Raw genomic sequence first — 100,820 nt, forward strand, 5'->3', positions numbered from 1 at the left:
TTCTGCCCAGGAGCCCAGGCCGGCCCACCGATCAGGAAATCCGCGCCGTCCAGCAAGCATGGGCCACAGCCAGCCTCGACACCGCCGCATAGGAGCCGACGACCCGTCAGAACGACGAAAGTCGAGCGTCTCAATCGGAACCAGGTCATCCCCAGGCCGGCGGCCACTGCCGCAGGCAGGAGACTGACCGCCCAACGCGGGGCGTCCGCTGCCCACCGGTCGTCATCAGGAGCGTGGCCACACCACACCACCGGCCAGCTCCTGGCCTGCTGGACCGCGGCGGGTGGGACGCCCTGCGGGACTGACCGCCAGCACCGGCCTGTTCTCGTGGCCACGGAGCAGGCAGTCGGACGAACCCCAGACCATCTGTCCCATCGGCGGGCAGGAGCGCCGGCCCCTACTCGGGCCTGGCCGCGCTCTCTGCCGGCGGGCCGCGGCACCAAGCGGGAAGTGCGAGCGCACTGCTGGCGGCCGTGACGCGGGCGGGGGTCCGGATCACGCTGCCCGTCGACGGATCGGCGGGTAGCCGGTGCGGCGGGGCGGTCGGCGGAGACACATCGGGGCCGACGGAGGGAATCCGTCGGCCCCGGAGGGACGGCAACTGGTTCGAGCTGGACAGGCGATGGGAGATGTGACACTGATCGCTGATGGTTACGTCTTGGTATATCCGACCAGTGGACGAACCTGCGGACAACAGGATCTGCAGATCGCGGAGCAGCCGCCGCCTCCGCGCACCCCTTTCAGCTTTCGGCGGGGGCGCGCCCGGGCTGCGACGCCGACGCTGCAGGGTCCCACCGCGTGAGACTCCCCTGCGGGTCGACGTCGAGCTGCAACCTGGCGGGGACGCTTAGGGTCTGTTTCTCGGATCATGTGCGGAGCCAGATGGCGAGGGCTGCGAGGGTGACGGTGCCGAGGTAGATGTAGGCCCGTTTCTCATAGCGGGTCGCGACGGCGCGGAAGCCCTTGAGCCGGTTGATGGCGCGTTCGACCGTGTTGCGTTTCTTGTAGCGCTCGGCGTCGAAGCCGGTGGGCCGGCCGCCTCGCGAACCGCGGTTGTGCCGGTGTTGTTGTTGGTCCAGGCGTTCGGGGATGGTGTGCCGGATGCCGCGTCGTCGCAGGTAACGGCGGTTCTCGCGGGAGGTGTAGGCCTTGTCCGCCAGGACGTGGTCGGGCCGGGTGCGCGGCCGTCCCCGTCCGGTGCGGGGCACGGACAGCTCCTCGAGTACGCGCTGGAACTGCGGGCCGTCACCGTAGTGCCCGGGCGTCAGGACGAGAGCGAGGAGCCGGCACCGTCCGTCGACCACGAGATGGATCTTGGTAGTGAACCCACCACGGGAGCGTCCCAGGCACTCGCCGAGCGGACCACCTCCTCCAACCGGGCGACCAAACGCCGCAGCACCGGATCGACCCGATTCGTCCCGCGCACGGCCCCCCTTTGAACCACCGCGGCCGGCGCCGCCCTCCGCGCGCCGGCGGCATGCTGATGAGCCCGCACGGTCGTCGAGTCCACCGACACATCCCAGTCGATCCCGCCCACCGCATCCTCGGCAGCCTGGATACGCGACAGCAGCATCTGCCACGTCCCATCCGCTGACCACCGGCGATGACGCTTATAGACCGTCAACCACGGCCCGAACCGCTCCGGCAGGTCACGCCACTGCACGCCCGTCCGCACCCGGTACAACACCCCGTTGATCACCCGACGGTGATCACTCCACCGGCCACCCCGCATGCCACCACGCGGCAAGAACGGCTCCAACCGCTCCCACTCCGCATTCGATAAATCCCCACGACCCATGCACCCATCCTGGCCCCAACACCCCACAGCTGTCGCGAGATCCGAGAAACAGACCCTAGGCCGAGGGCGTGCCGCATGAATGTCTCCCACTCGTGGTCGTTCAATGCCGAGCCCATGAATCCAACCTCCTCGCGTCGCGACTTCAGCGGCAAGCCCGTCAGCTCTGCCGGCTCTTCTTGCCGGCCTTCGCCGCGGCGACCGCCTTCTTGGCGTAGTAGCTGTCCGCCGGCAGCAGCTGGTAGGCACGCCCGGTCGCCGTGTCCACGCCATCGGCGCGGTCGGTCCTCTTGGCGATGAAGCGCCAGGGCCTGCCCTGTTCATCGTGGCCGTTGGGTGCGGGGCCGGCGGCCTTCTCCTCCTCGCGCCTGGCGAGGACCTTGTCGTACGCCTCCAGTTGCTCCGTGTAGAGGTAGGTTCTCGACAGCTCGTCCTGGTGGGGGGTCGGGAACTCTGGATCGCGGTTCATCCAGGCGCTGAGCGTGCCTTCGGGAATGCCGTACTCGTCCGCGATGTGCGGCTTGTACCACCGCTTTCGCGGCTTGCCGTTCTCGTCCGGCACCGGGTCGATGGTCGGGGCCACCGGCGACCAGCGACCCTTGGGCTTGTCCTGGATCTCCGGGATCAACTCGCCGGCCGCATCGAGGTACCCGACGGCCTTCCCGAATGCCTCGACCACCGTGCGCGGCACCAGTGCCGCGGCCTGGTCCTCTGCGGTGAGGTTCACACCCAGATCGGCAGCGACACGGACGAACGCCGGCGTCTTGCGCGGTGCGTCGGGGGCCGCGGCCTGCGCCTGGCCGATTCGCCACTTCCCGACAGCGCTCTTCGCCACACCGAACCAATCGGCGATCGCTTGATCGTTGAGCTTCGACGAGGTCGGCGCGTCCTTCCCTGCCATGTCACTTCCCATCTCTTAAGTCCTGCGCTTTGAAGGAGGGTACGTCATACATTAGGTTCTGCACTTCGTGGTCTCGTGGATCCGGCCGGCTCGTCGACCCCAACGGGTCCGGCGGGTGACGCCGGCGCCGCCGGAGGCGGGGCTCGGGATAGTGTCCCGGGCCGGCACCAGGCCGCGTTCCTGGCGCCCGTTGGAGCCGGTAACGGGCCGGTCTTACGCGAAAATCAGCACCAGGTCCTCGCAGTCGCAGTAGGCGGCGCACGGCAGGCGGTTCCCCGCGACGAGCTGGCGGGCGTGGGCCATGGCCGGATGGCCACAGGTGCAGCGGGCCTCCAGTCCCGTGCCGCCGCTGGCTCGGCGGTCGATGAGACGCTGCTTGACCTCGTTCTGCGCCAGCAGGTGGGCGTACTCCAGACGCGCGTCGAGGACGCCGACCTCCAGAGCGGTGCCGTCCAGTGGCCCCTTGAGGTCGGTGGTGTCGATGGAAGCCAGCGCCTGCGCGAGCTCCGGGGTGTCCGCAGCGAGCGCGCGCAGTGTCTCCCACGCCCTGATCGCGGCGTAGGCCTGGGCGGCGCCCTGCTCGTCCGGCAGGGTCTCGACGTTGATGCTCATCGGCGTCTCTCCAGCAGGTGGGGCCGGCGGGTGCTGCGCCAGCGAGGGGTGGCGGCGCTCGAGGTCGAGGCCGATGAAAGGAGGTACGAGGCCAGCGTGCGGGCAAGGGCCTGACGATAGATTTTTCCGGCCGCTCGGCTCAGCGCCAGGCGTATCGGTACGCGCGGCGTGGCGGCCGCGCGCTCGGGGAAGCGAATGGGGTGCGGCCGACGAGCTGCGGGCCGCCCAGGCGGCGGCCACGGGATGAGGTGCCTGGTGCGAACCAGCGGGTCCATGGGCGTCCTTCGGGCCGGGGCGGTCCGCATACACGGTGCCCTTAAGACGCTAACATGCACCTATGACATAAGCAAGATTTAAGGGTTTTGGTTGAGTGAACCCTTGCAGGGCATCACAGGTGACCTGCGTGCCGAGCACGCACCCGGCCGAAGGATGAGACTCCACCCCTGCGGCACTGCCCGGCCGGCCGCCAGACGTCGTTCCGGAGAGGGGCGCCCCGACTCGCGCCGGCGACGCACGCCCTGGTGGGGCTGGCTCCCCTCGCCGCCCGTTCGCGCGGGGAAGGAAGGGGGCCTGCAGCCGCATCAGCTGGTGAAGGACGCTGATGAGTGCCGGTCCATCGGCTCGCGCTGCGCCGAGGCCCTTGCGGATCTGGTCGCTCTGCCGCATGACGAACGCCTGCCGTGGCCCAACACCGGGACTCCGTGCCGGGCGAGCTCGGCGTCGACCAACGCGTCGAAGGAGTCGCGGCCGCTCGCATCGGGCGCGCACTACAGCACCAGGCCGGTCAGAAAGGGACCCTTGTCAGCCCGCCGTGCAGCCACATCACTGCGGACGGCGGGGAAAGGTCGATGGCGTGACGGTGGAAATCACCGGCACGGACCGTGGTGCTCCTGGTCGACGCGGGAAGGGCTCGCTCGCTACCGCGACGTGGTCGTCGGCCAGAGGAGAGAGCGACATCGCGGGCGAGCCTGCCGACCGACCTCGCGCTGTGCCATGACTCCTCCACGGTCGCCAGGGGCGCAGCAGTACGATCTTCGGCATGGCGAAACGGAAGGTGCTACGGCGTGCGCGGCAGATCCTGGGCGAAGAACCCGTAGCCCTGGTCTGGTGTGAGCTCCGCAAGCCCATACCCACACCGCCCAAGGACGTTCACCGTGCCGCGGGGAAGGGGCGCCTGAAATCGCGCCACCATTGGTTGTGGTACGCCGCAGCCGTCGTGTTCTGCTTCGTGGTCCTCCCCATGATCTTCATCGACAGTCTCAGCCGCAGGCTGGACCAGCTGCTGGAGCGACGGGGCCACGCTGGTCAGCGCGGGGGTCCTGAGACCCCGCCCGACGCTCCGCACTCCGGCCGTGGCCGCGCCCCGGAGAGTGATCGCGGGCAGGATCCGGCCCACGGTGTCTTCGACGGGGACTGGAACCTGACCGCCGGCCAGCTGCTGCTGCGCTGGTACGGCCACTCGCCCAACCCCAAGCGCCTGGTTCTGCTGGCCCGTGACCGCATCTGCGTGGCCGCCTCCCCGCGTCGCCGGTGGTCACCAACCAAGGCCGATGACTTCCGCACCGTCACGGAGTTCGCCCTCGACAAGGCCCGCATCGAGGGTGAGGCAGGCCAGCCACGCGGGTATGCCACCTTCCGGCTGTGCTTTATCGACAGTTCCTGGCTGGAGCTAGGCCACCTGGGCGAGCAGGACGACGCCGACCACTTTCTGCGTACGGTCAGCCGCTGACCGGGATGCGAGGTACACCTCACCACCCGGCCATATAGGGACCTGCAGACCTGCGCGCTGCCCTGGACGCCGCCAGGCGACGTCGATCAGCGGCAATGTTCTTCCAGACTGCTCGGGCTGGCGTACTCGTGACCTCCAGGGTGGACGTTCACCCGACACGATGCCGGATTCACCGGCGCACGAGTACCGTTTCGTACAGGGTGAGTGTCAGCGAAACGGAGCTGGTCGAGTATGCCGCAGTGGAGTGAATACAGCACAGGTCAACGCCTCAAGATCCTGCGCGGGAAGAGGTATCGGCAGGCCGACGTGGCTACCGGAACGGGGCTGTCCATCGTGACTGTCCAAAAGGCTGAGCAGGACAAGGCCCTGTCTCTTCCTACATTGCTGACGCTCGCCGCGTTCCTGGGCGTGGACACGGCGGTCATCCTTGGACAGCAGGCCCCGCGGCGTGCGATGGAACACGACGACCGCATGATGATCCGGGCCCTGTCCTGCGCGGTTCACGACATCTCGGCCGGCATGGTCCCTGAAACGGAGGAGCCGTCCACGTTGGAGGAACTGCGTCAGATCACCGACCACGCGTGGGCGCTGTACTGGAAGGGCCACTACAGCGAGGCCGGTGCGATCATTGCACCGTTCCTCGGTGAGGCAGCAGCCACGCTGCACACCGCCCCCGAGGACCAGCGCTGCGCCGCTTGGGGCGTTCTGGCTGACGCCTACCGCATCGGCGCGTACGTTGCGAATCTGATGGGCTCGCGTGACCTTGCATACGCCGCCATTGGGCACGCGAGGGAGGCCGCGAGCCATGCGGCCGATCCGCTGCGCGAAGCGCTGGTCCTGTCTGGGAGGGCATGGGTATATTTGCGCGACGCGCGGCTGGAGGATTCCTTCGCCCTTGCCGAGCGCGCTGCCGTGGACATCGAGCCGCGGTTCTCGAAGGCGACGCCCGAGCAGTTGGTGGTGTTCGGCTCTCACGTCAACTTCGCTGCTGTGGTCGCTTCCAGGATGGGCGACAAGGAGCGCGCGGGTGATCTGCTGTCGCAATCACACGGGATCGGGGCCCGCATGGGCGCGGAGAAGTTCTATCACGGGACGTTGTTCGGGCCGGTGAGTGCCGCGACGCAGGCGGTGGGTGTCAATGTGGCCCTGGGGTTGACGGGGAAGGCATTGTCTCTGGTGAGCTCTATCCGGGACACCTCGCCGTTGACGTTGGCAGCCAGGAACCGGTATGCGATGGACAAGGCCCTTGCGCAGGCTGATGCCAAGCAGTGGGACTCCTCACTCGACACGCTGGAGAAAGTACTGACGGAATCGCCGAAGTGGGCCAGGCATCAGGCTCTGCCATCAGTGATCGTCGACAAGGTCGGCAGCGGATCTACAGCACAACTACGCCGCGTTGCAGCGTTGCTGGATGCTGCTCCTCGCGCGACCGGATTCGCGCCGGCAAACCGCCGGACGGCGCTGTAAGGGCAGAAGTGGTACGCGGCGGACGACTCTTGATAGTTGACGATGAGACGGTCGTCCAGGGCGGACGACTTGGTGTCTGACGGATATTCAGAGTCGTCCGTCTGCTGTCTTCACTCCTCGTGACATGGCGATCACGATGGACCGTATGACGAGGACCCCGCACGATGCCGCCCGGCGGGCAGGCATCGCCGACGCATCATCCGGCTACTTCGCGCCGGTGAACGTCGCTCTCTATGCCAACATCCCGCCTGACGTAGCCGTCGATCCCGAAGCTACCCTTCGCGACCTGTTCAACTACGCGCGGGCACGCGATTGGAACGTGGTCGCGAGGCACGTCGACCGACTTCCGCGCGGCGATGACTTCGCAGAACATCCCGGTTGGGCAGCGACGAGAGCCGCGATCGAGAACGGTCACGCGCAGGGCATCGTGTGCTCCCTGCCTGGCATGATCCCTCCGCCCTTGAGTGACCGGGACCTCCTCGCGAACTGGCTCGGCTCCAATGATGCCTTCGCGGTCTACTCGCAGGACGGTGACCCCACGGGCGCCCACATCCCCGACCGCTCCAGGACAGCAGAGTCCAAAGGGGCAGGCTGGGAATGCCCGAACCCACCAGACCACGAGCCGACGACACCCCGCTCGGCTTCGAACTGACCGTCGACGCAGTGGCTCGCGATGGTGCCAGCTAGCTCCGGACTACAGGCCGGATCCGCGACGTCAGCTCGAGGGCCGTGGCCGACGAGTCGAGGTGTGGCCCTCCGTCCACTCACCACCGTCAGTGTTCAACGATGCTCCCATTCTCTAGGCGAAGGGCCGTTCCATGGCCACGACTGCGACTGATCCCCAGCAGACCGGCCGGTGCGGCACGCCCATGCCTCGTCCGTTGCCGGAGGGACTCACCGCCTCGTTCCCTCCGGAGCCTGTGCGGGTCGGGCAGATCCGCCGGCTGGCCACCGAGCAGCTCGCGTTCTGGAACATCGAACGTTGCGCTGGTGTGGTGGCGCTGGTCGCGTCCGAGATGGTAACCAACGCGCTGCACCACGGCGGGGGTCACGACATCGTGTTCGCGCTCTGGTACTTCAGGGAATCCGGCGAGGTCAGGATCGACGTTGCCGATGGCAGTTCAGAACGCCCCGTTGTCCTGTCCCCAGATGGTGAGCGTGAGAGCGGACGGGGCATGGTCCTCGTCGACGCTCTGACCGATCGGTGGAGCATCAGCCCGGATGGAACAAACATGCAGGCCACTGTCGCAGTCGAGAGCTGTGCCGCATGAGTACGCGCGGTGTGAGGCGAAGAGCCCAGCTCACTGTTTGCGGCCGGATGTCGCCGCCAGATAGCTCCCGCGCCCCCGCGACGCCGGCCCCCTGGCGAAGCCGAGCCCCCCGACATGATTCTGCTGAAGCGGGCTGCATGACGCACACACCGACGGACCAGGCTCCCCCACCACTGGAACCGCGTTTCCCCCGTAGTGGGCCCCTTGAGCTGCCGCGCCCTTCGAGCGGTGCAACTCCTCCCGCCCATGGGGCATCCCTCCACTTCCGCTGTCTGGCTTCACCCCACCCCGAAGCAGCGGATCGCACGCGCATTGAGCGCCTCATCTCCGCACACCGAGGACTTCCGATGCATCCACTCGTCTTGCGCCAACTTCTGCACTGGGCAGCCTTGATGTCCATCTACCGGCGATCGAGGTCGTCACCTCTGCTGATGGGCGCCCTGCTCAAGCTCGAGGACGCGCTCTTCGCCGAGCGGGTCGCCTTCGCGACCTTCGCCAATTCGCTACGCGTTTCCCGGCAGGTTAAGGCGGCGCGCCCATGACTGCTTCCGTCGCGCCCCAAGGCAGCGGCCATCCCCCGTCTGGGCGAACCAGCGAAGCGGCGGTCGAGCCGTTAGGTGAATCTGGCCTGTTCAAGCGGCTTGCTCCCGCCGGAGCGCGCGTCCTGGATGTGGGCTGCGGGCAGGGTCAGCTGGCCATGCGCTTGCACGCACAGGGATGCATTGTCACCGGCGTGGATACCTCACACGATGCCCTCCGCGCAGCGCGTGCGTACCGGCGGGGCGCGACCGCGGTGTCTCCGCGCTTCTTCGACCTGAACGCGGACACCCCGGCGCTGATGGGCCTGAGCGGTGACCCGTTCGACCTGATCGTTTGCCGGATGGTGTACCCGCTGTTGTCCGACCCGGCCGCGTTCTTCAGCCGGGTCCAGGTGCTCCTGGCCCCCGGCGGAGCCCTCGTCGTGATCGACCGGTTGGTGGGCGCCGCAGCCGAGCAGCTGGCTCAGCCAGGTCCCGGCTTGACGGCCACCGCAGTGGCCGCGCTGACGGGCAGCACCGGATGGACAAGCGTGCAGTGCCATCACTTGGACGAGGGGCTGACGGCGTTCGTCCTGCGGACACATGTTTCCTCTTCGACGACCAGCGCCGTAGGCAGGGTGTGATGGCTGGCCCGAAACACGACATCGCGCCGTGGTTACAGGCGCGGGCCTTGACCGTCACCACGGTAGACAGACAGCGCACCACAACGGGGTGCCGCAAGCATGTCTCCTGCGGCCGTCACGTCCGCCCGTCTGCACTGTGGTGGCCGGAGCATCCGCAGGACGATAGCGAACAATCCCCCCACCCGCCCGACGAGGACGGCGACAGCGTAGAGCAAGCAGTGACGGACGCGGGCTGTTGCCGACTGCCATTCCCTGCTGACCGGCCCCGGGCGCCCCGGCGGACCGTCGCGTTTGCTCCGGCCGGCGACGGCGCCGACTTCCGTGGCAAGCCGTGCGATCAGCGTCGGATCACGACCGCAAGGCCTGCCCCTAGACGCCGGTCTCGTCCGGCACCTCAATTCGCTCCCCCGCGGAAGAGGGAATCCGAGCTGGGCGAGACCGGTACCCACCCGTTGTCACTTGCGGACCCGAGCTACCGCGACGGGCGGTGACAACGAAGAGGGCGACGCCCAGCGCCACCCCTCACTGGGCGTCGTCCTTCCTCGCCTGCGGAGCCGACCTGTCCACGCCGCCTCGCGGCCGTGTCGCGCATTCGCTGCGTGGACACCTCTGCATGCCAGCGACGGGCGCAGACCTCACCGAGCAACCGTTACCGCTCCATCGCCGCGCCGTCCCCCAGACGCGATGGGCACGACGATAGGAATTGCATGTACGCCCGCACAGCCCGAGTGACTACCCGCTTCCAGATCAGTTGCCGGCCCCACGTAGATATGGACATGTCATGACCCGTACAGGTCGTGATGGGCTGGGTGACTACCAACCGGGCCTGCACCCCGCCGGATTCGACGCCGCGCTGCACACCGCCGTGCAAGAAGTTCAAACCGGGCGATGGATGAGCATGCGGGACCTCTTAGCCGCTACCGGCGCGAACTGGGCGTTGCGTACCGCTCGATCGCAGGTACTGGCCTCCGCCGCGGTGCGCTCACATGCCGTCCGCGAATGGATCAAGGAGGAGCCCCGCAGCGTCGATGCCTCGATGATGCGAGCCCGCGTGGGCACCGAGGCGGTGCTCCGCGCGCAGCGGGCAGGTAAGGACGCGCGCGTCATCGAAGGGGCCGCTCTGCAGGCGCGTGATGCTGCACTGGCCGCTGCGCGGGCATACCCGCAGGATCCGGTTCCCTGGGTGTGCCTGCTCGCCCAGGCCCACGTTGATCTGCGTCAGGCCCGTGCGGAAAACCGCCGGCCGGCGCCTGATCCCATGCTCGCACCCGGTCCGTGGGATGCGATGCGTCAGGCATGCGAGCGTGACCCGTTCAATCGAGAGGCCCACCATCGGATGCTGACCTTCCTCCTGCACGCGCGGTCCGGTGGCGCGGGGGAGGGGGTGAACTTCGCCTACTGGGTGAGGCAGCGAGTGCACATCAACGACCACACCCCCCTCTCCGTCCTGCCGCTGTATGCCTACGCCGAGTACTTCGAGCGCCATCGATCCCAACGCACACGCTCCATAGGCCACCTCCAGTGGAGCACCGAGCCCGCAATCACGGACACCGAACGGGCCCTGCACTGGTTCCACAAGTGTGACCAGACCTACGCCTCGCCTCTGGACCTCAATCACCTCGCCCACGCACTGTGGGCCGGCTGCCGGTATGCCGAAGGCGGCGAAGTTTTCAAGGCATTGGGCCCCCACATGACGCCAAAGCCGTGGACGCTCGTCGCCCTGCGCACGCATGAGCCCCTCGACGCCCTCGAGGAGTTCCGCAAGGCCCGCCAGACGTGTCTGAGCTACGCCGACAGCGCCCAGCAAGCACGCGCCGGTCCGCCGCCGCAGCACCCCTGACCCGCACTTCCGCCGCGCCCGCGTCCCGCAGCGCCGGCTCCTGCACCTGGTGCCGCCGGTCACCCCCTGGAACAACCGCCCAATTTGGAGGCTTCACCGTGTCCCACACCACCCGTCCGCCCTCCGGCGCGGACTTGGACGACAACCAAACTCTCATTGATCTGGGCATCACACCCGTGCTGAACAGGCGCATGACACCGTTCGGGAACTTCGCCATCAGCTTCAGCGTCATCTCGGTGCTGTCCGGGTGCATGACGCTGTACGGGTTCGGCATGAACACCGGGGGACCGGCGGTCATGCTGTGGGGCTGGACCCTGGTCGGAGCCATGGTGCTGTTCGTCGGCGCCGGCCTGGCCGAAGTCACCTCCGCCTACCCCACCAGCGGTGCGCTCTTCGATATGGCTCAACGCCTCGGCGGCCCCCGCTGGGGCTGGTACACCGGCTTCTTGAACCTGCTGGGCCTGCTCGGTGCGATAGCAGGGATCGACTTCGGGGCCGCGCTATTCTGCGGCGCCTTCGCGAACCTGCAGTGGGGATTCGCCCCCACACCGGGCAAGACCATGCTGATCTACCTGGGGATCCTGCTGCTGCACGCCGCCTTGAACCTCTTCGGTGTCCGCTTGGTGAGCCTGCTGAACACCGTGTCGGTGTGGTGGCACGTGGGCGGAGTGGCCCTCATCGTTGGCGCGCTGACAGTGGTCCCGGCCCACCACCAGAGCACCCACTTCGTCTTCACCCACTTCGCCAACGGAACCGGCTGGTCCTCGCACTGGTACGTGGTCGCGCTGGGGCTGCTGCTGGCGCAGTACACCTTCTGCGGCTACGACGCGTCGGCGCACCTGTCGGAGGAGACCGAGAAGGCACAGACCAGCGCACCCAAGGGGATCATCCAGGCCATCCTGTGGTCCTGGGTCGCGGGATTCGTACTCCTGGCGGGCCTGACCTACGCGATCCATGACTATGCCGGCACCCTGAGCACGCCCACGGGGGTGCCCCCGGCACAGATCTTCCTCGACGCCCTCGGATCGTCCGGCGCCAGGCTTCTGATGCTGGTGGTGATCGTCGCGCAACTGTTCTGCGGGAACGCCGCCGTCGCGGCCTGCAGCCGCATGGTCTTCGCGTTCTCCCGCAGCGGGGCGCTGCCCTACTCCCACCACTGGCGCCAGGTCTCACGACGCAACGGCACACCCAACCGCGCGGTGTGGCTGTCGGTTGCCGTCGCCGCGCTCCTGGCGCTGCCGGCGCTGTACAGCACCGTCGCCTACGGGGCGGTGACCGCGATCAACGTCATCGGGATCACCCCCGCCTACGCCATCCCGATCTACCTGCGGCTGCGCGCCGGCGACCATTTCGCGCGCGGCCCGTGGCACCTGGGCCGAGCGAGCAGGTTGGTCGGCTGGATCGCGGTGGGGTGGGTGCTCATCGTGACCGGGCTGTTCTGCCTGCCGCAGACCCGGCCGGAGACCGGATGGGTGTCGGTCGCCACGTTCAACTACGCTCCTGCGGCCCTGGCCGCGGTCCTGATCCTGGCCCGGATCTGCTGGTGGATGCGCCACCGCGACGGATCCGACACCTTCACCGGCGCCTCCGAAACCGACATGTCCGAGTACACCGAGGAGATGGTGTGACCTCCCACCACAACCTGCCGACCGGCCGACTGTCGCTGGACGAAGTGGTCACCCTCCTGGCTGCGGAGAACAACATTCCCAGACCGATGGTGCTGGTAGCGACACCGGACATGCAGGGCCGGCTCCAAGGCAAACGCGTGTCCCTTTCCTCCTTCGCGGAGAACGTGGTGGAGCACGGGATGGAAATGTGCGCCTACGTGCTCGCCACTGACACCGACATGCGCACCCTGGACGGCTACGCGCTCACGTCGTGGGCCGACGGGTACGCAGACCTGCGGGTACGACCCGATATCACCACCCTGCGGAACCTGGCCGGGTCCTGCCCGGAAATCCTGGTCTTCGCCGACCCGCAGGGCAGCGCCGCGCACGTCGCCCCACGCACCTTGCTGCGCCGAGAGCTCGACCTGCTCGAAGGACATGGTCTGCGGGTGGCGGTCGGCTTGGAGTCGGAATTCGTCCTCTACCACGGGACGCCGGAGACGGCGGTATCCACCTTGCTGCCTGCCGCTTCCCACAACCTCGACTACAGCCTCGACCACCCACCGGCGATCCGGGCGTTCCTGCGCGCACTCGAGCCGGCACTGACCGCGTCGGACCTGCCCCTGGAAGCCACCAAGACGGAAGGCGGGCGCGGCCAGGTCGAAGTGACCTTCCGATACGGAGACGCGTTGGAGGCGGCCGACCAACATCTGATCTTCAAACGCCTCGTCCGGCATGCCGGGGAACAGACGGGACTTGCACCCACCTTCATGTCCACCCCGCAAACCGGGCTGGGCAGCGGACTACACGTCCACATCAGCCTGTGGAACGGAGACCAGGCGACCATCACCAACGATGACCGCGGCCTGCTGCCCACAGGGCTTCACGCAGTGGCTGGCCTCCTTGAGGCGTTACCCCAGCTGATGCCGCTGATGCTGCCGACCTCCAACTCCTACAAGCGCCTGCGTCGACATTCCTTCGCACCCACCACGAGCACCTGGGGGTGGGACAACCGCACCTGCGCAGTGCGAGTGGTCGGTCGCGGCCGCGCCGGGCACTTGGAGGTGCGGGTGCCGGGTGCTGACGCGAACCCCTACCTGGCCCTGACCGCCATCGCGGCTGCCTGCCGCTACGGGCTGGAGAACGAACTTCAGCCACCGAAGCACACCCGGGGCAGCGCCTACGACACCACCGACAGCGCGACAGCCCTGCCGCGCACGCTCGACGCCGCTTTGGCAGCCTTCACCGCCAGCGACCTGGCCTCTGATCTCCTCGGACGGGCCGTGGTCACCCACTACGCCACCGCGACTCGCCACGAGCTCGACGCACTGCAGGACGTCGTCACCGACGCCGAACGCAACCGCGGGTTCTCCCGTACCTAATCACCCCCAGCCGACCTGAGCGGCCGTGGCGCCCCCGACACCAACACCACACCACACCACACCACCGGGAAGGTCCGATCTACCCATGCCAAACCCTCACACCTGCCAGCAGCTCGGGGCCCCGCCTCCCATAACGCCACCGTGCGATCGCAGCTGCCGACCGTCCGTGGACCACGTATCTGCCAGCGAGAGCCAAGCACTGGCGTCCATCCTTCTGTTCACCACGCCAGGCTCCCTGCGGGTAGGACCGCGATTCGAGGTGGTCCTTGTGCCCGACCACCACGCGCGCCAAGCCATCAACCTGCTCCGCGACCACGCTCTCGATCCGGTGGGGGGCGTCTTCAGCGTGGAGGACCGGTGGGGGTTCTTCGTCCCCAGCCGGTCCCAGGAACCTCCCTGGCCGGCTGCCACCACCTACTTGACCGAAGGCTCCTTCGTGACCGTCCCGCCCGCGCACTGGCAGTACACCGACGACCCGAACCGCCCCGGCTGGGTACGCCAACGCCCCGACGGCGGCCTGCTCACCGCGCCCCTGCTACTGCACCCCATCGTGGCCGCCATCAGCGACGAACGCCTGCAACCCTCCGCGTGAAAAGACGGCCACCCGCATCGGGTGGCCCCACAACCATCAGGACAACCATGGGCAACAACCAAAACCCGATGTCACCGGCCCCCGTCGATGCTGTGGTCGGAGCCTTCCGCAAGCTCCTGCGTGACTGCGGCCTCAGCGACAGAGTGATGCCCCCGTACAGCAGCCACATGGAAGCACTGCAGACGGCGAAGACCGCCCGGAAGCAACCAGCACATAACCTGGACGGTGAGGTGTGACGCCACTCGGCCTCCAATCCGTCGCGCCAGCAATCGCAGATCAACCAGCCGCCAGCCCTCCACACGCCCGCGCACGGATGCGCGGGCCGTGGGGTGTCACCGATCTGGACGCGGCAACCGACGCCGCGGCCCAGTCCGCCCGCCGCCTGAGTGCGCTCCTAGCTCCCGCGATTCCATACCGGATGTCTTGGGAGCGCTATGACGACGCACTGGACCTGCTGGCCGCCGCCATCGCCGGGCGAGGCCCGGTCGCGTGTGTCGTCGCCGTGCCCGGCGCCAGCGACGCCGCCCAGGCGCTCGCCGCTCGCCTGACAGTTCCTTCCCACCCGTGGGCGGCCGGCGACGAGCTGCGTGACAAGCAGGACCAACCGCCCCTCGCGCTAACGGGCCGAGTGTTGCTGTTCGCATCCATCATCCGCGCTCACGTCCTCGAAACCGCAGCCGCCGATCTGAGAGCCGCGCTCGGCCCCAGGTCCCGCGTCGAGACGGCCACCTTGGTTTTGCGCAGCCGGCTCGGACCAGCGCCGAATTGGTGGGCATGGACGATTACCGGGTCTCCCGTCTACTTCCCGGCGCACCCAATTCCCCCAGGCATGGAGATCCGCAACTTCCCTTACCTCCCGGGAGTCCACGCATCAAGTACCTTCGCAGGCGCATTCGCCAGCACCGGATGCGTACTCGAGGCGGCCCCGCCAGCCGTGTTCCATGAGGCCGCCGATGCAACGTCGCCTACATGAGGAGCCCCGGAAGCGGCCGCCCACGGACCCGCTACGCAGCACGCTCCGCGACGTTCTGGGCTGCCTTGGTGTTATCGCGGTGGCTGTCCTGGTCTCGCTCCTCATCGTCTACTTGGCGGGCGCTCCTTCGCGCGCCACATCGGGGTGACGGTCGGGTGCCATCTCCCCACCAAGGGGTATGTGCTGTGACGGCTCGTGATGCCACCCCGGCCGCCTCCCAGAGCCTCCAGAGATCGTCGCGGTGCGAGACCGGCACCAACTGCTGCCTTTGTAGCGCTCCCTGGGGCCGGCTCGAAGCGCGCATCGTTCCGGCAGGCAGCTCGACGCGCCCCCTACTGTGGCCGTTGCCTTCAGGTTCTGCTGAACGGCTACGCAGCAGTTCCGTCCGGGTGGATCGGGGCCGGCAGGGTACGCAAGCGCTCGGTGAGTTCGGCGGCCCGGCTCGTAGAACTGTCGAGCAGGCGTCCGAGCCGGGCCAGGCGATGCCGCGAGGTGGCTCGCAGCCGCGGTGGTGGGATGAGGTCGAGGACGCTGAGCGCGCGGTCGGCCGCCTGCTCGGGGGTGTCTCGGGCTTCGGCGAGAGCGAGTACCAAGGTGGCGGCCACCCATCCTGGGGTCTCGGCTGGTGCGCAGGCGATGGACTGGCGGGCGACGTCGGCGGCGAGGTCCCAGCGCTCGAGCGTCAGGTACGCCTCGGCCACGTGGAGGCGGTGCTCGGCGCGGTCGTATCCGAAGCGACCGGGCAGTTCCATGCCGGATGCCATGATTGCGTCGCTCTCCGCGATGACGTCGTCGGCCTCCGCTGCCTGGTGAAGGGCGGCGAGAGTGGGGAGCAGCGCCCAGCCCAGAAGTTGGGCGCGGCGCAGACCGGCGGGCGCGTGCTGCAATCCGTAGTCCGCGTGTTCGCGTGCGTGCTCCCAGTCCTGCCGGGCTGCGGCGACCATGGAGAGCGCTCCGCTCGCCCAGGCGGTCAGCGCCGACTCACCGGTGGATTCGCCGAACGTGCAGGCGAGGGTGAGGTGCGCACGGGCACCCGTGCGGTCGTCCAGGTGGTGGCACAGGTTCCCGAGGAGGGCGGAGAGCCAACCGACTTGGCGGCGGAGGCTCCGAGAGATGGCAGGTTCAGCGGCTGCGATGGCGTTGGACAGCAGGTTTCGGGTTGCCCGGACCTCGGCGAAAAGGACGGCCGGGGGGTGTTTGCTGTAGTTGAGGGCGTAGTGCTCCACCGCCGCCTCGGCCAGGGCGACGAGGGCAGGGGAGCCGCCAGGCGTGTCCTGGACGGCCCATTGGACGGATTCGCGGATGGCGGGCAGCCCGCTGGCGGTCGTCATGGTTCCCTTTCGGCCGGTGAACGTCTCCTCGCGCTGTTGACCGTAGTGGAGGGAGGGCGGGGACGCGCAGGTGTGGCACCACAGGCAGCGTGTCTCCAGGCCGAGCTGATCGGGGCGGGCCCCATACGCTCGGGAGATCATCAGCCGGTACTCGTCACCGGGCTCTTCCCGCCCGTGCTCGTAGCGGCAAAGCATGGCCGGCGTCAGGCCCGGCGGCCGGAGTCCGTCCGCCCGGTAGGCGGCGGCTACCTCGCGAATCGCCTGGGGCCGCGACCAACCCAACGCGAGACGCCACGCTTCCAGAGCCGTGAGCTCGCAGAGCGCCATTCGCAGGGTGGAAACGATCCGCTCTTGAGGGTGCCCCTCGCGCTGGCACTGTGCACGGATCCGGGAAGCCTCGCGCTGGATCGCCGCGCGACGGCTACGGGTAACGACGTCCACTGCCAACCTCCCGCCGCTCAGCCGGGTCCCTGGGACACACCGTTCCACGGCAGCGGCAGGACGGGCATTGCGCGGCCCAGTCAATGTTCCTACAGAAGCGCGGCAATGACGCCGAGTCGGCCGCGCAGGCATGGTGAGAGACAGCGCCTGCCGGCCCAGAACTTCCAGAAGGTTCGTCGGGCCGCGCGCGTCGTGGACCGCGCGGGATCAGCCATCTACCGCTCCCTACGTGTCTCTCTCCAGTGGGTGAAGCGGCCCCGTCCTCAACATTCCTAGGGAGAACGATCAAATGACCAAGGCAGCTTCGAATCACGCGATGATCGTCGCCTCCGGGGGCATGGACAGCACAGTGACCGCGTATGAACTGCGCGCCAGGGGAAGCGAGGTCTCCCTGCTTTCGTTCGACTACGGTCAGCGTCATCGCGTGGAGCTGCAGCACGTGGCAAAGATCGCGGAGTTGCTCAGCGTTCAGCACGAGACCGTCGACCTATCGGGCTTCGGCCGCCTCCTCACGGGATCCGCCCTAACCGACCCGTCCATCGACGTGCCCGACGGCCACTACAGCGACCGGAGCATGCGCAGTACCGTCGTGCCGAATCGCAACATGATCATGTTGGCGATCGCCGCCGGAGTTGCGGTCGCGCGCGGCGCCAGCATCGTTGCCTTCGGCGCGCACGCAGGGGATCACCCCATTTACCCGGACTGCCGGCCAGCGTTCTTCGAACAGCTCGGCAAGGCCATCCACGTCGCCAATGAGGGCTTCCTCACTCCCGGGTTCCGGCTCGAAGCCCCATTCCTGCACCTGACGAAGACCGACATCGCACGCCGCGGATACGAGCTGAGCGTCCCCTTCGAGCTGACCTGGTCCTGCTACAAGGGCGGAAATGTGCACTGCGGTGCCTGCGGCACGTGCGTCGAGCGCAAGGAAGCTTTCACGCTCGCCGGCATCGCCGACCCGACTGAGTACGCGGACCGCGCGGAGCCGGAGGCCTCCCGGTGAGCGGGCTGTGGCGAATCGGCAAGCTCTTCCGCTTCGAGGCGACCCGTGAGCTGGACGGCCAGGACGACGGGCACTCCTTCACCGTCGAAGCGGTGCTCTCCACGGATGCGCTGGACGACGTGGGCTTCGTGGTGGACTTCGGCCGCCTGGCGCCGCTGAAGGAACACATCGGCGCCGCCCTTGACCATCAGTTCCTCAACAACCGTGTCCCCGATGCCAGCGATGCCGGTCTGGCCGCCTACCTGGCCGAATGGGCGCGCGCGAACCTCGCGGCTGACATCGGGGCCGCTCTGACAGAGGTGCGCACACGCACCGGCCGGCCTGCGGTGCCGACCGACGGGTTCGCCGTCAGGTTCGAGGCCACCCACCAGCTCGACGGGCTGCCCGCCGGGCATCAGTGCGGGCGGCGACACGGCCACTCCTACCTCGTGACGGCGTCCGGCGCTGACGGCGGGCCCGCCGTGGTCCCGAAGGAACTGCGTCGGTACATCGAGGACTTCCTGGACGGCACGGTCCTCAACAAGACGGTGCCGTTCAACCCGACCTCCGAGCTCCTGTCGGCGTACCTCCTGGAGCAGTACGCGGATGGGCCGGCCGCGATCCGGGTCTCGGAGACGGAGACCAGCTGGGCGGAGTACACGAGGTGGGCGGCGTGACCAGTCTTCAGATCGCCGGCACTGTTCCGAAGGACCGGCTCCCGGTACAGGAGATCTTCGGGCCCGTCCCCCAGGGCGAGGGGCCGTACACGGGCAGATTCGCGTGCTTCATCCGCCTTGGCCAGTGCAACCTGCACTGTCCGCCCTGTGACTCGAAGCGGACGTGGGACACCAGCCGGTACGACCTGGCGCAGACGTGCCCGCCGCGCTCCGCCGAGGACGTCGTCGAGACCGCCGGTGAGCGCGGAGCCGGATCGGGGCTGACGGTGGTCTCCGGCGGTGAGCCGCTGCTGTGGCAGCGCACCGCGGCGTGGCACCAGATGCTCACGGCGCTGCCCGGGGACGTGCACATCGAGACCAACGGCACGATCTCCCCGAACGACTTCACCGCCGGTCGTGTCACCCACTTCAGCGTGTCCCCGAAGATCGGCCGCATGGGTGCGGCTGATCCCGCCAAGCGACGTATCCACCCCGCCGTCCTGGCCGACTTCGCCGATCTGGCGCGGCAGGGGAAGGCGGCTTTCAAGTTCGTGGCCGCCGACGACGGCGAGGTCGAGGAGGCAGCTCAGCTCGTCCGGGAGAGCCAGATCCCCCACGGCCGTGTGTGGATCATGCCGCTGGGCGATGACGACGCCGCCTGGACCGCTGCCGGCCGGAGCATCGTCGAGCGGGTCATGGACCACGGCTTCAACTTCTCCGGCCGTCTGCACCTGACCTTGGGGGTCCGATGACCGCGCCCACGGATAGCCGCCCCACCACCGGGAGGGCCACTGCGTCGCCGTGCGGTCTCGTAGTGGTCGGCTGCTCCCGGCGGAAACTCCCCGGCACGGAGCGAGTGCCTGCCCTCGAGCTCTACCAGGGCTGGTGCTTCCCTCAGCTGCGCGAGCGCGTCGCCGACCGCCCTGAATGCCGGGCCAGGACCCTGGTCTTGTCGGCCCGCCACGGCCTGCTCGGCTCTGACGATTCGATCGCGCCGTACTACCAAGTGCTCACGCCTGAGAGGGCCTTGAGCCAGCGCGATCTCGTGAGCGCCGCGCTGGCCGAGCACCTGGAGCGGCACCCCGCCCGGGAGGCTCTGTTGCTCCTGGAGCCGCTGTACTTCCAGATGCTCGGGCTGCCGCCGCTGCCGGTCGTGCACGTGGTGAGCGATCCGATGGCGCACTGGCCGCAAGTCGAGCGCGTTCTGGACGGGTGGGGGTGGGCGGCGTGACGCCCGCACACGGCGCCCGTGTTTTCGAGGGCGAGCGGATCTGGGCCATGAGCCAGGATGCCTTCCTCGCCGCAGCAGCGCTCATCGCGGCGCACGAGGCGAGCTTCGTTCCCGAACTCGTCGTCGGCCTCGCCCGCGGCGGGGTTCCCCTTGCCCAGGAGATCGGCCGCATCCTCGGCATCCCCGCCGTCGAGATCCGGGCCCGGCACAACGTCTCCGACCTGGTCGGCATTCAGGCAACCGGCGAGGTCGAGGTGGACGAGGCGACTTTGCTGACCGCCGTCGCCGGGGCCGGGCGCGTTCTGGTCATTGACGACATCTGCGGCTCTGGCGCCACCCTGCAGACCGTCGCCGCACTGCTGACCGGCGCCGGTGTCGCGGCGCGCACCGCCGTGCTGTGCCGCAATGACGGTGCCGACTTCCCCCTGGACATCTGGGTGTGGTCGGTCGCCGACTGGGTCGCCTTCCCCTGGGAGGACCCGCCCCCGCCCGACAGCACCCCTCTGCCCCACCCCCAAAAGGTCCAGACCGCCCAGGAGACCCGGTGACCAGCACCAGCATGCCCCGTACGATCGCCTTCGTCCTGTTCTCGTACGCGCCCGGCGAGCCGGCCGGGTACGAACGCGCCGTCGGCGCGCTCGCCGAGGGATGCCGCCAGCTCGGCATCATCCCGCTGGTCATCACCTCCGGACCGTCCCAGCCCGGGGATGCCGACCACCCGGACATGGTCCGCCTGTCCTCCCTGACCCTGCCCCGCCCGATCCTCAAACCCGACATCCTCGCCGCGCTCAAGAACCCCGAGCCGGTGCGCGCCGAGCTCCGGCAACTGCTCGCTGATCACCGGGCCGACGTCGTCGTCTGGGTGGACGCCCTGTACGGGCTGGGCTACCTCAACGCGGCACCCAACGGCGTGCCGACGATCTTGCAGGTCCACAAGGTCCGCGGCGACGACTACTTCGACCAGGCGATCGCCGCGGCCACGACCGTGTGCCCGATCAGCCCGTTCATGGAGAGCGAGGCCCGTGAGCAGGGCTACGACACTTCCGTCTGGACGATAGTGCCCAACGCCCTGTTCGCGCCTGCCGTGCCCGCCGAGCGGGAGGAGCGCGAGCGGTTCCGCACCGAAGGCCCTGTGCGGATCGTCTCCCGGGCCGAGCCGTACAAGGGGCTCGCCGAACTGCTGGAGGCGCTGCCGGCTGACTGGACCCGCAAGGTCGAACTCGTCCTGGCAGCAGCCGGGTTCGAGTACTGGCCGGGGATGCAGGACGAGGTCTTCGCCGCAGTCCACGCCGCCGCGGCCAAACGCCCCGACGTCGTCACCGTCCGCCAGGCACTGCCGTGGCAGGACGTCCAGCCGTTCTTCGCCCGCGCGGCGGCCACGATCATCGCCTCCTACGAGCCGGAGACGTTCTGCAACGCGGCAGCCGAGGCCATGTCCACCGGCGCCCCGGTCGTGGGCATCGGCATCGGCAACCTGCCCCACCTCGTCGGCCAGGGCGGAGTCATGGTGAGCGCCGAACAGGGCGCGAACGGGATCTGGCCGGCCCTGTCCGAACTGCTGGAAGACACCGACCGGTACCACGAAGCCTCCCGCAACGCCGTCCTGCGCACCGCCTTCCACGCCCCCTCCGAAGTCGTCCGGCAGTTGCTCGCCACCGTCAACGCCCGTCCCCACTGAACCCAAGCGTCACCCCGTGCAGCCGCCCCTACCGGGCGGCCCCGTTCCGCTCCCACGGCAAGAGGAGAACAGATGGTCCTCGGACTGCCCCCCGGCGACAGCGTGCTCGTCGTCTCCCCGCATCTCGACGACGACGCCCTCGGCGCCGGCGGCACAATCGCCCGGCTCACAGCCGACGGCATCGACGTCCACGTCCTCACCGTCGTCTGCCGCACCCACCCCGGCAGCGACCCCAAAATCCGCATGGCCGAGTTCGACGAGGCGTGCACCGTGCTCGGCGTCACCTCGCACCACACTGCCTGGGTCGACACCGGCGGCGCCACCAACCCCGGCGCTCGCATGGCAGAGTTGGTCCACCTCATCGAGGCCGGCCCCCGACTCAGCCTGCGCCAGCTGCGCCCGACCGGCCTGCTCATCCCGGCCGCCGGCTCCTTCCACCAGGATCACCAGGCCGTCCACACCGCCGCGATCGCCGCAGCCCGCCCCTCCGCGTACGCTCCCCGGATCGTGCTGGGCTACGTCGGCCCCGAGGACACCGCCTGGGCGCAGCACGGGTCACCCGCCCGGCGGCCAGTCGCCGTGGACATCTCCGGCGTATGGGAGACGAAGGCCAAAGCACTCACCTGCTACAGCAGCCAGCTGCGCGAGGCGCCGCACCCCCGCTCACTGGCCACCATCCGGGCGATGGACACCGCGGCCGGCTCCTCCGTCGGAACCGCGATGGCCGAACTCCTCACCGTCTACCGGTTGGTGGCGTGATGGGCCGTGTCCTGGTCGCCCACCAGCCCGCCTACTGGCCGTGGTGCGGATACTTCTCCCGTCTCCTGGACGTCGAGGAGCTCGTCCTGCTCGATCACGTTCAGTTCGCGGAGCGCGGCTGGCAGCACCGCAACTCCGTCGCCGGCCGGGACGGACGTCCGGTACGACTGATCGTCCCGGTGCGCCGCGCCTTCGGCCAGCGCCTGGTGGACGTGGAGATCGCGGAGCCGGACTTCGCCCGCCGCCACTGGCGCACCCTGAGCGACTCCTACCGGCGCGCCCCGCACTTCGCGCGCTACGCCGACCAGTTGGAGGAACTGTACGTCCGCCGCTGGACGCGCCTGGTCGACTTGAACGAGGCCGTCACCCGCGTGATCCTGGCCACTCTCGGCCTCGACGTGACCGTCACGCGCACGAGCATCACGCCGCCAGCCGGCACGAAGACCGGCGCGCTGGTGGATCTGTGCCGCCGGCACGGCGCCGACGTGCTGCGGGTCGGTACCGGAGCAACCGTCTACCTCGACGCGGATCTGCTGAGCGAGGCTGGCATCCGGGTCGAGGTCGCGACCTACGCCCACGCCCCCTACGGGTGCGCCCGGAACCGGCCCGCCAGGCTGTCCGTGCTGGACCTGCTGATGTACGAGGGCCCCCGCGCCCGCGCGGTCCTGACGGCCGGCGCCCGTACCTCCTCCTTCGTCTTCCATCCCGAGCGGCACGAGGTGAACGCATGACGATCGAGCTGACCTCCGGGCCGACGGCCGTACCTGTCCCCTCGGGGCGCATCGACCAGAGGCGGGTGGCGGACCTGTACCGACAGTTGCTGACGGAACTGGGCGAGGACCCCGACCGCAACGGGTTGAAGGACACCCCGCAACGGGTGGCCCGCTGGTGGGCAGAGTTCCTCGAGCACGACCCAGGCCGCACGGACACGACCTTCGAGCACGACGCGATCCGCGCCGACGGCGACGAGCTCGTCATCGTGTCCGGCATCGTCGTGCACTCGTTGTGCGAACACCACCTCCAGGGCATGGAGCTCACCGTCACCGCGGGATACCGCCCGCACGGGCGGGTCCTGGGCCTGTCCAAGATCGCCCGTATCGCCCAGTCGCACGGTCACCGGCTGCAACTGCAGGAACGCATCATGAACGGCATCGCCGAGGACCTGATGAAGACCAGCGGCTCCCCGGACGTCGCGGTGGCCGCCACCGGCACCCACTCGTGCATGAGCGCCCGCGGCGTCCGCGCGACCGGCGCGGCGACGACCACGACCAGTACCCACGGCGCCTTCGCCCCCGGAGGCACACTCGGGAGCCTGTTCCTGGACCTCGCGGTGAAGGGAGCCGCCCGATGACCGCGCCGCGCCCGGCACCGCTGTGGGTGACGCTTGAAGGCGCCAACGGAGTCGGCAAGACCCGCCTCGCCGCGCGGCTGCGCGAGCAGGTCGACGGAGCAGTGGTGCTCGACGAGCTGCCCGACGCGGCGCCGGAACGGCTTCCTGGAAAGGTGATCGCAGCGCTCGCCGAGGGAGGCGACCCCTTCCTGCGCACGGGGCACCCGCTGACCGAGACGCTCGCGCTGCTCGGCCTCGCCGTGCGCCGCCGTGAGGAAGCGCCCGCAGCGGCAGTGGTCATCGAGGACCGCGGGTGCGACAGCGTCGCCGTCTACCAGTCCCTCACCCTTGCCGAGCGCGACGGCAGCGACCCCTACCCCATCGCTCGTCGCCTGCTCGCCATGGCCGACCGCTGGCGCCCGCGCAGCGACCTCACCGTGCTCCTCACGAATGACGAGACCACCCGCCGAGCCCAGTGGGCCGCACGGCTTGGCCGGCCCCTGACCCGCGACGAACACCACCGCGCGGTCGCGGTCGCCCAGTTGCACGCACGCATCGCCGGTGAGGAACCGGACCGTTACCTGGTCCTCGACATCGCCGAACTGACCACCGCACAGGCCCTATCCGTCCTGACGGGCGCCGTCGCGGCGCTCACATCCCCGGCAGGAGCCTCCACATGAACCCTGACCGACCGATCACCCTGCTGTGGTCGCTGCGCAGCCTGTGCGATCTGGCCTGCCCGAGCTGCTACTTCGGCGACCCGCTGATCCACCAGATCAAGCCTCCGACGAAGGTCGGGCAGCTGTCTCACATCTCCCCCAACGACCTCAAGCGCCGCGAGGTCCTCGCCTTCGTCCGCACGCTCAAGGACTCCGCGGTCGGCAGGATCTTCGTCGCCGGCGGCGAGCCGCTGAACTGGCCCGGCATCCTTGAAACCCTCAAGATCATCAGAGAGGCCGGGATCGAGGTCATCGTCTGCACCAACGGCATCCCCCTGACCCGCCCGGTCATGCTCCAGTCACTGCTCGAGGTCGGCATCGACTCCGCATCGGTCTCCCTGGACTCCACCGACCCGGCGTTCAACGACTGGATGCGACCGGACCCGAAGGGCGAGCACGGCTGGCAGGACGTCGTGGACGGCATCCGTGCCCTCCTCGCCGCCCGCGCCGTCGATGGGCCCCGGGTCGGCATCTACACGGTGATCACCCGCCTCAATATCGACCAGGTCCCCGCGATGGGCCGGTTCGCCGCCGAACTCGGCGTCGACTACTACGTCCCGCAACCCATCGCCCTGGAAGACGACCACATCCACCACGAGCAACTGTCGCTGCGCCCCGAGGACACCGGCGCCCTCCGTGATGCCTTCGCCGAGCTGTACGCGGCGAACCTTCCCCTGACGCTCCCGGTCGGCACCTACCCCGGCCAGGTCACCGCCGGGGTCCCTCGGACGACCTCCACGGTGAAGGGCTGCTTCGGTGGGCGCACGCTCCACTTCGTCCAGCCCGACGGCACGATCTGGGACTGCGTCTCCTCCCTGCGGATCAACGCCACCCCCGCCTCGGCCCACCGCACCATCCGCGGACAGAGCGCCGCGAAACTGTTCCCCGCCCCGACCGGCTGCGCGAGCGATTGCCCGCTGGCCTCCTACGAGTGCGTCAACATGTGGCCGCTCATGGACTTTGACCGCATCCTCACCCCGGCCTCCAGGAGCGCCGCATGACCCTCATCCCCGCCGCCCCGTCCGCGGCCACCACGCGTACCACCGCGCTGGGCCGCATGGCCGAGATGCTGGACCGCGGCCCCGATCCCGCAGGCGACGAGCACGCCCGCGCGCTCGAGGCCGAACTCGCCGAGCGCTTCGGCACGGCCCACGCCGTCGCCGTCGCCAGCGGCACCGCAGCACTGCACACCTCCCTCGCCGCATACGGCATCGGTCAGGGGGACGAGGTCCTGGTGCCGGGCGCGAGCGTGGTGATGACCATCGTCGCGATCCGGCTCACCGGCGCCGTGCCGGTCCTGGTGGACTCCGTGGGAGGCGACCTGGACTTCGACGACCTCATCGCCAAGACGACTCCACGGACCAAGGCGGTCCTGCCCGTGCACCTGGCCGGCCGGTGTGCCGACCTGGCTCGCTTGACCGCGTACTGCGCCGACCGCGATCTGCGGCTGATCGAGGACGCCTGCCAGGCCCAGGGCACCCGCTACGACGGCAGGTGGGTGGGCACCTTCGGGAACGCGGGCTGCTTCTCCGGGAAGGACGGCAAGCTGCTGTGGTGCAAGGAGGGCGGCTACATCCTCACCGACGATGAGGCGTTCGCCGCCCGGGCCCGGAGCTTTGTCACCCACGGGTTCCTGCCCGCCCCCGGCCAGCCGGCCGGTAGCCGCACGGGCCACAACTACCGGCTGCCCGAGCCGTGCGCCATCATCGCCCGCGGCAACCTCGCACGGTTCGACGAACTCCTCGCGCTGCGCCGGCGGCAGACCCGGCAGCTGGTCGACGACGGCGCTCACGCTCCCGGCCTCACCCCGATCGAACCGGACGGGCGCCACGAGTGGAACGGCTACGCCCCGCTGTTCCACGTGGCGTTGGAACGGCCCCGCGACTTCTGCGTCCGCCTGACCGAGCGGGGCGTGCCCAACTCGGTGGGCACCTACGGCCTGACGACCGCCGACCGGCTGCCCTCCCTCAAGGACCTGGCCCTGTCCGAGTGCCCCTCTGCCCGGACCGACCTCGACACCACCCTGGCGGTCGTTGTCCACGAAGGAGACAGCGACACGCGCCTCGCCGAGATGGCGCACATCATCACCGAGGAGGCACGCCAGTGGCGTTGACCGACCCTGCACTGCTCGCGACGACGTTCGTAGGCGTCGACTTCGAGACGCTCAACCCGGCCGGCCGCCGGCCGGAGCCGATCGAGGTCGCCGCCATCGCCGGGAAGCTGACCGCCGACGGCACCTGGCAGGAGGACGGCCGGTTCGAACGGCTCATCCGCCCCCCGGACGGTGTGCCCTTCACCTCCTTCGACACCGGACAGACCGGCATCACCGCCGCGATGATCCAACAGGCCGGCAGCGCCGACGCGACTCTCGCAGCGCTGGAGGAATTGCTCGCACACCCCCCGTACGTCCTGGTCGCGCACAACGCCCCCTACGAGGCCGGGCTCATCCACGACCGCGAGCCGTCCTGCCCGCGTCTGGCGCGCCTGCCGCTGCTCGACACGGTGCGCCTGGCCCGGACCGCCTACCCCGACCTTCCCCGCCACCGCCTCGACGACGTGCTGCGCCACCTGGACGTGCCACCCCCAGCCGGCCGGCACCGCGCCATGCCCGACGTAGCCGCCACGTGCCAAACCTTCGCGCGGATCGTGACCGACGGGGCACGGGCCGGCCGCTGGTCGACCCTCGCCGACCTGCACCGCGTGGCCGGCATCCAGCCGAAGGCCGTGCAGGATGACGCCGCGGCCGCCGCCCCCCAGCAGGACTCCCTGTTCTGACCGGAAAGGAGACACCCAGCGTGTACCCCCAACAGACGGGCGGCGAGGACAGCGGCCGCGGTGTGCTGGTGTCGTTCGAGGGCATCAGCGGCACTGGCAAGAGCTATCTCGCCCGCATGGCCGCCCAGCGCCTTGACGCGCCGCTGCTGGTCGAGGAGTTCTCCCGCCGCCGTCAGCGCGGCGACCTCGGCAGCCGGATCGTCGCCGCGCTCGCGGAGGCAGCCGGCGCGGACCGGTTCCTGCGCGGCGGCTTCCCGGCCAGCGAGACGCTGCTCCTCCTCGCCGTCCAGATGCACACCTGGGAGACCGTCCGCGCCCCATTACACGACGGCCGGACCGTGCTCGAAGGGCGCAGTCTGCACTCCGTCGCCGTCTACCAGGCAGCCGCTCTCCACCCCGGCGACGACGCAGCGGCGCTCAAGAGGGCCCGCGCTCTCATGCGGGAAGCCACAGGCTGGAGGCCAGCGCCCGACATCACCGTCCTGCTCACCGATGACCTCACCACCGCACTCGACCGCGCCGAACAACGCGACGGCCGCCCCATCAGCCCCGCCGAGCGCGCCGTGCACGAGCGCTGCGCCCGCCTCTTCCAGGAGCTGGCCCAGGACGACCCCCGCGTACGGGTCGTCGACCGCGTCGCACTGCCTGACCCGGAGGCGGTCGCCGAGCGCATCGCCGACTGGATCACCGCGGCCCTCCCGCTGCCCTGGCCCACCCCTGTTCTCGAAGGAGTTTCGGCATGACCCGCCGCCCGATCCGCTTCGCCCTCGGCTACGACGACGTCCTCCTGGTCCCGCAGCGCACCGCGGTGACCAGCCGCAAGCACACCGACGTGTCCACCATTTTGGGACCCGGCCTTGAGCTGGCCATCCCGGTGCTTTCCGCGAACACCCCGTGGTGCACCGAGAGTTCCATGGCCGCGGCGATGGCTTTGGCGGGTGGCCTGGGCGTCCTACACCGCGCCTGCACACCTGCCCAGCAGGTCGCGCAGCTCGATGCCGTGAAGAACAGCGTCGTCCCAAACGCGGCGCCCAAGGCCAGCATTGACCGCGAAGGCCGGCTGCGTGCGGCGGCCGCTGTGGGAGTCACCGGTGACTGGCGGGAGCGGGCTGCGATGCTCGTCGATCACGGGGTTGACGCGCTCGTTGTGGATGTCGCGCACGGGCATGCGGACTACGTCCTCGACGTGGTGTCTGCGCTGAAGAAGCGGTACCCGAGCGTGGTGGTCATCGGCGGAAACGTCGCCACTGCAGCTGGAACTCGGGACCTGATCGATGCGGGAGCCGACACCGTCAAGGTAGGCATCGGACCGGGCGGTATCTGCACCACCCGGCTGGTAGCTGGCGCCGGTGTGCCTCAGCTGACAGCCGTCATGGACTGCGTGGAGGTTGCTGAGAACGCTCGTGTGAGCGTCATCGCCGATGGCGGAATCAAGAACTCCGGCGATCTTGTCAAGGCACTCGCGGCCGGTGCCGACGCCGGAATGCTCGGCAGCGCCCTGGCTGGTGCGGACGAGAGCCCCGCCCGTCTGGTCGAGGCCGATGGGCAGCGCTACAAGGTCTCCACCGGGTTCGTGACCTACGGGATGCAGCTGAGCTTGAAGAAGGCCCGGGGCGAGCAGGTCACCCAGGCCGAGCTCGACGAGTACCTGCCCGAGGGTGTCGAGGGCACGCACACGGCCACCGGCACCCTGGAGCGCACCCTGCACCCGTTCCTGGCCGGGCTGCGCTCGGGCATGTCGTACTCAGGCGCCTCCACCCTCGAACAGCTGCGGCAGCGGGCCGAGTTCGTGCAGATCAGCCCGGCGGGCGTCGCCGAGAGCCGTCCGCACGCGCTGGGCCGCAGCCAGCAGCTCCCGCTCGACTACCGCGCCAAGGCCGCACGGTGAACCGTGCAGTACAGCCTGCGCGCTTGCGGGCCGTCGGTCAGCGCGCCGCGGCTTCGGCGATCCGTCCGAACAGGTCCTTGGCCTGGATCCGCAGGTCCTCAGCAATGTCGCCCTGCTCGGCGACGTCGGCGGCGGTGAACCAGCGGACCTCGTGGGCCGGCTCCCCGACCGGGGCATCGCCCTCGGCGACGGCGAGGAAGAGGTGGTCGGTGTGGACGTGCGGCTGCCGGGTGTGGTTGTCCGGGTGCACGTCCAGCTCCTGGACCCACCACGGGGCGGGCACCAGGGGGTGCGGCGCCCCGGCGGGCAGCCGGCTGGACGGGCCCGTCACCAGCCGCGCCTGCCAGCCGGTCTCCTCGACGATCTCCCGCACCGCCGCCTCGGCCGCGTTCTCGAAGTTCTCGACGTGGCCGCCGGGCAGCATCCAGCACTCCAGCCGCGGGTGCCAGATCAGCCCGAGCCGCCAGCCGTCCTCCATCAGGCGAAAGACGAACGAGCTGGCCGTGGACTCCTTGATCTTCGTGTCGCTCATGTGCGGGGGCAATCCCATCGCTCGATCCCGTACGGCCACGCCGGCAGCCGTTCATCCGGCCGCCGAGCCTCCCACATCCGCCCCCGGACCAAGACGCATTCACGCCACATTCCCCCGCACGCGCCGACGGCACGGACGCGGCACGACACACGGAGGCATCTGACGATGGACACCGCATGGAGGGACCGCGTGGTCCAGGACTACGAGATCTCCCGTCCGGCAAGCACCCGCCTCGAGTTCGGCCTCTACACCACCTCGCTGATCGCCTGGCCCGCCGTCTGGATGGACGACCCCACGCCCTACGGGGTACTGCGGCGTCCCGGCATCGTCGACATCGACCAGGCCGTCCACGAGGAACTGATGCAGCGACTGGCCGCTCACCTCTCCGACCCCGCCCGGGCGCAGGCGGTCGTGACGCGAGCGGTCGGCCATCGCGAACGCGCGGCCGCCACGCTCGCCCGCGCCGAACGCGCCCTCACCAATGCCCCCACGGCGAAGGCCGGCACCGCGCTGGCTGAGGCAACGGCGGCGTTCTTACCGGTCATGTCGACGCACATCGTGAACTGGCTCCTACCCGAAGCGCAGTGGATGTCCTTCCTCGCCCGGCTGTTCGACGACAAGGACCGGGCGCGGGCGTGCATGCTCGCCCTGTCCACGCCCGCTCAGACCGGGCATCTCCTGGCCGCGCACCAAGATGTCGTTGAGGCCGCTCTGGCCGTGCAGGGCGGAGCGGAATTGGCGAGCACCTCCAGTGGCCTCGCGGCCCGGATCGGCACGCTCTACGGCGCGGGCACACCGGCCGCCCGCGCCATGCCCTACGAAGACCCCGCCCAGATCGCCGCCCTCGTGCTCGCGCTGGCCGACAGTCCCGACCCCGAGGCCGAGTTCCGGCAGATTGCCCTCGCCCGCGAGCGGACCGCCAAGCTGCGGGAGGCGTGGGAAACGGCTGCGCTGCTGGCCGCCGCCGGTGATCCTGGCGCCGTCGCCTGCGTGCGATCCATCGTGACGATCCTGTCCTGGGCCTGCGACAGCGAGGAGCGTCGCAAGGTCCTGCGCCACTCCTACCTCTCGGTGGTCCGTCGCTGGTGTCTGGACGCGGACCGCGACCCGGCCGCGGTGACACTTCCCGACCTTCTGACTGCCGGAGCGGCCTCGTGACCATACTGACCGGCCTCACGGCCTGTGCTCCGTCCCATGCCGGCGCCAAGGCGGCCGTCCTCGGCCGCCTTCAGAGCTCTGGACTGCCGGTGCCGGACAGCGTCGTCATCCCCGTGGGCGTCGCGGACCGCGATCTGCCCGGCGCCGCGGGGCAGGTACTGGCCTGGGCCCAGCACCGCGCCCCGTACGGAGTGATCGCCCGCTCTTCCGCGCCCGGCGAGGACGGCGTCACCTCCTCCTTCGCCGGCCTGTACGACTCGGTGGTCGCCCCCTCCACCGCGGGACAGGTCCTGGCGGCGCTGCGGCAGGTCCGCGCCTCCGCGCGCGCCCCGGGCGTCGCCGAGTTCGCCGCCGCGCGCGGCCTGCGCCCGGACGACGAGCTCGCCGTGCTCGTGCAGCCCGTTCTGCGGCCCGCCGCCGCCGGTGTCCTGGCCGCCCAAGTGGCCGACGGACGCTGTGCGCGCTGGCGGATCGAGGCGGTACGCGGACTGGCCGAGCAGCTGGTCAGCGGCGTACTGACCGGGGAGACCCACTGCGGCCGCGGACCGGTCACCGAATCCGTTGCCCGCTCCGGGCAGCCGTTCATCCATCTGCCCGGCACCTCGCAGGAGCTCGACCTGCCGCCCGGCGAGTGGATCACCGTGCCGGCCGCCGGCACCGCTGCGGCCCGCGCGAAGGTCGCCGGCTCGGCCTCCGGGGTGGTGCACCTGCGCACGCCCGCCGAGTGGGCGGACACACCGGTCCTCGCCGAGCAGCAGCGCGAGGAGCTACTGGACCTCGCCGCCCGCGCGGCCCAGGCCCTCGGCCTGGAACAGATCGACATGGAATGGGCCGTGACCGACGAGGGGCCGGTCGTTGTGCAGGCCCGGCCGCTGACCCAGCCGATCCGTGATGCTGCTCCTCCCGAGCCGCCGGCGGGCGGCTGGGCGGGCCTGGCCGGCGTCGCCGGCATCGCGACCGGCCCAGCCGCCCGCCTCGGGCCCGATCCTGCGCCGGACGGCGCTGTACTGCTGTGCGGCGCCCTCGGCCCCGAAGCTGCGGCCGCTCTCCTACGTGGTCCTGCCGCCGTGGTGTCGAGTACCGGCGGACCGCTGTCGCACACCGCGATCATCGCGCGTGAGCTCGGCATCCCGTGTGTCACCAACGTGCCCGAAGCCGTAACCCGGATCCCGGCAGGCATGGTCATCGAGGTGGACGGAACGGCCGGCACCGTCCGCCCCGCCCCCACGGTCCCATCCCCGCGCTGGGAGAGCGGGCCGGAGTCCTACAGCGACGCCGCCGTCCTGACCAACCGCATTCCCGATACCCGGCCCGTCGACGGGCGGGCCGCCACGCTCGTCCTCCACGACCCGCACTCCGCGGACCTAGGCGTCCTGGTCCGCGCGGTGACCACCGCGTCCCTCTCCGCCGCTCCCCTGGGCATCCTGCTGCCCGACGGCGTGCCGCCCTGCCCGGTGCTGATCACCCGGTATCCCGGCTTCGTGCTCCGCACCGTCCACGGTCTCGCCCTGCTGTGGCCGCAGCCGACCGGAGCCCTGCCCCGCCGTGTAGTGACCCTCGACAGCGACAACAACGTGATCTTCGAACGACCCCTCAACAGGAGCGCCTCGTGACCCGACCCCCCGCCACCGACCCGCAAGCGCCTACCCAGGCCGGCGACCGCTACGCCGCTGTGATCTTCGACTTCGGCGGTGTGCTGACCAAACCGATGGACGACACCGCGCGCTGCTTCGCACGCGAGGTCGGCCTGCCGGACGACGCCTACCGTCAAGCCGTCGCCGTCCATCCCACCGGCCGTCAGCTCTACGCGCAGCTGGAACGCGGCCAGATCTCCCAGGAGGAGTGGAACACCGGCATCGCCGCGCTGCTCGGCATCGACGGCACCAACCTCATGGGCCGGGCTCTGGCGACCCTGCGCCCGGAGGAGAGCGTGGTCGCCGCGGCGGCAGCCATCCGGGCGACAGGTCTGCGTACGGCCATCCTGTCCAACTCCATGGGCCTGGCCCCGCATAACCCGTACACGCCCTGGGCTCTGGAAACCTGTCATGACGTCGTCGTCCTCTCCGAGCAACACCGCCTACGCAAGCCGGAACGGGAGATCTACGAACTGACCCTGGACCTGCTCGGCCTTCCGGGATCGGCGTGCATCTTCGTCGACGACAACTCGGTCAACCTCGTGCCGGCCCGAGAACTCGGAATGACCACCATCCACGCGATCGATCCAGCCAGCACCGTCTCCCAGCTCCGCGAGCTCATCCCCTGCCAGCGGGTGTCGGGCCCCTGATGGTGGACCTCGAGTTCTGCGAGGTGTACGGGGCCGACGTCACGGCCTGGGCCGGATACCCACTCCTCGCCGGCCGCCGACGGCGTTTCGGCCAACACCGGTTCATGCGGGACTGCTTACGGGACAAGGGCCCGTGTTGTGACCGAGGATCGTAGTTGGCGGATCATGCCCGCTTCGATGCAGGTCACGGGCTTGCAGAGGAAGCCAGTTGGCGGATCTTGAGGGTGATAGTTGGCGGATCATGCCACCGCCATCTCCGAGCACGAGGGCATCGCCGCAGGTGAGCGCGTTGGATGTCGATCGCGCATCAAGGTCCGCCATCTACTTTGCTCGTCCGCCATCTATGAATCTCGGTCGCACGTGTATCGCGCACCTTTCAACAACCGCATGGATCCGAGACTTCATCCTCGGCCGAAAGACACGTGTTCGAAATCTCGGCTAGGTCGTTGAACCCGACGATGCCGCCACGACCGCTAGGAAGGAGCGCCGTTGACACGCACCGGACTCCGTCGCGATGTCCCGCACAAGGAGATTCTCGTGTCCCGATCGTCATCGACCGCATCTCTATCTCTGTCGAATGGGAAGGGTCTCGCGGTCCCGGGCGACGGGAGACCGCGACTCGCTGGTTCTCGTACTGGGAGTGGGCGACGCGTCAACTCCTGCTACGTAGCGTCGGACCGTGGGGGGCGCTCATGAGGTGGCCGCGCACCAGTAGGCACTCGGGTCAGCCCTCATCGCCGCCAGAGCAGCTGCTGTTCGGCGGTCGCCTGAAATGGGCGTCGGGGTGGACGAAGCACGAGGGCGCCCGGCTCGATGCCACGTTCTGGAGCATCCTGCGTCAGATCCCACACCTGGTCGCCTATACCATCGCCCTGGCCTGGCGTGCTGACCGAGGCGCCCTCATCACCGTAGCCATCGCCCAAATCGGCCAAGCAGCGGCCGCCACGTTCGGGTTGCTAGCCACCAACCGCGTCCTGATCAGCCTGTTCGCCGCCGGACCCACCGCCGACCGAATCAGCTCCGCCCTGCCCTCCCTACTGTGGGTGGGCGGAGCCAGCGCCGTGGCCGCGACCCTGCGCGCCATCTCCGCCGGGGCCGCCGGCCAGCTCGAGCCCAAAGTCGAGCGAATCGCCGTCCTGACCATGCTGACCCCCGTCATCAGGGTCGAAATGGAGCATCTCGAGCTCGCGGACTTCCACAAGGTCCTGGAATCCGGGCAGCACGGGCAGCTCGCAGCCCGCCGGCTCATCCAGCACAGCCTCGGAATCGCCGAGGCCCTCATGGCGCTGATCGCCGCCAGCGGAGTCCTGCTCATCCTCCATCCCATCCTGCTTCCACTGCTGGTCGCGGTAGTGATCCCGAAGGCATGGGGATCCATCCGCGCCGCCCGCCGCTCCTACGAATCAGTACAGGTGTGGCTCGACCATTTCCGCCAACAGGCCGAACTGCGCAGCCTGCTGATCTCCCAGAGCGCCGGGCCTGAACTCAAAGTCCATGGCGCCGGCCCCTTCCTGCTGGAGAACTTCGACCGCATGGGCGTGGAAGCCTCCACCGAGCAATCCCAGCTCGCCCGCCAGGAGGCCCGAACCGAGCTCCTCACCTCCGCCCTATCCGGTTTTACCTCAGCACTCACCTATGCCGTGCTGGCCTGGCTGCTCACCCACGGACACATGCCGCTTGCCTCCGGTGCCACCGCGGCGCTCGCGCTGACCAGCGGCACCGCGGGGCTGCGACGCCTTGTCACCAGCATCAACCAGCTTTACGAGCAATCGCTGTTCATGACGGACCTGATCAAAGCCGGTGACGAGGCCAGGCGATGGGCCATCCCCTCCGGAGGCATCCCGGTACCCCAACCGCCGCACGAGATCAAGTTCGACAACGTGTCCTTCACGTACTCGGGCCGCGACACCGCGGCGTTGAAATCCGTGTCCCTGACCATTCGACGAGGGCAGATCATTGCCCTCGTCGGACCGAACGGAAGCGGGAAAACCACCCTGAGCAAGCTCCTGGCGGGCCTGTACCTGCCGTCAGAGGGGCAGGTGTCCTGGGACGGTACCGACCTGCGTGAGCTGGACCGCGATGATGTCTTCGACCAGGTCGCGCTCGTCCTGCAGGACTACGAAAGGTGGCCTTTCACCGCCCTCGCTAATGTAGCCATCAGCCGGCCGTCGCACATTCACGACCGCGACCGTCTCGACCAGGCGGCAGACCTCGCCAAGGCGGGGCCCGTCATCAACGAGCTGCCCCGCGGCTGGGGCACGCTCTGCAGCAAGAACTACGAGAACGGGGTAGCCCTGTCCGGCGGACAGTGGCAGCGCATCGCTCTGGCCCGCGCCTACTACCGGCAGGCCGCCATCCTCATCTGCGACGAACCCACATCGAGCATGGACCCGGCGGCGGAGATCGCCGCGTTCCAGCAGATCCGAGACCTCGCACGCGCAGGCCAGACGGTCATCCTGGTCACCCACCGGCTCCACAGCGTCAAGGACGCCGACACCATCTACGTCATGGAAGATGGCCGAATCGTCGAGGCCGGTGACTTCAACTCGCTGATGTCACCCAACCCGGATCAGCCAGGCCACTTCCGGACGTCCTTCATGCTCCAGTCCGAGCAGTACCACCTGGGTGAGCTCGCCATCCCCACCCAGGGCAATCACGGCCTGGCACTGGACGACGCCAAAGAAGTCACGTAGCCGAGAGCTCGGCTCTGCCTGTTTCACCCACCTGTGCCACCCGGAAAGGACGGCCCCCTTCTGCGGCATCATCGGAGCGTCAACACTTCGACGCCCGACCTGGTCGCCCCACGCGGGCGCCTCTGAAAGCTGCCTATGCCCAGGGAAGGCTCGGTGCACCGTCCGGGTCCAGGCCGTACGGCCAGGCCCTTTTCAACAGGCGCTCCAGACCAAACCGCCCGTCCGTCCGGCGATCCTCGCGGGCATCGGCGGCCCGTCGCAAGAGCGCCTCCGCCCCCTCTTCGTCGCCGAATCGCCAGCGTTTCTCGACCAGCAGCGTCAGGCACTCATCGTTGCCGGCTTCGGCCGCTCGCCGCAGCAGCATCTCCGCCCCTTCCAGATCGCCAACGCGCTCCCGAATCCTGGCTAATTGCGTGATGGCGTCGCTGTAGCCGTCGTCGGCGGCTTGCCGCAGCAGACTCTCGGCTGCCTGTAGGTCGCCGGCGCGCTCCCGCATCGTGGCCAACCAGGTGATCGTGTTGTTGTCACCGGCCGTGGCGGCTCGTCGCAGTAGACTCTCCGCCCCCTCCAGGTCACCGGCGCGCTCCCGCAGTTCGGCAAGCCGCCGGAGCGCGCCCACGTCACCGGTCTCGGCGGCCTGTCGGAGGAGGTCTTGTGCTCTCTTCGGGTCGCCTGCTCGCTCTCGCCAGGTGGCCAACCGTGCGAGGGCAATGCTCCGGCCACGGCCGGCGGACCACCGCGTGAGAACCTCTGCCCCTTGGCGGTCACCTGCTCGCTCCCGCAGTTCAGCCAGCCAGACCAAGGCGCTCGTGTCGCCGCCGTCGGCAGCCCGCGCGGCAAGGGTTTCCGCTCCGTCCGGGTCGCCCGCCCTCTCGCGGATCTCGGTCAGCCGCATCAGGATGGGTGCGACGCTGACGTCCGGGCTCCCCCGCAGCAAGGCCTCAGCCCCGGTAGAGTCGCCCGCAGCCTCGCGCATGACAGCCAGGCGGAGCAGAGCGCTCGTGTCGCCGCTCACAATGGCTCGCCCTAACAGGAACTCTGCCGCGTCGAAGTCGCCTGCGCGCTCGCGCAGTTCGGCAAGGCTGATCAGGGCGCCAAGGTGGCTGGAGGACACGGCCCAGCACAGTAAGGCTTCTGCCGCGGCGAGGTCGCCTGCCTGCTCCCGCCGTTGCGCTAACCATCTCAGAGCCCGGTCGTCGCCGGCCGCGGCGCTCCGAAGTTCCAGGGCTTGCGCGGCCTCCTCGTCGCCCGCCGCTTGCTGTCGTTGGGCTAGCTCAAACAAGGCGTCCGTGTTGCCTGCTTCGGCGGCCAGCTGTAGCAGAACGTCCGCCGTCTGGAGGTCGCCTGTCTCCTCCCGGCATTCGGCCAGACGGACCAGGGCCTGGGTATGGCCAGCAGCTGCGGCTCGCAGCGCCAGAATCTCTGCTCCCTCTGGGTCACCCTCCCGTTCCCGCTGTTCAGCCAAGCCGACCAGAACCTTCATGTCCCCGGCGTCGGCGGCCCGCACCAGGAGGGCGTGTGCCGCCACCACGTCGCCGGCCTCTGTCTGCTGCTCGGCCAGACAAACCAGGGCGCCCGGGTCGCCGGCGTCGGCCGCCTTCTGCAAGAGGTGATGGGCCCAGCGCAGACGGTGCTTTGCCTCGGCGACACGGATCAACTCGATAAGGTCGTCGATGCGGGAGATGTGGGTGTGCGCGGCGTGCCAGAAAGACGCGGGCGGGCACTGATGGCGCCGGGTGGTGTGACCGTGCTGTTCGAGAAAATCGGCAAGTTTGAGTTGCGGTACGGCTGGCGTTTGTCCAGATGCATGCACATGCGTCGTGCCGGGGGGCTGGCGCTCGGGGCGCTGCCGGACGGGGCTGAGTGGCGCCTGCTTGCCGGGGACGGGTTCGGCAAGTTCGCGATATGCCCTGGACGCGGCTTGTGTCCAGTCCACGTCGAGCTGTTGGTAGTCGATGTCAGCGAGGTAGTCGACGGCGGCGTCGGTGAGGAACGCTTCGGGGAGATGGAGGCCGACTCCAAGGCGGCGGGCGTCCATGGCCGCTTCCAAGATCGCTTGGGCGACGGGGGTGCCCCCTTCATACCGGCGCAGGAGTTCGGGAGCACCGGCCAAGTCCTGCGTGACACGGCCGTGGGCGTCAGCGCGGGTCAGGGCATCGGAGATCAGGGCGTCCCCGCCAGCCGCCAGTAGCCGCGCGTTCGCCAGCGCGCTCTGGTCAAAGGCTTCCGCTACCGTGAAGCACCGTCCCCGGAGCAAGGTGCGGACTTGGCTGTGCCGCTCGTGGCCACTGAAACCGGGCAGCGCAAAGTAGCTGCTGACGTGATGGGGCCAGATCGTTCCCAAGACCAAGACCGGCGCACGCTCAGGCGTCACCAGCAGGTGGTGAACGGCCGCCGCGATCCGCTCTCCGTGGACCGCATCGCCGAGGTAGTGCTGGGCCTCGTTCAACCACACCACCGTGCGCGGCCCTACGCGGTGCAGATCCTCCAGCGCGGCCTCGGCTCGCGTCGGGTCGAAGGGATGCCACAACCGCCACCCCAGCTCGGCGAGCGGCTGCACCGCCTCCCAACAGGCCCGGGTCTTGCCCGTGGAAGAGGACCCCACCAGCACCACCATCCGACTCAGACCCCCAGTAACCTCCTGCACCGCATCGGCCAGCACTCGATCGTGCTCCCGCAGCACATACCCGGACAGCAACTGGCGCCCACTACGCCCAAGTACGTTGCCAACGGCTGCAACGCCGGCGGGATGCACCTCCAGATCGTGCGGATCCCACGTGGACAGCGGCCGCCCCGGCTCCGCTGAGTCTTCTGCCGCTGCCCGACTCGCGGGTGGGGCGGCCTGACGCCGGAGCTCCAGGAGCTCCTCCGCCGGAAGGTTCAGAGCCATAGCCAATGCCGCCACAGTCTCCAGGGACGGCACCGGGCCATCGGACCGCAGTGCCTCGTAAGCGGTCGTGCGCGCCAGCTTGGCGTTTGCGGCCAACTGCGTCTTGCTCAGACGCGCTGCTGCCAGGCCGTTCTCCAGGCGTCGCCGCAGGTCCGATAGCGCCTGTTGGGACCCCGCCCGCTCCTCGTGCATGGCGATCTTCCGCTCGTCGACGTCCGCATGTGCTCATCATCGTCCGAACGGACCCCGACGTACGTCGAAACTGGGACAACGGTCAGGTCAACGCCCGACCCACCAGGGGAGTCCATCGTGACCGTCACCCTCATCGTCCTGACCTCCGCCCTTGTGGTCGCCCTGGCCCTACTTGCGGCTCTCACGGCCGGAATCCTCGCGCGGACCGACGGCGCCACCGTCCCTAGCACCCTTGCGCGGGCAGCCGCCGTCTTCGCCGCTACCCTTACCCTCGCCAGTGCGATCACCGCTGCCCTGGCTACGGTGCTCCGCTGACCCGCAGCCACCCGGAAACGTCGCTGCGGTGCGTTTGTCCGAGCACCCGAAATCTGGCGGCACCGGCGCCCGTGAGCTGCGGATGACCACCTAAGCCGCCCAGCACGCGGCGAGCAACGCGGACTGGGCCCGCGCACGGCACCGCATCGACTGCCTACGGGGGCAGAAACGAACCCCGGCCGAGTTCGTGGACAGGCATCCTCTGACCAGCGCTACGCCGCGCGCCACGACCGCAGACGATCAGCGATGTCGAAGCTGTCCACCCGCAGAGCCTTCACGTCCTCGATGAGCGCGACCCACTGCTGCTCAGCGGCCAGCACAGTCGCCCCAGAAGCGGCGATGTAAGCGACAGCTACCCCGTATGCGAAGAATTCATTGCGGGCAGGGAGAGGACGCAGCAGCACGATCGTGTGCAGTAGCGCTGCCGCACGCCAGTACGCGTCGGGGTCGTCGACATCCCAGCGGGGCGTATTGACTCGGTGCCTGGCAACTGCCGCTACGAGCGGAGAATAGTCGTGCACCTGCAGGTCCTTGCCGAGCAGCTTCTCCTGCTGGGCAAGCAACCACCGGTGATCGATGTGCAGGTCCAAGATCAAGCCGCCTGATGGCCGCGACGGCCGGATTCCGGGAGCCCGCCGAAGGCGTCATCGAAGGCTGCGGCGAACCCAGGGCGCTGGACGGCCTCGTCGAACGCGGCGCTCGCGTGCGCAAGGAGCTCTTCGTTCTCCGCGTGCCGAGAAAGTTCGTCGAGGTAGGTCGCCAGGCTCATGCCGCGCTTAGCAGCGAGCTGCTTGAGGCGATCTCGTGTGCTTGCGTCCATACGGACGCTGGTGTCAGCCATCCACCCAGTATGCACGGGCGTATGCAAATCCGCATGCAGTCGTTGAACCTCGACCGTCGGCCGGATCGATCAGAGCTCCTCGAACAGCGCCGATTCGACCCGCCTAGTGGGGCGCTGTGCTACCCACCCAGATCCGAAGGCGTCAGCCGCGTACACGGTTCTGACGTGCTCGAAGCCCTGGTGCTGGTAGTACCTGTGCAGGCCGGTGTTGGTCGTCCAGGCGTCGAGTCGAAGCCACCTGGCGCCGCTGCGGGCGCCCCGGTCTCCACACCAGTCGAGGATGCGGGCACCGAGGCCGCCCCGTCGCCCAGGTTGCGCGAGGGTGAGCTTGTGGACGTACAGCGCCGGCTCCAGAACCTCCTCCGGTCGCCATAGGGCGGGGTCGGCCTTGGAGTCCACAGTCACAGTCGCTTCAGGGTCCTGGCTGCTCTCACAAAAAATGAGATAGACGTGCCCCGCCACGATGCTCTTGTGCAGAAGATCCTCTGGGTACGGCGTGGACCACTGGTCGCTACCACGCGCGGTCAACCATGCGGCGGCATCTGTTCGGAACTGCTGAAGCCGCGGGATATCGTCGAGCGAGGCCGTAATGATCTTCACTCGTCAGCCTCTACTGCGGGTACGGGCCGGCGACGCTTGTAGACGACGGTGTTGCGGACCGCAGGGAGCGCGAGCACGGTGACCTGGACGGGGCGGGCGTCCTTGGTGAACCCCGTGGTGACGATTTCGATGGCCTGGATAGAGCCAGCCCCCAGGGCGAGCCGTGCGTTCTCGTCCTCGGTGGTTGGGCGCGGTCGCAGTTCGTCGACGGCCTCTACGATTTCGTGGCCCAGTTCGGCCAGGACCTGATTCGTTCCTCGAGCCACGCTGCCAGGTGCCATCCAGTCGGTGCCGTCGACTAGGCGAAGCGGGACGTACGAGTCGTCGGTGTGTACGGCCACACCGTCCACGATGCTTGTTCGTCGCCGCACAGCGACGTGCTCTCGATCGCGCAGTCCCAGGCGGTGGCGAATGCGCTCGGAAGCTTCCTCTTCGGTGACGCCATCCATCCGAGTCTCACCGCTACGACGGACGGCCTCCACCAAGCGCGTCAGGATGTCCGCATCCTCGCTGGTAGGGGCTTCGAACTCCGTCTGCGGCAGGAAGACCAGAGGAGACCATTCCCGCACGTAAGCACCGCGGTTGCCCGGGCGCGTTTCGACGAGGCCCTCCTGGCGGAGTTTGTCGATCACCCTGTTTGCCGCGTTGCGGCTCAGCTTGTATTGAGTGCCGAGCGTTGCGGCGGGCGGCAGTTGGCCCTGCGAGCCGTCCGCGGGGCTGAACTCGCCGGCCTTGATCCGCTCACGCAGATCGTCGGTGGCGGCATCCACCGTCCACCGGCCATCCGCTCCTCGCGGATTCATCGTCGTCATGGGCGCACCTTACAACCTGACAGGTCAGGTCCCCCCCTGGGAGCGGCGGCGCGACTCTTTCCGGCCGTGGCTCGGAGAGGTGCCAGAGGGAGCCAAGCCGCCTCAAAATGCCCGACCTGACATGTCAGCTCTTGACGAGCTGGGACTAACGGCCTACGGTCGTGATCGACATCAACCTGACATGTCAGGTTGATGCAACGGCAGGACCGACGGCGGAAAGTTGCGAGAGCCCACATGCGCTTTGCATGTGCATTCGTTCGCCAGCTCGTTTCGCTCCTGCTAGTTCCTTCGAAGGCCTCGCTCCACAAAGGGGGCCGCCGTCGTGATTCAACAACTCCACAGAGTGATCTACCGCGTTCTTACGGCCGTGCCCAGACCAGCCGAGGCGAGTGGAGACCAGCCGGCCGAGAAAGGGGTGACTCCTACGACGTATCGCGCAGCCGGCTTCATAGAACGGCGCGGCGACATTACTACTGCAACGACCACCTGGGACTGATCTCCCTGGGCGCGAGCGGTCCGCACCGACTGAGATCAACGCGCGCTGGAAACGCGCACCGGTTACCAGTAACCGCAGTCGTCGACGCTCGCGTCTGCGAGCGCCGACGGCTGCGGCAACTCGTGACAGTCCGACGCGAACCTCGCCACGGCCTGCAACCAGACCGTGCTTCAGAGAGGACCGACCATGGCACTCATCACAGCTTCCCAGCTCTCGGCACTGGGCCCCCGATCGGCTTCCTATCCGTGGCACCACGCCGGTGAACAGTGCTCGAAGACGGACGACTCCCCTTACACGGGAGCTAATTGGACTGCCCCAGGGCCGTAATCCCTGGGGCCGTCAGGGACCTGGGTGGAGGCCCAATGAGCAGCATGACATCCATCGTGCTGAACCCGCGTTCGGGATGGATCTCGGAGGAAGAGGAACGGGACAACCAGCGCGGTTTCGAGCGGGACGAAACTGATATGGCCTTACAGCTGACGGTCCGGTTCGCCGGCAGCAAGCAGCGAGGTGCCTCGACCGGTTCCCGGCCCCGACGGACGCTTCGCACGCTGACGTCCGTTGCGCTGGTGCCGGTCACGAGCGGCACGGGGAGGGGCGCCGACGACTCCGGCCCCATCTGCGTCTTCTGGACGTGTCGTTGCCGTAACTGACGACCTGCATGAGCGCTACATGAGGGCGCACGGGGCCTTCGCGGAGCACTGCAAGCGGTGCGCTACCTGCGGCCCGGATCTCGCAAAGTGCGCCCAAGGCCGCCTGCTGTATGAGTCGTTCTGTCGACTCCAGGATGCCTACCTGGCTCGACAGAGGCAGCAGAGGTAGCGCGAGCCATCCAACGGTGTTTCCCGGGCCGGCTGCCCCAAGAAGGGGCAGCCGGCCGTTTCACGCCCACTGCCGGGGAACGACCCACGGCGCCCTGACCGACGGAGGATTCCCCATGGCATTGACTATCGGCGATAGGCGCGGCTTCGACGGAGACGCCGCCGTGCGGGACCGTCCGGCGTGTGAGAACGAAGACCCTGAACTGTTCTTCCCCATCGGCAACACCGGCCCGGCCCTGTTGCAGATCGAGGAGGCTAAGGCCGTCTGCCGTCGCTGCCGGCTCCGCGAGTCGTGCCTGCAGGAGGCACTGGATTCGGGTATGGCCGGGGTGTGGGGCGGCACGTCGGAGGACGAGCGACGTGCGATGAAGCGGCGCGCCGCACGCGCCCGCTCACGCACCACCACCTGAGGCCGCTCTGTGCTGGCGCGGATATGTCCTCGCCACGACGGTGCCTCGCCCAGCATCCCTCGCCCCGCCCGAAGAGCGCCGACGATCAGGGCTGACTACGCCCTGAGCCCACCCACAGACCACACCGGCAAAGCCCGGCCCCCACACCGTGTCACGCACACGAAGGAGACCGTCACGATGTTGAAGCTGTTCAGCGTCCTTCGTCGCATCCCCATCGGCCCGGACGACCTGGTCGTTCAGGCGTACGACCACTTGGAGAAGGCCAGGGACAACGAAGACATCGCGGCGGTGATGGCCGCGTGGGCGGCAGTGGCCTCCGCAGAGGTTCAGATCGCCGCGTACCTCAAGGAGCACCGCGGCTGAGACGCCGCACGTCAGCCGCTGCGGCCCGGCCGGACGCCTCCGGCCGGCGCGGCGGCTGTCCCATTTCCGCCAGGACCTCATCGTCATCGGCCACGGCGGGTTCGGAAAACCGGACTGGCTGCACACCACGAAAAAGAGGCCCCGTGCGAGGGGCCTCTCCTTGTACTTGCGACCGCTACCAAGGAGCGAACCGCATGGTCAACGCTACCAGCGCAGGTGGTGCCCTGTGAGCGCCACTGCCGTATCCCCGGACCATTCCAAAACGGCTGAGATCGCGGCCGTGCGTCCCCACTCCATGGCGACGGTCGCCACGCTCACCGCGCTGGCCGCCACCGTGCTGGCCTTGCTGGATCTCTTCGCTCACGGTCTCGGACTGGCGGCCCTGCACCTGGCCGTCGGCCTCGCCGTGTTCGGCGCGGTCCGGGTGTGCGTCGGGTGGGCCCTGAACCCCGACCCTCTGCCTAACCCGTACGACAATGCCTCGGAGAGCAGCCCATGAGCGCCCGCGTCGACATCCGCATGACCGACCTGATGCAGCAGGCCGAGGTCGACGCCCCGCGTGCGGGGGCCGTCCCCGACCTCATCGACCGCACGGCGGCGAAGGCCACCCTCACACCGGCTGCCGAGCAGCAACTGGCTGAAGCACCGGCCGACAGCAGCGACCCGCGCGCCATGAAGGCGCTCGCGATCATCGCCATCCTCGGCGGGGTGCTGCTCGCAGGGATCGGCTTCTCCGGCTCGTACAACACCCTGCGGCACCTCGCGCAGACCAAGGGCTTCGGCCTGTTCGCCTACGCGTTCCCCATCGGAATCGACGCGGGCATCCTGGTGCTGCTGGCGCTCGACCTGTACATGATGCGCAAGCGGATGCCGCTACCGATCCTGCGTTGGGCGGCCCACGGGCTGACCGCTGCGACCGTGGCGTTCAACGCGGCCGCCCCGGCAGGGCCGGTGATGAGCGACCCGCTCGCGGCGTCCATGCACGGCATCATCCCGACGCTGTTCATCATCGCCGTGGAAGCCGCCCGACACTACATCGGCCGAATGGCGGCCCTGCTGGCCGGTGACACCCCGCTCGGCTCGGTGCGGCTGGACCGGTGGATCCTCGCTCCGCTGTCCACGCCCCGCCTGGCCCGCCGGATGCGGCTGTACGGCATCACGTACAAGGAAGTCACCGCCCAGCACCAGCAGCTGCGGATCTACCGCGAGAGCTTGCGTCAGAAATACTTCACCGATCCGCGCGGCTGGCGGAAGGCAGCGACAGCGGACGAACTGCTGCCGTTCAAGCTCGGGCCGCTCGGACTCAGCGTGGAGGGTGCGCTGGCCATCCCGCTGGACGAGGAGACCAAGCGGATCGAACGGGAGGTGCGAGCCGCCGTTCAACGCACCGAGGCGGAGATTCAACGCGTCGAAACCGACGTTCAACTTGGCGCCGCCCGCATTCAAGCGGAGGTCAACCGGATCCGAGAAGAAGGCAAGCTGAAGATCGCCCGAGCCGAAGCGGAACGGGAGGCTCAGGCGGAGATTCAACGCGCCGAAGCCGACGCTCAACTGCGCGAGGCCAAACGCCAGTACGCACTCAAGCTCACCGCGGACCAGGCCAAGGCTGAAGCACAGCAGCTCGCCGACGAGACCGAGCGGCGCCGTACGCTCTCCCTCATCGAGCGGGAGAAAGTGCAGGCCAGCTGGGGCCTGCAGAAGCAGCAGATGGCTACGGAGGCCGCCGAGAACGAGCGGCGGATCCAGGCCGACTCCGCTGCCCGCGTACGCCGGGAGGAGGCCGCCCGTGCGGCCGGCTTCGCCGAGCAGGAGCGCCGCCGGGCCGAGGCGGAAGCCGCCCGGCTGAAGGCCCTCGAAGAGGCCGCTGAACGCGAGCGGCGTGCGGCTGAACACCGCGCTGTGGCGATGAGCAAGGACCTGGAGGAACAGCGCGACAGGGAGGAGGCCGCGGCCTCGCTCGCCCGGGAGGCGGCCTCGAAGGAGGAGGCGGCTGAACGTCTGGCACACGCGGCTGAACACGAGGCGCGGGCGGTTGAACAGGCCGCCCTGGCCCGGCTGTCGCAGGTCGAATGGGACGTGCGGCGGGTCGTCGCGATGATCCAGAGCCGCGGTGAGAGCGCGGTCACCGTCAAGTCCATCAGTGACGAGATGGGCATGTCCATCGGATCCGCACAGGACCGCAAGACCCGCGCCGTGGCGTATCTCAAGGACGCTGAGCCGGTGGGGTAAGGCCGGCCACAGCAGGAAACCGGAACCCGTGATCAGGCCTTCGGCCAGCTCCGTGGTGCCCTGCGCGGCGCCCCGTCGGCGCTCGGCCGATAGGGCGGCGCGCGCGGTCGGCTGCAGCTCCACCGGGCCGGTTGCTTCACCCACTCCGTCCGCCATGTCCCGACCTCGTCGAACGACCTGGTGGGCGCCTGCCGCAGCCCCGACCCCGCCATTACAGACCGTTGAAGCCAGGCGAGGCGAAGCGAGGCGAAGCGAAGGACAACGTCCCTGCGAACCCCTCCAAGAGTCCTCTACCGGGGGAAATGGAGGGCACCTGCCTTGGCGTTGCTTCGCCTCGCTTCGCCTTTCCGCTACTCAATGTGAGGAGACACGTCGTGGCAGACACCGCGGCTGCGGAGCCGGAGAGCCCCTCGGACTCCGCTGCACCCCAGTCCGCCGACACCGGCGACCATGCCCTGCAGAACACTCCGCAGCCCGCACCGGACCGGGCCCCGCAGCCACGATCATCGGCCCGTCGCCAGCCCCGGGCCGTACCGCTGCTCATTCACGGCACCAACGCAACCGGAATCGGCGTGGGCCTCGCCTACACCGTTGCCGGGGTTCCCGGGATCGTGGCCGCCGGGGCGGCTGGCGCCGCCATCGCTGCCGCGGCCCTGGCAGGCCGCAAGAAGCGCCCGGTCGCGGCCGCCCGCCGGTCCGCCGGACAGGGCGCAGGCAGCGCAGGCGGCTCGAGCCGAGGGGGCGGCCTCCTGGGAAGCGGCGCCGGGAGCGGGGGCGGTGCCGCCGGTGCAGGCGGTGGACGGCGCAGCGGTTCCCGCTCATCGGGCGCCGGATCCGGCGGTACCGGCGCGAACCGGTCGGGCGGGGGCCGGCACAGTGCTCCGGGCTCCCACAGCGGATCTGGGAACCGTGGTTCCGGGCAGGGCGGGTTGAACGGCCGGACGCCCGGGTTGAATGGCAGAGCGCCCGGATCGAGCGGCCGGGCAGGCCGATTGAACGGCCCGAAGCCGCGGCTGAATGGTGCAGGCGACCGAGTGAACGGTCGCGGAAGCCGGGCCTCTCAAGGCGCCGGCGGGAGTAACTGGACGGGTAAGGCCGGACGAACCCTCAAGGGTTGGGCGGGAAAGCTGCGCCGCGCCCAGGCCGGCACGGACAAGACGACTCCCGACGCCGCGAGCGGGACCCCGGCCAACGAGGCCGCGCCTGGTTCTACCGAAACTGCCGCTTCGCCGGCGACGCGCAAGGGTGGCCTGCGGAACACCCTGAGGGACTGGGCCGGCCGACTACGCCGCACCGCGACGGCGAAAGCCGCGCCGATCGCCGGCCGTATCTACCGGATGCGCCGACAGGCGGCCCGCAACCTCCGCCACGCGGCCCGAATGTCCGCAGCAGGCCTGCTCGCCGCCCTGGCCGGGGCCCTCACGCTGCCTGCCGGCATCGTGTGGGGCCTGTGGCGCACCACCACCGGCCACCGGGATCCGCTCCATGCCTTCGGCTACCCGGTGCGCCTGGTCATCCGGATCTGGCGGACGTTCTACCGCCGGTCCAAGGCCCGCTGCGAGCTCGACGCCCGCGCGGACGAACTCACCCTCACTGTCACCGAACCCCGAAAGGACACCGATCCCGTGAGCGGACCTACGCTTGCCGGCACCCATGTGCTCGACGGCCGCACCGCGAAGTTCGCCCTCGCCATGGGCGAGACGCACGCCGCGTACACCGGCTACAGCCCGCAGAGCATGATGGAGGTCGCCGCGGAGTACGCGGGCCTACCCAACGGGCTCCGCGCGGCAGCCAGCACGGTGCGCGACATGGCCGTCAACTGCGACCAGAAGTGGCCCTGCAGCAAGCGGGCCATCGCCAAGCTGGTCGAGGCGGTCGGCGCCCTGGAGATCGCCGGTGCGCGCTCCGAGGCGATGACCACGCTGTTCCGCACGGTCCACAAGTTCGACATCGCACGGTTCCACAGCCCCCGGACGAACGAGTTCAAGTGGAACGTCACCGCAACCGGCTCGATGGTCTCGGACAGCGCCATGTTCCTGCCGGGGCGGATCGAGGCGGGGTGCGTGCTCATGGCCACCCTGTACCGGACGTACGAGCCGACTCACATGATGGAGGTCGGCAGCGAGTACCTGGGCATGGGCCTGGGGCTGCGGGACCTGGCGGCCGCGCTGCAGGCGCTGCGCGATCGGACCCGCGACGTGTATCCGGTCGACGACCGGGTCGTCGACGAGCTGGGCGCCATCCTCGCTCTGCTCCAGGCAGCTGCTGATCACGCGACGCTCGCCGGCCAGCTGTTCCTGGAGGACCACCACCTGGAGATCAGCCACAACACGCACCCACGCAAGGGACTCAGCAGCGAGGGTATGTGGAACACCCCTCGCCACTGACTCGGCCCGCTCCTCTGCACATCGGTGGCGTCCCGCACCTCGCGGGGCGCCACCGGCCCAGTCCGCCACCCCTGGCCCCCGCTTCCCCGCCTTCGCCCTGATTCGGATGGAGAACCCTCATGCCGCCGCGTCACTGGGACTGGTCGCCGCCCAGCGACCACCCCACCTTCCTCGGGTACGCCAGCGAGACCGCCGCCTCCATGGCGTTGCTCGCACCGCTGACCGGACTTCCCTGGCAGGCCGCAGCCACCGCCCTCACCAGCGCAGCGGCGGCCGGCATCATCTACGACCTGCGCCAGCACACCACGGCCGGCACCATCACCACCCGAGCACTGTCGTGGATCACCGCCGGCGCCTGGACATCGTGGGCGATGACGACCGCGCCGCTGACCGCGACCGGCTGGGCCGCCAGTCTCGGCCTGGCCGCTCTTGGCGTCGCCGTGAACGCCGGCGCCACCCGCAGCGAAGCGACCCGTACCGAGAGCAAGGTCCTGTACAAACTGCGCCGCGAATCGGTCGGCATCCTGCGGGAGTGGGAAGACCGCCTGGCCCGGGTCGCAAGGATCGAGAACTGCCACGGCGTGGACGTGACGCACTGGCCGAAACGGGTCGGCTACACGGTCGAACTGAACCTCCCGGCCGGCGGCACCACCGTCGACGACCTCAACGGCTACGGCGCGAAGTTCGCCGCCGACATGCGCCTGGCCGACGGATGCGGCGTGGAGATCTTCCCCGGCGCGAACCGCGGCACGATCCTGGTGGAGGTCACCCTCCAGGACGTGATCAGCCAGGACATCAACTACCCGGAGGACTTCAGCGAACTCACCCTCACCGAGCGGTTCCCGTTCGGTGTGCACCGCAACGGCTCGGCCGCTCTGGGCAGCCTGTGCAGCGACTGCGGGATCTTGATTGGTGAGACCGACGCCGGCAAAACCAACACCCTGCGGGTCGTCATCGCCCAGCTCGCCCGGATGCCCGACGCACTGATCTGGGCGATCGACATCACCGGCGGCGGCGTCGCCCTCCCCTGGATCACCCCCTGGGCGACCGAGGGCCTGGCCGCGGCCCCCATCGTGGACTGGATCGCCCACACCGCGGACGAAGCCCGCCTCATGGTCTGGATGGCGGGGGAGATCATCGCCGCCCGCAAGGCCGGCTACCAGCAGCTGATGCGGCAGAAGAAGAGCGACAACAAGCTGCCGATCGACCACGAGATCCCCGGCGTCGTCATCATCTGCGATGAGACCGCCTCCCTGCCGCACGACGTCAAGGAGGGCCTGGACAAGGTCGCCGAGGAAGGGCGCGCGATGCGCGTCCGGCAGCTGATCTGCGGCCTGCGCGCGACCCAGGACGTGATCACCGCCATGATGAAAATCCAGGCGAAGTGGCGTTTCGGCATGACCGTGTCCGACCCCGAAGAGCTGGCCTACCTCTTCCCCGGCTACATCAAAGTCGACCCGAAGGACGCGCCCGTCGCTGGCTCCGGCTGGAACATGCACACCCGCCTGGGCCCGAAGAAGCCCACCGCGACGAAGGTCTGGCGGCTCCAGGACGACCTCATGGACAAGATCTGCGCAGCGACGGCAGCCCGCCGACCGACGCTCGACAAGATCGCTCGGTCCGTGGAAAGCGGCACCATCTACAGCCAGCGCTGGGCGCGCACCCTTCCCGACTTGTACAAGGGCCAGCAGCTCACCGCAGCCGCGCAGCACGCCATCGACAGCGCCGGCGCGATCATCGACGCGGCGACCCTGCTCGCCTCGGAGTCCCTCGCGGGCACCGGGTCAACCGCCGTCGCACCCGCCGGTCCGCGCGGGTACGAAGGTTTCGGTGGTGCGGCCGACCTGTTCGAGGCCGCAGCCGTGAAGGTCTCGTCCACCGAGACCCTGGCGCACCCGCCCACAGCAGCACTGGCCGCCCCGATGGCGACGCTTCCTCGCCCCTCCCGGCCGATCGATCCCCGCGAGACCGGGTTCGAGCTTCTGGCAGCGGCCGGCTCCATCGGGTACGAGCCGAAAGCGCTGTACGAGGCGCTCAAGGACATGCTTGGCGAGGCGACGCCTGCGCAGCGCACCGTCGCCGGATGGCTTGTCAACTGGGCCAAGGACGGCCGGGCGACCAGAGACGACTCGGGTCAGTACCCGCGCTACATGGCCCAGGACCAGAACGCACAGGAAGCCACCGGCGCCGAGGCCGGAGCCACGCAGCCCGCCCTGGCGCTTCCGGAGGACCTCGACGTGGACCTGGTTCTCCAGGCGGCCGACCTGGTCGTCTCCTCGCAGTTCGGGTCGACGTCGATGCTGCAGCGCAAACTGCGTGTCCCCTTCCAGACCGCGGTGAAGGTGATGCATCTCCTGGAGTTGGGGGGTGTTGTCGGCCCCGATCAGGGAGGCAAAGGCCGCGAGGTTCAGGTCCCGGCTGACGACTTGGACACGGCCATGATGGAGCTGGGTCACAAGCTGGGCTCTCACGCTGGCGGGTTGGGCGTGAACGCCCTCCTGGCCGCCGCCTCGTCGTCTAAGGAGTAGTGGCCATGCCCTCGGAAACGCCGGCGCAGGAGATCCAGCGTCTGGAGGTCGAAATCCACGGCTACAGCGTGACGTTCGCCAACACCGACAGCACCGACGCCGTCACCCGTGCCCACCTGCAGGCACAGATGGACCAGCGCACCCGTCGAATCCAGGAACTTCAGGGCTACCGGCCTCTGGGCTTCGTCACTCGCTGGAGCCTGCGTGCTGCCGCCGTGGTGGCGGGCTGGAACGCAGTCGGGCTCAGTGCGTGGTGGATGCAGGCCGGCCTCGTTCTGCTGGCCGTGTTCCTGGCCTTCTACAGCCTGGCGTAACACCGCCCGTTCCGCCGCGGCCCGTTCTGCCGCAACCCAGGACCCGCTCGGCCGCCTCACCTGCGGCCGGCGGGTCCTGCGCGTTTCCCCCATTTCGAGACCCCTACAAGGAGCCCTTGTGGACGCGCACGACCTCACCGAACCGAAGCATCATCCGCTGCCCGCCGCTCTGCCCGAAGAGCCGACGGTCGGCGGGCTGCCGTACGAGCACCTGCGGGCGATCTGGGACCTCTTCCCGGACGCTTTCGCCGCAGTGGAACCCTCGGGCGCTCCGGCCTCGCAGCCCAGGGCTGAGCTGGTCCGGCTCCTCAACGACACGTCGTACCGGGCCCGCGTCGACGAGCTACTCCGACGTGACGAATCCGCAGTTGCCTACTACCGAGCTCCCGAGCAGGCTGAGCTCTACCGCACGCTGGCGGGAGCGCACCTACTGCCTGCCTCGCCCGCGGGATCGGGCACCCCCGATCGGCCGGCCGTTCCCTCGTGGGTATGGAAGTACAGCGCCCTCGCCCTGTCCACGGGCGGCGCCATTGCCCTGGGCGGGTACGGAATTGGCGCGGCTGCCCCCGGCCTGGCCCAGCTCCCGGCCATCTTCGCTACCGCCGGGCAGGCGCTGATGAGCCTCGCGGTGGTGGTCGTCCTGGTCGGGGTAGTTCTCGCCAGCCGCGGAGCCCAGCGGAGCACCAGCAAGGGCGGCACGACCGTAAACATCCGCCGAGCGGTCTTTCGGCGCAGCAACTTCCACTCCTGACCGGTCAGCCTGCCTCGCTCCCGAACCCGACATCGGGCACGGGGGCGCGGGCAGGCCGCCCGGCCCGCCCCCACCGAGACCGAGGAGCCGCCGATCATGGCATCCAACGACGCCACTTCCGACGCCACCAGCGATCCACCGAGCCGGCCCGCCTGCTGCACACGCGGGATCAGGGTGGGGGCCGACGCGATCAAGTCCGCCACCTTGGTCGAGCAGGGTGGCCAGCCCACTCCCGTTGCACTGTGCCGCCCCCTGTAACAGCGAATCCACCAAGGACACTCATGTGCTGTTTCCTCTGCCGCGTCATTGCGGCGCTCGCTCTCACCCGCATAGTGCTCCGCTTCATCGGCTGCGCCTTGATCGTTGGCCTCTTCGTTGCGCTGACCGTGCCGGTCAAAGCGGTCCTTCGCGCCAGCCGCGAAGCTGCAGGATCCGTAGGTCTCCTTCCGCTCCTTCTCATCACGGTCGTATCCGCCCTCGCCGCGGCCGCCGTCCGGATCGGCGTGAAGGGATGGAGATGATTGCGAACCTGCAGTCCGGAACGCTCGTCCTGGCCATCGGCGGAGCAGCAGGCTACGGCCGTCCGGCTGCGACCCTGGTCTTCCCCACCGCGCGGGACATCGGCCGCGCCCGCAACGCCCGGTGCACTGCCGGGGCGTGGGTCCCAGGCCCTCGATGAGGGCCTGGACGCGGATGATCGCCAGGCTGCTGCGGGGGCCGCACCGGCGCGCGGCGCCGGCGCCGACACCTCCAGCCTTGTTGCCGACTCTGCCGCCGTCGGCTGCATCACCTCGAACATCGCAGACGACCGCCCCCCGGCCGTTGGACTCGTGGGAGCTCACCACCTGGTCGTGTCCGCAGCTCGCCTGCGGTCTCGCGGCCGCAGCTGGCACACACCACTGGGACGACTGCGGGCCATTCCAACTGCTCAGTCGTCACGCTCTCGTGTGTCCGAACGGCCACCGATGGACGAACTGCACCGACGGCGGATGAGTCGAACTACAGGGCCGGGTCGGCTCACCCTCACTGGAGCCAGGTCGAGGAGGAAGGATGGACTGCATGTCTCAGCACCCCTCGCTCTACTGCGCGTGTCAGAGCCGTGTCCTGGTCAGCGAGCGCATTGAACACCCCGACGGTAGCCGCGAAGTCGCCTCGCTGACGTGCACGTACTGCGCGGCGAGCTGGGAGGCGTACGAGACGCCGGCCCTGCCGGGGCCCGACTACGCCGTCGCCTACATGAGCACGACCGCTGCCGACCTAATGGACCAGGAGCTCGCGCTGCTCCTGCTGTCGGACGACAACGCGAACGTGACTGCCCCCGACTTCGGCAAGCGCAGAGGGGCGCTGCTGCGGGAGGCGGCGCTGCTGGACATCGGCGCCCGGCGGGTGGAACTAGGTTGGTTCTGCTGGCAGGCCGGGTGCACGGGCGATGATGTGGACCACGCGACTGCGACGGCGGATCAGGCGGCCCGCTCGCTCCGAGCGTTCGACCTGCGGTTGGTTCAGGTGTATGTGGCTGGCCCGCTGGCGGCCGACTCCAGAGCCTGGGACGTCGCGGGAGGCCTGCGGTCGTACGTGCGGCAGGAGTATTGCGGCTGGCGCCGAGCTACGGAGCGGACCAACAGCGCGACGACGGATAGACAACGGCCCCTGTAGGTGCCGCGATCGCCGAGGCGCCCGCTGGGGGGTGGTCACAGCGGATTCCAGCCACCGCCCCTCAATTTCTTGCATATGTGCGCTGCCAAATGTCATGTGGTGTCGTTTTATGATCGCATCTATCCCTAGTCTGGTTTTTGCAGGCAGAAACTCTCCCGTTTAAAAACCCCCCACATGTCGTTAAGACTCGATCACTCAGACGCATCCCCCGGCCTCAGACGGTTACGGCTGGGGTGACAGGCAGACGGCAACGGGGGCTAGAGGCAATGAGCACGGCGGTTGACGAAGTACTGATCGCGGGCACGGTAGGTCCGAAACTGTACGACGCCGTCAGATCGGGCACCGCGAGAACGCCTGGCACCGCCGCGCGGGTTCTGGACCTGGATCCCGCTGATGTCGACCGCGCAGGCGCGGAATTGCTCCGGCTCGGTCTGGTCCGGGACGGTAAACGGCCCGGTGAGCTTGCCGCGATCGAGCCGGCCACGGCCATCGGGGGCCTTCTGGCCCGTTCACGGACGGCCCTGCACGCGCGCGACCAGGAGCGGGCAGCGGGCATCTGGGCCTCGGTCCGACTCCTGGACCGCTTGCTCCCGGCCCGCAGAGCGGACGTTGAGGGGGAGCTGACCACCGGAGCCGCCAACATCCAGCAGGCCCTGGCCGATGCTCACGAACGGGCCACTGTCAGCCGGGACTCCATGAGCGCAGGTCCGGTGCCCACGGCCATCGGCGCTGTGCGCGGTCTACGCGCGGATATGGCACTGGGGCAGTGGAAAGTCCGTCTGCGCGCCATCTACGAGCGCAGCGGTGAGCTGTCTGCGCAGCAGCACGCGTACCTGCTGATGCTCCAGGCCCTGGGCGCGCAGGTACGGCTGCTGCATCTCGTCCCGATCGACCTTCTCGTGGTCGACGAGCACACCGTCGTCCTGCCGGTCTATCCCGACCGGCCCGGCGAGGCCCTGGTGACCCTGCGGAACAGCTCCTGGACCCACGCGGCCACCGCGGTCTTCGAGGACTGCTGGGACCAAGCCGTCCCCTATGTTGCTCAACCGCGCCCCACCGTGCACCGCACACACGCCACGCCGCTAAGCCGCCAGCGCTTGAACGCCCTGCGGCACCTGGCCGCGACGGTGGCCCAGGACGAAGCGGCCCAGCAGACCGGTTGCACGGTGCCTGCCGCCTGGCTGGAGGAAGCCTGATGACGACAGCACGACAGCCCGACTGCAAGGAAGCATCTCCAGCGCTGCACGTGGTAGGCAAGGCGCCGCACTGCGCGCGGACCACCGACTCAGACGTCGATCTGGGTGAGCGGCTCTACGCGGCCCTCAGGACCCACGGCCGCGCAGTCCTTGCGGACCTGGTGCCGAAGCTGTCCATGGATCCGGTGGACGCGGCTCGCGGTTGGCAGTACCTGCTGGAAACAGGACTGGTGCAACATGTCCCAGCTTCAAACGATTTCATTCCGGTCGATCCGGAGGCCGTGCGTTCTCGCCTGAACACTGCCGCGGTATCCCACAGCGATGAATTGCGGCGGATCCACGAGGCATCCGAGGTGCTGGCCGCCCGCTTCCAGCCGTTGGTCGAGCGTGAGCTCGACGCAGTCGCGGTGCTGGTCCTGCGCAACCAGGACGAGAAGCGGACCTTCCTTAACCACATCGCTGAGGAGACTCGCTGGCAGATCTGCTCGATGCACCCCGGGCCGCTGCCCGACCCGGAACGGCTGGCTGCCTCAGTCGAGGAAGACGCCGGCATGGTCAAGAGCGGGCTCCGGCTGCGTGCCGTCTACGGGCAGAGCGTGGCCCGCTCACCTCGCCACCGCAAATACCTGCTCGACCTGGCCGCCGTCGGTGTAGAGGTGCGCCTGGCGGACGCGATCGCGTTCGACTTGCTCATCTTCGACGACCGCGCAGCGATGTTGCCAGGTGACCCCGCGAACCCTTCCGAGACGATCCTGGCGATCCGCGGCTCGCACCTGATGCCCAGCTACATCGCCATGTTCGAGGACATGTGGCTCCGGTCCGTGCCCCTGCCCGCCGCAGGGGACGCCAAGGACGAACCCAGCACGGGCGAGGACTACAGCGCGCAGCACCGCACCTTGCTCACGCTCCTGGCCCACGGACACGAGGACCCGCAGATCGCTCGCCGTATGGGGGTTACCCCGCGTTCGGTCCGGCGCTGGCTGCCCGCCTTGATGGAGCAGCTCGGCGCGAAGAGCCGCTTTCAGGCCGGCATGATCGCCGTCGCACGCGGTTTGGTCGATGTCCCCCTGGCTCCTCCCCGCGATCCGGCTGAGTGACCCTGCTGCACGAGCGAGACAACCCGGTGGTGTTTACTCCAGGTCAGCCCGGACTCGCACGACGCACCCGGTCACAAGCAGCAGAACCTGACACGAAACGGTGCGCGCCTTAGGGGCGCGGATGAAGGGGAACTCAGCAGTGGGGGACCGGAGGGCACTGCGCAACCTGCTGGTAACAGCCCGGGCCCGGGTCGACCCCGCCAGCTACCCAGCGCTGCGCGACGGCCTCGAACGCCGTGACTCACGTGGCCGACGAGCCGAAGACGACGGCTTGACACAGCTGCAGATGGACCTGCTGCTCAACCGCGCCGAGGGGACGTACGCCCGCCTGGAACGCTGCGTGCCCGGCACCGCGTTTGAAACGCTCCTTCCGGAAGTCGCCAAGATTCTGCGTCTCAGCGACCAGGAATGGGCCGCCGTGTGGCGCTACGCCCTGACCAAGGAGCCGCCGTACCCGCTGCAGGCCGACCAGGGTCTGACCATCCCCGGCGCCTGGCGGGGGACGCTCGACAGCATCGGCGTCATGGCCTACATCAATGACGCGGGCTGGGGCACCGTCGCCTTCAACAAGGAATTCAGCCTCATGTTCCCTCGCGGGGAGGTCCCGCAGAACACGATGCAGTGGATGCTGACGTGTGCTGAGGCCCGCGACACCCTGGCCCAGTGGGGTACCCAGTGGGCGCCCACACTCATCGCGCAGGTGCGCGCGGCCGTCGCCCTGCATTCGGACAACGAGACGCTGGCCGAGTTGGAATGGCAGATTCTGGCCGACCCGGTGTCCGGCCCGCTGTACCGAGCTGCCGATGAGGAGGCGTACGTGCAGCCGCGGGCGGACGTCGCCCGGCCGTTGCAGCACGCCACGTACGGACTGGGCTGGGTGACCATGTGCGCGTCCAGCATCTTCGGCGCTCCCGGATCACGGCTGATGCTGCTCCCGTTCACCACCGGGCCCCGGCCGCCGGCTCTGGACTCGTTGCGTGCGCGCCCGCTCGGTCCCCACACGGGCTACTTCGCCGCATGAACACTGACAATCCGCCCACACTTGGCCGACCCCCACGCAAACGGCCCCCGGGAACTGTCCCCTACGTCACTCCCGGGCCGAGGCTCACAGAAACCACAATGATCACCATGGAACACCCCCCGATCGAAGTTCCGGCGCTGCACCGTATCGCCGACGACGTGCACGTGTTCACCCCGCCCGGACACGACACCTGGGGGATGGCCAACTGCACGCTCGTCACCTCCCCGGACGCTCCGGCGCTGCTGTTCGACACCCCCTACGACGGTCCCCTGACTCGGCAGCTGCAGCACCTGGCCGCGCCCATCCTCAAGGGCGCCGCGATCGGCACGATCGTCAACAGCCACGCCAACGGTGACCACTCCTACGGCAACGGACTGTTCCCGGGGACAGACATCGTCAGCACTGAGGCGAACCTGGCCCACATCTGCGCCGAGCCGACCCCGCAGGAGCTCACGCAGCTACTGGCCTCCACCCGTAGCGACACTCCGCTCGGCTGGTACATGCGCCACCACTTCGGCCGCTACGACCTGACCGGCCTGAGCACCGTCGAGCCCACCCGCACGTTCACCGGGCAGCTGACGCTGCAGGTCGGCAGCCTCCAGGCCGACCTGTACGAGGTCGGGCCGGCCCACACCGTCGGCGACCTGATCATGCACCTGCCGCAGCGCGACGTCGTCTGCGCCGGCGACATCGTCTTCATCAACGACCACCCCGTGCACTGGGCCGGCACGCTGGAGGAGATCCACCACGCCTGCCAACGCGTCCTGGCCCTGCAGCCGAACACCATCGTGCCCGGCCACGGCCCCGTCGTCGGCCCCGACCGGGTCCGCGAGTACGCGGACTACCTGGAGGCGCTGCGCGAGCGCATCCACCACCTGCACGGCCTGCAGTGGAGCGTCGAAGAGACCACCGCCGACCTGCTGCGCCGCGACGCGCACCCCACCTGGGGCCTGTCCGAGCGGATGGCCATCGCCGCCATGCGGGAGTACCGGCATCTGGACGGCGACACCCAGGCGCCGAACCTGGTCGAACTCGTCGCCGTCGCCGCCGGCTACGCCCATGCTCGCCACGTGGCTGTCCCGCATCCCCGGCTCGGCGCGCCGGCGCCGCGCCCCACCTCGAGATGAGTCCCCGCCCCATGGCCTTCATCCTGCCGACCGCAATGTCCCACCCCCGCTACACGATCACCACTGCGGAGATCTGTGCGGACATTCACCGCGCCAACCGCGACCGCCCGCGCCCGGATCAAACCGACGAGGTTGCGGCCGATGCGGACGTCCAGCGCGCTGACCCCGGCCGTCCGCGCCCGGCCCGCCCCGAGTTGATCGACCGCATCGCGGCCAGTGTGGGGGTGGAGCACCGTTTCTTCTCCGCCCCCCTCGCCGAGATCGCCGAGGCAGGCACCATTTCCGAGCGGCAACGGGCGGCATTCGGGCATCTGCGGGATCGGGGGATCGAGGCCGCTCAGCAGGTGATGGCCCAGCACGGAATCAGTCCGTCGGATATCGACATCCTGGTCACCTCCCACGCCACCGGCGACGCCAAGCCCGGCCTGGACATCGCCCTGGTCAACGCCTTGGGTCTGCCGCGCAAGGTGCGCCGGGTCCAGATGACGGAACTCGCCTGCGGTGGCGGTGCGCAGTCCCTGATACGCGCCGCCGACCTCATCGCCGCGGGCCGCGGCCGCACCGCCCTGGTCGTGGTGGCTGAAACGCTCTCCACCATCTACCACCATTCCGACACCGGGGCCGACGCGCTCGCCTTCAAGTTCCTCTTCGGGGACTCCGGCGGTGCCGCGATCGTCACCAGTACTGCCCCTAGCGGACCCAGCCTGCAGATCCTGGACACTCTCGAACTCGTCATCCCCGACACCGAGCACTACTACCGCCAGCGCCACGAACCCGATGGCATTCATTTCGACAGCACCAGGGCAGCCATCCGGGCCGTCGACACCGTCATGCCGGACCTGTGGGACTGGTTGCGTACCGGATCAGGCAACCCGACATGGGCTGCGGACCACGTCGTCGCCCACCCCGGTGGCCCGGCCGTACTCGAGCGGATCCAGAAGGGCCTTGACGTCAGTGACGAACGGCTGCGCCACTCCTGGGCCAGTCTCGCGGACGGGGGCAACCGGGGCGGGCCGGCGGTGCTGGATATTCTGCGCCGGCTGATGGACGATCCGCCGGCCCACGGATCGGAGGGCCTCCTGCTGGCCTTCGCGCCGGGATTCGCCGCTGCGGCACTGCGGACGAAGTACCTCGCTGGCAGTGCCCGCTGATCAGCGGCCGCCGATGGACAGCCAGTTGAGGTTCCCGACCGCCGGCGAAGAACACGGCGCGAAGTCGGATAACCGTTCCGCGGCTGGGGTAGAACGGGAGCGGACTTCCTGATGTCGAAGTCCACAGGATCCACAGACGAGGACACGGCATGGCCAGCGGCACGGTGAAGTGGTTCAACTCCGAAAAGGGCTTCGGGTTCATCGCTCAGGACGGCGGGGGCGACGACGTCTTCGCCCATTATTCCAACATTTCGGGCAACGGCTATCGCGAGTTGGCGGAGGGCGAGCACGTCACCTTCGACATCGGGCAGGGCCAGAAGGGCCCGCAGGCCGAGAACATCACCCGCGGCTGACCCGCACGTCACACGGCGGGCCCACCACACCTCCCTGGTGTGGTGGGCCCGCCGTGTGACCTGCGGTGCTGGTATATGGACGGCCCGGTCGGCATGCGCGCCGGACCGGATACTGCGTGGACGAGGTGCGGTTCAGTGACCCATCGCCGCGCCGCCGTCGACGGGCAGCACCGCCCCGGTGATGTATCCGGCGTCATCGGAGGCCAGGAACGCCACCGCCGCTGCTACCTCCTGTGCCTGCCCGATACGAGCCAGCGGAACCTGCTGCAGGATCGCAGTGCGCTGGTCGTCGCTGAGCGCCCGGGCCATGTCGGTCTCAGTGAGCCCGGGGGAGACCACATTCACCGTGATGTTCCGTGACCCCAGCTCCCGGGCCAGCGACCGCGCGAATCCGATCAAGCCGGCCTTCGACGCGGTGTAGTTGGACTGACCTGGCGCCCCGTAGAGCGCGGACGCCGACGCGATGAGGATGATCCGGCCCTTGCGGGCGCGCAGCATCGTCCGGGACGCGGCCTTTGCCATGCGGTAGGCGGAGGTCAGGTTGGTGTCGATGACGGTGGTGCAGTCCTCCTCCGTCATCCGCATCAGGAGTGTGTCTCGGGTCATGCCGGCGCTGGAGACGAGCACCTCGACTGGTCCCTGGTGCGCGGTGATCTCCTTGAATGCCTGCTCGACCTGGGCGTTGTCCGTGACGTCGCACTGCACGCCGAACAGTCCCTGGGGCGGCTCGCCGGTGCGGTAGGTGACCGCAACGTGGTCGCCCGCCTCCGCGAACCGCTGGGCTATGGCCAGGCCGATCCCTCGGTTGCCGCCGGTCACGAGAATGGAGCGGGGGCCATCAGGTGGAGCCTTCCTGCAGGAGACGGGCGGGCGGGGCCGCCGGAGCGCGTCAGCTTACCTACGGCTATGTGCCCGGCCGCGGGCCCGGAACGGTCCCGCGGTCCCTTCCTCACCGATTTATCTGCCGAACTCCTCAGAAATCTACAAAGGGGAGTATTCAACTTGAAGAGACGTATACCAGGGCATCCGTTGATGCCTGGCGTCTTGGTTGATTGTCCGGATGCGGCATGTCCAATCTGGACAATCCCCAGGTCGCGCCTGCGGCGTGCTCCTTGAAGGGGTCGCCGAGCGACAGGGGATTGGCATATGTGCTGGTCAAACACCCGCGAGAGGTCCTAGGCGCGCTGAGAGCGATACATGCCGCAATTCGCCTATAGTGCCCAAAAATTCAGAAGACGCAGATCAGATTGGGTGCAAGGATCATGATTGACAGTCACCCGGAGGCAATTGAAGATCGGGGCAACGCTCAGTGATCAACCAAACACCTGGATGATCGACTGGCCTCGGAGAGTCCGTGTGAACGGACCTCGCAGCGGGGGGCGTTGAAGGAAGTCCGGCGGTTCGGGGCTGCGGGGCAATGTTCGGTTCGGGGCGGGCCAGTTGCTCGAATAGAACATGCGTACGAGATGATGATTCAGTTCCGTGCTCGCGGGGATGGATGACGAGGCCGGTGCTGACCGGCGGGGGAGAGCATGATGGGGATCGTTTCCACGCGGAAGCTGCGCAAGCGCCTGGCCGGCCTGCCTCTGCCGGATCCGTTCACGATCGACGGCCTGGTGGCCAATATGGCGGCCATATCGGGCCGACGCATCGAACTCGTTGAGATCACCGACCGGGACACCGACCTGCGCACCGCGTGCGGACTGCGGGCCCGGACTGCCGACACCACCTTCATCCTCCACCGGCAGCGGCCCACCGAGCATCAAACACAGCACACTCAGCTCCACGAGCTCGCGCACGAGTGGTTCTCCCACGGCACCAACCTCAGCGCGGCGGAGCTGCGAGCTCTGGTCCCGGCCCATCTGCGCGACGGCCTCATCCAGCGCCTCGGCCCGGACGCGGTGATCCAAGCGCGGGCCCGGTACGACACCGTCGACGAACGGGACGCCGAGCTGTCGGCCAGTCTCATCGCGCGGGCCGCCCGGCAAGGCGTCTCCGGCGGACAGGACCTCGTCAGCCTGCTGGAGACCAGCCTGTCGCACCCCATCGCCCCCCTCCGCCGCCGGCACTAGGAGCTTCCCCCGTGCATTCCTTCCTCGCCTACGCCGCGGCGGTGGTCATGACCGCCGTGGCCATCTGGAGGTTCCCCGCAGTCCTGCACGGTGACGCGCGTCGCCGCGCCCTGTGGGGCTGCTACGCCGGTTTCGCACTCGCCCTATGGATCAAGTCGCCGGGCATCAAGTCTGCCCTCAACCATTCGGTGGTCACCGATCTGTCGGTGTTGCTCAAGCACTACGTGTCCATCGGGGCGATCCTCGCGATCCTCACTTACGTGGTGGCCTGCTACGGCAAGCCGGGCCGGGACGTCCCGCGTCACGTCGCGGCATCCCGGGCGGCCGAGCGCCTCGCCTATCAGGCTTCGGTCGGCGCCCTGATGGTCATGACCGGGCTGTTTTTTACCGTCGTGCGGCGTGATGCCCCCAGCACCGACTTTGCCGCCGAGCATGCCGGGCAGTGGGGGGCCACGCTCTACCTGAGTGTCTTTTACGTCTACCTGGGCACCGCGGTGGTGATCTGCGGCTACCAGTGGTCCCGTGCGGCCCGTTGGGCTGAAACACGGCTGCTGCGGGCCGGCCTGGTCCTGATGTCGCTCTCGATGGCGATCGGCATCCTCTACACGCTGTGCCGCACCGCGTTCCTCTGGATCGCGATCGCCGTGCCGATCGAGGGCCACCGGGCCGTGACCATCACCCACGCCACGGACTTCCTGCAAACGATGGTGTTCTTCTTGTTCGCCGCCGGGGTCAGCGTGCCCACCGTCGGCGCCGTGACGGCGCGTTGGCAGTCCGCGCGGGCGCTGTGGGAGCTGTACCCGCTGTGGCACGACCTGATGACCGCGGTCCCGGATCTGGGGTTCGCGCGGCCGGCGTCCCGGCTGCGGGAGGTCACCCGCACCTCGCCGCCGCTGGACATCCGGTTGGATCGCTGCCTTCAGGACATCGGCGACGCGGTCGAGCAACTACGGCACTACGCGCCGCCGAAGTTGCTGCTCGCCGCCGAAGAGGCGGCCACCGAGCATGATGACGCGGCCGTTGCCACGGAGGCTCACTGGATCAATGCGGTGCTGGTCGCTGCGGCGGCCGGCGAGCGTCACGCCGCCGCGGCACCGGCCCTGCCCACCAAGCCGATCGCCACCATTGCGGGCGAAGCAGCCTGGCTGCAACAAGTCCAGCACGTGTACGCCACTCTCACCCGCGAGCAGGGCCGGGACCTGCTCGACGCTGTCGCTAAGGAACCCGCACGATGACTGCCCTCGCCCGCACCATCACCAACATCTTCCAGCCGATGAACACCCTGCTCGCGGGGATGACCGGCATCGGCGCCGCGGCGACCGGAACATGGAGCGGTGCCGCGTGGGGTGCCTTCGCCGGCGTCTTCGCCGGCGTGGTCCCTGCGACCTACGTCAACTGGGAGCGCAAGCGCGGCACCTGGGGCGACCGGCACGTGGTCGACCGGGCGCAGCGCCGTCCCATCTTCCTGGTCATACTCAGTTCGATCGCCACCGCCGCGGTGGTGATGCTGCTGGCCGGCGCGCCGCGTGATGTCCTGATCGCGACGATCGCCTTGTGGGTGATGACCGTGGGCCTGCTCACCGTGAACGACGCCAGCCGGTGGAAGATCAGTGTGGACTGCGCGGTGGCGTCCGCAGTGGTGGCGATGCTCTCCGTCGTCGCGACGCCGTGGTGGCTGCTGGCGTACAGCGTGGTGGGTGTCGTGTGCTGGACCCGAACAGCCCTGTCGTACCACACCGTTGCCCAGACAGCCGCTGGCGCTGGCCTGGGGCTGGCGACCGCTGGAGTGTGGTTGCTATGAGCGGCGCGGTGTCACTGCCCCGAAGCCGGCGGCGAGGAGTCACGCTCGGCCTCGATCAGAGCGACCAGCTTGGCGATCATCTCCGGCGCCAGGCCGGCCTGCTCCGCGCCGCGCGCGGCCAGCGCCAGGCCGCCGGACGCCGCAGCGAGCAGCTTGATGCTCTCCACGACCTGCTGCGCCACCTTCTCGCCGGACTGGAAGTACACCGGCGAAACGCCCAGGACCTCCGCCAGGCTCTCGTAGAACGCCGCCTCGTCCGGCGCGCCCGCCAGGACCTGCGCAAGCTGCTGCCGACCGGTGCGCACCGCGGCGAACTGCTGTGCGGTGACGAGCTGCCGGCCGGCCCGGGCGTTGATCTGGTCCGCGAATTCCCTGTCACTGGGCGGCGCCCCGGGATAGGTGTGGTTCAGCAGGTAGGTGACTTTTTCGCTCAGCGTCTGCGGCACCGCCGGAGTGGGGGCGATGTCGCCGAAGGAGACGCTCTGCGCGGCGCGAACTTGCTGTTCGGTGACGTTGTAGGCCTCAGCGACCTTGGTAATCACCCGGGCGTCCAGGGGCTTGTGGCCGAGCTCGGCACCGCTCAGGACCCCCCGTGGGACGCCACTGATCTTGGCGGCGTCGATTTGGGAAAAGCCGGCATCGGTCCGCAAGTCCTTGAGGTCCGCGGGCCCTTTGCGCGGAAACATCTCATCCAGCGGCCGACTGAACGCGGCGGCGATCGTCGCGAGCTTCTCGGCGCTGGCAAAGCGGGTGCCGGCCTCCCACTGCGCGACCATGGCGCGTTCCACGCCCACCGCCCTGGCGACGTCTGCCTGGTGCCATTCACGCGCCCTGCGCTCCTGGCGGAGGAGTTCGCCGTTGAATTGGCGTGCAGGCATCGTGTGGCTCCTGAGGGGGTGACCTGTTGCGCGGGCCGAGGCGAGCTTCGCCACTGGCATGCAGCAGGCTACATGATGCGGCTTTGTGCAGAAAGATCTTGTTTGCTGCTGCATGGCGCGCCGCAGAAAGGCGGTGATCTGCTGCGCGATCGAACGAGCTTCGGCACTGGCTTGATGCAGCAAGCTACATGATGTAGCTTCGTGCCGAAGGATCTTGGTGGTGCTGCATATCTTGCCCCGTGCACACCGCCGAGAACCCTCATCACACCCTATCCGGGGCGCCCTTGGGCACTCCGGGTCCGGAACCGGGCAGCTACTGGCCTGGAAAACCGACTGCCCGGTTCCGGTATCACCCTCGGGAGACATGCATGAGTGTGCCATCAGTCCGTGCTTTGACACAGCCAGGCACCAAAACGCGCGCCACGATCGTCACCACTGCCGTAGCCCTGGCCGCCGTGACGCTCGCCGCACCGTCGGCCGGCGCGGCCGACAAATGGGGACCCGGCTTCCTCATCCCGGACTCCGCCGGCCACGCCGGCGCCTCGCACCTGGGCGCTTACGGCGCCCCTGGTGCACCGCTGCCCGGGATCAACGGCTTGGCCTACTGCGCGGATCCCGAGCTCTCCGGCCCGGACACCGCCGGCCGCTACGGCCCGGCCACCGACTTCACCACCTGGACCTCGCGGGCCACCGGCAAGAAGGCCTCCCCCCAGGACGTCGCGCGCGCCGCGTACCTCCTGTCGCAGTACGGCGAGACCACCCGCGACGCCCAGGCCGCCGCGATCGACGCAGACATCTACACCTTCCTCGAGCCCGGCTCCACCTACGCCCTGCCCGACGGCAAGCGGGCTCTGCAGCGCCTGGCCTACCCCGCGGTTCCCGCCACAACGAAGAACCTGGCGCAGGACTTCCTTGCCGAAGCGGCCACCTTCGCCGGCCCGTACACCCTCAACGTCCACCCAACGGCCGGCCCGTTCACGCCGGGCAAGACCACCCCGGTGACCCTCGACGTGACGTCCGCCTCCGGGCACAAGATGCCCGGCATCAAGCTCGAGCTCGATGTCTCCGGCGCAGCAGCCGGCGCCGGAACCGTGACCACCAACGCCGACGGCATCGCCACGGCCATCATCACCCCGACCGCGGCCGGCACCGTCGACATCAAGGCCCTCGCCAAGTCGCTTCCCGCCACCGCCCTGCGCGCAGTCGCGCCGAGCAACACCAAGGCGCAGCGCATGCTCCTGACCGGCGGGCGCTCCACCGCCCAGGCACAGGCGCAGCTGACAGTCGCCACCCCACACGGCGGCCTCACCCTCACCAAGACCGCAGCCGACACCGGCGCACCACTGCCCGGCGTGGTGTTCGCGGTAAAGGACTCCGCCGGCAAGACGGTAGCCACCGGTGCAACCGACGCCCACGGGGTCTGGACTGCCGCGGACCTGACGCCCGGCGCCTACACCGTGCACGAGGTCGCAGCGGTGGAGGGCTACCAGCTCGCCGCCGACCAGGACGCCACCGTCACCGAAGGCACGACGGCCCGCGTCGCGGTCAAGGACACCAAGATCCCCGCACTGCCGAAGCCGAAGCCGCGCCCCGTCACCATCACCGTCCTGCCGAAGACCGGCGCCTGAGCTCCCTCTTCGACACCTGGTCCTCAGCGGACCTGACGGTGCGGTGGAGGCCGGCCTCGCAACCGGCCTCCACCGCACCGACGGCCCCAAGCCGATTTCACTCGCTGGAAGCACCTATGCCGAACACACCCGATTCCCTCGACCCTTCCCCTGCCGGCGAATCCGCGACCGCCCGACCCGGCACCCACCGACTCGCTCTCGTCGCCGCAGCCGCCACAGCCGGACTCGGGATCGCCGCAGCCCTGTGGACCCAGACCGGCCATCAGCCTGCCGCAGGGCCCAAGGCGGCCCCGCGCCCTCCTGCCACCTCGCAGGTCCCCGACCCGCTGACGACCCCTTCCGCTGCTGCACCCGACGGAGCGGCGGCCGCGGACACCACCGCGGCGTCCCGCACGCAAGCCGTCCGGGCACTCACCGTCTGGGGCGGCACCAACCCGGCCGGAAACGGAATCCACGCCGTGGGAGGCAACAGCGAAACCGGCCCCGGCGGCCCGATCGGCGAAGTCCTGCGCATCCCCGTCCTGGGCGCGTCCTGGGCCCAACCGGTCTACGACGGGGTGTCCGACCGCCAACTGCGCGCCGGCATCGGGCATTTCCCTACCACCGAGCAGCCAGGGCAGATCGGCAACTTCGCCGTAGCCGGCCACCGCTCCGGCGTCACGGACCCGGCTTTCCAGCACATCGACCGCATCCAGCCCGGCGCGGCCATCACCGTGACCACCGCCCACCGCGTCACCTACACCTACACCGTCACCCGGGTCCGCACCGTCGCACCGGATGACGTCGACGTCATCGCCCAGGTCCCTGACCAGCCCACAGCCACCCCGACGACGGCCCTGCTCACTTTGGTGACGTGCTGGCCGGCCACCGGCCACTCCCAGCGCGTCGTCGTCGAGGCACGCCTCGTCGCATCGAAGGGAGGTACCCAGTGACCGCACCCTCCACCCGCCAGGTGGGCGGCACCACACGCACTGTGATGCCGGCCCGCTCCTGGCCGGTCTACGAACTCGGACGCGCCCGCGCGGAGATCGTCGCGATGGACATGCTCCTGCGCGGCGTCTCCCGCACCCGCATCCGCCACAGCACCAAACTGTCGCTGTTCAGCATCGCCCGCCTGGCGGACCTGATCGCCGAAGAGGCCGACCAGCCGCCGATGCCCCGCAACGTGTGCCGCAACCCAATCCGCCACTCCCACGCCACCAGCCGCCAGAAACCGCGGATCCCGACCCCGGTCCAGGACCTCACTGAGCCCCTGCAGATGGCACTCGCCCTGGACTGACCCCCGCGCGACCAGCGCCCACCGTCCCGCTCTGCCAGGCCCGTACCGCCACGGGTCCATTTTCGTGCACCCAAAAACCCCAGGAAGCCCCCATGCCCACGCCCCTCACCCCGCTCGCGCCCCGCGCCCCGGCCACGGGTCGCGCCGTGCCCGGTGCTGCTGTGCGCCTGCCGGCGAGCAGCCAGTGGGCCACCACCACCCCCTCCCGTATCGCCCCCGAGGGCTACTCGTGGCTGCAGGCCGTCCACTGGCACCACGACCACGCCCAGGTCGCCCACGACCGCTCCCACGGCCCGACCCGCCTCAATCGGACCACGCTGCGCCTCGCAGGAATCCTGGCCCGGCTGACGGAGTGCCGGCCCGGCGTGGACCAGCTCGTGATGTGGCTGAAGATCAGTGAGCGCACCGTCCAATACCACCTGAGCCTCCTGCGGGACGCCGGACTGCTCGTGTACCTCTCCAAGGGCACACGTGTCAGCGGAATCGGCGGCCGGGCCAGCGAGTTCCTCCGGACTATCCCTCCGACCTTCGACGAGGCCCTGGGGTTGCGGACCGGTCCGTCCGAGCGGTACATCCGCTCGGTCCGCGGCATGGCCGAAGACCAGGTCCCCGTGATGAAAGCTCTCGCGGCCAAGGCCAAGCGGACACTCTCCAACGCCCGGACAAAGGGGGCCAATCGCCGGGCGCTGAAGGCCACTTCGGCGGCCTCGTCTTGCACCCCAAGGGGGGTAAGTACTTCTAGGCTTTCCTCTGCCGGTATGACTTCGCTTCCCCCTGAGAGCAAGCTCGGAGCCGGGAACCACACGTCACCCACCCCCCAGAAGCCGGCCGCACCGCGCCGGAAGCTGAACCAGACCGGCCGCCGCCACCAGCTCGCCTTCGAGCTCATCCAGCAGGTCGGCTGGCTGAACCGGGCCGACGTTCCCCGGATCGCCTGGATCGTCCGACATGTCGCCGACGCCGGATGGACCGCAGCCGACGTCATGGCCGTCCTGGCGCAGCAATCGCCCGCCCAGCGGGTTCACCGCCCCTCGGGATTCCTCGCCAGCCGCCTGCGCGGCGTCGAGCAGGTCTACGACACCCCAGCCAAGCGGGCCAATCTCGTCACCTGGTGGCGGGACTCGCGCCGTGCCGAGCAGGATCGGCACGACGACTGGGCCGGCGCATGGCAGGCCCCCACCGATCGCAGCCTGGTGCGCCGAGTCGACGCGGTCTTCGCCGACGTGCGCCAGGCCGCAGCCGGCGTCCTCGTGCCGTACGGCGAGATCGCCGCGGACGACGACGCCTCGGCCGACCTGGAACAGCTGACGCCCGAGGAGATCACCTCCCTGCGGGCGGCCGCGCAGCAGGACCCCACGTTCATCCGCATCACCATCGACGCCCGCGGCGAGACCTACGCGAGGCGATTGTTCACCCACCATTTGGTCGACCAGGCCCGCCGGCTCGCGGGCCTCGGCCGCACGACGTTGCACCGACGGAGGTCAGCATGACCACACCCCCGGCCGCCGGTGCGGACCTCGCCCGGATCGCCCTCGTCGCCGCGAAGCAGGCCGCCAAGCAGCGCGGTACCCACGGAGCTGCTCAGCGCAAGCCCAAGCGCCGGTCTACCGGCGCACACCGCGCCGGCCGCGACCCCCTGGCACTCGAGGGAGCGCTTGCCGCCCTCATCGTCGAGCGCGGCTGGGAAACTCCCGCGGCCGCCGGCTCGATCCTCGACCGATGGACCGCCATCGCCACCCCCGAGATCGCCGCGCACCTGCAGGCCGTCGGCTTCGACGAGCGGACCGGCACCCTCGAAATCCTCGCCACCTCGGCCGCCTGGGCCACCCAGGGCCGCCTGCTCAGCATCCAACTCATGCGCCAGGCCAACGACGCAGCCGGCCGCCAGGCCGTCCACCACATCGCCATCAAGGCCCCCGGATCCCGCACACCTCCCAGCCCCGCGCCGGCAGTTACCCCATCAGCCAGCCAGCGGCCGCCGCCCGGCCCCATCCGTACGCGCGCCGATGCCCCAGACGGATACCACCAGGCGCGTTCCGCCGTACAGAGCGGCCCCCGAACCCGCAGCGACGGCCCGCTACGCACCCGCGAGGCAGCCCATCCCGGCTACCACCAGGTCATCCTCGCCATCGTGCAGCCCGGCATCCCGGCTCGCCCATCCCCCGCACCGGATCCGCTCCGCGCCTCCCAGCACAGCACGCCTGGCTATCAAACCGGCCTCGACCTCCTGCGTGCAGCCCCCCCAGCGCCGGCCCCCCGGCCGTCGGCGCTTCACACCCGCGCGGCAGCTTCCGCCGGCTACACCCAGGTGCTGCAGGCGCTGCGGGCCGGAAAGGGCCGCAGCATCCCTCCGTCGGACCACCTCTCGCACCCCGTCGACCACGAGGCCTGACGGAACAACTCCAACCGGACGGAGCGCTGTTCATGGAAACCTTCACCGACCCCGCCGCGCATCATGCAGCAGGCAAAGAACCGCACCACCGCCTCACCGCGTCAACCGTCACCGACCCCGCACTCGAAGACCTCTACGCCGAACGCGACAGGTACCTGCGCCTCTTGGCGGTGGTTCTCATCATGGGAGCTTCTGCATGAGCACGGGATTCGCCCCGCTGCAGGAGCCCGGAATCGACCGATCCGCCACGGCAGCCGCGGAGCCCAGAGCCACGCCCTTCGCACCTGACGCTGGCGTTAACACCTGCGCTGCTCGAAAAAGCACGACCTCCACAGAAAGAGACAGTTTGGGTATATATGCCCCGTGTGGGACGAATTTACCGGCTCCCTCGCAGGCACCAGCTGTCCGATGTTGGACACAACCGGTCTCGAAAAGAAGCAGGAATCAGCAGGTATATGCCTAGATGGATGGTAAAGAGGGCGTGGACTCAGCAGGGCCCCCATGAAATAGCATCTGCTGGACCAGATCTTCCATGGGCAAGGGGCACCGCTATGTCGACCATCACCATGACTTCGACCGCAGTTACGACCGACGGCACATGGATTTGGTTCCCTTTCTAACGCCAAACCGCCTGACGGTGCGCCACGGATTTGGCGTGTCCCCTTCAGGTCAGAACCTGACATTCCGCACTGTTTGATCCTTGACGCGAAATCCGGGAACGCCAAGGCCGAGACGCTGGAAAGCCGTTGCTCATAGCGCCGGCTTCTCTTGCGCTGATGCATGCACCCAAGTCGCGGACGCCTAGGGGTCCAGCGGCCCTACGAACTTCCAACGGGGTCTGGCCGTCTCACAGCGTGTGGTGGCCACACCCTGTCGCGCCGAGGGAAGCCCTTCACGGCCCTCCCCGGGGCGCGCCCCACGTTGGACGATGGCCCGCGACGTTCGCGGAACCGTTGCGCATGACCGCTGGCGGCCAGCTGCTTCGCCGAGGCACTACGGCGAAGCAGCCAGCCGCCAGCCCACAGGGGGCCGCCCTGGCTCGAGCGCATTGCAACCGACCGGGACGCGGTGAGCTGGTCCCGGTCATCGACATCCCCCGTAGCTTTCCGGCTCCCCAACTGGACTCAGGCCAGAACTCGTTACCGGGGGCCGCGATGACGACCGCGCCCCTGCTCCTCGCTCGCTGACCACTTCGACCGCTGGCCCGGTCCGCTCGGCGGAATGTCCGGCGGACCCCACCGCGAGGACCGCGCAACCACGCTCGACGGCCCGCACGACCGGCTGGCGAAGGTCCTTGACGGGCACCCCGAGCGTCTAGCGCCCGGTCGCCGGCCTGCTGGCCGACACAGCCGCAGCCACCGCGCGGGTAAGACGAAGCCGCAGCGCGACGACATCGCTGTCCGGAAGGCGCGGAACCTCAGCGCGGTCGCGGGACCGAGACGGTCGCCTGCCGCGACGTTCCAGCCGGCCGGTGCCTCCGCACTCCGCCGGAAGCGATATGTACCTCTGCCCAGGGCCCTTGCGCGCAGGCCCGCCCACCCGGTGTGGCCGCGGCAACTAAGCAACGGTCAAGAATACATACAAATACATCGTGCATCGAGAGTCGATGTATTCTAGGGTAGGAGCCGACACCACAGCTTCGAAGGACTCTCATGGCGCTTCGACCGATACACCCCGACCAGGTTCTCGCCGTCAACGTCTCCCGGAGGTGGGGCGAGATCCGACGAAGCGAAGCGACCGAAGGCGAGGTAGTGCTCGGTGCGTGGTCTCCGTGGGTCGGCCGGTCCACCACGAAACAGCACTTCGACGCCGATCGCATCGCCGTCGTTCTCGCTTGCAGAGGCGGTAGGACCATGGCCGTCTACGACGTCGAACCGGACAGCAACGGCAAGCGCTGGCATTGGACCCAGAGCACGCCCGCCCGCATCGTGTTCCACGGGCGCCCCTCCGAGCGGTACGCCGCGCAGCTTCACGCGCCGGCGCCGAGCTGGGAGCGGGGTCAAGGTGTGCCGGTCAAGGTGCTCAGCCTCGACTCCCTCGTCGAAGGCGGCGATCTTTCACCTGACGAGGCGCCAGCCCCGCAAGACCACGCGCGCATCGGTCATGCGGTTGTCACTCTCGCCGGGCCGGACCACGTGACCGTGTCCGTCCCTCCCCACTACACCGTCACGGTCACCACCCGCGAGCCCGACAGGAGCAGCTGAGCATGGACGCACAGCAGTACAACGACGGCCTCGCGGAACTGCGCGGTGTCCGCGATGACATCAAGAAGGTCCAGGCCGCGCTCTCCAAGCTGACCGGTCAGCGGGACAAGTACGTCAAGAGCCTGGCCGGCTACGCCAAGGCCAAGGCCGACCGCCTCGCCCCCGCGGCCGGACTGTCCATCCAGGACATCGTCGCGCTCGCCCCGAATCTGGCGCCCGAGCCCGTCGTCACGGCCCCTGCCGGCACGCGGCCGCCCACAGCGCCCGTCACGACCTCCGAGCGCACCGGTGCCGCAGCCCCGGCACTGACCCCGGTTCCCGCCCACGTTGCCCGCACGCAGCCAGTCGGTCCGGACACGGCCCCGGACCCCGCTGCGGAACTCCTCACGCAGGCGACCGCCCCCCCGGAGCCCCCGGCCTCATCTGCCGCGCCCGCACCCGACGGCGCCGACGCCGTACCTCGTGAGCTGCCCTCAATCCCCGAAGGGCCGGCCGGAGACCGGTTCTTCACCGTCGCGCCCAACCTCCGCTCCGAGCGCCCAAACTTCACCCAGACCGTCCGCCCCAGCGCCATCCTCAACACCGACACCGGGGTCCTGGTCTACAAGGACCAGCGCGTGCGTCTCGACCTGGGCGCGGCCAGTGCCGACGAGATCCTCACCGCCGTTTTCGCCTCCGTCCCCGACAGCGTCCAGCGCATCTACGTCACCGGCGCCCCGTGGCATCGCGACGCCGACAGCTACCCCTACCTGCGAGATGCCGTACGCGCCTGGCTGGACGCGCCGATGCCACACGGTTGGACGGTCGAGACGCAGCGCGGCAGGGACGCCATGGCCGGGCACTTCCTCCATGAGCGCACCCCCGTGGGCCGCTGGCAGCGCGGCGCGGACCAGCATGTCGAAATCCGCAACGTCGCCGAGTGGTTCGACCCGCGGGACGCCGACCCGGGTACCATCCGGGCGGCCTTCAATCTGACCTGGGAAGCGCTCAAGCGGGAGTGGCCGGACGTTGTCCTCATGGGTTCCCCCATGCAGACCGGGCGTGACCTGTGGACCCGGACGATCCCCACCAAGCAGGGCGCGCGCTGGGCTGATGGCTATCCGGTGATGTCCGACGAGATCCGCCAGCTGATGCACGCCACTTCAGGTCAGGGCCGCGACGAGCTGATCACACCACCGCGTGTGCCTGCGCAGCTTCCCCGGCTCGCCGAGCTCGACCGCACTCTGGCCTACGGCAAGCACACCTGGGCCTCCGGCGTTGGAGCTCCCCAACGGGTCACGGCCGGCACCTTTGCGTCCTGGTCCGAGAAGGACCAGGCCAACGCCCTCTTCGCGCCCAGCCACTGGCAGGTACGGGTGACCATTCCGGACGACTGGAACCACGTCGGCCTGCTGCCCGCAGCAATCGAAGGCCCTCGCGCCTGGCACTACCCGCACGAGGCCGGGCGGACCTTCACCACCTGGGCCGGTGGCGCCGAGGTCAACGCCGCCCTGCGCAACCCGATCACGCCCTGGAAGATCGAGATCCTCGACGGGCTGCTGTGGGAGAGCGGCACCCCCCTCAAGGACTGGTCGGAAAAGCTCAAGAAGGCATGGGCGAGCCTGGCCGCCAAGGCGCAACTCGCTGGCACCGACGACCTGCGCGAAGCCAACCGGCTCGCCTCCCGGGCCATCCGCAGCATCCTTCTGTACGGCATCGGAGGGTTCGCCCAGCGCCCGACCATCACCACCGGGACCGTGCCGGTCGGTCACGAGAGCCAGATCCCCAAGGGCGCGCGGCCCAAGAGCCTCAGCGACGGCACGATCACGTGGGAACAGAGCCGGATGAGCCGCAACCCCAACGCGCATCCCGAATGGGCCGCCGGAGTGTGGTCCGCTGCCCGCGCCGCGCTCCTGTCCACCCGAGCAAAGACCGCTGACGGCCAGATGACGCACGTCGGAGCACTGCACCTGAAGCCCGGAAGCATCGTCGCCTTCCGCACCGATGCGATCTACACCACGGACACTCCGAGGTGGCCCTACAACGGCGAACCGGGCGACTACCTGCTCAAGGGATTGACGCCCGACCCTGTTGCCGCACCGCTGGACATGGCCGAGTTCTACAACCTCCAGGCCCTCGGCCGCGCCCGCCTCGACGAGGCCCAAGCCCAGTCCTGAAGCCACCGCAGATCCGACTGACCGACCCGATTCCGAAGGAGAACCGGCCCTATGCCTCCGCGCAGGCGCAGCAACCCCAGCAGCACACCGCCGCCCAACGAGGCCGCGCGCCTGACCAACGCCCTGATCGGCGAGGGGTTCAACCGTCGGCAGATCGCCCAGATCCTCGGCCGCAACTCGGCCGTCATTAGCCACTTCTACACCCGCGGCCCAGGTGCCGGAGGCTCCTACGTCGACGCCCTGCTCGCCGTGGTCCAAGAGGTTCAAGGCGGCGGCCCACGCGACCTGGACTCCCTGCAGCGTCTGGCCGGCAACTACGTCAAGCGGCGACGGACGAAGAGCGGCAGACTTGCTCGGGTCCGGGCCAAGGACGCGGTCCAATTTGCCCACGACGAGGAATGGACCTCCGGGATCGCGCGCGCCGGCAGGCAGCACATCGCCTCGGGCGCCTCTCGGCTTGCACCGATCCTTGAGGCCGCAGCGCAAGCCGACGGCGTCGTCGCTTTCACCGTGCGCGCCTCCAAAGGTCGCTTTCTCCTGGATTCCGGTAGCGGTGAGGACAGCCCCGGGGTCCATCGCGGTGTGGTCCAGCGCGCTGACGGCACCGAGGAACGCAGCTACGGCAACAGCACCCTCGGACCAGGCACCGGCACCGCCGGATTCGACGCCGGCTCCTGGCACCAGCGCGTTACGGAGCACCACGGCGACGTCGCGGCGGCCATCACGGACTGGATGGTTGAGACCGGGCGCCTGGCTGAAGGCGCAAGAATCACACACGTGGAACTGCGCGCATGGAAGCCTGAGGACTGAGCGTCGACCCAGCACTGAGGCCCACCCGATCGGTGACCAAGGCGCCGCTGCGACGTGCCAGCCTCCGCCCGGTCGCCCCGAGAAAACTCACGCGCAGCCGGCGCCCGTACCGGACAATCATGTGACATGAACTCCGATCACGGCCGACGCTTCGGGCCGGACTTTGTGGCCGAACAGTTGCGGCGCTACCAGGACAAACCGCCCGAGCGGCGGGCCTTGTCCTACGACATCACCGTCGGGGAGGAGTACGAGCCCTGGCGTGACTGGCTGGACGGGCAGATCGCGATGCTTCCGGACACGGCCGCCGCGACATTCGCCGCCAAGCTGTGGCAGGACCAGCACTTCTGGCCGGGTGTCATCGAGCTCGGAGTCGGCGCGGCGCTGCGGGCTACCGACCACCGGGTGGAGTACGAACAAACGTGGGACGGCCTGACACCCGACTGGACCGTCCTGCGGAAGGACGGGCGGCCTCTCGCCCTGGTGGAAGTCCTCACCGACAGTCCCTCGCAGGCGCTGTACGGGCAGGTGCGGGCCTGGCACAGCCTGGTGGAACGGATCAAGGCGATCCCCGTTCCGGTGGTGCTGGCCCTCGCGGGGAATCCGTCGGGTCCTGCGGTTGCCCCCGATGCCCGTACTGCGAAGAGGATCACTCTGGCTTTGCGTCGCTTCCTGATGTCACCGCTCATCACGGCGGACTTCCGGATCCACGGCTACCACTTCCAGATCCAGGGCGACCCTCGAACCGGCCGGCTTCTGCAACCCCCCGTCTTCGGCGCGATCTTCACGCCGCCGTCCGGTCTCGCCGGTCCCGTCACGGCTACGGCCCTGGTGGAGCGGATCGACGAGAAGGTGAGGAAGTACCGGGTTATTGCTCAGGCCGCGGAACTCCCCCTGCTCATCGCCGCTGGCGCCCATCCGTTTACTGGCGTTGGGCTCCAGCAGTTGGACCACCTCCTCGACGGCCGGCTGACCACGACCCTGCAGTTCAATTTCGGCGACAACTACCTGGGGCCGCCCCAGGACATCAACCCGAGCTTCCCGCGTCGCTGGGCCATGCCGGCCGACCTTGCTGGGGTGCTGTGGATCGACAATGTGTATCCCTTCGGAGCGACCTGGCGTCCGAACGGAGCTGCCGCTCGCCCCGCACCCGAGGCGCTGACCAAGCAGTGGGCGACTCGATAGTGGGCCTGGAGACCGGTGTAGCGAGAGCATCTCGGCATGCCTGGACTCCAGCCCAACTGCCCACCTCGATCTGCGAGGTCGGTGCTGCCAGGTCTGCCGCATTTCATTCGTTGCCCCACCGACATCGGCCGTCTACCGGCGACGCCGATCCTGCGGCACGATGCTTTCTGTAACTCTCGGCGCTGAAAGGGATCACAATGGGTGAACACGGCAAGGACGAGGACCTGAGCAAGGGCGACCCGCCGCCTAATAACTCCGACGGACAGGTCCCGCCTACGCCCCCGCAAGATCCAGGCAAGCACCGGAAATAGGGAACCGCGTTGCCCGACTTCGTAGAGCACCAACACCGCCTGGCGGCTGCCATGGAGCAGGCCGGGGGGTGGCCCGCACGCTCCCCGTGGATCCGCCAGGCGGTCGCGGCGCTGCCGCGGCACGCGTTCGCCCCTGACCGGCTCTGGTCCTGGGACGGCCACGCCTATCAGGCCGTGGACCGCACAACGGAGCCCGAACGCTGGGCCGGTGAGGTCTACGGCAATCCCTACGAGGCTGCCATCACCCAGCTCAGCGACGGCGTGCCCACCTCCAGCCTGTCCGCACAGAACGTGGTCGTCGACATGCTCGACTCCCTGCTCCTGGATGAAGGCCACCACGTCCTCGAGCTCGGAGCCGGGACGGGATGGAACGCGGCCCTGCTTGCCTGGCGCACCGGCACCCAGGTCACCAGCGTCGAGACCGACGAAAGTTTGGCCGTCCCAGCCCGGCAACGGCTCCGCGCGTCCGGTGCGGCGGTCACGGTCGAGGTCGGCGACGGAACCGCCGGCTGGCCCGACGGAACCCGGTACCACCGGACCATCTCGACGTTCGCGGTCGAGCACGTCCCGTGGGCGTGGGTGCAGCAGACCGTGCCCGGCGGGCGGATCGTCACTCCGTGGGGCCGACTGGGGCACGTCGCCCTGACCGTCGCTGACGACGGCCGCTCGGCGACCGGTTGGATGCAAGGCCTGGCGATGTTCATGTCCGCCCGGGGCACTGCCCCGGCCCGCCGGCACCGCGAGGTACGCGACGGTGTCCCGCCTGCTGGGCAGCGACCCTTCCAGCGGGACCTCGCACCACTGCGGGACGACTGGAACCTCAAGTTCGCCCTGCGCGTTGCCGTGCCCGACCTGTACGTGACGACGGCGGTCGACGAGGACGGCCTGAACGCCTGGCTCCACGACAACACCGCCTCTTGGGCGACGATCTCCGCCATCGGCGGCGGCCGGACCATCGTGACCCAAGGCGGCCCGCGGCACCTGGCTGACGAGGTCGAACAGGCATGGGACCAGTGGCTCGCCACAGACACCCCCACCCCGTACGACTACGGCATGACCGTCACTCCCAAAGGCCAATTCATCTGGTGTAAAGACCCGGCAACTGGCCCCCGGTGGACCAGGGGACGCACGAATCTGGTGGCGCAACCGAGCTGACTTCTGCAGAACAAGACCGCCCGGTGATCTCTGTCCATCGATGCAACTGCTGGTTGAGCGCATCATGACCGTGTCCGTGGCATGGGGTAAGAATGGAGTCATGACAGTGCTGGTCAGAGGGAGGCTCATGGGACCGCGGAACCTACCGATTCAAGCGCAGGTACTGGACGGCGTGCAGGGTGACGCCTTTGAGGGGATGACGGTGCCCCTGCGCGTCGCCGCTTCACTCCTGGGGATATCGACGTACACCCTCAACCTGGCCATCGCCGACGGTGTGTTCGTCCCCTCGCAGCACGACGGGTCGCAGTACCGCTTCATTGCGTTGACGCGGGTGCTGGCCGTTCGGCGCCAGATGTTGTTCGGCGCCCCCACCCAGTATGGCGAAGTGGGCGCCACTAACCTCGATCGTTCATGAGTCCTCGTCGGTTCGCTGACGGGGACTCTGTGCTTGTGAGGGCGGAATTGCCCCCGCACCCGGAATCGGCTCGCGTCTTAGGGCCGCGTCGTCGGTTTCCGTCCGGTCCAGGCTCAGGAACATGTCGGCGAGGGCGAGAAGCGTCCCAGGGACGCACCGGACCAGATCGTCGAGGAGCCCGGGCCAGTCACCCAGCTCCAACGCCCGTGACATCAACTGCCTGCCCTGCTCGGCCGGGGCATGGTGCGAGAGCCCGGCTAGTGCGCTGGCGCGCCAGCCGGGCAGCGGTATGCGTTCCGCAGCGGCGAGGGCGGAGCGCAGGTCTCCGGTGAAGGCCGTCGCCCTCGCCAGAAGCGTCAGCGACGTGGACCGGTATCGACTGTCGGCACACGGCAATCGGGCGGCCCGGTGGGCCCACACCGTGAAGCCGGGCTCTCCGAGCCGGGCTGCGGCCTGGACGAGTCCATCGACGGCGAGCGCTCGCCAGAATGAATCGGTGATGCTGCGCGACCGGTCCTCGGCGGCGTCGAAGCGGCGGCTCCAAGCCAGTGCCTCTGCCTCGTAACGCACCATCTCATCGCGGTATTCACTGCCCCCACTCGCCCAGGCCAGTTCCTGTACACACTCGGCCAGCACCGTGGCACGGTGGTGTGCGCCGCCGATGGCCGCCGCGCCTGCGAGCGCGGTGAGCAGCCGTGCCTGATCTTGCCGCTGGTCCCCGGGCGTGCCCGGGAACGCGTCGAGGAGTCGCTCGGCGAGAGCGAACCGTCGATGGGTGATCGCGGCGTGTGCGAGCGACCTGCCGGCCTTGATCTGGTCTTCTCGGTCGCCGAGGCCCCGCACGATCTCCTGTGCCGTGCCGAACTCGCCGCGACCGGCCAGCACCTTCACCAGTTCGACGTACGCCCATTCCCTATGACTCTCGGCGGTGGCCCGGGCCACCGCCTCGGCCTGAGCGATCCTTCCTGTACGGGCCAGGGCGCCCACCAGCGGTACTTGTGCGTCCGCTCTGCGGGAAGGCACGGCGATAGTGGCGGCGAAGGCAGCGAGATCCTCCGTCAGGCGTGTGGCCCGCTCCCGCTCACCGGCGGTGCACGCCGCCTCCACCAGCGCGGTCAGCGCTTCTGCATGGGGGCGGGGCCAGATGTGGTCGCGGCACAGCCGCTCGGCGTCCGCCAGGAGCGCCGCCGCCCGGTCCCGGTCGCCGCGGTCGAGCGACACCTTCGCCAGTTCGACCCACGTCTCGGCACGCTCATAGGCGCCCCGTACCGACGCGGCGACCGTGTGCGCGCGTGTCATGTCTCCCGCCAGAGCGGCCGCCACCGAGGCGGCTCCGAGCACCTGCGCCTGCTCTCCGGGCTCTTGGTCTTCCGCATGCGCACCGTCCGGGCCCGCCGCCGAAGTGCGGAACACGGCTTCGAACAACTCGGAGAGCGCGGCCGCACGCCCAAGGTCAGCGCACATCCTCAAGGTCCTCATCGCAGCCCTCACCAGAGACATGACCGAACTGGAGTCCTGCCAGCACGGATGGCCAGGAACCGTGGCAGCCTCCGCGATCACGTCCGCAAGCCGCGCGGCGCGCGCCTGATCACCCGACGCCACGACGGCCTCACTGAGCGCTCCCGCCACATCGAGCTTCCAAAGGGACGGCTCCGCCCCGTGGCTCAGCTCCGCGGCAGCCTCCAACATCGCCGGGCCATGCTTCCCGGTGCCTGCCGCGGCCTCCGCCAGCACCAGCGACGCTTCGATCCTGGCCCGGCGCCGCGCTGAACGCACCGTGCCCGCCAAGACCCGCAGGTGTCCCAGGACAGCGTTCACACGGTCGGGGTCTGACGACTCAGCCGCCCACCGTACGTCGGTCATCTGCCAGCTGTGCGCGTTGTCGCGCCCCGTCCGCTCAATGGCGTCCGCCAGCTCAACAGCCCGCTTCCGGCTGCCGCCGGCGGCAGCGGCCCGTGCCTGTGAGGCCAGGACATGGGGCTTCCAGCGGCTGGCGGTTCCTTCCAGGATGGCTCCGATCGCGCGTTCGCAGACGAGCGCGCGGTGGTGGTCGCCCGCCGCCCCCGCGGCCTCCGCCATGGCAGCCAGACGGCGTGCCCGCCAGCAGGCGCTGTCGAATCCTTCCGCGAGATTTTCGATGGTGTCGGCCAGGTGCTGCGCGCGTGCGCTGTCGCCCCTGCGACCTGCCTCCACGGCGATCTGCGCCAGCGCCGGGGCCACCGTGTCCGAGTCACCCATTCCGCGTGCCAACGCTTCGGCGCGGTCAGGCTGGCCGAGGGCCGCCCAGAGGGCCGGCAGGCCCTCCGGGTAGTCGTTGCGGTCCTTGAGCCGACTGCGGTGCGCCGCCAGCAGCGCCGCGCGTACGAGGTCGGTCTCCTCGGCCGGCACGAGCAGGGACCACGCATGGTCGATCTCCACGAGTGCGGCGGCGTCTCCGCCAGTGCGTTCACGCTGCCGGTCCTGACGAGCGGCGTCGGTCGCGCAGGCGACGGCACGCGGCAGGTCGCCGAGGGAGCGCAGCAACCTGGCATAGCCGAGCAACAGATAATCCGGAGTCCCCTGTGGCCAGCGCTGCTCCCGGTACGTCATTGCCCAGGAGTGCAGCCGTTCACGGTACGCGGACAGCCTGGCTGGACCGAACATGGTGAGCGCGGTGCTCTGCAACTCCTCGTGTCCCAGGACGTACACGTCGCCGACGTCCGCGTCGGATCCAGGCGGCGGATGCTGATTCGCGCGCGTGGCGAACGTCCTGCCGGTGACCGCACGCAGGTGGCGTTCCGTCTCCCAGTCGGACATGCCGGTCAGTTGCGCCAGGTCCGACACGCTCAGACCGCCGCCCGCGGCGACGACGAAGCCGAGAAGGTCCCGCTCTTCGGACGCACCGTTCAGCAACCGCACCAGTTCACGCTCGCAGTCGGCACGGACCGCCGCGGCGTACGGTGATCCGGCGAGGGTGCGTACGATGCGGGGGTCGTGCAGCGGGTGATGCCCCGGCACGTCGGCCGGCACCGGAGGATGCGGCCTGCCGGCCACGACCACCCGCAACCCCGCCCCCGGCCGCGCCGGCAACAGCGCAGCAATACTGTGCGCGTCCGGACCAATGGTCACCCCACGATCCTCATCCAGGCCATCGACCAACAACACCAGACGCTCACCCCGCCCCCGACACAACTCAGCCGCCTCCCCCAACATGGTGAGGAGGTGCGCGTCGCGGGTCGAGGGCGTGAGGAACGCCGGCGCCGTCCGACCGAGCAGCGCGGCGAGTTGCTCCCCGACCACGTCGATGAACGCCGTCCTGTCACTCTGGGCGGCGAACCGTGCGGTGATGAAGAAGGACACGACTGTGACTCCGGGCGGAGGGTGCAGCGCGAACCACGACAACAGTGCGGTCTTGCCCGCCCACGCGGACGCTCTCCACCACGTGTAGGAGCCGGCGTCCGTTGCGGTGCAGAACGCCGCGAGTTCGCTCAGTTCCGCCTGCCGGCCGATGAGCTCGGGAGGGGCGATACGCGTGATCTGCTGCCGGTAGCCGCTCCGGGCCACCGTCGGACCGTGCACGGCGATGTCGCCGTGCACGATGCCGCTGACCGCGACAGCGCCCGTGGCGGCACGGGCCTCTCCGCTCTCGGCGACGGCGGACGTCGGCCGCCGCTGCCCGCGCGCCTTCACCTGTTCCTCGTACGTCTCACGCACGCGCGCGTCTCCCCGGTGGCCGGCGTGGAGTGTCCGGGCGCAAGCCGAGAAGGCCCGATCACGTGACGCGGATCCCGCTGGTGGCGTCTCCGCCTCCGGTGGCGTCGGCCGGCCCGGTCCGTTCAGCTTGGACCGGACCCACATCGCTACCCGTTCCGCCCGTGGCCACAGCGGTCACTCCGGACACGGCCGTGCCGCCGGCGGCGGCACGGGCCTCTCCCGTGTCCGAGACCCGCAGCCCGCGTGGGCCCGGACCGGGCACAGCCGCCCAGATCGCGACGCCGAGCCCGGCCACCGCGACGAGCGCTGACGCGACGGTGGCCAGTCTGCTGGCCTCGTCCCAGCGCATCAGGAGAAAAGCCACTTCCAGGCCCGCCACCGCGAGGCAGGTCACCGCCAGAACGATCCGTCGTGTGGTCATGCTTCCATCATCGGTGCAACTTGTCTGCTTTGAGGAGTAGTTCGCCGAAACGAGGACAGGTCCGAGGAGCGAGAGCTCCGGAAGGCACGTCTCCGGCGATCACCTCGGCGAGCAGATCTGCCAGTGGCAGTCGAGTCTGTGTCCGAGTCGGCGAGCTGCTCTCACACGTGCGCACGCTGAGGGAGCGCACCCAACTCGCATACCTGCGCATTTTCTGAACGCTGGGAAAGACGTCCCTGTACCTGCCCCGGCGTCCCAGTCGTAGCGGGGATCTGGCATGCCCAGTGAGTGCTGCGTTGAAACTGGACTCTTAATGCTTGCGTTGCATACCTCGCTAACATAAGCTTTAAGGGCTAGGTGGCGCTGTCAGAGCATCCGCGTTTGCCAACCACCCTGCTGATGCTGATTTGCCGACTGTGCTGTGTTGTCACACAACTTCGGTGGCTGGATTCGCGGGAGGCGCGAAATCTATCCACAGGCCAACGGCCATATGGTCCGTCAGGAAGGGAGGACAGATGCTCAGAACCCACCGACGCCCTGGTGCGCCCGGAGCCAGTGCACAGCAGATGGCCGACACCGAACGCTGGATCGAACGAGCGCAGCAACACCGCCGCGCCCGCTGGATCCTGCCCTTGAGCGCTGGGGCCGCCGCGTGCGGCGTGCCTGCCGGAAACCTTCTGGGCCCGCCCGCCGGCATGGCGCTCGCCGCATTGATCCTGGTCACAGCATGCCGGAGAACCTATCGCAGCCGTGGAAGCTCCTGGGCGAAGGGCGCAGCAGGCGAGCGCCGCACAGCTCGGATTCTCGCACCGTTGACGTGGTCCGGGCGCTATGTCGTGCTGCATGACCGGGCGATACCGGGGTCGAAAGCCAATATTGACCACCTCGTCATCGGCAGGACAATCCCGATCTGCGTCGACTCGAAGAACTGGCTATCGGTGAAGTCCACGATCCAGGTCCGCAGGGGAGAACTCTGGTACGGAGGCTTCTCGCAGAGGGACGCCATGAAGACTGTTCGTTGGGAAGCGGACCAGGCGGCTCAGGCTCTCGGCTGGCCAGTTCGGAAGATTTCAAGTCCAGTGAGACGGTCGTGACGCTATGAGGTTTGTGGTGCGGGTTCGTGGCGCTTGGTCGGGTCGTTGATCCAGGCGGTCTGGGGGATCTCGGGTGGTCGGGGGCGGCGGCCGAAGCGTTCGGGATGGCGGGCGTATGCCTCGGCGAGGGTGACGGCCCGCTGGTCGCGGACCTCCTCGGCGGTCCCGAAGTGGACGGATGCCGGGGTGTGCCAGCCGATGCCCGAGTGCCGGTGCTCGTGGTTGTAGTACGCGATGAAGGCGTCGAACCATTCGCGGGCGTGGGCCAGCGAGTCAAAGCGATCGGGGTAGTCGGACATGTACTTCGTGGTCTTGAACTGGGCCTCGCTGTAAGGATTGTCGTTGGAGACCTTCGGCCGCGAGTGCGACCGCGTGACACCCAGGTCGATCAGCAGCTGGGAGACCTTCTTGCTCGTCATCGAGGTGCCGCGGTCCGCGTGCACCGTCTCGGGCACGATGCCGCTGCAGGTGATGGTCTCGCGGATCAGCTCCTCGGCTCGTGCCGCCGATTCGGCCGCTTCGACGGTGTGGCCGACGACGTAGCGGCTGAAGATGTCGATGATCACGTAGGCGTGATACCAGATGCCCTTGGCCGGTCCGGCCACCTTGGTGATGTCCCAGGTGAACACCTGCGAGGGCCCGGTGGCGACCAGCTCGGGGACCGCCTTGGCGGGATAGGCGGCCTGCCGTCGGCGCTCTCCCGACTGGCCTTGCTCGCGCAGGATCCGGTACATCGTCGAGACCGAGCAGTGATAGCGCCCGGCGTCCAGCTCGCGGGCCCAGATCTGCGCAGGCGCAAGCTCGGCGTACTCCTCGCCGTTCATCAACTCCAGTACTGCGGACCGCTCTTCGTCCGTCAGTGCCGACGGCTGCACCTGAGGGGAACGTTCTTTGCGTGGTGGCCGGGGCCGGAGCCGGCGGTAGTGGGTGGCCCTGGACCGGCCGGTCAGCCGGCAGGCGGCCGTGATGCCCAGCTCAGCCTCCACGCCGGTGAACGCCTCGTCCACGACAGGGTCGGTGGCAGGCTTCAGTCCGCGCTCTCGGAGATCATTTCCAAGAGCGCGGAAGCTTTTCCCATGACGTCCAGCGCGGCCTTGTTCCGGGCCAGTTCCCTCTCCAGCTGTTCCACCCGGCGGCGCAGCTTCTCGTTGTCCGTCTCGGCGGCCGACTTCTTCGGCCTTGCCGGGCTGGTGCGCTTGTCGACCAGCTTCTCCAGGGCCCCGGCGTCCCGCGCGGCCCGCCACTCGGTGACATGCGAGTGGTACAGGCGCTCGCGGCGTAGAACCGCGCCCTTCTCGTTCTTGGGCGCGGCGTCGTATTCGGCCACGATCCGCAGCTTGTACTCCGGACTGAAGGAGCGACGCTTCGGCCTGGGAGCCGGGTCGAATTCGGTGGGCTTGGTGCTGGTCATGAGGGGGTGGTTCTCCTTTCGGTGCCCTCTCAGGCTAACCCGTCGAAGCGGGACGTCTCACCCAAGGCTGGCAGAGAGGGAGTTCGCGCAGTAATCGCCGTCCACGGAGCACACGTCCCGGGCGGACACATTCACCTCGACGGTGTCACCGTCATCCCGGCAAGCCAGCTGCGCCGCTATATCCACTCACTTCCCACATCTCCCGGGTGGGATCGCGCGATGGTCCGCGACACCGTGCGCACCGCCCAGGTCCGCCTCCCGCCCGCCGCACAGGCCGGCCCGCGCCGCCGGCCGGGACGAGACCGCCCAATCACTCGACGGAAAGCACAGGCCCCACGGTGAGCATCTTCCGAGTCCCTGCCCCCAGCAATGCCACCGACCGGCGCACCGCCGCCCACGCGGGCCCCCACACGCAGACCCACCGAACCCTGCCGGTCGGCGCGGCCTTGGTCGTGGCAACGACACTGGCACTGACCGGGTGCGCCAGCAGTGACAAGGCATCCGGCAAGCACCCAGCCGCCACGACCATCGCACCGTCGGCTTCGGCCGCTATACCGAGCGCCTCCGCGACGGATGCCGGTGCGCCGAAGTTCGACCTGCCGCCCGACGTTCACGTTGTGATCGACGGCTTCGACAGTAACGACCCCACCAAGAAGGCCGCCCTTCGCGACACCTCGTACGCGATCAACGCGGTCCTTGAGGCCGAGTCGCGCATCATCGTGAAGGAGACACCCAACTTCGCGCGCTATTTCACCGGCCTTCAGGGCGCCCAGTTCGCTGACACGATCATCGAGGAGGCCCGCACCGGGGAGATCATCACCGGCACTTACCGCTACTACCAGTCCACGGTGAAGATCGTCAACGCCGGTGTCACCAACGTCGCCTACTGCGAGGACCAGCGGAAGGGCTTCAGCAAGGTCGCCAAGACCGGACGCGTACTGATGACTACTCCCTCCCTCCAGGACTTCCGCCGGTGGTCGATGACTCTGGTGCAGAACACTGCAGGGGACTGGCAGGTCCTGCGGTACACCTGGACGCTCGGCGCGAAGGAGTGCCAGATCGCCTGACCCGAGTCCCCGAGCGGTTCCTGGAACCACCGACCGAGTCGCAAGGACCGCCAACGGCCCGGGACAGACTCTGACCCGCGGCCGGCCTCGGCGATGTCGCAGCCCGACGGGCTAGTGAGAGAGAGCCGTGTCGGGAGGGTGCCGACGGCGCAGAAATCTATCCACAGGCATTCGCGCATAGCGTGCTCATACGGCCCGGCGACCACAGCGCGCCAGCACCGAACTACCACCACGCATCCGCTGCGGAACCCCCCACCTGCAGAACCAAGGAGCTCCCGATGCGACACGCGCCATCCGCAGAGCCCACAGCCCCCACCCCTCAGGCCCCACCGGCCCGCACCGAAGCCACGGACGAGTCCGATGGCCCAGCCACCGTGAACGCCCCCGTTCCGCGGCCCCCAGCCCCCGAACACTGCACCACCGCCTGCGTGCGCTAACCCCCGACCGCCCTACCGCTCAGGAGCAGACGTCATGTCGCGTGTTCTGCCCGACGCCGACCCCGCCCCGCGCACCGCCGACACCAACACCCCGGTCCCTTCGACAGGAACCTCGGCCAGCGAGACCACAGCCCTGGCCCGACTGCGCCGGATGGGTCAGGCCCTTGCTCTACCCATCGCCGCCATGCCCGCTGCTGGACTTCTCCTGCGCGCAGGGCAGGACGACCTCCTGGGCCGCTTCGGCCCGCTCCACGAGACGGCCATGGTCATGTCCGGGGCGGGCGCGGCCATCCTCGACTACCTGCCCTTGCTGTTCACGCTCGGCATTGGGCTGGGCATGAACCGGACGAAGGACCGGGTAGGGCCCGTGCTCGCCTGCGTCGTCTCCTACTTGGTGCTGGCCCGAGTCGTCCTGGTTCTCAACAGCCCGCTGCCGGCCGGACAACTCGCCACCCCACCGGCCCGGTGGCCGTACGGGGCCCTGGCTGGCATCATCGCCGGCCTCCTGGCCCTGGCTGTATGGAAGGGCGTGGCCGGACGACGGCACATACCGCCCTTCGTTGCCTACGGCCTCGTCATCGTGGCGGCGGCGGCCGCCGGAACACTCCTCGGTCTGGCCTACCCGGCGGTGGACCGGGTGCTGACGGCATCCGCCGGCACCGTCGCCCACCACGCCATTATCGGCGGCGGACTGTTCGGATTCCTCAACCGACTGCTGCTCCCCATCGGTTTGCACACCCCGCTCAACCTCGTCCTCTGGTACCTCACCGGCGACTGCGGAGGCATTAAGGGCGACGTTCCCTGTTTCATCCAGGCCCACGACCCCCACGCCGGCAGCTTCCTAACCGGATTCTTCCCCGTGGCGATGGCCGGCCTGCCGGCAGCAGCCCTCGCCATGTGGCACTGCGCCCACCCAGACCAACGCCGCCGCGTCGCGACACTCCTCCTACCGGCCGCCGCCCTGTCAGCCCTGACCGGCGTCACCGAGCCCATTGAACTGAGTTTCGTGTTCGTCGCGTTCCCGCTCTACCTCGTCCACGCCGTCCTGACCGGACTGAGTCTCGCACTCGTCAACTGGCTCGGAATTCGCAGTGGGTTTGTGTTCTCCGCAGGTGCCCTGGACTACTTCTTCAACTACTCAATCTCCACCAAACCCCTGCTGCTGCTCCCCATCAGCGCTGCATACGGCGCCCTCTACTACGTCGTGTTCCGGTTCCTGATCACGCGCTTCAACCTCCGCACCCCTGGACGCACCCCGGTGGCGGCCGAGGAGACAGAACAGACCTCGGCGCCCTCGCCGACTCACGACCCGCCCCGTACCGCACAGCACCCAACCAGCCCGTCCGAGGCCGCCGACGGCAACCCGCAAAGGAGATGGAACTGATGCTCCGCGATGTTCAGGCCGCGTATTACGGGATCGGAACGCTCTTTCCCGTGATCGTCATAGATCCCACGCCCAACTGGATCCAGAGCCGGCTAGGAGCTCGCCCCGAACGATCGCCTGAAGGCCACGGCATGCTGCTGCTGCGCTGGACCGGTCGCCCGCACGACGAGGCCTCCGCACCTGCCGCGCTGCGGTCCACCGCCCGACGGGCCCCACACGATGCAGGCAACATGGCTGAGCTCCAACAGTTCTGGAGCACACTGCCAACAGGCCTGCACCTCATCGCGCTGTCCAGCCGGTTGCTCCTGGGCCCGTGGGACACGAGGCCCGGCCTGACATCCGGCCAGGACAATCAACGGGCGGCTGCGTGAACCGCCCGTCGATCACCGACCCACCCTCAAATGGCACCGTGACCCAGTCGCCAGGCCCCCTGGTCGCTATAAGCCACCGGCACCAGCCGCTGTCACCCCAGGAGAAGATCGTGGTTCAGCACGACCAGCCCGCCGTCGCCGTCATCACTCCGACCGGCCTGGACCCGCAACGCCTTCCGTTCCTGGAGGAGCTCTACGACAGCCTGCGGGCCCAGGAGGGCATCTCCCTGGAGTGGATCATTGCCCCCAACGGGCCAAGGGCCGACCCCGACCTCATACCGCGGGCGATCACCAAGGACCGCCGGGTCCGAGTGGTCGCACGCCCCGGGCCCGGCCCAGCATCCGCGCGCAATACGGCCATGAACTACGTACGCGCCCCCCGCGTTGCGTTCATCGACGATGACGACCGGATCCCGCCCCAGAGTTTGGCCGTCCGCAATGAGAGGGCCATCGACACCGGTCTCCGCTGGGTCGCAGGGCTCTCGGCCGATTGGTATCCCGAGTCCGGAGGACTGTCGACCTGGATGTGTCCGACGCCGGTGGGGAGGCACGAGGCCGGTGATGTGTGGACCTACTGGCCCGATCCCCAGGCGAGTAAGCCGCCGTTGGGCCACTGCATGCTGCTGACCGACACGCGGCTCGCTCAGGCAGTTGGGCATGGCGGTCTCAATAAGGGCGAGGACTACAGCTTCCTGATCGGCGTATGTGCGCGTGCCGCCGGCGAGCTGCTCTCCGACGTTGTCTATCATCGAAGGGTGCATTCCGGGCAGTGGACTGCTGCGGAAACGTACCGTGACCAGGTCGAATTCGACGCGCGGGTGCACTCGTGGCTCAAGGGGCGGGCGGAGCGCGAGTTGCGGCTTGAAGCGCCGTATGTAGGTTCCGCGTAACTGCGAGCATTCCAGTTGACCATGCGCACCGGATGGGCATTTCCGGCTCATCATGAGAACTGCTTACGGCCGGCAGTCGGGCCGATCTCGTCGGTTCCACCGGCAGGCCGGAAAACCGGTCGACGACCCGGCCGCAGCCGCAGACGCCCGATGTCAGCGGCCTCCCTTACTGTGGCGGTCTTGGCCGTCAGTGATGACCACCCGACGCTGATGCGAACAGCGCTGGGAGTGTGAGGAGCACGAGTGGGTTTTACGGTTGCAGGCAGCCTCATCGCGCAGGTACCGCCGAACGGCCAGGACCTGGCAGCACTGGACGCCGACGGTTGGGACCAGGCGCTCAAAGACGCCGTCGGATCGGCCTCGTACGACGCGGCACTGGCCCGTGACGCCGTTCGTCGCTGTGAAGCAGGAACGCTGACCGTGCGCGACCTGCGGCTGCTGCTGCTCGGCACGGCGGATGCGGCCGGGTGGGCGCCAGCCCGGCGCGCAGCCTTCGACGTCCTGGCCCGAGACCCGGACAAGGCACGGCAGGTTCTCCTCACGCACACACAGACCGAGGTATGGCCACCCTTGCGCTTCGAGGAGGCGCCCCGTTCACCTGGCGCCGTCACCGAGGACGTCACCCTCGCCGCAGTCATCGGGGCCGCAGGCCACCAGGTCACCGGCCCCGCCCGGCGGGCGCGCACGAGCAGGGACGCCAAGAACGAGGCGTCCTTGGCTCTGCTGGCCCGCCTCGCCGGTGTCCCGCTGGCCGGCGAAGATGCGGCCGACGGGTACCCGATGGAGCGTCTGGCCCTACCGGGCATGCTGTCGGAGGTCTTCGAGCAGCGTCTCAGACGCGCCCTGGAAACAGGGCAGAGCCCCGGGACGGAGCTGGAGGAGGAGGCGCTGCGGCGCGCGCGCACCGGGCGGCTACGCCACCGCGACCTGCACCTGCTGATCCTTTCCGCGCCGGGCGAGGCGTGGACTGCGATGCGCAGCGCGGCACTGGAGCGGGCCGCGGTGATGCCCCCGACCCCGGCCACTCTCCTGCACTGGCACGCCGAACAGCACGGCCACGACAACGGCCTGTCCTTCGTCGAGGAGCCGGACCCGACGCAGGGCCGGACCCGCGTGCGGGCCCTGCTGCAGGCCGACCGAGCATGGAGGGGCCCGCTGCGCGCAGCGTCCTCCCGCAAGACCGCCCGGCACTACGCCGCGGTCTCGCTCCTTGCCCAGGTCGCCGAACTTCCCGAGCCCGCCGTACAGATCGACGACGAACCGGCCCCGACGCGACAGATCACCATTCCCGAGCAGGGCCAGGACCCGGTCAAGCACCTCAACAAGCACCATCAGCGGGAGGCCATCACCCGGCCCGAATCGCAAGTACGCCAGGTCGGCGCGCGCGTGGAATGCACCTACTCCTGCCGGCACACCGCCTCAGCCACCCGGGTCACCGCGACCGGCGCCGGCCCGGACAAGGTCACGGCACGCCGCGCCGCGGCGTTGAAACTGCTGCGCAAGCTCCATTCCCTCGACACCGCGCCCCGCACCGCCCCCGCCGCGGCCGCTGCTCCCCGACGGGAGGCGCCCGCCGCCGCGCCGGCACCGCACGGTCCGCAACACCCCCTCCGGCCGCCCCTGGCGGTGGAAGACCGGTCCGTGCAAGGCCTGCTGCTGGCGGCGCTCGCCGCACACTGCCCGGTGGTGTTCGTGCCCGCCGGTCCCGGCCGGCCGGCCGCCTGGTGGGTGCAGGACACCGGAAGGCAGCACCTGCCGATGACGGGCCTGCCTGACCCGCTCACCGCCGGACACAGCCCGGCCGGCGTTCGCGGCTGGTGGGCGCCCTTCCCAGAAGGGCTGCACGTCCTGCGCCGGTCGCACACCGACCCGAACCCCACCGCGGTGTTCTGGCACCGGGCGCTGCACATCGCCCTGCAGCTCATCCACGCCCAACTGCTCTACCCGGCCTTGGGCGACAACGACCAGGCGACCTGGCGCGTCGGGCCGCTGCCTGCGCCCGCCCGCGACGCGCTGGCCGCCCTCGCCGCAGCCGCGCCCCCCGGCGCGGTACCCGCCGGCGTCCCCGCCGAGCTGCTGCTCACCGCGTGCTGCGACGCCCTGGCCGAGACCCTCGTGCGCACCCCGGCTGCCGCCGTGCTCGCCGCCGGCCCTTGGACCACGCCCGCCGCAGGGCCGGTCACCGCCGCGGCGTTGGCCGAGGTGCGCCCGTGGCTGGACCGGGTGGAGGACCTGGCCGACGCCGGGCCGCCACCCCTGCTGATTCTGCGCGTGCAGCACCCCAGCGACGATCAGGCCGCAGCCGGCCAGCTCACCGCCGACCTGCACCTGGCGCCCGCCACCAGCAGCCCCGACACCGATGACGAGGTCCCCGCCGAGCAGGTGTGGTCGGGAGCCTCCCGCCTGGGCGGCGAGGACGCCCGCGCGGTGCGGCCGCGGGTCGGCCGCGTCCTGCGCCGCGTCGGGCGGCGGTACCCGGCGCTGTCCTTGCTGCAGGACCACCCGCACCGCTTCACTCTCGACGCCGAAGCCCTCGAGACGCTGTTGGAACAGGAGAGGGAACTGGCCGAGGCGGGCTTGCGGGTCGTGTGGCCGCAGCAGCTGAGGACCGCGCTGCAGGCGGCCGCGGTCATCGGCACCGACACCGGCCCGGGCGTCCGGACCGGCGCGGGGGAGCGCCCGCGGTTCAGCGTCACCGCACTCCTTGACTTCCGCTGGCAGGTTGCGCTGCAGGGCGAGGAGTTGAGCGAGCAGGAGATGAACGCGCTCGCGGAGGCCGCGCGGCCCCTCGTCCGGGTGCGCGGCCAATGGGTGCTGGCCGACCCCCTTGTGCGGCGCCGCGCCCGACACCGCCTCCTGGGGCAACTGCCGGGGACGCAGGCGCTGACCGCAGCCCTGACCGGCACCCTCACCGTTGCCGACGACATCGTTCCCTGCCGGCCGGCCGGGGCGCTCGCCGAGATGATGGCCGTCCTCACCCACGGCGAGCACCACCCCGATGCGGTGCCCGCCCCCGAAGGACTGGCCGCCACCCTGCGCGGCTACCAGGAACGCGCCTTGACCTGGCTCGCCCACACCACGGCCCTGGGATTCGGAGCCGTCCTCGCCGACGACATGGGCCTGGGCAAGACCCTCACCGCCCTGGCCTTCACCCTGCACCACCAGCAGTACACCACCGGCCCGACGCTGGTGATCTGCCCGGCGTCCCTGGTGACCAACTGGCGCCGCGAGACCCACCGCTTCGCACCCCACCTGCCGGTCGTCGACTACCACGGACCCGCACGCACCCTGAACTCCGTCACCGACACCACGGTGGTGATCACCACCTACGGTGTCCTGCGCCGCGACCAGGCCCTGCTCGCCGGCCGGCACTGGTCGCTGGTCGTCGCGGACGAAGCCCAGCACGCGAAGAACTCCACGTCCGCGACCGCCCGGCAGCTTCGCGCGCTGCCCTCCACCACCCGCCTGGCGTTGACCGGCACCCCGGTGGAGAACAATCTCTCCGAACTGTGGGCCCTGCTGGACTGGGCCAATCCTGACCTCTTCGGCACCCTGCGCGCCTTCCGCGCCCGGTGGGCGAACGCCGCCGAGAAGGACCCCAACGGCGCCCAGGCCGCCGACCTGAACCGCATGATCAGCCCCTTCCTGCTGCGGCGCCGCAAATCCGACCCCGGCATCGCCCCCGAGCTCCCCGCGAAGATCAACCAACGGCGCGTCGTCCAGCTGACGACCGAGCAGACCGCCCTCTACGAGGCCGTCGTCCGCGAAACCCTCCAACAGGTGCAATCCCACACCGGCATCGCCCGCAACGGCCTGGTCTTCAAGCTCCTCACCGCTTTGAAGCAGATCACCAACCACCCCGCCCACTACCTGCGCGAGCAGCCGCCGGCCGCGCCCACCCACGGGGACACCGCACAATTCGTAGCCCGCTCGGCCAAAGCCTCGGCTCTGATCGACCTGCTGGCCACGATCCGGCTCCGCAACGAAGCCACCCTGATCTTCACCAGCTACGTCACCATGGGCCGCCTGCTCACCGCCCATCTCAGCGCCCTGGGCCACACCCCGGTCTTCCTGCACGGCGCCACCCCCCTCGCCGAGCGGCAGCGCATGGTCGACGGATTCCAAGCCGGCCACCACCCAGTGATGATCCTGTCCCTCAAAGCGGGCGGCACCGGGCTGAACCTCACCCGCGCCGCCCACGTCATCCACTACGACCGCAGCTGGAACGCCGCCGTAGAGGACCAGGCCACCGACCGCGCCCACCGCATCGGCCAGCACCAGGTCGTCACCGTGCACCGCCTGATCACCGAACACACCGTTGAGGACCGCATCGACGAGCTCCTCACCCACAAGCGAACCCTGGCCGACGCCGTCCTGACCGGCGGCGAGCAAGTCCTCGCGCAGCTCACCGACCGCGAACTCGCCGACCTCGTGCGCCTGGGAGGCAACCGATGAGCGTGCAGCACACCACCGCCGGATGGGGCCGCGCCCTGACCCACGTCCTGACCGAGGCCGCCGGCGACGCCACGATCCTGGAAGCCGGACACCACCTGCTGGCCACCAACACCGCCGGACCGCTCAACATCAACCAGGGCTTCGCCACCACCAAATTCCCCCTGACCGACGGGCGCGTCGCCCGGCCCCGGCTCCTGGCCACCGAGCTCACCGCCCAGCAGTGGGACCACATCGAGGACGCCATCGCCAAGCGCCCCGACGCCACCCAACTGGCCGGGACCGCTCTGATCAGCGACCAGCTGACCGACCCCGCTCGCACCGCCGGCATCCCCCTCGTCCCCACCCCGCAAGACCTCTCCTTCACCTGCACCTGCCTGCCCGACACCGCGTCCCCGTGTGCACACTCCATCGCCCTCGGACTCCTCCTCGCCCACCGGCTCCGCACCGCGCCCGCCCCACTGTTCACCCTGCGCGGCCGCCCCCATCAGCACCTGAAGACCCGGCTGCGCACCACGACCACTCCGGCCGGCCACCCGGACGCAGATGTCCCGGCCCGAGTCCTGGCACCTGACGTCGCGGTACCCCCGCAGCGAGAGACTTCCCCGCCGGCAGCCGACTCGCTCCCGGCCCACGCCGCCCGTCCAGCCTCGCCGATCCCGGATCCGGTCGACCTCGACCTCGCCGGCCTGCGGCTGGTACCGACCAGCCGGCTCGCACCGGCGCCGCCGCCGCTGCCGGACGGTGAGACGCTGCAGGCGTTGGTCGCGGACGCCGCGCACCGTGCCGGTTTGCTCCTGGACGGGGACGAGCCGCCGGCGTGTCCCGACACCGGCAGCGACCTCGCCCGCTTCGTTGCCCTCCCACACGGCGCCCCCTTCCGCCAGGCCGCGATGGAGCACCTCGGGCTGGGCATTGTCGCCATGGGCCACCTCCAGCTCGCCCACACCTACGGCGGCCCCGGTGGCGCCGCCGCCTACCTCGAACCCTTCACCGTCGATCGCGACGTCCTGGCCCACGCGCAAGCAGCCATCCAACCCCTGCGCCCCGCGCCCCTGGCCACGGTCGTCTGCGCGGACAACCACCTCACCGACGAGGCCGCAGGCATCCAACTGCGCTACGGCCCCGACGGCAACTGGCACCCCTACCGCGCCCCGTACGGCAACTGGCAGCCCGTTCCCGGCTCCAACGCCGACCCCGCCCAGGCCTACCGCGCCGCACGACGCGCCGCCCGCACCGAACGCCGCACGGCGTAGCAGCGCCATACGACGCCTGCCGGTACGATTTCCTCAGATTCGGCTCTTGGTTAGAGCCGGTGGCACCGACCGCTCACTGCCAAGAGCGGCGGTGCACAGCTGCCGCCGGGTTGGTCCCCGGTGCCAGCGCCGTCCGCGCGTGTGGCAGCACGCAGGACACACCTCGGCGCCAAACCGAGGTCGGTCGGCCCGCCCGGTTGCCGCCGACGCGGGCCGACCACACCGCACCGTAGCTCGACGCTGACGAATCCAGGATCCTGCAAGGTACGGGCGTCTCGACGGCCCGGATCACGTCACACCTCAGGAATAGGAGAACACCACGAAGACTCATCTTCCCGGGGCATTGGAGCACGCTGGCCCTGTCCCGGCCATGAGCCCCTCAGCCCGCGCCCTGGCGCAGGAACTCCAGCGCATCGGCCGCCGCGACGGTGTCCGTACACCTTTCGCGTCGTACCACCCGCGGCCGCAAGGGCAGTGCCGGACACTCGGCGAGCTTGAGGAGATTGCCGGCCAGTAGTAGCCCCGCCACCGTCCCGGCGGCGGGCTCCGCGCCGCTACTCCCAGACGATTTGGCTGGCCGGAGTGCAGGTCCGCAGACTGCGAGGCCGGCTCCGCTGGAGAGGAGAGCGACCGTGACCGGTGATAGAGATCTTTGAAATCACGGATCCCCATCAACGCCCAGCCCCCAGGTCGCCATCATCACCCCCACGACACGGGACCTGGCCCGCCGGCCCTATCTCCTCGACCTCCGATCCGCGCAGGGACCGGGGGCAGGCTGTCAAGCTGGTGGCATCGGCTGACAGAGGGAATTCCACCTGTTCCAGCGGGAGCATCAACCAAGGAGGAGCGGGTCCTGACTATCGTCTGACATTCGGCCCCACCTCCGGCACCCGGGATGGACATGAACAAGCGTCAGCTCGTCCAGGCGGTTGCCGTCAAACTCGGCGGCCCTGAGCATGCCGCTCTCGCTGTCGACGCGGTACTCGACGTGATCGTTCGCACCGTGGTCGCCGGAGACCGCGTTTCAGTAACCGGATTCGGCTCCTTCGAGAAAGTAGAGCGACCAGCTCGCTACGCCCGGAATCCGCAGACGGGCGAACGGGTACGGGTCAAGAAGACCGCAGTGCCTCGCTTTCGCGCAGGCCAGGGCTTCAAGGATCTGGTCAGCGGCGCGAAGAAACTGCCGCGGGATGGCAGCCCGGCTGTCCGGAAGGCTCCGAAGGGCGGGTTGGTCGACCCTCCACCCTCGCAGGGCGGCGGGGGTACGGGACCAAGAGCGGGAGTCGCAGGCAAGAAGGCGATGGCGAAGCCATCCGCGAAGAAGGCTGTCCCAGCGAAGAAGGCCGCATCATCCAAGAGTGCCGTTGCCAGCATGGCCGGGAAGATGGACAAAGCAGCTGCGAAGAAGGCCACCCCGGCGAAGAAAGCTCGGCGCGCCAGTGATGGAGCGAGGTAGTCGTGCTGGTCAGAGACGCACGTGATGCCTACTACACCTCAAGTGGCACGAGCAGCGCGGCAGTCCGACAGTTGGGGTTGGCGGGGATCGCCGTAGTCTGGATTCTGGCCGGTGGCCTGCAGAAGTCCGGGATCAACCTGACTAAGATGCTCCTCACCGCAGGCATGCTGATTGTCATCGGACTCTTCCTTGATTTCGCGCAGTACCTTTGGACCACTGCTCGCCTTGCAATGTGGGTGCGCCGTAGTGAGAAACGCTTGAGAGCAATAGTGGCGGACCCGACGGCCAACGTCGACAATGCGGAGATCGGGAACGCGCCCAAGTCTGTGCTCCCATTCATGTGGGGGTTCTTCTTCTCGAAGGCGGCGGCGATTGCTGCTGCGTACATCCTGCTTCTCATCCAGCTCTGGGATCGGCTCATCATCTCCTGAGCGCCCCCGGTGCTGAGCACCTCCTGGAGGAGTCAGCGTTGAGCCGCGACGTCCAGGTGGACCCGAAGGGGCGGTTATTGCCGCAAGACGGTTTCCAACGCGTCCTGACGGACCAAGGTCAGTACCAGTACTCCGGCGGTAAGAGATAACAAAGAGGCCGTCAGCTCTATAAATGCGGTCGCACTGGTGTGAATTGAGTACTAAGCTCGTGAAGGTGAGCCCCGGAAAACAGTCACTGCACCCCCCTGCACACTGTCCGGGGCACTGCCGGGGGGCCTGCTCTCGTCGGATCCACGAGGCCCAGCAGGCACCTCACCCCGTGGGACCGTGCCCACCCCGGTCCTGCACGAGGAAGGCCCCCGCAACGGGGCCTTCTTCATATCTGCCCGCCGCTGCCACGGAGGCGCTCCTGCTGATGCGGCGCCCCCAACAGGTCTGACGCTTCCCAGCGACGGCCAGCGGACGCCGGCCCCGCCGAGCAGGACCTCCTCCGCGCAGAGCGTGGCATCCAGATACGCCAGGGATATCGTCTGGCTCTCTTCAAGACGTGCTCAGATCACCGGCGGCCGCCCCAGTTTGGCCATGCGCCACACCGTCCGCCAACGGATCGGTCGCCGCGGGGGCAGGGGACGCGGACGCCTTCGAAGAAGCCGGCCCACCACGACCGGAGTCCTCGTAGCGGGGGCCGCTGCGCCACGGTGTATGCCGCCCATGTTGCGAGGTAAACGGGTACCAGGACGGCGGGCAGGTGGCGTTTGGCCAGCCATACGCGGTTGCGGCCGGTGTGGTGGTAGTAGACGGCGTGTCCACCGACAAGCGGTGGCTCGTCATCATCTGCGCAGACCATGGCGAAGCTTTCGGCGAGGACGGCTACCACGGGCGCGGAATCGCCCACCCCACGGTGATGAACGTGCCGTTCGCCGCCATGCTCGCCTAGCACTCACTACGCTCGAACCATGGACGCATCCCTCCCCCGTGAGCCGCGCGACGCCTCCGTGGTCGTGGCCCGCGATGAGCGAGACCAGGTCGCCCTGCTCACGTCCCGATTCCCTCGACACGGAGGCGAATTTCTCTTTCTCCCCGGTGGGAAGATGGAGCCAGGGGAGACCCCCGAGCAGTGCGGGCACCGGGAATTGTGCGAGGAATCCGGCATCACCGCAGAGTCGTTGCGCCCCCTCGGTTCGTACGCGATCACCCTGGGATTTACCGCACGCGTCCACCTCTACCTTGCTCAGCAACTGACCCTAGGACCCCAGCAGTTGCAGCCATCCGAAGCCGACTTCAAGCTCATGTGGTGGCCAATGCGCGACGCGATCACCGCCGCCACCGAAGGGCGGTTCCTCCTTCAGGGCGGCCCACTCGCGCTGCTCCTCGCCGACCGGCTCTAAGCCGGCTCGCCGCGCGGCGTTCCCCCGCCAGGTGGGCCAGCAGACCAACCAGGTGGTCTGCCGGCCGCCTGGTGGGGGACGATGAAGTGTCTGCTGGGGAGGAGAGTCATGCCGTTGACCGCGCACATGCTGGGGCATGGGTCGCTGGACGCAACGCTGGAAGATCTGGGCCGTGAACTGGCGTGGGAAACGGTCTACCGGACCCGGCCTCGAGCCCTGCTGACGTGCACCGACTGCGGCGGGGCCATGCACGCCAAGATATCGAATAGGGGCGCCCGATTCTTCGCGCACGACCGGCGCCCCGCCCACTGCGCGGCCGTCGGCGAGAGCGCGGAACACCTGCTGCTGAAAACGCAGTTGGCCCAAGCAGCACGCGCCGCCGGCTTCCGTGCGGACCTGGAGGTGACCGCCGACCACCGCGGGTGGCGTGCGGACGTCCTGGTCGTCGCCCCCGACGGGCGGCGCACCGCGCTGGAAGCCCAGGTCTCTTCGGCGCCCTTCGACGAGATCCTGGAACGCACCAGCCGCTACCGCGACGACGGCATCGAGACGGTGTGGTTCACACCTTTGTCCGCGCGCTGGCTCGGCCACGTCCCCAGCGTGCCCCTGCAGCATCCCGCCACCCCCAGCACGCCCTGGAAGCTGACCCGCCCCGCGGTGCGCCGGTTCCGCGCCGACCCCTGCACCTGCGACCCGCGCCCACCCTGGCACAACAGCGTCCACGCAGGCTGGACCCACCCCACCCCCTACAACCTCGATGCCATCGTTGCCAGGATCCTGGACGGCCGCCTCGTCCCGGTGCCCACCACCGTGCCGCTGGCCGGCCCGCCCTACGACGGCTGGGCCACCCCGAAAGACATCGAAGCGGCCGCACGCCACCCCGATTCCGGTGAAGGGTTCGAACTGCCGTATGTTCCCCCCGTCGGCGCTGCCTGGTACCAGATGTGGCCGCCCGAGGAACAGCACCGGCTACTGAACGCCGCCATCACGTGGATTCTGAACACCACCGGCAAGAAGGCCACACCCCGGCCACGGTGGACAGCGACCTGGCTTGCCGGCGGACTCGGCCTGTCCCGCACGATCGGCAACTCCTGGGACATCACCTCGGCCGCGCTGATCCGCCCCGACCCAGGCCGGATCGACTGGCTCCAGATCGGTGACCTCCCCGTCATCGTCGGCTCCGCCGAAGAACGCCGCTCCCTGGAGACGTCCGCGCCCACCGACGCCCACATCATCGTGCTGTCCGGACCGTCCGCCACCGGGCGGTGACGAGGAATCCCGCTGCAGGGCCACAGGGGAGGGCAGACCAGGGGCCGGGAGGAGAATGCGGCCGACAGTTCGTTGACTCCGAGTGCGGCCGTCGAGCGGGTAAGTGCGGGCCCGTTCGAGCCCGGGGAATTGATGGGCAGGCAAAGGCTGAAGGTGCCGAGCGTTCCCTGACGGGTTGACGGACTGTTTCGGCCCGGGGCGCCCGGCTGTGCAACATCTCACAGGGACATTGGGCTCAGAGGCAGCCGCCGCGTCCTCGGTGCCAGCGGCATCGCGCTCGGAGTCGGCCGGGGGGTGGGATGCCGGCCCGGTCCCTCCGAGCCGGCTCTCTGCGGTACTCCAACGTTCTGCTGGTAGGTCAGCTCGGCTGCATCGCGGCGTAGTTGTCCACGGGCGCGAGCCGGCGCTGACGCGTGGAAGCGGTCGCAGGACGCCACCGAGAAGGACTCCTGGCCTGCGCGTTGGAGGTCAAGCTGCGGGACTCTACCCAGCCCCTCTGACAACCGGATCCCTCATCAGCATTGGGCCAGCCGGCCCGCTTTGCGTCCAGCGGGTGCGGCTTGTTTGTATGACGCTCATTCACCGCCCTGAGCTGCACTGATGCCACTTCGGGGGTCCTTGGAGGAGGAAGGAACATCGTGTCGCAACCATTCCGGGTTGACCGTGACCCTTGCATCCCGGTCCGCGTCCGCACCGGCCTGACCGCTCACGAGGCCAAGGAATTGGCCGACCTGCTTCCCGGTGCAGCGGATGGTGCAACAGTTCTGGTCGGCCTTCGCCCCCTGCTCTCAGCCGCGCATCTCCTGGCGGACCTTGACGTGCCCCAACCGCCAGTCGAGGCAATGTGGCGCCGTGTCCTGGCCGTGCTCGCCCTGCGCATCGGAGCCCTCGACACCCCGCACGGCGAGAACTGGCTCGATACCCGCGAGGACCTCATCCGTGACGGCCGGTTCGACGCGACCCGGATCGCTGAATACTTCGACCCCGCACCGCAGCGGTGGCGCCTGTACGGCGGGCCCCGCCCGTTTCTCCAGGACCCGCGGCTTACCGAGGAGGGAGGCGACCTCGCACCCCCTGGCCGGCTGGTGATGACCCGCGCCTCCGGCGCCAATGCCCTGTGGACGGACTCCACCCCCCAAGACGTTCCCGTCGACGCTCCCGACTCGGCCGCCTGGCTGCTGGCCTGGCTCGGCTACGGCCCCTCCGGCACCGCCGGCACACGCCGCCGCGGCGGTCGCAGCAGCCACATCGTGAAGGCCGGCCCCCACCGCGCCGTCATCTCCTACTTCCCCCACCACCCCGACAACCTGTTCACCACCCTCGTCCTGTCCGTCCCCGCACCCAGTACTTGGCCCACCAACCCCGGCCCGGACGCCGCACCCTGGGAGAGCGAGGCCCTGCCCGACCCCCTGGCACCGCAGCCACCCGCCGGCCCCGCCTCCCTGATTTCCGCACGCGCCGCCCACGCCGTCCTGCTCACCGCAGACGACACCGGCCGCACCGTGGGATGCCGGATCACCTGGGGCGCCACCACGGACCTGCCGCCGGCCACCGACCCGTACGTCATCGAGCGCGACACCGGCGGCCCGGTACGCGCCAGCCGAAGCCGCGCGGTATGGCGCGACCTGGACGCCCTGCTCCTGCACGAGCGGCCCGGCGACAAGAACACCCTGCGCCGCCCCACCGTCTTCGACCACCTCGCCGAACTCGAACCCGACCTCCTCGCCCAGCTCGGCGTCCGCGCCCTGGGCTGGGACCAAGAACGCCGCGACCTCGACCGCGCCTGGTACAGCGCTACCACCCCGCCCGTGCTGCGCCACCTCGCCGAAGCCGACCCCGACGGCGCGGCCGCGATCGCCGCCGCCCACCGCAGCGCCCAGGCCTGCGCCGGGCAGCTGCGCCGCGCCCTGACCGCGGCCTGGCGCGGCGCCAACCCGCTGCGCCACCAGGACGACCAGCACGGTTTTGTCGACCAGGGCACCGCGCGGTACTGGGAGAGCGCCGAGGGCGAGTTCTGGACCACCGTCGCCGCCCCCGCAACACCCCCGGCCTTCCAGCCCCTGGCCACCTCCTGCTTCGACGCGGCCACCACGGCGCTCAAGTCCACGGCCCGGGGCCGCCGGGCCGCAGCCGAGGCGCGCGCCCACCACACCCCCCCACCCCCCCAAGCCACCCGTCCCCC

At 69.2% G+C, this 100,820-nt stretch carries 93 protein-coding genes and 1 pseudogene; 77 read left to right on the top strand and 17 right to left on the bottom strand.

Annotation, left to right across the window (positions count from 1 at the left end):
* Positions 1-866: 866 nt before the first annotated feature.
* The 3 genes from QMK24_RS14760 to QMK24_RS14770 all read right to left on the bottom strand — a co-directional run bounded on the left by QMK24_RS14760 (position 867) and on the right by QMK24_RS14770 (position 3,308).
* Positions 867-1,798, bottom strand: a protein-coding gene (locus QMK24_RS14760; protein WP_502962590.1) for an IS5 family transposase whose coding sequence is annotated in 2 segments (ribosomal slippage) — positions 867-1,448 and positions 1,451-1,798 — 930 coding nt in all. Because the reading frame shifts where the segments join, the coding sequence is not laid out codon by codon here.
* A 157-nt stretch (positions 1,799-1,955) separates the two neighbouring features.
* Positions 1,956-2,696: a hypothetical protein gene (locus QMK24_RS14765; protein WP_283466296.1), complete on the bottom strand. Its 741-nt coding sequence runs from the start codon at positions 2,694-2,696 to the stop codon at positions 1,956-1,958.
* A 213-nt stretch (positions 2,697-2,909) separates the two neighbouring features.
* Positions 2,910-3,308, bottom strand: a complete 399-nt coding sequence (locus QMK24_RS14770) for a hypothetical protein (RefSeq protein ID WP_283466297.1) — start codon at positions 3,306-3,308, stop codon at positions 2,910-2,912.
* A gap of 1,039 nt (positions 3,309-4,347) precedes the next feature.
* Between QMK24_RS14770 and QMK24_RS14775 the strand changes: the two genes are divergently transcribed.
* From QMK24_RS14775 to QMK24_RS14825, 11 genes are all read left to right on the top strand, one after another.
* Positions 4,348-5,037 carry a hypothetical protein gene (locus QMK24_RS14775; protein ID WP_283466298.1) on the top strand — a complete coding sequence of 230 codons (690 nt, stop codon included), beginning with the start codon at positions 4,348-4,350 and terminating at the stop codon, positions 5,035-5,037.
* A 231-nt stretch (positions 5,038-5,268) separates the two neighbouring features.
* Positions 5,269-6,504: a helix-turn-helix domain-containing protein gene (locus QMK24_RS14780; RefSeq protein ID WP_283466299.1), complete on the top strand. Its 1,236-nt coding sequence runs from the start codon at positions 5,269-5,271 to the stop codon at positions 6,502-6,504.
* 124 nt (positions 6,505-6,628) lie between these two features.
* A complete protein-coding gene (locus tag QMK24_RS14785; RefSeq protein WP_283466301.1) occupies positions 6,629-7,156 on the top strand; it encodes a hypothetical protein in 528 nt (175 codons plus the stop codon).
* A 166-nt stretch (positions 7,157-7,322) separates the two neighbouring features.
* A complete protein-coding gene (locus QMK24_RS14790; protein ID WP_283466303.1) occupies positions 7,323-7,775 on the top strand; it encodes an ATP-binding protein in 453 nt (150 codons plus the stop codon).
* Between the two features lie 538 nt (positions 7,776-8,313).
* Complete coding sequence (locus tag QMK24_RS14795) at positions 8,314-8,937, top strand: class I SAM-dependent methyltransferase (RefSeq protein ID WP_283466304.1); 624 nt, start codon at positions 8,314-8,316, stop codon at positions 8,935-8,937.
* A 781-nt stretch (positions 8,938-9,718) separates the two neighbouring features.
* A complete protein-coding gene (locus QMK24_RS14800; RefSeq protein WP_283466305.1) occupies positions 9,719-10,777 on the top strand; it encodes a hypothetical protein in 1,059 nt (352 codons plus the stop codon).
* Positions 10,778-10,875: 98 nt separating this feature from the next.
* Complete coding sequence (locus tag QMK24_RS14805) at positions 10,876-12,405, top strand: amino acid permease (RefSeq protein WP_283466306.1); 1,530 nt, start codon at positions 10,876-10,878, stop codon at positions 12,403-12,405.
* Positions 12,402-13,766 (top strand): glutamine synthetase family protein, encoded by a 1,365-nt coding sequence (locus QMK24_RS14810; protein WP_283466307.1) that lies wholly within the window; start codon positions 12,402-12,404, stop codon positions 13,764-13,766. The genes QMK24_RS14805 and QMK24_RS14810 overlap by 4 nt, the downstream gene beginning before the upstream one ends.
* Before the next feature lie 268 nt (positions 13,767-14,034).
* Positions 14,035-14,358: a hypothetical protein gene (locus QMK24_RS14815; protein WP_283466308.1), complete on the top strand. Its 324-nt coding sequence runs from the start codon at positions 14,035-14,037 to the stop codon at positions 14,356-14,358.
* A gap of 47 nt (positions 14,359-14,405) precedes the next feature.
* A complete protein-coding gene (locus tag QMK24_RS14820; protein WP_283466310.1) occupies positions 14,406-14,594 on the top strand; it encodes a hypothetical protein in 189 nt (62 codons plus the stop codon).
* A 182-nt stretch (positions 14,595-14,776) separates the two neighbouring features.
* Positions 14,777-15,331 carry a hypothetical protein gene (locus tag QMK24_RS14825; protein WP_283466311.1) on the top strand — a complete coding sequence of 185 codons (555 nt, stop codon included), beginning with the start codon at positions 14,777-14,779 and terminating at the stop codon, positions 15,329-15,331.
* A 368-nt stretch (positions 15,332-15,699) separates the two neighbouring features.
* On the opposite strand, the gene QMK24_RS14830 is transcribed toward QMK24_RS14825, so the two are convergent.
* Positions 15,700-16,989, bottom strand: coding sequence for a Twin-arginine translocation pathway signal (locus tag QMK24_RS14830; RefSeq protein WP_283466312.1), 1,290 nt, complete (start codon positions 16,987-16,989; stop codon positions 15,700-15,702).
* A gap of 430 nt (positions 16,990-17,419) precedes the next feature.
* On the opposite strand from QMK24_RS14830, the gene queC reads away from it, so the two are divergent.
* The 15 genes from queC (at position 17,420) to guaB (ending at position 29,118) form a co-directional block, all read left to right on the top strand.
* Positions 17,420-18,103: a 7-cyano-7-deazaguanine synthase QueC gene (gene queC / locus QMK24_RS14835; RefSeq protein ID WP_283466314.1), complete on the top strand. Its 684-nt coding sequence runs from the start codon at positions 17,420-17,422 to the stop codon at positions 18,101-18,103.
* Complete coding sequence (locus QMK24_RS14840) at positions 18,100-18,759, top strand: 6-pyruvoyl trahydropterin synthase family protein (protein ID WP_283466315.1); 660 nt, start codon at positions 18,100-18,102, stop codon at positions 18,757-18,759. Before queC ends, QMK24_RS14840 begins: the two co-directional genes overlap by 4 nt.
* Complete coding sequence (locus tag QMK24_RS14845) at positions 18,756-19,490, top strand: 7-carboxy-7-deazaguanine synthase QueE (protein WP_283466316.1); 735 nt, start codon at positions 18,756-18,758, stop codon at positions 19,488-19,490. Before QMK24_RS14840 ends, QMK24_RS14845 begins: the two co-directional genes overlap by 4 nt.
* Positions 19,487-19,969, top strand: coding sequence for a DUF6884 domain-containing protein (locus tag QMK24_RS14850; RefSeq protein ID WP_349307888.1), 483 nt, complete (start codon positions 19,487-19,489; stop codon positions 19,967-19,969). The genes QMK24_RS14845 and QMK24_RS14850 overlap by 4 nt, the downstream gene beginning before the upstream one ends.
* Positions 19,966-20,517: a phosphoribosyltransferase gene (locus tag QMK24_RS14855; RefSeq protein ID WP_283466320.1), complete on the top strand. Its 552-nt coding sequence runs from the start codon at positions 19,966-19,968 to the stop codon at positions 20,515-20,517. Before QMK24_RS14850 ends, QMK24_RS14855 begins: the two co-directional genes overlap by 4 nt.
* Positions 20,514-21,647, top strand: coding sequence for a glycosyltransferase (locus QMK24_RS14860; protein WP_283466322.1), 1,134 nt, complete (start codon positions 20,514-20,516; stop codon positions 21,645-21,647). Before QMK24_RS14855 ends, QMK24_RS14860 begins: the two co-directional genes overlap by 4 nt.
* 72 nt (positions 21,648-21,719) lie before the next feature.
* Complete coding sequence (locus tag QMK24_RS14865; RefSeq protein ID WP_283466323.1) at positions 21,720-22,406, top strand: PIG-L deacetylase family protein; 687 nt, start codon at positions 21,720-21,722, stop codon at positions 22,404-22,406.
* Positions 22,406-23,137 carry a WbqC family protein gene (locus QMK24_RS14870; protein WP_283466325.1) on the top strand — a complete coding sequence of 244 codons (732 nt, stop codon included), beginning with the start codon at positions 22,406-22,408 and terminating at the stop codon, positions 23,135-23,137. Before QMK24_RS14865 ends, QMK24_RS14870 begins: the two co-directional genes overlap by 1 nt.
* The gene (folE, locus tag QMK24_RS14875; protein WP_283466326.1) at positions 23,134-23,757 is read left to right on the top strand and encodes a GTP cyclohydrolase I; all 624 of its coding nucleotides are present in this window, start codon (positions 23,134-23,136) and stop codon (positions 23,755-23,757) included. The genes QMK24_RS14870 and folE overlap by 4 nt, the downstream gene beginning before the upstream one ends.
* A complete protein-coding gene (locus QMK24_RS14880) occupies positions 23,754-24,416 on the top strand; it encodes a nucleoside/nucleotide kinase family protein (protein WP_283466327.1) in 663 nt (220 codons plus the stop codon). The genes folE and QMK24_RS14880 overlap by 4 nt, the downstream gene beginning before the upstream one ends.
* Positions 24,413-25,456 carry a radical SAM protein gene (locus QMK24_RS14885; RefSeq protein WP_283466328.1) on the top strand — a complete coding sequence of 348 codons (1,044 nt, stop codon included), beginning with the start codon at positions 24,413-24,415 and terminating at the stop codon, positions 25,454-25,456. Before QMK24_RS14880 ends, QMK24_RS14885 begins: the two co-directional genes overlap by 4 nt.
* Positions 25,453-26,568 (top strand): DegT/DnrJ/EryC1/StrS family aminotransferase, encoded by a 1,116-nt coding sequence (locus QMK24_RS14890; RefSeq protein ID WP_283466330.1) that lies wholly within the window; start codon positions 25,453-25,455, stop codon positions 26,566-26,568. Before QMK24_RS14885 ends, QMK24_RS14890 begins: the two co-directional genes overlap by 4 nt.
* Positions 26,559-27,230 carry a 3'-5' exonuclease gene (locus tag QMK24_RS14895; RefSeq protein WP_283466331.1) on the top strand — a complete coding sequence of 224 codons (672 nt, stop codon included), beginning with the start codon at positions 26,559-26,561 and terminating at the stop codon, positions 27,228-27,230. The genes QMK24_RS14890 and QMK24_RS14895 overlap by 10 nt, the downstream gene beginning before the upstream one ends.
* Before the next feature lie 20 nt (positions 27,231-27,250).
* On the top strand, positions 27,251-27,973 hold the full coding sequence (locus tag QMK24_RS14900; RefSeq protein ID WP_283466332.1) for a dTMP kinase: 723 nt from the start codon (positions 27,251-27,253) through the stop codon (positions 27,971-27,973).
* Positions 27,970-29,118 carry an IMP dehydrogenase gene (gene guaB, locus QMK24_RS14905; protein WP_283466334.1) on the top strand — a complete coding sequence of 383 codons (1,149 nt, stop codon included), beginning with the start codon at positions 27,970-27,972 and terminating at the stop codon, positions 29,116-29,118. The genes QMK24_RS14900 and guaB overlap by 4 nt, the downstream gene beginning before the upstream one ends.
* A gap of 37 nt (positions 29,119-29,155) precedes the next feature.
* Here guaB and QMK24_RS14910 read toward each other — a convergent pair whose 3' ends face one another.
* Entirely contained in the window at positions 29,156-29,650 is a 495-nt protein-coding gene (locus tag QMK24_RS14910; RefSeq protein ID WP_283466336.1) for an NUDIX hydrolase, read from the bottom strand.
* 165 nt (positions 29,651-29,815) lie between these two features.
* Here QMK24_RS14910 and QMK24_RS14915 point away from each other — a divergent pair, with 165 nt between their 5' ends.
* From QMK24_RS14915 to QMK24_RS14930, 4 genes are all read left to right on the top strand, one after another.
* Positions 29,816-30,808 carry a hypothetical protein gene (locus QMK24_RS14915; protein WP_283466337.1) on the top strand — a complete coding sequence of 331 codons (993 nt, stop codon included), beginning with the start codon at positions 29,816-29,818 and terminating at the stop codon, positions 30,806-30,808.
* On the top strand, positions 30,805-32,421 hold the full coding sequence (locus tag QMK24_RS14920) for a PEP/pyruvate-binding domain-containing protein (RefSeq protein WP_283466339.1): 1,617 nt from the start codon (positions 30,805-30,807) through the stop codon (positions 32,419-32,421). The genes QMK24_RS14915 and QMK24_RS14920 overlap by 4 nt, the downstream gene beginning before the upstream one ends.
* Positions 32,418-33,092 carry an HAD family hydrolase gene (locus tag QMK24_RS14925; RefSeq protein WP_283466340.1) on the top strand — a complete coding sequence of 225 codons (675 nt, stop codon included), beginning with the start codon at positions 32,418-32,420 and terminating at the stop codon, positions 33,090-33,092. Before QMK24_RS14920 ends, QMK24_RS14925 begins: the two co-directional genes overlap by 4 nt.
* A 692-nt stretch (positions 33,093-33,784) precedes the next feature.
* The gene (locus tag QMK24_RS14930; RefSeq protein WP_283466341.1) at positions 33,785-35,785 is read left to right on the top strand and encodes an ABC transporter ATP-binding protein; all 2,001 of its coding nucleotides are present in this window, start codon (positions 33,785-33,787) and stop codon (positions 35,783-35,785) included.
* Between the two features lie 133 nt (positions 35,786-35,918).
* On the opposite strand, the gene QMK24_RS14935 is transcribed toward QMK24_RS14930, so the two are convergent.
* The gene (locus QMK24_RS14935; RefSeq protein ID WP_283466342.1) at positions 35,919-38,867 is read right to left on the bottom strand and encodes a hypothetical protein; all 2,949 of its coding nucleotides are present in this window, start codon (positions 38,865-38,867) and stop codon (positions 35,919-35,921) included.
* A 117-nt stretch (positions 38,868-38,984) separates the two neighbouring features.
* Between QMK24_RS14935 and QMK24_RS14940 the strand changes: the two genes are divergently transcribed.
* On the top strand, positions 38,985-39,182 hold the full coding sequence (locus tag QMK24_RS14940) for a hypothetical protein (RefSeq protein WP_283466343.1): 198 nt from the start codon (positions 38,985-38,987) through the stop codon (positions 39,180-39,182).
* 212 nt (positions 39,183-39,394) lie between these two features.
* On the opposite strand, the gene QMK24_RS14945 is transcribed toward QMK24_RS14940, so the two are convergent.
* The 4 genes from QMK24_RS14945 to QMK24_RS14960 form a co-directional block, all read right to left on the bottom strand.
* On the bottom strand, positions 39,395-39,772 hold the full coding sequence (locus QMK24_RS14945) for a toxin Doc (RefSeq protein ID WP_283466344.1): 378 nt from the start codon (positions 39,770-39,772) through the stop codon (positions 39,395-39,397).
* A 2-nt stretch (positions 39,773-39,774) separates the two neighbouring features.
* Positions 39,775-40,023 (bottom strand): YlcI/YnfO family protein, encoded by a 249-nt coding sequence (locus QMK24_RS14950; RefSeq protein WP_283466345.1) that lies wholly within the window; start codon positions 40,021-40,023, stop codon positions 39,775-39,777.
* Between the two features lie 69 nt (positions 40,024-40,092).
* A complete protein-coding gene (locus tag QMK24_RS14955) occupies positions 40,093-40,623 on the bottom strand; it encodes a GNAT family N-acetyltransferase (RefSeq protein WP_283466346.1) in 531 nt (176 codons plus the stop codon).
* Positions 40,620-41,435 (bottom strand): GntR family transcriptional regulator, encoded by an 816-nt coding sequence (locus tag QMK24_RS14960; protein WP_283466347.1) that lies wholly within the window; start codon positions 41,433-41,435, stop codon positions 40,620-40,622. Before QMK24_RS14960 ends, QMK24_RS14955 begins: the two co-directional genes overlap by 4 nt.
* A gap of 858 nt (positions 41,436-42,293) precedes the next feature.
* Between QMK24_RS14960 and QMK24_RS14965 the strand changes: the two genes are divergently transcribed.
* The 18 genes from QMK24_RS14965 to QMK24_RS15050 all read left to right on the top strand — a co-directional run bounded on the left by QMK24_RS14965 (position 42,294) and on the right by QMK24_RS15050 (position 59,335).
* The gene (locus QMK24_RS14965; RefSeq protein WP_283466349.1) at positions 42,294-42,584 is read left to right on the top strand and encodes a hypothetical protein; all 291 of its coding nucleotides are present in this window, start codon (positions 42,294-42,296) and stop codon (positions 42,582-42,584) included.
* Between the two features lie 284 nt (positions 42,585-42,868).
* A complete protein-coding gene (locus tag QMK24_RS14970) occupies positions 42,869-43,162 on the top strand; it encodes a WhiB family transcriptional regulator (protein WP_283466350.1) in 294 nt (97 codons plus the stop codon).
* A gap of 177 nt (positions 43,163-43,339) precedes the next feature.
* Entirely contained in the window at positions 43,340-43,525 is a 186-nt protein-coding gene (locus QMK24_RS14975) for a hypothetical protein (RefSeq protein ID WP_283466351.1), read from the top strand.
* A gap of 226 nt (positions 43,526-43,751) precedes the next feature.
* Positions 43,752-44,024 (top strand): hypothetical protein, encoded by a 273-nt coding sequence (locus QMK24_RS14980; protein WP_283466352.1) that lies wholly within the window; start codon positions 43,752-43,754, stop codon positions 44,022-44,024.
* Positions 44,021-45,754, top strand: a complete 1,734-nt coding sequence (locus tag QMK24_RS14985) for a DUF2637 domain-containing protein (RefSeq protein WP_283466353.1) — start codon at positions 44,021-44,023, stop codon at positions 45,752-45,754. Before QMK24_RS14980 ends, QMK24_RS14985 begins: the two co-directional genes overlap by 4 nt.
* A 1,034-nt stretch (positions 45,755-46,788) precedes the next feature.
* Positions 46,789-48,141 carry a hypothetical protein gene (locus QMK24_RS14990; RefSeq protein WP_283466354.1) on the top strand — a complete coding sequence of 451 codons (1,353 nt, stop codon included), beginning with the start codon at positions 46,789-46,791 and terminating at the stop codon, positions 48,139-48,141.
* A gap of 119 nt (positions 48,142-48,260) precedes the next feature.
* Positions 48,261-50,669 carry a DNA translocase FtsK gene (locus QMK24_RS14995; RefSeq protein ID WP_283466355.1) on the top strand — a complete coding sequence of 803 codons (2,409 nt, stop codon included), beginning with the start codon at positions 48,261-48,263 and terminating at the stop codon, positions 50,667-50,669.
* 5 nt (positions 50,670-50,674) lie between these two features.
* Positions 50,675-50,983, top strand: coding sequence for a hypothetical protein (locus QMK24_RS15000; protein WP_283466357.1), 309 nt, complete (start codon positions 50,675-50,677; stop codon positions 50,981-50,983).
* Positions 50,984-51,101: 118 nt separating this feature from the next.
* The gene (locus QMK24_RS15005) at positions 51,102-51,734 is read left to right on the top strand and encodes a hypothetical protein (protein ID WP_283466358.1); all 633 of its coding nucleotides are present in this window, start codon (positions 51,102-51,104) and stop codon (positions 51,732-51,734) included.
* Between the two features lie 96 nt (positions 51,735-51,830).
* Complete coding sequence (locus QMK24_RS15010) at positions 51,831-51,992, top strand: hypothetical protein (RefSeq protein ID WP_283466359.1); 162 nt, start codon at positions 51,831-51,833, stop codon at positions 51,990-51,992.
* Between the two features lie 259 nt (positions 51,993-52,251).
* Positions 52,252-52,413 carry a hypothetical protein gene (locus QMK24_RS15015; RefSeq protein WP_283466360.1) on the top strand — a complete coding sequence of 54 codons (162 nt, stop codon included), beginning with the start codon at positions 52,252-52,254 and terminating at the stop codon, positions 52,411-52,413.
* A 380-nt stretch (positions 52,414-52,793) separates the two neighbouring features.
* The gene (locus QMK24_RS15020) at positions 52,794-53,390 is read left to right on the top strand and encodes a hypothetical protein (protein ID WP_283466361.1); all 597 of its coding nucleotides are present in this window, start codon (positions 52,794-52,796) and stop codon (positions 53,388-53,390) included.
* Between the two features lie 266 nt (positions 53,391-53,656).
* The gene (locus QMK24_RS15025; protein ID WP_283466363.1) at positions 53,657-54,586 is read left to right on the top strand and encodes a hypothetical protein; all 930 of its coding nucleotides are present in this window, start codon (positions 53,657-53,659) and stop codon (positions 54,584-54,586) included.
* Positions 54,586-55,683, top strand: a complete 1,098-nt coding sequence (locus QMK24_RS15030; RefSeq protein WP_283466364.1) for a helix-turn-helix transcriptional regulator — start codon at positions 54,586-54,588, stop codon at positions 55,681-55,683. Before QMK24_RS15025 ends, QMK24_RS15030 begins: the two co-directional genes overlap by 1 nt.
* Before the next feature lie 271 nt (positions 55,684-55,954).
* Positions 55,955-56,704, top strand: a complete 750-nt coding sequence (locus tag QMK24_RS15035) for an MmyB family transcriptional regulator (RefSeq protein ID WP_283466365.1) — start codon at positions 55,955-55,957, stop codon at positions 56,702-56,704.
* A gap of 107 nt (positions 56,705-56,811) precedes the next feature.
* Positions 56,812-57,831 (top strand): MBL fold metallo-hydrolase, encoded by a 1,020-nt coding sequence (locus QMK24_RS15040; protein ID WP_283466366.1) that lies wholly within the window; start codon positions 56,812-56,814, stop codon positions 57,829-57,831.
* Positions 57,832-57,842: 11 nt separating this feature from the next.
* A complete protein-coding gene (locus QMK24_RS15045) occupies positions 57,843-58,982 on the top strand; it encodes a beta-ketoacyl-[acyl-carrier-protein] synthase family protein (RefSeq protein ID WP_283466368.1) in 1,140 nt (379 codons plus the stop codon).
* A gap of 149 nt (positions 58,983-59,131) precedes the next feature.
* On the top strand, positions 59,132-59,335 hold the full coding sequence (locus QMK24_RS15050; RefSeq protein WP_283466369.1) for a cold-shock protein: 204 nt from the start codon (positions 59,132-59,134) through the stop codon (positions 59,333-59,335).
* A gap of 132 nt (positions 59,336-59,467) precedes the next feature.
* On the opposite strand, the gene fabG is transcribed toward QMK24_RS15050, so the two are convergent.
* On the bottom strand, positions 59,468-60,160 hold the full coding sequence (gene fabG / locus QMK24_RS15055; RefSeq protein WP_283466410.1) for a 3-oxoacyl-ACP reductase FabG: 693 nt from the start codon (positions 60,158-60,160) through the stop codon (positions 59,468-59,470).
* A 707-nt stretch (positions 60,161-60,867) separates the two neighbouring features.
* On the opposite strand from fabG, the gene QMK24_RS15060 reads away from it, so the two are divergent.
* From QMK24_RS15060 to QMK24_RS15070, 3 genes are read left to right on the top strand one after another with little or no spacing between them, the layout of a single operon-like run.
* Positions 60,868-61,407, top strand: a complete 540-nt coding sequence (locus QMK24_RS15060) for a hypothetical protein (RefSeq protein WP_283466371.1) — start codon at positions 60,868-60,870, stop codon at positions 61,405-61,407.
* Positions 61,408-61,448: 41 nt separating this feature from the next.
* A complete protein-coding gene (locus QMK24_RS15065) occupies positions 61,449-62,642 on the top strand; it encodes an MAB_1171c family putative transporter (protein WP_349307889.1) in 1,194 nt (397 codons plus the stop codon).
* A complete protein-coding gene (locus QMK24_RS15070) occupies positions 62,639-63,208 on the top strand; it encodes a phosphatase PAP2 family protein (RefSeq protein WP_283466372.1) in 570 nt (189 codons plus the stop codon). Before QMK24_RS15065 ends, QMK24_RS15070 begins: the two co-directional genes overlap by 4 nt.
* Positions 63,209-63,219: 11 nt before the next feature.
* On the opposite strand, the gene QMK24_RS15075 is transcribed toward QMK24_RS15070, so the two are convergent.
* Positions 63,220-64,086, bottom strand: coding sequence for a helix-turn-helix transcriptional regulator (locus QMK24_RS15075; RefSeq protein ID WP_283466374.1), 867 nt, complete (start codon positions 64,084-64,086; stop codon positions 63,220-63,222).
* A gap of 368 nt (positions 64,087-64,454) precedes the next feature.
* Here QMK24_RS15075 and QMK24_RS15080 point away from each other — a divergent pair, with 368 nt between their 5' ends.
* The 12 genes from QMK24_RS15080 to QMK24_RS15135 all read left to right on the top strand — a co-directional run bounded on the left by QMK24_RS15080 (position 64,455) and on the right by QMK24_RS15135 (position 77,618).
* Positions 64,455-65,714 carry a SpaA isopeptide-forming pilin-related protein gene (locus tag QMK24_RS15080; protein WP_283466375.1) on the top strand — a complete coding sequence of 420 codons (1,260 nt, stop codon included), beginning with the start codon at positions 64,455-64,457 and terminating at the stop codon, positions 65,712-65,714.
* A 116-nt stretch (positions 65,715-65,830) separates the two neighbouring features.
* A complete protein-coding gene (locus QMK24_RS15085) occupies positions 65,831-66,646 on the top strand; it encodes a sortase (RefSeq protein ID WP_283466376.1) in 816 nt (271 codons plus the stop codon).
* On the top strand, positions 66,643-66,993 hold the full coding sequence (locus tag QMK24_RS15090) for a hypothetical protein (protein WP_283466378.1): 351 nt from the start codon (positions 66,643-66,645) through the stop codon (positions 66,991-66,993). The genes QMK24_RS15085 and QMK24_RS15090 overlap by 4 nt, the downstream gene beginning before the upstream one ends.
* Before the next feature lie 92 nt (positions 66,994-67,085).
* Positions 67,086-68,483 carry a helix-turn-helix domain-containing protein gene (locus QMK24_RS15095; RefSeq protein WP_283466379.1) on the top strand — a complete coding sequence of 466 codons (1,398 nt, stop codon included), beginning with the start codon at positions 67,086-67,088 and terminating at the stop codon, positions 68,481-68,483.
* Positions 68,480-69,385 carry a DciA family protein gene (locus QMK24_RS15100; RefSeq protein ID WP_283466380.1) on the top strand — a complete coding sequence of 302 codons (906 nt, stop codon included), beginning with the start codon at positions 68,480-68,482 and terminating at the stop codon, positions 69,383-69,385. Before QMK24_RS15095 ends, QMK24_RS15100 begins: the two co-directional genes overlap by 4 nt.
* Positions 69,386-69,417: 32 nt before the next feature.
* Positions 69,418-69,585 carry a hypothetical protein gene (locus tag QMK24_RS15105; protein WP_283466382.1) on the top strand — a complete coding sequence of 56 codons (168 nt, stop codon included), beginning with the start codon at positions 69,418-69,420 and terminating at the stop codon, positions 69,583-69,585.
* Between the two features lie 1,653 nt (positions 69,586-71,238).
* Entirely contained in the window at positions 71,239-71,589 is a 351-nt protein-coding gene (locus QMK24_RS15110) for a hypothetical protein (RefSeq protein ID WP_283466384.1), read from the top strand.
* 2 nt (positions 71,590-71,591) lie between these two features.
* The gene (locus QMK24_RS15115; RefSeq protein ID WP_283466385.1) at positions 71,592-73,745 is read left to right on the top strand and encodes a Mucin-19; all 2,154 of its coding nucleotides are present in this window, start codon (positions 71,592-71,594) and stop codon (positions 73,743-73,745) included.
* 51 nt (positions 73,746-73,796) lie between these two features.
* Positions 73,797-74,555: a hypothetical protein gene (locus tag QMK24_RS15120; RefSeq protein ID WP_283466386.1), complete on the top strand. Its 759-nt coding sequence runs from the start codon at positions 73,797-73,799 to the stop codon at positions 74,553-74,555.
* Positions 74,556-74,681: 126 nt separating this feature from the next.
* On the top strand, positions 74,682-75,737 hold the full coding sequence (locus tag QMK24_RS15125) for a hypothetical protein (RefSeq protein ID WP_283466387.1): 1,056 nt from the start codon (positions 74,682-74,684) through the stop codon (positions 75,735-75,737).
* Between the two features lie 320 nt (positions 75,738-76,057).
* On the top strand, positions 76,058-77,203 hold the full coding sequence (locus tag QMK24_RS15130) for a methyltransferase domain-containing protein (protein WP_283466388.1): 1,146 nt from the start codon (positions 76,058-76,060) through the stop codon (positions 77,201-77,203).
* Positions 77,204-77,243: 40 nt separating this feature from the next.
* Complete coding sequence (locus QMK24_RS15135) at positions 77,244-77,618, top strand: hypothetical protein (protein WP_283466389.1); 375 nt, start codon at positions 77,244-77,246, stop codon at positions 77,616-77,618.
* Here the strand turns inward: QMK24_RS15135 and QMK24_RS15140 are convergent.
* Positions 77,613-81,311 (bottom strand): hypothetical protein, encoded by a 3,699-nt coding sequence (locus QMK24_RS15140; protein WP_283466390.1) that lies wholly within the window; start codon positions 81,309-81,311, stop codon positions 77,613-77,615. The genes QMK24_RS15135 and QMK24_RS15140 overlap by 6 nt on opposite strands.
* Positions 81,312-81,369: 58 nt before the next feature.
* On the bottom strand, positions 81,370-81,732 hold the full coding sequence (locus QMK24_RS15145) for a hypothetical protein (RefSeq protein WP_283466392.1): 363 nt from the start codon (positions 81,730-81,732) through the stop codon (positions 81,370-81,372).
* A 566-nt stretch (positions 81,733-82,298) separates the two neighbouring features.
* On the opposite strand from QMK24_RS15145, the gene QMK24_RS15150 reads away from it, so the two are divergent.
* Entirely contained in the window at positions 82,299-82,826 is a 528-nt protein-coding gene (locus QMK24_RS15150) for a nuclease-related domain-containing protein (protein ID WP_283466393.1), read from the top strand.
* Between the two features lie 2 nt (positions 82,827-82,828).
* Here the strand turns inward: QMK24_RS15150 and QMK24_RS15155 are convergent, their stop codons facing one another.
* Entirely contained in the window at positions 82,829-83,833 is a 1,005-nt protein-coding gene (locus QMK24_RS15155; protein ID WP_283466395.1) for an IS3 family transposase, read from the bottom strand.
* 20 nt (positions 83,834-83,853) lie between these two features.
* The gene (locus QMK24_RS15160) at positions 83,854-84,237 is read right to left on the bottom strand and encodes a hypothetical protein (protein ID WP_283466396.1); all 384 of its coding nucleotides are present in this window, start codon (positions 84,235-84,237) and stop codon (positions 83,854-83,856) included.
* Between the two features lie 338 nt (positions 84,238-84,575).
* On the opposite strand from QMK24_RS15160, the gene QMK24_RS15165 reads away from it, so the two are divergent.
* The 8 genes from QMK24_RS15165 (at position 84,576) to QMK24_RS15200 (ending at position 95,981) form a co-directional block, all read left to right on the top strand.
* On the top strand, positions 84,576-85,304 hold the full coding sequence (locus QMK24_RS15165) for a hypothetical protein (RefSeq protein ID WP_283466397.1): 729 nt from the start codon (positions 84,576-84,578) through the stop codon (positions 85,302-85,304).
* A 471-nt stretch (positions 85,305-85,775) separates the two neighbouring features.
* A complete protein-coding gene (locus QMK24_RS15170) occupies positions 85,776-87,125 on the top strand; it encodes a PTS transporter subunit EIIC (RefSeq protein WP_283466399.1) in 1,350 nt (449 codons plus the stop codon).
* The gene (locus QMK24_RS15175) at positions 87,116-87,496 is read left to right on the top strand and encodes a hypothetical protein (protein WP_283466401.1); all 381 of its coding nucleotides are present in this window, start codon (positions 87,116-87,118) and stop codon (positions 87,494-87,496) included. The genes QMK24_RS15170 and QMK24_RS15175 overlap by 10 nt, the downstream gene beginning before the upstream one ends.
* Positions 87,497-87,534: 38 nt before the next feature.
* The gene (locus tag QMK24_RS15180) at positions 87,535-88,386 is read left to right on the top strand and encodes a glycosyltransferase family 2 protein (protein WP_283466402.1); all 852 of its coding nucleotides are present in this window, start codon (positions 87,535-87,537) and stop codon (positions 88,384-88,386) included.
* A 243-nt stretch (positions 88,387-88,629) separates the two neighbouring features.
* Positions 88,630-92,841, top strand: a complete 4,212-nt coding sequence (locus tag QMK24_RS15185) for a DEAD/DEAH box helicase (protein WP_283466403.1) — start codon at positions 88,630-88,632, stop codon at positions 92,839-92,841.
* Positions 92,838-94,094, top strand: coding sequence for a hypothetical protein (locus QMK24_RS15190; RefSeq protein WP_283466404.1), 1,257 nt, complete (start codon positions 92,838-92,840; stop codon positions 94,092-94,094). Before QMK24_RS15185 ends, QMK24_RS15190 begins: the two co-directional genes overlap by 4 nt.
* 901 nt (positions 94,095-94,995) lie before the next feature.
* Positions 94,996-95,550 (top strand): HU family DNA-binding protein, encoded by a 555-nt coding sequence (locus QMK24_RS15195; RefSeq protein WP_502962592.1) that lies wholly within the window; start codon positions 94,996-94,998, stop codon positions 95,548-95,550.
* Between the two features lie 2 nt (positions 95,551-95,552).
* Positions 95,553-95,981: a hypothetical protein gene (locus tag QMK24_RS15200; protein WP_283466405.1), complete on the top strand. Its 429-nt coding sequence runs from the start codon at positions 95,553-95,555 to the stop codon at positions 95,979-95,981.
* A gap of 551 nt (positions 95,982-96,532) precedes the next feature.
* Here the strand turns inward: QMK24_RS15200 and QMK24_RS15205 are convergent.
* Positions 96,533-96,786, bottom strand: a pseudogene (locus QMK24_RS15205) (glycosyltransferase family 2 protein); the annotation flags it as partial.
* Between QMK24_RS15205 and QMK24_RS15210 the strand changes: the two are divergent.
* The 4 genes from QMK24_RS15210 to casA form a co-directional block, all read left to right on the top strand.
* Positions 96,784-96,918 (top strand): hypothetical protein, encoded by a 135-nt coding sequence (locus QMK24_RS15210; RefSeq protein ID WP_283466412.1) that lies wholly within the window; start codon positions 96,784-96,786, stop codon positions 96,916-96,918. The pseudogene QMK24_RS15205 and the gene QMK24_RS15210 overlap by 3 nt on opposite strands.
* Positions 96,919-96,937: 19 nt before the next feature.
* Positions 96,938-97,369, top strand: coding sequence for an NUDIX hydrolase (locus QMK24_RS15215; RefSeq protein WP_283466406.1), 432 nt, complete (start codon positions 96,938-96,940; stop codon positions 97,367-97,369).
* Between the two features lie 108 nt (positions 97,370-97,477).
* A complete protein-coding gene (locus QMK24_RS15220; RefSeq protein WP_283466407.1) occupies positions 97,478-98,638 on the top strand; it encodes a competence protein CoiA in 1,161 nt (386 codons plus the stop codon).
* Positions 98,639-99,276: 638 nt separating this feature from the next.
* A partial coding sequence (casA, locus tag QMK24_RS15225; protein ID WP_283466408.1) for a type I-E CRISPR-associated protein Cse1/CasA occupies positions 99,277-100,820 on the top strand: 1,544 nt, incomplete at its 3' end.

The sequence above is a fragment of the Streptomyces sp. PH10-H1 genome (genome assembly GCF_030063355.1).
Lineage (GTDB): Bacteria > Actinomycetota > Actinomycetes > Streptomycetales > Streptomycetaceae > Actinacidiphila.

What these genes read in the sequence shown, in the direction of transcription:
- QMK24_RS14765 (WP_283466296.1), bottom strand. Translation starts at nt 2,696, where the DNA reads ATGGCAGGGAAGGACGCGCCGACCTCGTCGAAGCTCAACGATCAAGCG.
- QMK24_RS14770 (WP_283466297.1), bottom strand. Translation starts at nt 3,308, where the DNA reads ATGAGCATCAACGTCGAGACCCTGCCGGACGAGCAGGGCGCCGCCCAG.
- QMK24_RS14775 (WP_283466298.1), top strand. Translation starts at nt 4,348, where the DNA reads ATGGCGAAACGGAAGGTGCTACGGCGTGCGCGGCAGATCCTGGGCGAA.
- QMK24_RS14780 (WP_283466299.1), top strand. Translation starts at nt 5,269, where the DNA reads ATGCCGCAGTGGAGTGAATACAGCACAGGTCAACGCCTCAAGATCCTG.
- QMK24_RS14785 (WP_283466301.1), top strand. Translation starts at nt 6,629, where the DNA reads ATGGCGATCACGATGGACCGTATGACGAGGACCCCGCACGATGCCGCC.
- QMK24_RS14790 (WP_283466303.1), top strand. Translation starts at nt 7,323, where the DNA reads ATGGCCACGACTGCGACTGATCCCCAGCAGACCGGCCGGTGCGGCACG.
- QMK24_RS14795 (WP_283466304.1), top strand. Translation starts at nt 8,314, where the DNA reads ATGACTGCTTCCGTCGCGCCCCAAGGCAGCGGCCATCCCCCGTCTGGG.
- QMK24_RS14800 (WP_283466305.1), top strand. Translation starts at nt 9,719, where the DNA reads ATGACCCGTACAGGTCGTGATGGGCTGGGTGACTACCAACCGGGCCTG.
- QMK24_RS14820 (WP_283466310.1), top strand. Translation starts at nt 14,406, where the DNA reads ATGGGCAACAACCAAAACCCGATGTCACCGGCCCCCGTCGATGCTGTG.
- QMK24_RS14825 (WP_283466311.1), top strand. Translation starts at nt 14,777, where the DNA reads ATGTCTTGGGAGCGCTATGACGACGCACTGGACCTGCTGGCCGCCGCC.
- QMK24_RS14830 (WP_283466312.1), bottom strand. Translation starts at nt 16,989, where the DNA reads ATGGCGCTCTGCGAGCTCACGGCTCTGGAAGCGTGGCGTCTCGCGTTG.
- queC (WP_283466314.1), top strand. Translation starts at nt 17,420, where the DNA reads ATGATCGTCGCCTCCGGGGGCATGGACAGCACAGTGACCGCGTATGAA.
- QMK24_RS14850 (WP_349307888.1), top strand. Translation starts at nt 19,487, where the DNA reads ATGACCGCGCCCACGGATAGCCGCCCCACCACCGGGAGGGCCACTGCG.
- QMK24_RS14865 (WP_283466323.1), top strand. Translation starts at nt 21,720, where the DNA reads ATGGTCCTCGGACTGCCCCCCGGCGACAGCGTGCTCGTCGTCTCCCCG.
- QMK24_RS14870 (WP_283466325.1), top strand. Translation starts at nt 22,406, where the DNA reads ATGGGCCGTGTCCTGGTCGCCCACCAGCCCGCCTACTGGCCGTGGTGC.
- folE (WP_283466326.1), top strand. Translation starts at nt 23,134, where the DNA reads ATGACGATCGAGCTGACCTCCGGGCCGACGGCCGTACCTGTCCCCTCG.
- QMK24_RS14880 (WP_283466327.1), top strand. Translation starts at nt 23,754, where the DNA reads ATGACCGCGCCGCGCCCGGCACCGCTGTGGGTGACGCTTGAAGGCGCC.
- QMK24_RS14885 (WP_283466328.1), top strand. Translation starts at nt 24,413, where the DNA reads ATGAACCCTGACCGACCGATCACCCTGCTGTGGTCGCTGCGCAGCCTG.
- QMK24_RS14890 (WP_283466330.1), top strand. Translation starts at nt 25,453, where the DNA reads ATGACCCTCATCCCCGCCGCCCCGTCCGCGGCCACCACGCGTACCACC.
- guaB (WP_283466334.1), top strand. Translation starts at nt 27,970, where the DNA reads ATGACCCGCCGCCCGATCCGCTTCGCCCTCGGCTACGACGACGTCCTC.
- QMK24_RS14910 (WP_283466336.1), bottom strand. Translation starts at nt 29,650, where the DNA reads ATGAGCGACACGAAGATCAAGGAGTCCACGGCCAGCTCGTTCGTCTTT.
- QMK24_RS14915 (WP_283466337.1), top strand. Translation starts at nt 29,816, where the DNA reads ATGGACACCGCATGGAGGGACCGCGTGGTCCAGGACTACGAGATCTCC.
- QMK24_RS14930 (WP_283466341.1), top strand. Translation starts at nt 33,785, where the DNA reads ATGAGGTGGCCGCGCACCAGTAGGCACTCGGGTCAGCCCTCATCGCCG.
- QMK24_RS14935 (WP_283466342.1), bottom strand. Translation starts at nt 38,867, where the DNA reads ATGCACGAGGAGCGGGCGGGGTCCCAACAGGCGCTATCGGACCTGCGG.
- QMK24_RS14950 (WP_283466345.1), bottom strand. Translation starts at nt 40,023, where the DNA reads ATGGCTGACACCAGCGTCCGTATGGACGCAAGCACACGAGATCGCCTC.
- QMK24_RS14960 (WP_283466347.1), bottom strand. Translation starts at nt 41,435, where the DNA reads ATGACGACGATGAATCCGCGAGGAGCGGATGGCCGGTGGACGGTGGAT.
- QMK24_RS14965 (WP_283466349.1), top strand. Translation starts at nt 42,294, where the DNA reads ATGAGCAGCATGACATCCATCGTGCTGAACCCGCGTTCGGGATGGATC.
- QMK24_RS14970 (WP_283466350.1), top strand. Translation starts at nt 42,869, where the DNA reads ATGGCATTGACTATCGGCGATAGGCGCGGCTTCGACGGAGACGCCGCC.
- QMK24_RS14975 (WP_283466351.1), top strand. Translation starts at nt 43,340, where the DNA reads ATGTTGAAGCTGTTCAGCGTCCTTCGTCGCATCCCCATCGGCCCGGAC.
- QMK24_RS14985 (WP_283466353.1), top strand. Translation starts at nt 44,021, where the DNA reads ATGAGCGCCCGCGTCGACATCCGCATGACCGACCTGATGCAGCAGGCC.
- QMK24_RS14995 (WP_283466355.1), top strand. Translation starts at nt 48,261, where the DNA reads ATGCCGCCGCGTCACTGGGACTGGTCGCCGCCCAGCGACCACCCCACC.
- QMK24_RS15000 (WP_283466357.1), top strand. Translation starts at nt 50,675, where the DNA reads ATGCCCTCGGAAACGCCGGCGCAGGAGATCCAGCGTCTGGAGGTCGAA.
- QMK24_RS15010 (WP_283466359.1), top strand. Translation starts at nt 51,831, where the DNA reads ATGGCATCCAACGACGCCACTTCCGACGCCACCAGCGATCCACCGAGC.
- QMK24_RS15015 (WP_283466360.1), top strand. Translation starts at nt 52,252, where the DNA reads ATGATTGCGAACCTGCAGTCCGGAACGCTCGTCCTGGCCATCGGCGGA.
- QMK24_RS15020 (WP_283466361.1), top strand. Translation starts at nt 52,794, where the DNA reads ATGTCTCAGCACCCCTCGCTCTACTGCGCGTGTCAGAGCCGTGTCCTG.
- QMK24_RS15025 (WP_283466363.1), top strand. Translation starts at nt 53,657, where the DNA reads ATGAGCACGGCGGTTGACGAAGTACTGATCGCGGGCACGGTAGGTCCG.
- QMK24_RS15030 (WP_283466364.1), top strand. Translation starts at nt 54,586, where the DNA reads ATGACGACAGCACGACAGCCCGACTGCAAGGAAGCATCTCCAGCGCTG.
- QMK24_RS15040 (WP_283466366.1), top strand. Translation starts at nt 56,812, where the DNA reads ATGGAACACCCCCCGATCGAAGTTCCGGCGCTGCACCGTATCGCCGAC.
- QMK24_RS15045 (WP_283466368.1), top strand. Translation starts at nt 57,843, where the DNA reads ATGGCCTTCATCCTGCCGACCGCAATGTCCCACCCCCGCTACACGATC.
- QMK24_RS15050 (WP_283466369.1), top strand. Translation starts at nt 59,132, where the DNA reads ATGGCCAGCGGCACGGTGAAGTGGTTCAACTCCGAAAAGGGCTTCGGG.
- QMK24_RS15060 (WP_283466371.1), top strand. Translation starts at nt 60,868, where the DNA reads ATGATGGGGATCGTTTCCACGCGGAAGCTGCGCAAGCGCCTGGCCGGC.
- QMK24_RS15070 (WP_283466372.1), top strand. Translation starts at nt 62,639, where the DNA reads ATGACTGCCCTCGCCCGCACCATCACCAACATCTTCCAGCCGATGAAC.
- QMK24_RS15075 (WP_283466374.1), bottom strand. Translation starts at nt 64,086, where the DNA reads ATGCCTGCACGCCAATTCAACGGCGAACTCCTCCGCCAGGAGCGCAGG.
- QMK24_RS15080 (WP_283466375.1), top strand. Translation starts at nt 64,455, where the DNA reads ATGAGTGTGCCATCAGTCCGTGCTTTGACACAGCCAGGCACCAAAACG.
- QMK24_RS15085 (WP_283466376.1), top strand. Translation starts at nt 65,831, where the DNA reads ATGCCGAACACACCCGATTCCCTCGACCCTTCCCCTGCCGGCGAATCC.
- QMK24_RS15095 (WP_283466379.1), top strand. Translation starts at nt 67,086, where the DNA reads ATGCCCACGCCCCTCACCCCGCTCGCGCCCCGCGCCCCGGCCACGGGT.
- QMK24_RS15100 (WP_283466380.1), top strand. Translation starts at nt 68,480, where the DNA reads ATGACCACACCCCCGGCCGCCGGTGCGGACCTCGCCCGGATCGCCCTC.
- QMK24_RS15105 (WP_283466382.1), top strand. Translation starts at nt 69,418, where the DNA reads ATGGAAACCTTCACCGACCCCGCCGCGCATCATGCAGCAGGCAAAGAA.
- QMK24_RS15110 (WP_283466384.1), top strand. Translation starts at nt 71,239, where the DNA reads ATGGCCGTCTACGACGTCGAACCGGACAGCAACGGCAAGCGCTGGCAT.
- QMK24_RS15115 (WP_283466385.1), top strand. Translation starts at nt 71,592, where the DNA reads ATGGACGCACAGCAGTACAACGACGGCCTCGCGGAACTGCGCGGTGTC.
- QMK24_RS15120 (WP_283466386.1), top strand. Translation starts at nt 73,797, where the DNA reads ATGCCTCCGCGCAGGCGCAGCAACCCCAGCAGCACACCGCCGCCCAAC.
- QMK24_RS15125 (WP_283466387.1), top strand. Translation starts at nt 74,682, where the DNA reads ATGAACTCCGATCACGGCCGACGCTTCGGGCCGGACTTTGTGGCCGAA.
- QMK24_RS15135 (WP_283466389.1), top strand. Translation starts at nt 77,244, where the DNA reads ATGCAACTGCTGGTTGAGCGCATCATGACCGTGTCCGTGGCATGGGGT.
- QMK24_RS15145 (WP_283466392.1), bottom strand. Translation starts at nt 81,732, where the DNA reads ATGACCACACGACGGATCGTTCTGGCGGTGACCTGCCTCGCGGTGGCG.
- QMK24_RS15150 (WP_283466393.1), top strand. Translation starts at nt 82,299, where the DNA reads ATGGCCGACACCGAACGCTGGATCGAACGAGCGCAGCAACACCGCCGC.
- QMK24_RS15160 (WP_283466396.1), bottom strand. Translation starts at nt 84,237, where the DNA reads ATGACCAGCACCAAGCCCACCGAATTCGACCCGGCTCCCAGGCCGAAG.
- QMK24_RS15170 (WP_283466399.1), top strand. Translation starts at nt 85,776, where the DNA reads ATGTCGCGTGTTCTGCCCGACGCCGACCCCGCCCCGCGCACCGCCGAC.
- QMK24_RS15175 (WP_283466401.1), top strand. Translation starts at nt 87,116, where the DNA reads ATGGAACTGATGCTCCGCGATGTTCAGGCCGCGTATTACGGGATCGGA.
- QMK24_RS15190 (WP_283466404.1), top strand. Translation starts at nt 92,838, where the DNA reads ATGAGCGTGCAGCACACCACCGCCGGATGGGGCCGCGCCCTGACCCAC.
- QMK24_RS15195 (WP_502962592.1), top strand. Translation starts at nt 94,996, where the DNA reads ATGAACAAGCGTCAGCTCGTCCAGGCGGTTGCCGTCAAACTCGGCGGC.
- QMK24_RS15215 (WP_283466406.1), top strand. Translation starts at nt 96,938, where the DNA reads ATGGACGCATCCCTCCCCCGTGAGCCGCGCGACGCCTCCGTGGTCGTG.
- QMK24_RS15220 (WP_283466407.1), top strand. Translation starts at nt 97,478, where the DNA reads ATGCCGTTGACCGCGCACATGCTGGGGCATGGGTCGCTGGACGCAACG.